107 protein-coding genes and 1 pseudogene (1 of these 108 only partly in view) are annotated in these 111,978 nt (G+C 69.2%); 53 read left to right on the top strand and 55 right to left on the bottom strand.

Going from position 1 to position 111,978, the window contains the following annotated elements; all coding sequences use genetic code 11:
• Positions 1 to 346, bottom strand: partial view of a helix-turn-helix domain-containing protein gene (locus tag LR394_RS29190; protein WP_231447792.1) — the beginning only. 482 nt of this gene lie to the left of the window's left edge; the window shows 346 of its 828 coding nt (coding positions 1-346); the start codon lies at positions 344 to 346; its stop codon lies beyond the left edge, outside the window.
• Positions 347 to 450: 104 nt separating this feature from the next.
• On the opposite strand from LR394_RS29190, the gene LR394_RS29185 reads away from it, so the two are divergent.
• Positions 451 to 1,494, top strand: coding sequence for an acyl-CoA dehydrogenase family protein (locus LR394_RS29185; RefSeq protein ID WP_231447791.1), 1,044 nt, complete (start codon positions 451 to 453; stop codon positions 1,492 to 1,494).
• 159 nt (positions 1,495 to 1,653) lie between these two features.
• Complete coding sequence (locus tag LR394_RS29180; protein WP_231447790.1) at positions 1,654 to 2,232, top strand: pyridoxamine 5'-phosphate oxidase family protein; 579 nt, start codon at positions 1,654 to 1,656, stop codon at positions 2,230 to 2,232.
• A gap of 169 nt (positions 2,233 to 2,401) precedes the next feature.
• On the opposite strand, the gene LR394_RS29175 is transcribed toward LR394_RS29180, so the two are convergent.
• The 5 genes from LR394_RS29175 to LR394_RS29155 are packed head-to-tail and all read right to left on the bottom strand — an operon-like array spanning position 2,402 to position 6,491.
• Entirely contained in the window at positions 2,402 to 2,998 is a 597-nt protein-coding gene (locus tag LR394_RS29175) for an energy-coupling factor transporter transmembrane component T family protein (protein WP_231447789.1), read from the bottom strand.
• Positions 2,992 to 3,663, bottom strand: a complete 672-nt coding sequence (locus tag LR394_RS29170) for an energy-coupling factor ABC transporter ATP-binding protein (protein WP_269329973.1) — start codon at positions 3,661 to 3,663, stop codon at positions 2,992 to 2,994. The genes LR394_RS29175 and LR394_RS29170 overlap by 7 nt, the downstream gene beginning before the upstream one ends.
• Before the next feature lie 29 nt (positions 3,664 to 3,692).
• Complete coding sequence (locus LR394_RS29165) at positions 3,693 to 4,823, bottom strand: thiolase family protein (protein WP_231447787.1); 1,131 nt, start codon at positions 4,821 to 4,823, stop codon at positions 3,693 to 3,695.
• Positions 4,816 to 5,895 (bottom strand): class I adenylate-forming enzyme family protein, encoded by a 1,080-nt coding sequence (locus tag LR394_RS29160; RefSeq protein ID WP_231447786.1) that lies wholly within the window; start codon positions 5,893 to 5,895, stop codon positions 4,816 to 4,818. Before LR394_RS29160 ends, LR394_RS29165 begins: the two co-directional genes overlap by 8 nt.
• Positions 5,892 to 6,491, bottom strand: coding sequence for a biotin transporter BioY (locus tag LR394_RS29155; RefSeq protein ID WP_231447785.1), 600 nt, complete (start codon positions 6,489 to 6,491; stop codon positions 5,892 to 5,894). Before LR394_RS29155 ends, LR394_RS29160 begins: the two co-directional genes overlap by 4 nt.
• 57 nt (positions 6,492 to 6,548) lie before the next feature.
• On the opposite strand from LR394_RS29155, the gene LR394_RS29150 reads away from it, so the two are divergent.
• Both LR394_RS29150 and LR394_RS29145 read left to right on the top strand, forming a co-directional pair.
• The gene (locus tag LR394_RS29150; RefSeq protein ID WP_231447784.1) at positions 6,549 to 7,145 is read left to right on the top strand and encodes a TetR family transcriptional regulator; all 597 of its coding nucleotides are present in this window, start codon (positions 6,549 to 6,551) and stop codon (positions 7,143 to 7,145) included.
• Positions 7,146 to 7,262: 117 nt separating this feature from the next.
• Positions 7,263 to 8,294 carry an acetylserotonin O-methyltransferase gene (locus LR394_RS29145; protein ID WP_231447783.1) on the top strand — a complete coding sequence of 344 codons (1,032 nt, stop codon included), beginning with the start codon at positions 7,263 to 7,265 and terminating at the stop codon, positions 8,292 to 8,294.
• Here the strand turns inward: LR394_RS29145 and LR394_RS29140 are convergent.
• Positions 8,267 to 9,361 (bottom strand): helix-turn-helix transcriptional regulator, encoded by a 1,095-nt coding sequence (locus LR394_RS29140; RefSeq protein ID WP_231447782.1) that lies wholly within the window; start codon positions 9,359 to 9,361, stop codon positions 8,267 to 8,269. The two genes, LR394_RS29145 and LR394_RS29140, sit on opposite strands and share 28 nt — an antisense overlap.
• 12 nt (positions 9,362 to 9,373) lie before the next feature.
• Positions 9,374 to 11,056 (bottom strand): glycoside hydrolase family 13 protein, encoded by a 1,683-nt coding sequence (locus tag LR394_RS29135; RefSeq protein WP_231447781.1) that lies wholly within the window; start codon positions 11,054 to 11,056, stop codon positions 9,374 to 9,376.
• A 43-nt stretch (positions 11,057 to 11,099) separates the two neighbouring features.
• Here LR394_RS29135 and LR394_RS29130 point away from each other — a divergent pair, with 43 nt between their 5' ends.
• Both LR394_RS29130 and LR394_RS29125 read left to right on the top strand, forming a co-directional pair.
• Positions 11,100 to 11,723 carry a TetR/AcrR family transcriptional regulator gene (locus tag LR394_RS29130; protein ID WP_231447780.1) on the top strand — a complete coding sequence of 208 codons (624 nt, stop codon included), beginning with the start codon at positions 11,100 to 11,102 and terminating at the stop codon, positions 11,721 to 11,723.
• 79 nt (positions 11,724 to 11,802) lie between these two features.
• Positions 11,803 to 13,071 (top strand): MFS transporter, encoded by a 1,269-nt coding sequence (locus tag LR394_RS29125; protein WP_231447779.1) that lies wholly within the window; start codon positions 11,803 to 11,805, stop codon positions 13,069 to 13,071.
• A gap of 55 nt (positions 13,072 to 13,126) precedes the next feature.
• On the opposite strand, the gene LR394_RS29120 is transcribed toward LR394_RS29125, so the two are convergent.
• The 3 genes from LR394_RS29120 to LR394_RS29110 all read right to left on the bottom strand — a co-directional run bounded on the left by LR394_RS29120 (position 13,127) and on the right by LR394_RS29110 (position 16,835).
• The gene (locus LR394_RS29120) at positions 13,127 to 13,579 is read right to left on the bottom strand and encodes a hypothetical protein (protein ID WP_231447778.1); all 453 of its coding nucleotides are present in this window, start codon (positions 13,577 to 13,579) and stop codon (positions 13,127 to 13,129) included.
• Positions 13,580 to 13,629: 50 nt separating this feature from the next.
• On the bottom strand, positions 13,630 to 15,213 hold the full coding sequence (locus LR394_RS29115) for an FAD-dependent monooxygenase (protein WP_231447777.1): 1,584 nt from the start codon (positions 15,211 to 15,213) through the stop codon (positions 13,630 to 13,632).
• A 197-nt stretch (positions 15,214 to 15,410) separates the two neighbouring features.
• Positions 15,411 to 16,835 (bottom strand): hypothetical protein, encoded by a 1,425-nt coding sequence (locus tag LR394_RS29110; RefSeq protein ID WP_231447776.1) that lies wholly within the window; start codon positions 16,833 to 16,835, stop codon positions 15,411 to 15,413.
• Between the two features lie 197 nt (positions 16,836 to 17,032).
• On the opposite strand from LR394_RS29110, the gene LR394_RS29105 reads away from it, so the two are divergent.
• The 5 genes from LR394_RS29105 (at position 17,033) to LR394_RS29085 (ending at position 23,187) form a co-directional block, all read left to right on the top strand.
• The gene (locus tag LR394_RS29105; RefSeq protein WP_231447775.1) at positions 17,033 to 17,887 is read left to right on the top strand and encodes a sulfurtransferase; all 855 of its coding nucleotides are present in this window, start codon (positions 17,033 to 17,035) and stop codon (positions 17,885 to 17,887) included.
• Positions 17,888 to 17,974: 87 nt separating this feature from the next.
• Positions 17,975 to 18,691 (top strand): hypothetical protein, encoded by a 717-nt coding sequence (locus LR394_RS29100; protein ID WP_231447774.1) that lies wholly within the window; start codon positions 17,975 to 17,977, stop codon positions 18,689 to 18,691.
• Between the two features lie 198 nt (positions 18,692 to 18,889).
• The gene (locus LR394_RS29095) at positions 18,890 to 20,038 is read left to right on the top strand and encodes an MFS transporter (RefSeq protein ID WP_231447773.1); all 1,149 of its coding nucleotides are present in this window, start codon (positions 18,890 to 18,892) and stop codon (positions 20,036 to 20,038) included.
• 161 nt (positions 20,039 to 20,199) lie between these two features.
• Positions 20,200 to 21,585: a hypothetical protein gene (locus LR394_RS29090; protein WP_231447772.1), complete on the top strand. Its 1,386-nt coding sequence runs from the start codon at positions 20,200 to 20,202 to the stop codon at positions 21,583 to 21,585.
• 246 nt (positions 21,586 to 21,831) lie between these two features.
• Positions 21,832 to 23,187, top strand: coding sequence for a TolB-like translocation protein (locus LR394_RS29085; RefSeq protein ID WP_231447771.1), 1,356 nt, complete (start codon positions 21,832 to 21,834; stop codon positions 23,185 to 23,187).
• Positions 23,188 to 23,222: 35 nt separating this feature from the next.
• Here the strand turns inward: LR394_RS29085 and yczE are convergent, their stop codons facing one another.
• Positions 23,223 to 23,876 carry a membrane protein YczE gene (gene yczE, locus LR394_RS29080; protein ID WP_231447770.1) on the bottom strand — a complete coding sequence of 218 codons (654 nt, stop codon included), beginning with the start codon at positions 23,874 to 23,876 and terminating at the stop codon, positions 23,223 to 23,225.
• Positions 23,877 to 23,974: 98 nt separating this feature from the next.
• On the opposite strand from yczE, the gene LR394_RS29075 reads away from it, so the two are divergent.
• From LR394_RS29075 to LR394_RS29045, 7 genes are all read left to right on the top strand, one after another.
• Entirely contained in the window at positions 23,975 to 24,772 is a 798-nt protein-coding gene (locus tag LR394_RS29075) for a GntR family transcriptional regulator (RefSeq protein WP_231447769.1), read from the top strand.
• A gap of 192 nt (positions 24,773 to 24,964) precedes the next feature.
• Positions 24,965 to 26,086: an extracellular solute-binding protein gene (locus LR394_RS29070; RefSeq protein ID WP_231447768.1), complete on the top strand. Its 1,122-nt coding sequence runs from the start codon at positions 24,965 to 24,967 to the stop codon at positions 26,084 to 26,086.
• On the top strand, positions 26,083 to 26,985 hold the full coding sequence (locus LR394_RS43290; protein ID WP_231447767.1) for an ABC transporter permease: 903 nt from the start codon (positions 26,083 to 26,085) through the stop codon (positions 26,983 to 26,985). Before LR394_RS29070 ends, LR394_RS43290 begins: the two co-directional genes overlap by 4 nt.
• Complete coding sequence (locus LR394_RS29060) at positions 26,982 to 27,746, top strand: ABC transporter permease (RefSeq protein WP_231447766.1); 765 nt, start codon at positions 26,982 to 26,984, stop codon at positions 27,744 to 27,746. The genes LR394_RS43290 and LR394_RS29060 overlap by 4 nt, the downstream gene beginning before the upstream one ends.
• Entirely contained in the window at positions 27,743 to 28,783 is a 1,041-nt protein-coding gene (locus LR394_RS29055; RefSeq protein ID WP_231447765.1) for an ABC transporter ATP-binding protein, read from the top strand. Before LR394_RS29060 ends, LR394_RS29055 begins: the two co-directional genes overlap by 4 nt.
• Entirely contained in the window at positions 28,780 to 29,592 is an 813-nt protein-coding gene (locus LR394_RS29050; RefSeq protein ID WP_231447764.1) for an alkaline phosphatase family protein, read from the top strand. The genes LR394_RS29055 and LR394_RS29050 overlap by 4 nt, the downstream gene beginning before the upstream one ends.
• On the top strand, positions 29,589 to 30,956 hold the full coding sequence (locus tag LR394_RS29045; RefSeq protein WP_407937148.1) for an aspartate aminotransferase family protein: 1,368 nt from the start codon (positions 29,589 to 29,591) through the stop codon (positions 30,954 to 30,956). The genes LR394_RS29050 and LR394_RS29045 overlap by 4 nt, the downstream gene beginning before the upstream one ends.
• Here LR394_RS29045 and LR394_RS43770 read toward each other — a convergent pair whose 3' ends face one another.
• From LR394_RS43770 to LR394_RS29035, 3 genes are all read right to left on the bottom strand, one after another.
• The gene (locus tag LR394_RS43770) at positions 30,957 to 31,175 is read right to left on the bottom strand and encodes a DUF397 domain-containing protein (RefSeq protein ID WP_407937151.1); all 219 of its coding nucleotides are present in this window, start codon (positions 31,173 to 31,175) and stop codon (positions 30,957 to 30,959) included. It abuts the gene before it with no gap.
• Between the two features lie 141 nt (positions 31,176 to 31,316).
• A complete protein-coding gene (locus tag LR394_RS29040; protein WP_231447762.1) occupies positions 31,317 to 31,550 on the bottom strand; it encodes a DUF397 domain-containing protein in 234 nt (77 codons plus the stop codon).
• A 190-nt stretch (positions 31,551 to 31,740) separates the two neighbouring features.
• Positions 31,741 to 32,613, bottom strand: a complete 873-nt coding sequence (locus tag LR394_RS29035) for a helix-turn-helix domain-containing protein (protein ID WP_231447761.1) — start codon at positions 32,611 to 32,613, stop codon at positions 31,741 to 31,743.
• Between the two features lie 450 nt (positions 32,614 to 33,063).
• Between LR394_RS29035 and LR394_RS29030 the strand changes: the two genes are divergently transcribed.
• A complete protein-coding gene (locus LR394_RS29030; protein WP_231447760.1) occupies positions 33,064 to 33,237 on the top strand; it encodes a hypothetical protein in 174 nt (57 codons plus the stop codon).
• 97 nt (positions 33,238 to 33,334) lie between these two features.
• Here the strand turns inward: LR394_RS29030 and LR394_RS29025 are convergent, their stop codons facing one another.
• Complete coding sequence (locus tag LR394_RS29025; protein ID WP_231447759.1) at positions 33,335 to 34,156, bottom strand: SDR family NAD(P)-dependent oxidoreductase; 822 nt, start codon at positions 34,154 to 34,156, stop codon at positions 33,335 to 33,337.
• A 59-nt stretch (positions 34,157 to 34,215) separates the two neighbouring features.
• Between LR394_RS29025 and LR394_RS29020 the strand changes: the two genes are divergently transcribed.
• A complete protein-coding gene (locus tag LR394_RS29020) occupies positions 34,216 to 34,569 on the top strand; it encodes a MerR family transcriptional regulator (RefSeq protein WP_231447758.1) in 354 nt (117 codons plus the stop codon).
• Here LR394_RS29020 and LR394_RS29015 read toward each other — a convergent pair.
• The 7 genes from LR394_RS29015 to LR394_RS28985 are packed head-to-tail and all read right to left on the bottom strand — an operon-like array spanning position 34,564 to position 42,332.
• Positions 34,564 to 35,874 carry an NtaA/DmoA family FMN-dependent monooxygenase gene (locus LR394_RS29015; RefSeq protein WP_231447757.1) on the bottom strand — a complete coding sequence of 437 codons (1,311 nt, stop codon included), beginning with the start codon at positions 35,872 to 35,874 and terminating at the stop codon, positions 34,564 to 34,566. The two genes, LR394_RS29020 and LR394_RS29015, sit on opposite strands and share 6 nt — an antisense overlap.
• Complete coding sequence (locus LR394_RS29010; protein ID WP_231447756.1) at positions 35,871 to 36,704, bottom strand: ABC transporter ATP-binding protein; 834 nt, start codon at positions 36,702 to 36,704, stop codon at positions 35,871 to 35,873. The genes LR394_RS29015 and LR394_RS29010 overlap by 4 nt, the downstream gene beginning before the upstream one ends.
• Positions 36,697 to 37,512: an ABC transporter ATP-binding protein gene (locus LR394_RS29005; RefSeq protein WP_231447755.1), complete on the bottom strand. Its 816-nt coding sequence runs from the start codon at positions 37,510 to 37,512 to the stop codon at positions 36,697 to 36,699. The genes LR394_RS29010 and LR394_RS29005 overlap by 8 nt, the downstream gene beginning before the upstream one ends.
• Complete coding sequence (locus tag LR394_RS29000; protein WP_231447754.1) at positions 37,509 to 38,336, bottom strand: ABC transporter permease; 828 nt, start codon at positions 38,334 to 38,336, stop codon at positions 37,509 to 37,511. Before LR394_RS29000 ends, LR394_RS29005 begins: the two co-directional genes overlap by 4 nt.
• Entirely contained in the window at positions 38,336 to 39,379 is a 1,044-nt protein-coding gene (locus tag LR394_RS28995; RefSeq protein ID WP_231447753.1) for an ABC transporter permease, read from the bottom strand. Before LR394_RS28995 ends, LR394_RS29000 begins: the two co-directional genes overlap by 1 nt.
• Positions 39,380 to 39,401: 22 nt before the next feature.
• Positions 39,402 to 40,925: an ABC transporter substrate-binding protein gene (locus LR394_RS28990; protein WP_231447752.1), complete on the bottom strand. Its 1,524-nt coding sequence runs from the start codon at positions 40,923 to 40,925 to the stop codon at positions 39,402 to 39,404.
• A gap of 39 nt (positions 40,926 to 40,964) precedes the next feature.
• Positions 40,965 to 42,332: an NtaA/DmoA family FMN-dependent monooxygenase gene (locus LR394_RS28985; RefSeq protein WP_231447751.1), complete on the bottom strand. Its 1,368-nt coding sequence runs from the start codon at positions 42,330 to 42,332 to the stop codon at positions 40,965 to 40,967.
• A 265-nt stretch (positions 42,333 to 42,597) separates the two neighbouring features.
• Between LR394_RS28985 and LR394_RS28980 the strand changes: the two genes are divergently transcribed.
• Together LR394_RS28980 and LR394_RS28975 are read left to right on the top strand one after the other, a co-directional pair.
• On the top strand, positions 42,598 to 43,494 hold the full coding sequence (locus tag LR394_RS28980) for a LysR family transcriptional regulator (protein ID WP_231447750.1): 897 nt from the start codon (positions 42,598 to 42,600) through the stop codon (positions 43,492 to 43,494).
• On the top strand, positions 43,495 to 44,010 hold the full coding sequence (locus tag LR394_RS28975; protein WP_231447749.1) for a cupin domain-containing protein: 516 nt from the start codon (positions 43,495 to 43,497) through the stop codon (positions 44,008 to 44,010). It abuts the gene before it with no gap.
• Between the two features lie 21 nt (positions 44,011 to 44,031).
• Here the strand turns inward: LR394_RS28975 and LR394_RS28970 are convergent, their stop codons facing one another.
• Entirely contained in the window at positions 44,032 to 45,228 is a 1,197-nt protein-coding gene (locus LR394_RS28970) for a glycosyltransferase (RefSeq protein ID WP_231447748.1), read from the bottom strand.
• A 147-nt stretch (positions 45,229 to 45,375) separates the two neighbouring features.
• On the opposite strand from LR394_RS28970, the gene LR394_RS28965 reads away from it, so the two are divergent.
• Positions 45,376 to 46,707, top strand: coding sequence for an MFS transporter (locus LR394_RS28965; protein ID WP_231447747.1), 1,332 nt, complete (start codon positions 45,376 to 45,378; stop codon positions 46,705 to 46,707).
• Here the strand turns inward: LR394_RS28965 and LR394_RS28960 are convergent.
• The 8 genes from LR394_RS28960 to LR394_RS28925 form a co-directional block, all read right to left on the bottom strand.
• Positions 46,658 to 48,169: a GGDEF domain-containing protein gene (locus LR394_RS28960; protein ID WP_231447746.1), complete on the bottom strand. Its 1,512-nt coding sequence runs from the start codon at positions 48,167 to 48,169 to the stop codon at positions 46,658 to 46,660. The genes LR394_RS28965 and LR394_RS28960 overlap by 50 nt on opposite strands.
• 112 nt (positions 48,170 to 48,281) lie before the next feature.
• A complete protein-coding gene (locus LR394_RS28955; protein ID WP_231447745.1) occupies positions 48,282 to 49,622 on the bottom strand; it encodes an NtaA/DmoA family FMN-dependent monooxygenase in 1,341 nt (446 codons plus the stop codon).
• Between the two features lie 10 nt (positions 49,623 to 49,632).
• Positions 49,633 to 50,814 carry an LLM class flavin-dependent oxidoreductase gene (locus LR394_RS28950; RefSeq protein WP_231447744.1) on the bottom strand — a complete coding sequence of 394 codons (1,182 nt, stop codon included), beginning with the start codon at positions 50,812 to 50,814 and terminating at the stop codon, positions 49,633 to 49,635.
• Entirely contained in the window at positions 50,811 to 51,614 is an 804-nt protein-coding gene (locus LR394_RS28945; protein ID WP_231447743.1) for a DUF1684 domain-containing protein, read from the bottom strand. Before LR394_RS28945 ends, LR394_RS28950 begins: the two co-directional genes overlap by 4 nt.
• The gene (locus LR394_RS28940; RefSeq protein ID WP_407937147.1) at positions 51,611 to 53,254 is read right to left on the bottom strand and encodes an ABC transporter ATP-binding protein; all 1,644 of its coding nucleotides are present in this window, start codon (positions 53,252 to 53,254) and stop codon (positions 51,611 to 51,613) included. The genes LR394_RS28945 and LR394_RS28940 overlap by 4 nt, the downstream gene beginning before the upstream one ends.
• Positions 53,248 to 54,168 (bottom strand): ABC transporter permease, encoded by a 921-nt coding sequence (locus LR394_RS28935; protein WP_231447741.1) that lies wholly within the window; start codon positions 54,166 to 54,168, stop codon positions 53,248 to 53,250. The genes LR394_RS28940 and LR394_RS28935 overlap by 7 nt, the downstream gene beginning before the upstream one ends.
• Positions 54,165 to 55,127, bottom strand: a complete 963-nt coding sequence (locus LR394_RS28930; protein WP_231447740.1) for an ABC transporter permease — start codon at positions 55,125 to 55,127, stop codon at positions 54,165 to 54,167. The genes LR394_RS28935 and LR394_RS28930 overlap by 4 nt, the downstream gene beginning before the upstream one ends.
• Entirely contained in the window at positions 55,127 to 56,713 is a 1,587-nt protein-coding gene (locus LR394_RS28925; RefSeq protein WP_231447739.1) for an ABC transporter substrate-binding protein, read from the bottom strand. Before LR394_RS28925 ends, LR394_RS28930 begins: the two co-directional genes overlap by 1 nt.
• Before the next feature lie 412 nt (positions 56,714 to 57,125).
• Here LR394_RS28925 and LR394_RS28920 point away from each other — a divergent pair, with 412 nt between their 5' ends.
• From LR394_RS28920 to LR394_RS28895, 6 genes are all read left to right on the top strand, one after another.
• Entirely contained in the window at positions 57,126 to 57,818 is a 693-nt protein-coding gene (locus LR394_RS28920; RefSeq protein WP_231447738.1) for a GntR family transcriptional regulator, read from the top strand.
• Between the two features lie 69 nt (positions 57,819 to 57,887).
• Positions 57,888 to 59,222 (top strand): LLM class flavin-dependent oxidoreductase, encoded by a 1,335-nt coding sequence (locus LR394_RS28915; RefSeq protein WP_231447737.1) that lies wholly within the window; start codon positions 57,888 to 57,890, stop codon positions 59,220 to 59,222.
• Positions 59,219 to 60,016, top strand: a complete 798-nt coding sequence (gene thiM, locus LR394_RS28910) for a hydroxyethylthiazole kinase (RefSeq protein WP_231447736.1) — start codon at positions 59,219 to 59,221, stop codon at positions 60,014 to 60,016. The genes LR394_RS28915 and thiM overlap by 4 nt, the downstream gene beginning before the upstream one ends.
• A complete protein-coding gene (locus tag LR394_RS43285) occupies positions 60,013 to 60,837 on the top strand; it encodes an ABC transporter permease (protein ID WP_231447735.1) in 825 nt (274 codons plus the stop codon). The genes thiM and LR394_RS43285 overlap by 4 nt, the downstream gene beginning before the upstream one ends.
• Positions 60,838 to 60,867: 30 nt before the next feature.
• Positions 60,868 to 61,827, top strand: coding sequence for an ABC transporter substrate-binding protein (locus LR394_RS28900; protein ID WP_231447734.1), 960 nt, complete (start codon positions 60,868 to 60,870; stop codon positions 61,825 to 61,827).
• A complete protein-coding gene (locus LR394_RS28895; RefSeq protein WP_231447733.1) occupies positions 61,824 to 62,504 on the top strand; it encodes an ABC transporter ATP-binding protein in 681 nt (226 codons plus the stop codon). Before LR394_RS28900 ends, LR394_RS28895 begins: the two co-directional genes overlap by 4 nt.
• A gap of 60 nt (positions 62,505 to 62,564) precedes the next feature.
• Here LR394_RS28895 and LR394_RS28890 read toward each other — a convergent pair whose 3' ends face one another.
• From LR394_RS28890 to LR394_RS28875, 4 genes are read right to left on the bottom strand one after another with little or no spacing between them, the layout of a single operon-like run.
• Positions 62,565 to 63,689: an LLM class flavin-dependent oxidoreductase gene (locus LR394_RS28890; RefSeq protein WP_231447732.1), complete on the bottom strand. Its 1,125-nt coding sequence runs from the start codon at positions 63,687 to 63,689 to the stop codon at positions 62,565 to 62,567.
• 19 nt (positions 63,690 to 63,708) lie between these two features.
• Positions 63,709 to 64,716, bottom strand: coding sequence for an aldo/keto reductase (locus LR394_RS28885; protein ID WP_231447731.1), 1,008 nt, complete (start codon positions 64,714 to 64,716; stop codon positions 63,709 to 63,711).
• Positions 64,713 to 65,606 carry an LLM class flavin-dependent oxidoreductase gene (locus tag LR394_RS28880; RefSeq protein ID WP_231447730.1) on the bottom strand — a complete coding sequence of 298 codons (894 nt, stop codon included), beginning with the start codon at positions 65,604 to 65,606 and terminating at the stop codon, positions 64,713 to 64,715. The genes LR394_RS28885 and LR394_RS28880 overlap by 4 nt, the downstream gene beginning before the upstream one ends.
• A gap of 7 nt (positions 65,607 to 65,613) precedes the next feature.
• Positions 65,614 to 66,372, bottom strand: coding sequence for an LLM class flavin-dependent oxidoreductase (locus LR394_RS28875; protein ID WP_231447729.1), 759 nt, complete (start codon positions 66,370 to 66,372; stop codon positions 65,614 to 65,616).
• Positions 66,373 to 66,724: 352 nt separating this feature from the next.
• Here LR394_RS28875 and LR394_RS28870 point away from each other — a divergent pair, with 352 nt between their 5' ends.
• Together LR394_RS28870 and LR394_RS28865 are read left to right on the top strand one after the other, a co-directional pair.
• On the top strand, positions 66,725 to 67,804 hold the full coding sequence (locus LR394_RS28870; protein ID WP_231447728.1) for an LLM class flavin-dependent oxidoreductase: 1,080 nt from the start codon (positions 66,725 to 66,727) through the stop codon (positions 67,802 to 67,804).
• Positions 67,804 to 68,499, top strand: a complete 696-nt coding sequence (locus LR394_RS28865) for an NAD(P)-dependent oxidoreductase (RefSeq protein WP_231447727.1) — start codon at positions 67,804 to 67,806, stop codon at positions 68,497 to 68,499. Before LR394_RS28870 ends, LR394_RS28865 begins: the two co-directional genes overlap by 1 nt.
• On the opposite strand, the gene LR394_RS28860 is transcribed toward LR394_RS28865, so the two are convergent.
• Genes LR394_RS28860 through LR394_RS28840 form a run of 5 tightly spaced genes read right to left on the bottom strand, consistent with a single transcriptional unit; the run spans position 68,484 to position 72,679 of the window.
• Positions 68,484 to 69,224 carry an ABC transporter ATP-binding protein gene (locus LR394_RS28860; protein WP_231447726.1) on the bottom strand — a complete coding sequence of 247 codons (741 nt, stop codon included), beginning with the start codon at positions 69,222 to 69,224 and terminating at the stop codon, positions 68,484 to 68,486. The two genes, LR394_RS28865 and LR394_RS28860, sit on opposite strands and share 16 nt — an antisense overlap.
• A complete protein-coding gene (locus LR394_RS28855) occupies positions 69,221 to 70,000 on the bottom strand; it encodes an ABC transporter permease (RefSeq protein WP_231447725.1) in 780 nt (259 codons plus the stop codon). The genes LR394_RS28860 and LR394_RS28855 overlap by 4 nt, the downstream gene beginning before the upstream one ends.
• Positions 70,001 to 70,035: 35 nt before the next feature.
• Positions 70,036 to 70,962: an ABC transporter substrate-binding protein gene (locus LR394_RS28850; protein WP_231447724.1), complete on the bottom strand. Its 927-nt coding sequence runs from the start codon at positions 70,960 to 70,962 to the stop codon at positions 70,036 to 70,038.
• Complete coding sequence (locus tag LR394_RS28845) at positions 70,962 to 72,002, bottom strand: ABC transporter substrate-binding protein (protein ID WP_231447723.1); 1,041 nt, start codon at positions 72,000 to 72,002, stop codon at positions 70,962 to 70,964. The genes LR394_RS28850 and LR394_RS28845 overlap by 1 nt, the downstream gene beginning before the upstream one ends.
• 11 nt (positions 72,003 to 72,013) lie before the next feature.
• Positions 72,014 to 72,679, bottom strand: a complete 666-nt coding sequence (locus LR394_RS28840; RefSeq protein WP_231447722.1) for a uridine kinase family protein — start codon at positions 72,677 to 72,679, stop codon at positions 72,014 to 72,016.
• Positions 72,680 to 72,828: 149 nt separating this feature from the next.
• Between LR394_RS28840 and LR394_RS28835 the strand changes: the two genes are divergently transcribed.
• Genes LR394_RS28835 through LR394_RS28825 form a run of 3 tightly spaced genes read left to right on the top strand, consistent with a single transcriptional unit; the run spans position 72,829 to position 75,327 of the window.
• Complete coding sequence (locus tag LR394_RS28835; RefSeq protein WP_231447721.1) at positions 72,829 to 73,494, top strand: GntR family transcriptional regulator; 666 nt, start codon at positions 72,829 to 72,831, stop codon at positions 73,492 to 73,494.
• The gene (locus LR394_RS28830; protein WP_231447720.1) at positions 73,491 to 74,453 is read left to right on the top strand and encodes an LLM class flavin-dependent oxidoreductase; all 963 of its coding nucleotides are present in this window, start codon (positions 73,491 to 73,493) and stop codon (positions 74,451 to 74,453) included. Before LR394_RS28835 ends, LR394_RS28830 begins: the two co-directional genes overlap by 4 nt.
• A gap of 10 nt (positions 74,454 to 74,463) precedes the next feature.
• Positions 74,464 to 75,327, top strand: a complete 864-nt coding sequence (locus tag LR394_RS28825; protein WP_231447719.1) for a sulfurtransferase — start codon at positions 74,464 to 74,466, stop codon at positions 75,325 to 75,327.
• A 36-nt stretch (positions 75,328 to 75,363) separates the two neighbouring features.
• On the opposite strand, the gene LR394_RS28820 is transcribed toward LR394_RS28825, so the two are convergent.
• Positions 75,364 to 76,731: an LLM class flavin-dependent oxidoreductase gene (locus LR394_RS28820; protein WP_231447718.1), complete on the bottom strand. Its 1,368-nt coding sequence runs from the start codon at positions 76,729 to 76,731 to the stop codon at positions 75,364 to 75,366.
• 381 nt (positions 76,732 to 77,112) lie between these two features.
• Here LR394_RS28820 and LR394_RS28815 point away from each other — a divergent pair, with 381 nt between their 5' ends.
• From LR394_RS28815 to LR394_RS28805, 3 genes are read left to right on the top strand one after another with little or no spacing between them, the layout of a single operon-like run.
• On the top strand, positions 77,113 to 78,087 hold the full coding sequence (locus tag LR394_RS28815; RefSeq protein WP_231447717.1) for a MetQ/NlpA family ABC transporter substrate-binding protein: 975 nt from the start codon (positions 77,113 to 77,115) through the stop codon (positions 78,085 to 78,087).
• A complete protein-coding gene (locus LR394_RS28810; RefSeq protein WP_231447716.1) occupies positions 78,071 to 79,114 on the top strand; it encodes a methionine ABC transporter ATP-binding protein in 1,044 nt (347 codons plus the stop codon). The genes LR394_RS28815 and LR394_RS28810 overlap by 17 nt, the downstream gene beginning before the upstream one ends.
• The gene (locus tag LR394_RS28805) at positions 79,111 to 79,764 is read left to right on the top strand and encodes a methionine ABC transporter permease (RefSeq protein WP_231447715.1); all 654 of its coding nucleotides are present in this window, start codon (positions 79,111 to 79,113) and stop codon (positions 79,762 to 79,764) included. The genes LR394_RS28810 and LR394_RS28805 overlap by 4 nt, the downstream gene beginning before the upstream one ends.
• Positions 79,765 to 79,815: 51 nt before the next feature.
• Here LR394_RS28805 and LR394_RS28800 read toward each other — a convergent pair whose 3' ends face one another.
• From LR394_RS28800 to LR394_RS28765, 8 genes are all read right to left on the bottom strand, one after another.
• Positions 79,816 to 80,265, bottom strand: a complete 450-nt coding sequence (locus LR394_RS28800; RefSeq protein WP_231447714.1) for a hypothetical protein — start codon at positions 80,263 to 80,265, stop codon at positions 79,816 to 79,818.
• Positions 80,266 to 80,316: 51 nt separating this feature from the next.
• On the bottom strand, positions 80,317 to 81,312 hold the full coding sequence (locus LR394_RS28795; RefSeq protein WP_231447713.1) for a phosphotransferase: 996 nt from the start codon (positions 81,310 to 81,312) through the stop codon (positions 80,317 to 80,319).
• The gene (locus LR394_RS28790; protein WP_231447712.1) at positions 81,309 to 82,736 is read right to left on the bottom strand and encodes a phosphotransferase; all 1,428 of its coding nucleotides are present in this window, start codon (positions 82,734 to 82,736) and stop codon (positions 81,309 to 81,311) included. The genes LR394_RS28795 and LR394_RS28790 overlap by 4 nt, the downstream gene beginning before the upstream one ends.
• On the bottom strand, positions 82,733 to 84,562 hold the full coding sequence (locus LR394_RS28785; RefSeq protein WP_231447711.1) for an ABC transporter ATP-binding protein: 1,830 nt from the start codon (positions 84,560 to 84,562) through the stop codon (positions 82,733 to 82,735). Before LR394_RS28785 ends, LR394_RS28790 begins: the two co-directional genes overlap by 4 nt.
• Positions 84,549 to 85,784: a glycosyltransferase family 4 protein gene (locus LR394_RS28780; RefSeq protein WP_231447710.1), complete on the bottom strand. Its 1,236-nt coding sequence runs from the start codon at positions 85,782 to 85,784 to the stop codon at positions 84,549 to 84,551. The genes LR394_RS28785 and LR394_RS28780 overlap by 14 nt, the downstream gene beginning before the upstream one ends.
• Entirely contained in the window at positions 85,784 to 87,019 is a 1,236-nt protein-coding gene (locus LR394_RS28775; RefSeq protein ID WP_231447709.1) for a glycosyltransferase family 4 protein, read from the bottom strand. Before LR394_RS28775 ends, LR394_RS28780 begins: the two co-directional genes overlap by 1 nt.
• A complete protein-coding gene (locus LR394_RS28770; protein WP_231447708.1) occupies positions 87,006 to 88,199 on the bottom strand; it encodes a glycosyltransferase family protein in 1,194 nt (397 codons plus the stop codon). The genes LR394_RS28775 and LR394_RS28770 overlap by 14 nt, the downstream gene beginning before the upstream one ends.
• Before the next feature lie 99 nt (positions 88,200 to 88,298).
• Positions 88,299 to 89,540, bottom strand: a complete 1,242-nt coding sequence (locus tag LR394_RS28765; RefSeq protein ID WP_231447707.1) for an MFS transporter — start codon at positions 89,538 to 89,540, stop codon at positions 88,299 to 88,301.
• 79 nt (positions 89,541 to 89,619) lie between these two features.
• On the opposite strand from LR394_RS28765, the gene LR394_RS28760 reads away from it, so the two are divergent.
• Entirely contained in the window at positions 89,620 to 90,384 is a 765-nt protein-coding gene (locus LR394_RS28760; protein ID WP_231447706.1) for a MerR family transcriptional regulator, read from the top strand.
• Here LR394_RS28760 and LR394_RS28755 read toward each other — a convergent pair.
• Together LR394_RS28755 and LR394_RS28750 are read right to left on the bottom strand one after the other, a co-directional pair.
• Positions 90,358 to 91,146, bottom strand: coding sequence for a GntR family transcriptional regulator (locus LR394_RS28755; RefSeq protein WP_231447705.1), 789 nt, complete (start codon positions 91,144 to 91,146; stop codon positions 90,358 to 90,360). The genes LR394_RS28760 and LR394_RS28755 overlap by 27 nt on opposite strands.
• A 58-nt stretch (positions 91,147 to 91,204) precedes the next feature.
• The gene (locus LR394_RS28750; RefSeq protein ID WP_231447704.1) at positions 91,205 to 92,791 is read right to left on the bottom strand and encodes a hypothetical protein; all 1,587 of its coding nucleotides are present in this window, start codon (positions 92,789 to 92,791) and stop codon (positions 91,205 to 91,207) included.
• 287 nt (positions 92,792 to 93,078) lie between these two features.
• On the opposite strand from LR394_RS28750, the gene hutH reads away from it, so the two are divergent.
• Genes hutH through LR394_RS28715 form a run of 7 tightly spaced genes read left to right on the top strand, consistent with a single transcriptional unit; the run spans position 93,079 to position 99,878 of the window.
• The gene (gene hutH / locus LR394_RS28745; protein ID WP_231447703.1) at positions 93,079 to 94,626 is read left to right on the top strand and encodes a histidine ammonia-lyase; all 1,548 of its coding nucleotides are present in this window, start codon (positions 93,079 to 93,081) and stop codon (positions 94,624 to 94,626) included.
• 45 nt (positions 94,627 to 94,671) lie between these two features.
• Complete coding sequence (gene hisD, locus LR394_RS28740; RefSeq protein WP_231447702.1) at positions 94,672 to 95,967, top strand: histidinol dehydrogenase; 1,296 nt, start codon at positions 94,672 to 94,674, stop codon at positions 95,965 to 95,967.
• Complete coding sequence (locus LR394_RS28735) at positions 95,958 to 97,034, top strand: histidinol-phosphate transaminase (RefSeq protein ID WP_407937150.1); 1,077 nt, start codon at positions 95,958 to 95,960, stop codon at positions 97,032 to 97,034. The genes hisD and LR394_RS28735 overlap by 10 nt, the downstream gene beginning before the upstream one ends.
• Positions 97,031 to 97,807 (top strand): inositol monophosphatase family protein, encoded by a 777-nt coding sequence (locus tag LR394_RS28730; RefSeq protein ID WP_231447700.1) that lies wholly within the window; start codon positions 97,031 to 97,033, stop codon positions 97,805 to 97,807. Before LR394_RS28735 ends, LR394_RS28730 begins: the two co-directional genes overlap by 4 nt.
• Complete coding sequence (hisB, locus tag LR394_RS28725; protein WP_231447699.1) at positions 97,804 to 98,400, top strand: imidazoleglycerol-phosphate dehydratase HisB; 597 nt, start codon at positions 97,804 to 97,806, stop codon at positions 98,398 to 98,400. The genes LR394_RS28730 and hisB overlap by 4 nt, the downstream gene beginning before the upstream one ends.
• Position 98,401: 1 nt before the next feature.
• The gene (locus LR394_RS28720) at positions 98,402 to 99,025 is read left to right on the top strand and encodes an HAD family hydrolase (protein ID WP_231447698.1); all 624 of its coding nucleotides are present in this window, start codon (positions 98,402 to 98,404) and stop codon (positions 99,023 to 99,025) included.
• 40 nt (positions 99,026 to 99,065) lie between these two features.
• Positions 99,066 to 99,878 carry a sugar phosphate isomerase/epimerase family protein gene (locus LR394_RS28715; protein ID WP_231447697.1) on the top strand — a complete coding sequence of 271 codons (813 nt, stop codon included), beginning with the start codon at positions 99,066 to 99,068 and terminating at the stop codon, positions 99,876 to 99,878.
• Here LR394_RS28715 and LR394_RS28710 read toward each other — a convergent pair.
• Positions 99,858 to 100,616, bottom strand: a complete 759-nt coding sequence (locus tag LR394_RS28710; RefSeq protein ID WP_231447696.1) for an AraC family transcriptional regulator — start codon at positions 100,614 to 100,616, stop codon at positions 99,858 to 99,860. The two genes, LR394_RS28715 and LR394_RS28710, sit on opposite strands and share 21 nt — an antisense overlap.
• A 245-nt stretch (positions 100,617 to 100,861) precedes the next feature.
• Here LR394_RS28710 and LR394_RS28705 point away from each other — a divergent pair, with 245 nt between their 5' ends.
• Genes LR394_RS28705 through LR394_RS28675 form a run of 7 tightly spaced genes read left to right on the top strand, consistent with a single transcriptional unit; the run spans position 100,862 to position 109,419 of the window.
• The gene (locus LR394_RS28705; protein WP_231447695.1) at positions 100,862 to 101,944 is read left to right on the top strand and encodes an ABC transporter substrate-binding protein; all 1,083 of its coding nucleotides are present in this window, start codon (positions 100,862 to 100,864) and stop codon (positions 101,942 to 101,944) included.
• Between the two features lie 8 nt (positions 101,945 to 101,952).
• The gene (locus LR394_RS28700; protein WP_231447694.1) at positions 101,953 to 102,993 is read left to right on the top strand and encodes a FecCD family ABC transporter permease; all 1,041 of its coding nucleotides are present in this window, start codon (positions 101,953 to 101,955) and stop codon (positions 102,991 to 102,993) included.
• The gene (locus LR394_RS28695) at positions 102,990 to 104,051 is read left to right on the top strand and encodes a FecCD family ABC transporter permease (protein WP_231447693.1); all 1,062 of its coding nucleotides are present in this window, start codon (positions 102,990 to 102,992) and stop codon (positions 104,049 to 104,051) included. The genes LR394_RS28700 and LR394_RS28695 overlap by 4 nt, the downstream gene beginning before the upstream one ends.
• On the top strand, positions 104,048 to 104,893 hold the full coding sequence (locus LR394_RS28690) for an ABC transporter ATP-binding protein (protein ID WP_231447692.1): 846 nt from the start codon (positions 104,048 to 104,050) through the stop codon (positions 104,891 to 104,893). Before LR394_RS28695 ends, LR394_RS28690 begins: the two co-directional genes overlap by 4 nt.
• Positions 104,890 to 105,768 carry a siderophore-interacting protein gene (locus LR394_RS28685; RefSeq protein WP_231447691.1) on the top strand — a complete coding sequence of 293 codons (879 nt, stop codon included), beginning with the start codon at positions 104,890 to 104,892 and terminating at the stop codon, positions 105,766 to 105,768. The genes LR394_RS28690 and LR394_RS28685 overlap by 4 nt, the downstream gene beginning before the upstream one ends.
• A gap of 26 nt (positions 105,769 to 105,794) precedes the next feature.
• Complete coding sequence (locus LR394_RS28680) at positions 105,795 to 107,687, top strand: ABC transporter transmembrane domain-containing protein (RefSeq protein WP_231447690.1); 1,893 nt, start codon at positions 105,795 to 105,797, stop codon at positions 107,685 to 107,687.
• A complete protein-coding gene (locus LR394_RS28675; protein WP_231447689.1) occupies positions 107,680 to 109,419 on the top strand; it encodes an ABC transporter ATP-binding protein in 1,740 nt (579 codons plus the stop codon). Before LR394_RS28680 ends, LR394_RS28675 begins: the two co-directional genes overlap by 8 nt.
• A gap of 54 nt (positions 109,420 to 109,473) precedes the next feature.
• Here the strand turns inward: LR394_RS28675 and LR394_RS28670 are convergent, their stop codons facing one another.
• Together LR394_RS28670 and LR394_RS28665 are read right to left on the bottom strand one after the other, a co-directional pair.
• Positions 109,474 to 110,409 carry a nucleoside hydrolase gene (locus LR394_RS28670; RefSeq protein ID WP_231447688.1) on the bottom strand — a complete coding sequence of 312 codons (936 nt, stop codon included), beginning with the start codon at positions 110,407 to 110,409 and terminating at the stop codon, positions 109,474 to 109,476.
• Between the two features lie 252 nt (positions 110,410 to 110,661).
• On the bottom strand, positions 110,662 to 110,856 hold the full coding sequence (locus LR394_RS28665; RefSeq protein ID WP_231447687.1) for a hypothetical protein: 195 nt from the start codon (positions 110,854 to 110,856) through the stop codon (positions 110,662 to 110,664).
• A 24-nt stretch (positions 110,857 to 110,880) separates the two neighbouring features.
• Here LR394_RS28665 and LR394_RS28660 point away from each other — a divergent pair.
• Positions 110,881 to 111,978: pseudogene (locus LR394_RS28660) on the top strand (hypothetical protein); the annotation flags it as partial.

The raw sequence follows: 111,978 nt of genomic DNA, 5'->3' as shown, positions 1-111,978 counted from the left end.
CCATCAGCCGCAGCAGACCGTCCGCCACCGATCGCTCGTCGGACGACGGCACCGGGTACGACTCATCGGTGGCCAACCGATGCAGATGGACGCTTTCGTCGGCGTTGAGTTCCAGGGCGCGGCTCAGTGTCTGAAGAAGTTGAGGTGAGGGGTGCCGTTCCCGGCCCTGTTCGAGGCGGGTGTAGTAGTCCACGCTCACTCCAGCGAGGGTGGCCACCTCTTCCCGCCGGAGTCCGGTGACCCGCCGCCGGCCGCGGGGCAGCCCAATGCTCTCCGGTTCCACCTGCGCTCTGCGGGCCCGCAGGTACGCTCCGAGCTCGGACTCTCTCGCTTCACGTTTCGCCATAGACCAGCCAGGCTACCCCGGCACCCCCAAGGTCGCTTTTGGGATGAATCTTGTAATCTCGTCGCTGGCCGAGTTCGTAGATGCACGGAAGCAGGAGAATCATTTTGGGTTCGCAGATCCTTGAGGACGTCCGGGCTCTGGCCCCGCTGATCCGGGCCCAGAGCGACCAGGCGGAAGCCGACGGCCTGATCGGGCCGGACGTGATCGAAAAGCTCAACGACCTGGGCATCTTCCGGCTCGCGCTGCCCGCGGAGTTCGGCGGCAGGGCCACGGACCCACGCGAGATGATTTTGGTGTTCGAGGAGCTGGGCCGGGCGGACGGCTCGGTGGGCTGGTGCGCCATGATCGGCGCCATCACCGGGATGTCGCTGACCTATCTACCGCCCCGGACCGCCAGCGACCTGATGCAGGACGAGCGGCTCATGATCGCCGGTGTCGGGGCCCCCAACGGTGAGGCCCAGACCGTGGACGGCGGGTACCGGCTCACCGGTCGCTGGTCGATGGCCAGCGGTAGCCGTCACTCGAACTGGCTGGTGGCCGGGGCCCGCACGCCCGAGGGTATGCGGGTCATGCTCCTGCGCGCCCAGGATGTCACTGTGCATCCCACCTGGAACGCGCTGGGCCTACGGGCCACGTCCAGCCACGACTTCTCGGTCTCCGACGTCTTCGTGCCCAGCGACCGGGTCTTCGACGTCGGCGCCGAGGTGCGCAGTCCTGGATCCTTGTCCGGATTCCCGCTCACGGTCCTGTCGTTCGGGGTGGCAGCCGTCGCTCTGGGAATCGCACGCGCCGCGATCGAGGAGTTCACCGACCTGGCCCGCCGCAAGGGCCCCAACGCTCGCCTGGCCACGGCGGCCGCCGAGGCCACCGCCCTGCACCGTTCGGGACTCGCCTTCCTGCTGGACGTCTACGCCGAACCGGCGCGGGACGCCGTCGGCAGCGCCGCTCAACAACTCGCCGCCGTCAGCGCAGCCCGCTCAGCAGCCCAGGCGGTAGATCTGGTGTACGCCGCAGCCGGAACCGCGGCCGTTCACGCCAGCGGCCCCCTCCAGCGTTACCTGCGCGACGTTCACACGGCCGCCCAGCACGGGATGGTCTCGGCCAACGTCCTCGAGCAGGCCGGCAACACCCTGCTCGAGCCGGCCTGACTCGACCCTTTTGCCCGACCGACGCGTCCTCCGGCTGCCTAGAGGTCACCGTGGGCGCGCCGGTTTCGGGATCGGGCATGATCCGGCAGGGAAGGTCGTAGACGTCGCCGGTTCGCCAAGCCATCAAGACTGTCGGTGGGCGGCCGTACGGTAGCGGTCATGCTGGAGACCCCGGACGAAGTCACCGCCCTGCAGGCGCTGCTCGATGCCTCGCGCACCTCCTCGAGCGACCACCTCAGAGACATCGTGAACGACGAGCACACCCTGTCCGCGTCGGACCTGGTCACGCTGCTCACCGGCATGAAGGTGCTGAGTGTGGCTACGGTCACGGCCCGCGCCGAACCCCGGATCAGTGCCTTGGACGGGCACTTCCTTCACGGCACCTGGACCTTCGGTACCGCCGGCACCGCCGCGAAGGCCGTGCACCTGAGCAAGCGCCCGGCGGTCAGCGTGGCCCACGTCGACGGAGAGCAGCTGGCGGTGTTCAGCCACGGCCAGGCCGAGCAGCTGGATCCTCATCACGATGCCTGGTCCGAGACGATCGAGCACTGGACGGCGCACTACGGCTCGTCGCCGCTTACCTGGGGTCCGGACATCCGGATGTACCGCCTGCGTCCGCAGTGGATGGTGGGCTATGCCGCTGACCGGGCCAGCCTGCTGGAACCTCGAACCGAACCCTCGGGCGCCGACTCAGCGGGATCGTCGGGTGGCGGCAGCGGTACCGAATCGGCGGTCTGAGCGGCGGATCCGTGCCAAAGCGATGGTTCTTCAGGTCGGGGGTGCTGATCCAGTGGCCTTCTTCGGCCGCCACACCATGTTTCGGCCTTGGCCACAGAGATCGCGGGGCACCCGGTCCGCGGCCAGCCAGCACCCACAGGTCAGTGGCACCGCTGGATCCGGCTGGTGCTCACCGAACGCCGCGGGCACTCAGCGCATCACCCAGCGAGTCCGCATGCTTGAGCGCCAGGATCAGGAACGGCGTGGCGAAATACCGCAGGCTCACCCTGCCGCCGCGAGCCTGCTGGGCCTGGCGGACCTCACCCGCAAGGCGGGCGAGCACCGGCACCATGGTGAAGGTCACGACCAGCAGGAGGGCCACGCGCTGGCGGTCGACGCCGCACCACTGCAGTGGTTTCAGGCCGCGTTCCAGGGCGTTGAGCAGCGCGGTGGCCGAGGTGCTCAGGACGATCAGGGCGCCGATGACCAGCGCCGCGCTGATCCGCGTGGTGTTCGCGACCGCGCGTTCCGGGCCGAGGAAGAGGAACTGCCCGAGCGCGGTGACCGCGATCAGCCAGCGCACGGCAAAAAGTTGCCGGCCGAGCTCGCTCAGGCCCATTCCTGGGATCAGGTAGCAGGCGACGGCGATGGCGGCGGCCGTCGCGGCTCCGGTCCACGTCACCGGCAGCAGGCAGACGCTCAGGACGATCAGCGTGACGAGGGTGGTTTTGGGTCCTGCCGGTAGGCGGTGCCAGAGACTGTGGCCGGGCCGGTACAGGCTCAACACACGAGGAGTTCCTGATAGGCCTTGACGATGCCGCCCGGCGCACCGACCGCGGTGATGGTGCCCTGGCTGATCAGGACGGCCTGGTCGCAGCGCTGCGCCAGATCGAGGTCGTGGGTGACCAGAAGGACGCGGTGGCTTCCGTTCTTGAGGAGACGATCGGCGATCAGGCGGGCGTTGCGGGCGTCCAGGAAGGCGGTCGGTTCGTCGGCGATCACCAGGTCGGGTTCACGCACGAAGGCCCCGCACAGGGCCAGCAGTTGCTTCTGCCCACCGGAGAGGTCGTGGGTCGGGCGATCGGCGAGGGCGGTCAGGCCGAAACGCTCCAGCGCGGCCTGGGTACGACGGGTCTTCTCGGCGCGCGGCAGCTTCTCGGAGCGCAGGGAGAACGCGACGTCCTCGGCAACCGTCGGCATCACGATCTGGGCGTCCGGGTTGCTGAAGACGACAGCGACGCGCCGCCTCAGCGCAGCGGTCTCCCGGGCCGGGTCCAGCCCGAGAACCCGGACCGTGCCGCTGTCGGCCCTGGCCAGCCCACCGATCAGCCGCGCGAACGTTGACTTTCCGGAGCCGTTCTCGCCGATCACAGCCGTTGTCCGCGCCGGCAGCGAGCAGCAGACGTTGCGGAGGACGTCCGTGTCTGCGAAACGTACGCTGACATCGTCCATTTGTATGGTGTCGACCCGGGCCGAGGCACTCACCGGACCACCTCGACGAGCATCGCGACGCCAAGACCGCCTCCGACGGATGCGGCTGCGACACCCAGAGTTCCGGCCGGAGCACCGGCCCGGACCAGGCGGCTGAAGAGCCGCACCAGAGCCACCGCACCGCTGGCGCCCCAGGGGTGACCCAGCGCGAGAGCGCCACCGTCGGCGGAGACTCGTGGGTCGTCGTCCTCAATCCCCAACTGCCCCAGAACCGCCAGCGACTGCGCCGCGAACGCCTCGACGATCTCGAAAGCAGCTACGTCCCCGATCTTGGCACAACCGGAGGCAAAAGCCGTCTGCACTGCTGGGGCCGCACCAATGCCTGGAAGGGCAGGATTACAGCCAACAATCGCGTGAGCGCGGATCACGAGTCCCGGAGCTGTGCCCCTGACCTGCGCAGGAACCAGGATGACGGCAGCCGCGCCGTCGCTGACCCGGGTTGAGGTCGCCGCGGTCACGGTGCCGGATGGGAACAGTGGACGGGCCCGGTCCAGCACGCGTTCGCCCACGCCGATCGCGTCGTCAGACGTTGTTTCATTGATGACGACGATCTCCGCAGCGAACCGACCGGTGTCCTGTGCTTGGCGGGCCCGCTCGTGACTGCGACGGGCATGGGCGTCCTGCCGTTCCCGGGTGATCCCTTCGGCCTGGGCCAGGTTCTCCGCTGCCTCCACCATGTCGGGGTCAGGCCAGCCGGCCGGTGCGAAAGGCGCTCGAGGGTAGCTGGTCCCGTCGAGGGAACGGGCCGGCGCGGTGGATGCGCTCTCAACTCCCCCGGCGATGCGGGGACGCTCGTCACCCGCGCCGATGGCCCGAGCGGCGTCGATGACGGCGGCCAGACCGCTACCGCATTGCCGGTCGATCGTCGCACCCGGCACGCCGATGCCAAGACCGGCTGCCAGAGCAGCAATTCGGGCTGGATTGCCTCCGGGGCCCATGCAGTTCCCGAGAATGACGTCGGCGATGGGGAGGGTGGAACCGGTAGCGGCTTCGGCATCCGCCAAGGCGCAACGGATCACTGGCCCGGCCAGCTCTTCGGTGCGGAGCGAGGCGAAGGCCCGGCTTCGGGTTGCGATCGGGGTGCGGCGGGCGGCGACGATCACGACGTCGTGGTCAGGCAAGTCGTTCCACCTTCCCCGAGAGGGCCTGGCGTCGGACCTCGGCACGGGCCGGCTTCCCAGAAGCAGTACGCGGCAGGCTCCCGGTGAACCACAATCGAGGACGATGGGCGGGGCCGCAGTGGGCAGCGACAGTTGTGCGCAACTCACCAACCGTCAGGGGCGCCCCGAGGGGCTCCACCATGGCCGCGACAATGGCCCCGACACCAGGTGCCGGGAAACCGAAAACCACGGCATCACGGACGCCGGCGATCGTCCTCAAGGTGGCTTCGACGTCCTCCGGTACGACGGTGGCCGACGCGGTCAGGATCGCGCTGTCGGCGCGGCCTTGCAGGGTGAGTACTCCGTCGTCGAGGTTGGCACGGTCGCCGACTGTGCTCCAGTCTCCGTCGCGCCGTAGGGGTCCCGCTGTGCCCAGGTAGCCGAGGGCCGTGTAGGGCGAGCGCACCCACAGTTCGCCCCGACGTACGCCGAGTTCCGCCCCCGGGAACGCTCGCAGCCCCGTCCCCTGATCGAGGGCGACGAACGACAACTCTGCCGCCCCGTAGTAGGAAACCACCCGGATGCCGCGGGCTTGCGCTGCCGCGCGCAACTGTGGGTCGAGGTGGGAACCGCCCACGAGCGCAGTTCTCAGCCGTGGGTACGCCGAACTTTCGAGGACGGTTCGCAGGGCCTGCGGTGTCCCGTGGAAGCACGTGGCCTCGTCGTTGTCGACGGGTTGAGGTCCGCCGTTGAGGGCGTGCGCCAGGGAGAAGAGCGTCAGTGAGGACGCTGGTGGCGCCGGGAGCAGAACCGGTCCGGTCAGGATTGTTGCTATCGCGGCGAACGACTGCTGCCATGAGGCGTGGGAACGAAGGACGATGCGTGGGGTTCCGCTGGTTCCGGACGTCAGGGTTGCCCAGGCGGCTTCCTCCGGAACGGCCTTGGCCGCTGCGAGTGCGCGCACCGCCGTCCAGTGTTCCTGGGGCCAGCGTTGGTCACCGACGAGCGGGATGTCGCCCTGCGAGCGCACGTCGTGAAGCCGCTCGAGCAGACTCGCCCGGGTTCCGTCCAGCACCACGATCCGTGCGGTCATGGCGAGACTTCGGCGTTCTGACGTGGGGGAAGCCAGGAACGCCGGAATGCTCGGGGGTAGGCGCGCAGGAGGCTGCTGACTGTCGCGGTGGCGATGGCTGCCTTGATCAGGTCCCCGGGGATGAACGCCAGGCTCAGGACGAACGTCTCGCCCAGGGGAAGACGGGTCACCAGGCTTTGGACCGGGACGCCGATCGCGTAGACCACGACAATTGCGCCGGCCAGCATGCCCACGGCAATGCGGAACACGCTCGGTCTGCGGGCCGATCCGTGCACGATGAGACCGGTGACGAACGCCCCGGCGATCCAGCCCAGGGCGTAGCCGGCCGACGGCCCGGTGAAGACCGCGATCCCTCCGCGGCCGCCCGCCAGGAGCGGGAGCCCGGCTGCGACCAGGGTGAGCAGGACGATCATGGCGAGCGCGCCCAGGCGTGGTCCGAGTACCGCCCCGGCCAGCATCACCCCCAGTGTCTGGGCGGTGATGGGTACCCCGCCGAACGCGCTGAAGCTGCCCGGCAGGCCGAGTGCTGCGGTCAGGGCGGCGAAGACCGCCACGCGGGACAGATCTGTCGCATCGAGTCCTGGCCCTCTGGGCATCGGTCACCTTTCCTGAACGGCGTTCACCTGAACACCGTTCAGGACCATAATGGAGCGATGGCCGGTTCGGGAAGTCCCTCCAGACGATCCAAGGCCGACGTGGCCGACATGGCCCTGAAACTCCTGGACGAGCACGGCCTGCCCGACCTGACCATGCGCAATCTGGCCGGCGCCCTGGGCGTCCAGCCGAGCGCCCTGTACTGGCACTTCCCGAACAAGCAGGCGCTGCTGGCCGCGGTCAGCTCGCGCATCCTCGCCCCGGTCCACGAGGTCGACATCACGAACCTGGCCGTGCCCGCGGCCGTGCTGGTGGTCGGCGGCCGGATGCACGAGTGCCTGCTCGCCTACCGCGACGCCTCCGAACTGGTCTCCAGCTCACTCGCGCTCGGGCTGGTCGAGTCCCCCGTGCGCCCGAAGCTGCTCGCCGCCGCCCGCGCCCAGGCCGTGCCGGACGCGCTGGCCGACGTGGCTGCCGCCGCGGTCGTGCACTTCGTCGTCGGCTTCACCTTTCACGAGCAGCAACGTCTCGTCGCCGACGCGCTCGGACTGCTGGAATCGGAGCAGGCCGAGGACGACGACTTCACCAGCGCCCTGACCATGATCGCCGAGGGCCTCGAGACGTCCATCGCCCGGCTCGCCCAGAGTCCGGTTTAAGGGCTTACTTCAGCACCCCGGGTCACGGATCGGTCGAATCCCAGAATTCTGGGATGGAGACGGCCAGCAGGGCTTTCTAGTGTCGGTGCCGACATTCGTTCGCCGAAGGAGAGTTCCATGACCGCCCTGCCACCCCCACCGATCCAGATGCTCACCATGCTGGGTGGCTTCCAGATCTCGCAGGCCCTTTACAGCGTGGCCAAGACCGGAACGGCCACCGCTCTGCTGAACGGCCCGCTCACCGTCGGCGAGATCGCTGCGGCAACGGGAACGCATGCCGATGCGCTCGGCCGGATCGTCCGGACGCTGGCGCCTCTGGGCGTGTTCCGGACCGAGGGCGAGCGCGTTGAGCTCACTGCGCTCGGTGCCACCTTGGCCGAGGGCACCCCCGGATCGATGCGCAATGTTGCCCTGTGGTGGATGGAGACGCACTACGCCTCGTTCGGTGACCTGCTGCATACCGTCACCACCGGTGAGAACGCCGCCCAGCATCACCTCGGCGAGCCCTTCTTCGACTGGATCCAGCGTGACCCGGCCAGGATCGACCTGCAGAACCGCACGATGGCCGAACTCACCCCAGGGATGCGGGCCGGGATGCTGGACGGCTACACCCTCCCGCCGGGGGCGGTGGTGGCTGACCTGGGTGGTGCCGACGGTGACATGCTGGCTCGGTTGCTGGCCGGGGAACCGGACCGACGAGGCATCGTCTTCGACCGGCCCGACGTGGTCGCCGCCGCGGGGCAGTTGCTGGCCGAGCGCGGGCTGGCCGAGCGGATCGTGCCCCAGGGCGGCGACTTCTTCGTCTCAGTGCCGAAGGCCGATGTTTATCTCTTGTCCTACGTGTTCCACGACTGGGACGACGACGCCTGCCTGCGCATTCTCCGTTCCGTGGCCGCTGCCTCGGTTCCGGGGGCCCGTGTCGTGCTGGCCGAGTCGGCGGTTCCGACCGGGGACGAGCCGCATCTGACCAAGATGGTCGACCTGGTGATGCTGGGAACCATGACGGGACGCGAGCGCACCGCCGAGGAGTACGAGAAGCTGCTCAATGTGAGCGGTTTCGTTCTCGACCGGACGGTGCCGACCGCCAGTCCGTTCTCGTTCTTCGAGGCGACGTTCGTCGGTCAGGGCGAGTCCACCGCCGGCAGGTAGTGCCGCCCGAGTAGCTGGGCGACCAGTTCGCCACGGCTGCGCACCCCGACCTTGGCGAAGACGGCCTTGAGGTGGTCCTGGACGGTGTTCACCGAGATGTGCATCTGCGCGGCGATACCGGCCGAGGACAGGCCGGCGATGACCCGCTGGAGGACCTGCCGTTCCCGGAGGGTCAGTCCGTAGGCGAGCATCAGCAGTTCGGCGATGTCGGACGAAGGCGCCTTGCTGATCACGACGCTCACGCCTTGGTCGGGCTGCTCCGGCGTCCCGATCAGAGAGCCCTGCACCATCAGCCAGTGACCGGCCCGGGTGCGGATCCGGGCGTAGGCGCCCAGCTGTGAAGCGCCTGAGCCCATCCGCACCCGGGCAACCACCTGATGCACCGCCAGGGGCAGGCCGCCGTTGCCCTTGATCGTGTGCGGGGGAAACTCCTGCAGCCAGGCGCTCGCAGCCTGGTTGGCCATCAGAACCTCGGTGTTCTGGTTCAGCACGAGGACGCCGGGCCCGTCGGTGGCGTCGGTCAACTCCACGGTGGCGTCTACCTGGGTGGCGGTACGGCGCAGCCCCACCGCCATGGCGAAGGTGACGGTCTGCACCAGGGCGGCATCCTCGTCCCCGAAGTCCGTTCTGCCGCCGTTGCGGAAGAGGGCCAGGGCGCCCCAGCACTGTCCGTCGGCCACGAAAGCGGCGCGCAGTTCGTGCCGGACGTCGAAGGCGGCCAGCACGGTCTCCAGGCGAGGGCTGGTGTGTTGCGACTGCTCCAGGGCCTGGCTCAGGATGCCGACCCGGCTGCTGGACCGGGCCAGGGTGACCAGCTTGTTCACGTCGTCGACCAAGTACTCGTTGTGGGCCACGAGAGCGAAGGAGTCGTCCGGGACGCCCTCGGAGATCTCGTCGGTGATCAGCATGGTCCAGGGATCGATCGTGGCGAAGCAAGCTGCGTCCCAGTGCATCTCCCGGGACAACCGGGCGGCGACCCGACGCCGCAGGGTCCGGGAGTCGGTCTCGGACGCACAGATGGTCTCGATGTCATGCACTGCGCTCTGCTGGCTGCGGGACAGTTTCATGGAGTCTTACCGTCAGTCGAGTCGCCCGAGCCAGATGCTGGTGTTCGGAGGCAAGGTGGCGGTAGCGCTCAGATCCGAGGCGAGCAGAACGGGCGCGGGCGGCAGCTCCACCGGCTGCTCACTGAAATTCGTTACCGACAGCACTGTCCCCCTCCGGAAGGCGAGAACCCCGGCGCCGAGATCCGTCCACTCCAGCGGAGCGTCGATGTCCATCAGACGACGCAGGCGAAGAGCTCGTCGGTACATCGAGAGCGTGGAGCGCGGGTCGTCGCGCTGCACTGATGCGGCGAAGTCGGTGAACCAGGGCGGCTGGGGCAGGTGCGCCGGCGCGGCACCGAAGCCGAACGAAGGGTGAGACCGGTCCCAGGGCAGAGGAACACGGCTTCCGTCCCGGGTGGGGAAGACCACGCCTTCGATACCGGCGACCGGGTCCTGAGCCGCAGATTCCGGGATGTCCAGGACCTCCGGCAATCCCAGTTCCTCTCCCTGGTAGATGTAGGCGCTGCCGGGCAGAGCCATCATCAGCAAGGATGCAGCCCGGCCGCGTTCGAGGCCGATCCGTCGCCGACGCGTCGGCGACAGGCCCTCGGTCTCCGGTTCGTAGCGGGTCGGGTGACGCACGATGTCGTGGTTGGACAGAACCCAGGTGCTCGAACTGCCGGCCTCGGCGGCCGCCCCGAGGTTCTGGTCGATCGCTTCGCGGAAGGCCTCTTTGCGCCAGGCGGCGGCCATCAGGTCGAAATTGAAGGCCTGTCCCAGGCTTTGTGCGCTCGCGTAGCGCGCCCGGCGAGCAGGTGGCACCCAGGCTTCGGCGACGGCCGCCAGCGGCGGGTCGTACTCCTCGAACAGCGAACGCCACGCCGCGTAGATGTCCTGCACCTCGTCACGGTCGAAGATCGGGTTGCTGCCCGGTTCAAAAGCAGCCTCGGCCGCAGTCGCCGCGCCACCTTGCAGCATCGGAAGACCGGCGCTCACCTGGGCCCAAGGCGGCAGGGGGTCCGTCATGTCCTTGGCCAGCATCATCGCGACATCGACGCGGAATCCGTCGACGCCGCGATCGCCCCAGAACCTGAGCGTTCTCTCGAACTCCTCGTGGACAGCCGGGTGCGCCCAGTTCCAGTCCGGCTGGTGCCGACTGAAGAGGTGCAGGTACCACTCGCCGTCGGGAACCCGGGTCCAGGCGCTGCCGCCGAACAAGGACTGCCAGTCCGAGGGCGGCAGTTCGCCGTTCTCGCCCAGGCCCGGCCGGAAATGGTACAGCGCACGCTCGGGGGAACCGGTAGAGGATGCGACAGCCGCCTGGAACAGGACGTGCTCGTCCGAGCTGTGGTTGGGGACGATGTCGACGATCACGCGGATGCCCCGTGCGTGAAGGCCTTTGACGATCTCGTCGAATTGCTCCAGCGTGCCGATCCGCGGGTCCACCGCCCGGAAGTCGTCGACGTCGTAGCCTCCGTCATGGAGCGAGGAGGGATAGAACGGACTGAACCACACAGCGTCGACCCCGAGTTCGGTGAAGTGCTCCAGTCGCGCCAGCACCCCCGCGAAATCCCCGACTCCGTCCGCGGTCCCGTCAGCGAAGCTGCGAGGGTAGACCTGGTAGACCGCCGCATCGCGCCACCATCGTCGGCCGCCCCGATCGCCCGTGCTCCTCGTGCTGCTGTCGACCACCGCGAACCACTCCGTCCCGGACATAAAAGTTCCACATGGAACTCTTTGGTTTGAGTACCGTAGCAGGGTGAATGCCGAGCCGGACACCAGCCCGTCGACCACCGCACCCATCCGCAGCCGACCCGGACGGCGCTACGCGAAAGGCGAGCAGCGGCGCCAGGAGATCCTCGAGCGCACCATCGAGGTCGTCGCCGAGCGCGGAGTCGAGGGCACCACCCTGCGCGCCATCGCCGAGGCGATCGGATTCACCCATGCGGCCATCACACGCTACTTCGCCGATCGGGAAGAACTCTTCCTGGCCGTCCTGCAGGAGGCCGACCAACGCGGGGCGGCCGAGCTCGCCGAGAGCCGGTCGGCTTCCGACTTCGCCACCCGTGCGGCACAGATCAGCCTTCGCGCACCCGGCCTGATGGCCCTCTACAACGCCATGACCTCGCGCGCCCTGGAACCGGGAAACGTTGCTTCCCGTAGTCATTTTCAGGAACGGCACACGCGGCTCGTGGAAGAGATCACCACGACGTTGCGCACCGGGCAGGAAGCGGGCGTGATCCGCCGAGACATCGACCCGAGCGTCACCGCGGCCCTCCTCCTCGGGGCCGCGGACGGTCTGAGCGTGCAGCAGCTCCTGCAGCCCGGGGACTCCTTCGAGGCCGCGATGACCCTGCTGGACACCCTCATCGCCGCCCCGTAAAAGTTCCACGCGGTACTTTTACGTGCTACTTTCCCGGGCACCGCCGCTCGTCGAGCGGCCACGCCCCTGGAGAGTCACCGTGGACCCATCCGTGAAGGAAACCGTCGGCGAACCGAGCCACCAGCCGCCGTCCGTTGCGGCGCCCCCTCGCTCCCGCCTGGCCCCGATCGCCATCCCCGTAGCGATGTTCGGCCTCGGCATCGCTCTCGTACCACCGCTGCTCGTCACGATCGCCCTGCGCCTACGGCAGATCTCCCCCGACAACGCCACCACGAACCTCGGCCTGGTGCTCGGCGTCGGGGCAGTCTGCGCGTTCATCGCCAACCCCCTCGCCGGACGCATCTCGGACCGCACCACCAGCCGGTTCGGCATGCGCAAACCGTGGATCCTGTTCGGCGCAGCCCTCGGCTACGTGGGCATCGCCATGATCGCGGTCGCCCCGAACGTCGGCGTTCTGCTGGTCGGCTGGGCCATCGGCCAAACGGGTTTCAACTTCGCCCTCGCGGCCCTGATCGCCATGCTTCCCGACCAGGTGCCCACGAGCCGCCGCGGACGTGTCGCCTCGTTCATCAGCCTCGGCCAGAACATCACCCTGGTCGCCGGCACGTTCCTCGTACAGCTCTTCCCCGCCGGACTCGCCCAGGGCCTCGTGCCCAGTGCGGTCGGGATCCTCATCCTGCTGGCCGTCATCGCTCCGGTACGCGACCGCCGCCTCGAGCACCGCCCCACCGAACCGTTCGGTATCCGGCAGCTCTTCGGCTCGTTCGTCTTCGACCCCCGCCGGCACCCCGATCTGGGCTGGGCCTGGCTCACCCGGTTCTGCCTCTTCGTCAGCCAGTTCACCGCGACGACCTACTTGCCGTACTTCCTCATCGACCGGATCGGGGTCCAGGAGTCGCAGACCGCGACGGTCGTCTTCCAGGCGACGCTGGTCAACGGGGTGGGCCTGATCCTGACCACCGTGCTGGGCGGCTGGCTCTCCGACCGCAGCCAGCGCCGCAAGCCCTTCGTGATCGGCTCGGCCGTCGTGGCCGGCGTCGGACTGCTCGTCCTCGCGACTTCGACCGACCTGACCACCATGTTCGTCGGACAGCTCATCCTCGGCGCCGGCATCGGCGCCTTCCTGTCCGTCGAACTCGCCCTCATCACGGACGTCCTGCCGAGCGACGAGACCTCCGGGAAGGACCTCGGAGTCATCAACATCGCTCAGGCACTGCCCCAGTCGCTGCTACCGACCGCCGCACCTAGTGTCGTCGCCGCGTTCGGATACCCCGGGCTCTTCGTCGGCGGAGCACTTTTCGCCGTCCTCGGCGCCTTGTCGATCACCCGCGTCAAGAACGTCCGCTGACGTTCAGCTCGCGCCCAAGGTGTCGGGTGGAGGCCCGGTCCGATCAGGCCTCCACCTAGGCCGAAACCGGGGCCGCGAAGCGCTTCAGGAACGCCTGCCCGTCCCGGGCCTGCCGCTCGATCTGGACGATCGCCACGATCATCACCAGCAGCACCACGGCCAGCACGATCACCGACGTGGTCGGGTCCTGCAGGGCCCGGCCCCAGGCCGTCAGCGGGCCGACCGCCAGGATCAGGGCCAGCGGACGCCGGGCCTGCAGCGTGTGGGCCAGCGAGATCAGGCGCGTGCGGTCGGTGTCGGGCATGCCGCAGTCCTGCTCCTCGGCCCGCACCAGCCGGGACAGGCGGGCGTTGTCGCCGGGCAGGTAGCCGCTGATGCCCTCGGCCCGGCGGCGCCGGCCGTCGATGCTCGTGGCGCGGTACAGCAGGAACGCGCCGGGAATGATCAGCACCAGCCCCACGAACTCCAGCACGAGGCCGATCCAGTCAAGTACACCCGCAGATTCCATGCGGCTAAATCTAGATCAAGGCGGCCCATACTCTTGACAGCGGCCGTCACTCAGAACCCGAGCGCCCGGAGCAGGCACCGCGCCAGGTCGTCCGGATCGTCCTCGGTCACGATCGCGGCCACATAGGCGTCCGGCCGGATCAGCCAGGCCTCCCCCGGCCGCATCCCGAGCGTCTTGATCACGTCCTCGCCGCCGCTCACACCGTCCAGCGCGACCACGTCGATCGGGCATTCGGACGCCGAGACCGCTGCCCGGTAGAGCTTTTCGCTGTACCGACCGTCGCGCACCAGCACGGTGAAACCGCCGCGCAGCACCTCTCGCAGCCGAGTCACCGAGCGCCGGCCCGGCACCCGCACGGGCAGATCGGGCACCAGGACGCCCGGGGCCGGGTCGGGCACGGCCCCTCGGCTCGGGCGGCCGACAAATGGACGCGTGGGGTCCGGGGTGACCAGCCGCGAACCGGGGTACCAGAAGGGTTCGGATAGACGCCCGGAATCGATCCTGGTCGCCAGAGCCGGATCGGTCGCCGCGCGCAGCACCCGTTCCCGCTCGGCCCGCTCGGCCGGAGACTGCGGCACCAGGAAGCGCAGAGTGGCTGAGGTGACGTCGAGGTCCTCGCGCGCAGCGGCATGGCGCTCGTCTTGGTAACTGCCCAGCAGGTGCGGGCCGGCCCAGTGGTGCACGTCGAAAAGAATTTTCCAGGCGGCGTTCTCGGCGTCGAAGACACCCGTGTTGAGCCCTCGGGCACCGAACGGCGCAACCAGGTGAGCGACGTCTCCTGCTAGTAAGACCTTTCCTGCTTGAAGACGATCGGCGCAGCGATTCTGGCAGCGATAGGTGGACTTTGCGACGATCTCGAACGGGTGTTCACCGAGCACCGCGCGGATGCGCCGGTCCAGGCCACCGCAACGTTCGTCCTCGCCGAGGTCGTACTCCTCCGGCACCTGCCAGTCGATCCGGAACGTCGAGTCCGGGCAGACCTGGATCAGCACCTGAGCGCCCGGTGCCCAGGGCGGGTCGATGTAGAAACGGCGCTCGCTGGCCCAGTCCGGGCGATCGGCCCGGATGTCGCAGCTCAGGAACTGGCCGGTGAAGGCCCGGCCCTCGAAGGTCACGCCCAGCGCCGAACGCAGGGTCTCGCTCGAGGCGCCCGTGGCCAGGACGAGATGCGAACCCCAGACGTCGATCTCGCCGGCTCCGCGACGGAAAGTGGCACGGATCGCATCGTCCTCTGCTGAGATCTTCACCAGCTCGTGATCCCAGGAGGTGCCGACCCCGAGCCGGGTGAGCGCCGCCTGCAGCAGTTCCTCGGTGTGGTCCTGGCTGATGTTCACGAACGGCGGGAACACGGCATGGCTCTGGTCGGGCAGTTCCAGGCTGGCCACTTCACGATCGCGCAGGTAGGTGCGGGCCATGCTCCAGGGGACGCCCTCGGCCGCCAGGCGACGCCCCACGCCGATCAGGTCCCAGATGTCGAGGACGTCGCGAGCCTGGCTGATCGACCGGGACCCGGTGCGCTCACGCGCGGTGCGGGCCTCGAACAGACGCACGTCCAGACCCCAGCGGGCCAGCAGCGCAGCCGTGGTCTGCCCGACCGGCCCCGCCCCCACCACCAGGACGGGTAACCGCTTCACCCCTGCGCGCCTCCCCTACCGTTCGGCCCGGACGTCATGGCCGGGCCCGGCGGGCGAGGCGCAAGCGCGGGCATTCATGCGCCGACGTTACGCCTTCCTGACCGTTATGACCGAAATGTTCGCTCAGCGGTCAGCGGCAGTTCCGGAGAAGGAGGCCGGTGAAGGGGACGCCGGTCCAGCGCCCCCTTCACGAAAGCTCAGCTCATCGGCAGTACTCGGGCGATCTTGACCGAACTGGAGTCGGTGCCCGGGGCTGGGAAGGCCACGCTACCGTCCGGGTACTCCTTGACCGCCAGGAAGTCGTGGTCGGTGGCCGGGATGCTCAGCTCCGAGCCGATCGTGGCGCCGGTGCCACGGTCCAGGACCTTGGCCTTGGTCTGGGCACCCGAGCCCCAACTGATCAGCATCCGGTCCGCGCCGTACTTGACCAGGTGCGGATGCTGCGTGGCCACGCCCGGATCGACAGTGGCCTCGGCCGCGCCGGTGGTGAAGCGCGAGAGCTTCACCGCGTTGCCCTGACTCCACGCCGACCAGTAGCCGTTCTTGGCCGCAACCAGGTCACCGCCGAACAACGTCCCGTCACACTTGCTCGCCGCGACCGTGCGGTACGGGTTCGGCTGGGCGATCCGGCACTGGTTGTCGGTGGCGCAGTTCATCACCCAGTCCTGCTTCTGCGGATCGTGCAGGATCCGCGAGGTCCAGGCATGGCTGCAGCCCACCTCGAAGCCCTGGTTCTTCACCAGCGCGCCCTGGGAGTCCACCACCTGCATCCGGTCGCCCTGGTGGATGTCCACACAGTTGCCGTTCTTCACGGTGATCGCGGTACCGAAGTAGGCCGCGTAGTTCTCCCCGTCATAGGCCAGCCGGCCGTGGTGCTGGTACCACCAGACGAACCGGGCGCCGTCGCTGTAACCCTTGCGGCTGCCGTCCAGGTTGGTCACCTGCCGGTCCCAGACCTGCTGGCCCGAGGTGTCGAACCGGATCATGTGCATGGTGTTGCACGGACTGGACGTGCCTCCACACAGCGGACCGGTGCCGCACTCGCCCTTCTTGGTGATCAGCAGTACCCCGCCGTCGGCGTCGGCCGAGACGTCCTGCAGGTCAATACCCTCGAAAACGGTGGGCTCGCCGACCAGCTCGTCGTCGCAGCCGAGCTGGCCCAGGTAGACCTTGTCACCGGAGGCCGCGACCCAGGCCAGCCAGGACTTGCCGTTCGGGGCGGAGGCAATCGCCAGCGGCAGCACCTCGGTGTCCCCCTCCCGGCCATACCCCTTGACCTGGCTGGGCAGCTTCACATCGGTGACCTTGGCCTGAGCCGACGCCGAGGCCTTGCGGCCGCAGGCGTCGGTCGCGTCAGGAGCATCACTTGTGGACGTTGCTGCCGGCTCGGTCTCGGACGGTTCGGTTGCGCTGGGCTCAGTAGCGCTGGGTTCAGCGGTAACGGACGGGGTGGCCACCGGTTGGGTGATCGGGCGGTGGCCCCAGCGGGGCGGCGGCTTGGCCGACGCCGACTGCAGAGCGACGGTGGTGCCGGTGATCGCGAGCGCGACCGCGCACAGACTCAGCAGCCACAGCCGTCGCGGGGACGGCCGTCGTCGGCCGGGCGTCAGGGAAGTTCGCATGGTCGGTGATCCTGGGCAGGCCTGGTTTAAGTCAACTCACGTACCGCCCTAAATCCGGCCAATCACCAAAGGTTGCCCGCGATCGTCGAGAATTTTCCGGCCCGGTGATCACGATGCCTGATGTCTGGAACGCCGCCGCGGCCGAAGTGCGTTGGCACCGTCGACCGTCCGAGAACCGCGTGAAAGGCCGTTTCGCGATGACCACTGCTCTGATCAGTGCCCAGTCTCTGGCTCAGGAACTGGGCGATCCCCGCCTGCGTATCCTCGACGCGTCCACCGTTCTGAACATCGACGAGAACGCCGGTACGTACGTGGGCGCGGCGCTGCGTGGAGACTACGAACAAGGCCACGTCCCCGGCGCGGTCCTCGCCGATGTGCCCGGCGTGCTTTCCGCGCCCGGCGCCACCTACGCCTTCACCCTGCCCACCCCCGAATACTTTGCGCAGCAGATCGGTGCGCTCGGTGTTGGTAACGACTCCCGTGTGGTGGTCTACGACGCGGACGGCGGCGCCTGGGCTACGCGGGTGTGGTGGCTGCTGCGGGTTTTCGGCCACGACGACGTACGGGTGCTGGACGGGGGTAAGCAGGCATGGGTGGCCGCCGGCCAGCCCCTGGAGAAGGGGAACCAAACCGCGGCCGCCGCGTCGTTCGTCCCCAGTTTTCGCTCTGATCTGGTGGCCACCACCGACGAAGTGGCCCAGGCCGATGCGTGCCTGATCAACGCCCTGGACCCGGCCACCTTCCGAGGCGAGCAGGAGGTCAGCCCCTACCCCCGCCGCGGGCGTATCCCCGGCAGCCAGAACCTTCCCTTCTATACGCTGAAAGATCCTGACACGGGCAAACTGCTTCCGGTGGAGCAGCTTCGGGAGGCCCTGGAATCCTCCGGGCTGCTGACGAGCCCCCGCGCGATCACCTACTGCGGCGGCGGGATCGCGGCTTCCCTGGTGACCTTCGCGGCGTACGTGGCCGGCCGCGAGGACGTCGCGATCTACGACGGTTCCTTGAGCGAATGGACGGGCGACCCCTCGCGTCCGGTGGTCCTGGGCGCCTGAGTCGCCGGCCGCCGCCGGGCGATCAGCGCTCCGGCGGCGGATACGGCTACCATCAGCGCGTTCCTGATGGTTTGAAAGGTAGATCAGTTGAGTCGGACGAATCGTGTCGTGGTGCTCGGGCGTGGCCCGGTGCGGGCGACGGCCGCGGCAACCCTGCTCCCCGGGCCCGGAGTCACCCTGATCGGTGACGCCGGTCCCAGCGCGGGCGGCGGCGCCTGGACCACCATGATGCGCGAACTGCGGCGTCTGGACGTCGATCTCACCCGGTTCCGGCCCGCCAACGATCCGGACGAGGTGCCGCTGGCCCGCTACGTCACGATGAACCCGGTGGCCGGCGCCGACGTGCTCCTGACCGACGAGTCGCTGCCGCCGGAAGTGGTGCGCTCCGCGCTCTATCACGCCCGTGGCAAGGTCATCCTCGAGCCAGGCCCGTCCCCCACCTGGCTGGGCACCTTCGCACCCTTCGTCCACATCCTCGCCCCGAGCCCGGCCACCCTGCGCGCCCTGGCCCAGGCCCCCGACGACGCCGATCCCCTGCCCCTGGCCCAGGACCTGGCCCAGCAGTACCGGGTGACGGTCGTGGTCCCGATCAACGCCCACACCACCCTGGTCGTCCGCCGCGACCAGGAGCCCCAGCGGATCCAGGTCGAAGCCGGCGCTGCCGCGAACAACACCGAGGACTATTTCCGGGGTGCCCTGGCAGCACGGGTAGCCGCTAAGACCCCCATCCTCGATGCGGTACGCACCGCCACCGAGGCCGCGGCCGCATGGGCTGGGACGGCCACGTCCGCAGCCAGCTCCTGATCGGGTAAAAGGGGTTCTGGCAGAACCCTGACAGCCAGGCCTCTTCACCTGGAGTCCGGCCCGTTCTTGACTGTCGCTGTCAGCCGGTGGCGCCGCCCGCGTGACCCTGCCCGAACCGTCAAGAAGGCACTGCCGTCCATGCCACCGAAGTCCCCCTCAGCCTCCCCCGAACTCTCACCGGCTCCGGGCCTGAGCCCCATGCTGACGTTGCTGTTCGCGATCGCCGGCGGGTGCGCAGTCGGCAGCCTGTACCTGGCCCAGCCCTTGATCGAGACGATCGCGGCCTCCTTCGGCGTCGAGCCCGCGCGGGCTTCAGCCCTGGTGACCGTGACGCAGATCGGCTACGCACTGGGCATTTTCCTGCTGGTGCCCTTGGGCGACGTGCTCAACCGCCGGCGCCTCATCCCGACCGTGCTGGTCCTGTCCGCCGCCTCCCTGCTGGCGGCCGCGCTGTCACCGGTCTACGGGTTCCTGCTGGTCGCTCTGGCCGCAGTGGGACTGACCGCAGTCGCCGCGCAGGTGCTCGTCCCGTTGGCCAGCGAACTCGCGGCCCCCGAACAGCGAGGCCGAGCCGTAGGCACAGTGGCTTCCGGTGCGCTGATCGGCATTCTGCTCTCGCGCACGGTCAGCGGCCTGATCGCCGACCGGTGGGGCTGGCAGGCCATCTACGTGCTGGTCGCAGCCGTAGCCCTCGTCCTGGCGGGCGTGCTGAGCGTGGCCATCCCCCGCCTGCCCGCACGTGAGCCCGTGCCCTACCTCCGGCTCCTCGGATCGGTCTTCACCTCGGCGGCCCGGCACCGCGCAGTCCCGGCCACCCTGCTGATCGCCGCAGCCAATTTCGCCGTGTTCTCCCTGTTCTGGACCGCGCTGACCTTCCTGCTCACCGACGAACCGTACGGCTACTCCACCAGCCAGATCGGCCTCGTGGGCCTGGCCGGGCTCGCCGGTGCCATCGCCGGACGCCGCGCCGGAACCATGCACGACCGCGGCTGGTCGGTTCCGGCGAGCGGCATCGCCCTGGGCCTGCTGGCCCTGTCCCTGGCTGGCGCCTGGATCTTCCAGACCTCCATCATCGGGCTGATCATCGCCATCGTCGTCCTGGACATCGCCGCCCAGACCAACCTGGTCCTCGGGCAGACCCGGCTGGTGGCCCTGTCCCCGGCCGAACGCAGCCGCCTCAACACCGCCCTGGTCGTGTGCAACTTCATCGGCGGCGCCTTCGGCTCGTTCCTGGCCGGACCGTTGTGGAGCGCCGGCGGCTGGGGCGCCATCATCGCCGGAGCCGCAGTGGTCACGGCCTTGGCCTTCGTGGTCTGGGTGGGCGCACGCAAACGTCTGGTGGCCTGACGTTGTCGATCAACTGTTTCGAGCTTCTGCGCCAGCAGAGTCAGCTCGAGTGCCGTTCTAGCACCAGGGTCGCGGCCGGGGATTGACGTCCATCGCAAACACCCTGCCCATTTGGGCACTATTGCCGTAAAGCTACGGCGTGCGGGTATGTGATGGCCGGTATGGCTGGCGCGAAGGGCAGGACCGCCGGAAGGCCGGATATCTGGTCCCGGCTCGCGGCATTGTGGCAGGACGCACGGGTGAAGCGCAGGCTGGCTGTCGGCACTGCGGCGGCAACGCTGACAGGGATTCTGGCCAGCTTGGGCGATGCTGCCGGGTTGCCGGTCCTGGTAGCTGCCGCTGGCGTTCTCGTTGCCGGAGTTCTCTTCCCGACCGTCGGCCAGGTGCGATACCGGCACCTGACCGGAAGCGCATCTGCGGTCCTGGCGCTGGCCAGCCTTGGGCTGCTGGGAGCCTCATTCGTTTCCGAGGCGGGTGAGCCCTCAGGCGGCCGGTTCGCGGATCAAGGGTCATCATCAGCAGGCGCGGCCACCGATGAGGATGTCGCACCGGGGACCGCTGACCCTGACCTCAGCGTTCAGGTGTCATGGGACGGGGAGAACCAGAACCTATGTCAGCAAGTCATCACCGAGCACGACGACATCACTCAGGTGCCGGCTCCTCCACCAGAAGTGATCGGAGCCAAGCGTGCATGGACCCTGGAGGCCGACGCCGTGGACGGCGGCGACAGCCATCTGACGATCAAGGTACAAGGCAGCGGCGAGGATGCGATCGTTCTCGAAGGCCTTGGCGTGCGGATCCTTCACGAGGCTGAGCCCAGCGGTAAGGCCGTTTACGGCCTTGGCGAGGGATGCGGGGCGCCCGTAGTACCGGCCCGGTTCAGCGTTGATCTGGACCAGCGTCCCGTTCCTCGGGTTGTTGCCCAGCCGCGCGAAGACCCCGATGTTCCCCCGCAACCGGCCAAGGATTTCCCCCTGCAGGTGACCCAGAGTGAGGCGGAATACCTTCTCCTGGATGCCACCGCCGTGACGTGCGACTGCACGTGGGAAGCCGTGCTGCGTTACTCCAGAGCTGGGGTGCAACAGCCGGAAATCTCGATTCGAGACGAGAACGGCCGGCCTTTCCGTACCAGCGGACTGCCGGTTGGTTCGCCCGGTTTTCTGGACGACGGCGCTGGTAACTGGATATCGGTCGGTCCGGTAAGTGACGAGCGGATGTACGTGGCCGACATGTGGACACCCGCCCTGGCGCTCTACAAGCCTCAGGAGCTCCAGATCACTGACGATTCGTCCCTGGAGGTGGAAAACCTCAACTGGTCGGCGTGGACGGGAGAGGAAGCCGTTGGCCTAGGTGTGGCGCGTCTCAATACGCGCGTCCCCGATTGCACCGAGGGCCGCGACGAACGCCACCCCGTCCGAATCATCCTGAGTGGTGAAGCCATGTGCGAAGACAAGCGTTTCTTCACCAGCCTGGTGGTGCACTGGAGGTCAGAGGTGCCGGAAGGCATACCTCAGGACTTTGAGTACCGGTCCGGTTCTCCGTGCTAGCCGAGGCGTAATCCGCCCGCACCACCGGTTCTGCTGGCCCGAAACCGTCCGGTGACGGCAACGCATGGTCTGGGCGAAGCGTACAGCGCAAGCCGTACCGCCAGCATGCCGAAATTCACGTTTGACCTTTTTGTGCCCAAGGTCGACCATCGCGATGTAGCGTCGAAAGAAGCGGCGGGGCAACGCACCGGCCGCTGTGCTCGGGGGAGCATATTCGCACGGGGGACAGTCCTTTTGAGGAGCTTCATGCACCGCGATCGACGTTTGCTCACGGCCTTGGCCACCCTCACCACGGCAGCGGCCCTGCCGGTGCTGGCCCTGCCTGCGGCCGCGGCCGGCCCGACGTTCACCCGGGTCTCCACCGACTCCGCCGGTGACCAGCTGGAGGGGATGAGCTCAGGCAACGACATCACTCCGGACGGCCGGTACGTCCTGTTCACCACCTACACCGAGATCCCGCGTACTCCCAGCGTCGGGATCCGAGCGGACGCGTACGTCAAGGACACGGTGACCGGTACCACCACGCCGGTCGGCATCGCCACGGACGGCGAGCCGGCGACGGATGGCAGTAACGGCCAGACGATTTCGGACGACGGTCGCTACGTCGCGTTCACCTCGCGTTCGGCCGATCTGGTGGACGACGACACCAACGGCAAGGACGACGTCTTCCGCCGGGACCTGGTCACCGGGGAGACGGTACGAATCTCGGTCGGGCAGAACGGGGCCGGTAACAGCGGCGGAGGCAATGTGTACGCCTCGATCTCGGGTGACGGCAACCTGGTCGCGTTCGATTCGGACGCCACGGACCTGGTGAACGGTGACACCAACGGCACGCGGGACATTTTCGTCCGGAACGTGAGCGCCGGCACCACCCAGCGAGTCTCGGTCAGCTCCAGTGGGGAGCAGTCGGAACCGAAGTTGGCGAACCCGCCCCAGCCCTGGTTCGCGACCCGGGACAACCTGGAACCGCAGATCTCGGGTGACGGCAGCGCGGTGGTGTTCCACTCATACGCCACGAACCTGGTGCCGGGTGACACCAATAACTCTCTCGATGTGTTCGTGCACACGCTGGCCACCGGTACCACGCAACGGGTCTCGGTGACCTCGGACGGTTCGCAGGCCGACACCGGGGTGCGGGCCAGCGGTGCCAGCAGCGCGTCGATCTCCGACGACGGCCGGGTGGTCGCGTTCTACTCGGTCTTCACCGATCTGGTGACGCCGGCCAGCCACCCGAACGACGTGTACGTGCACGATCTCGAAACCGGCACGACCGAACTGGCTGTGGTCACCACCGACGGGGAGCAGGGCGCGAAGGGCGCTCGCAACGGGATCATCTCGCCCAGCGGTGAAGCGGTCACGTTCTACTCCGAGGACGAGAACCTGGCCCCGGGCGATCCCGGACCGGGCTGGTTCGTGCGGAACCTGAAGAGCGGGGACGTGTATCGGATCGCCAAGAACGCCGACGGCGAAGAGCTCGAGCTGTCCGTGGCGGGCAACGCCCTGGCCGGCGACGACAAGACCCTGCTCTTCACCTCCGCAGCCTCGAACGTCGTTCCCGGTGACACGAACGACGACGGCGACGCATTCGTCGTCAAGTTCTAGTCGTCCATCTCGAGGCTGGGCGCCGGACCAGGCGCTCAGCCTCGAGCAGTGCCCACAGGGGAAAGCTTTTCGACGTCGTCCGGAACCGTCTGCGCGGAATTGCGCCAGGCGAACAGCGGGATGAGCGGGTGAACCAGCGGCCCGATCGCAAAGGTGGCCACCACCGTTCCCACGCCCAGGTTCCCGCCGAGCGCCCAGCCGACACCGACCACCGAGACCTCGACGATGGTGCGGGCCTTCCAGATCGGCAGGCCGAAGCGCTCGTGCAGGCCGACCATCAGGCCGTCGCGGGGGCCAGTGCCGTAGCCCGGGCCGATGTAGCAGGCGGTGGCCAGGGCCAGGAGGAGCAGACCGAGGGCGAAGACGGCGATCTGGGCGGGCAGCGTGGTCGGTTCCGGCACGACGGCGAAGGTCAGGTCCGCGAACGGGCCGATCAGCAGCACGTTCAGCACGGTTCCGATGCCCGGGCGCTGGCGCAGCGGGAACCACAGCAGGAGCACCACGAAGCTGGTCAGAACGGTCAGGGTGCCGAAGGACAGCGGCACCAGGTTCTCCAGGCCCTGGGTCAGGACTGACCAGGAGACCACGCCGACCGAGGCCTGCACGATCAGAGCTGTGGCCACGCCGTAGAGGAACAGGCCGATCAGCAGCTGGATCAGGCGCGAGGCGTGGGCGCGGAGAAATGGCACCGAAACATCATCGCCGTGATTGGCCTTGCCATCGATAGCCAATTTGGGGTCACTGGCTGTCTGCCAGCAGAGAGCACCCGGGCACCTATCATGTGCCGATGCCCGACATCTCCCCCGCGGACGACCCACTGCCCCAGGCCTCGGCTGCGTGGACATCCTTGCGGGCCAGGCTTTCCGGGATCACGGACCAGCCGCCGCATCGCATCGTCGCCGACGACCTGCGCGAGCGCATCGCCTCCGGCGAGCTGAGCTCCGGTCAGCGTCTGCCGGCCGAGCGGCCGCTGGCTCTGGCGGTCGGGATCAGCCGGATGACGCTGCGCCGGGCCATCGAACTGCTCGAGGCGTCTGGGCACGTGGTGCGTACCCCAGGCACGCGGGGCGGCGTGCGGGTGTCCGGACCGCGCTCCAGCGTCGACATCACGGACATGGCCGGGCTCGGCGCGCAGTTGCTGCGCTCGGCCCGTCGGGTGACATCGCAGGTGCTCGAGGCCCAGACCCGCGGGCCCGACGCCGAGACCGCAAGCGCCCTCCGCCTGGAACCCGGCGAACTGGTGCATCACGTGGTCCGTGTGCGCATCGCCGATGACGTCCCCGTGGTGCTGGAGCGGTCGAGTTTTCCGGCCACGCTCTTTCCCGACCTGCTGGATCACGACCTGGACGGGTCGATCTACGCCCTGCTGCGTGATCACTACGGTTCGGCTCCCACGGTCGCCTCGCAGGAACTGGCCGCGCGCCTGCCCGACCCGGCGGATGCCGGCCTGCTCGATCTGCCTGCCGAGGAGCCGGTTCTGGGGGTGACCCGCACGGCTTCGACCGCCCGGGGCGTGGCGGTGGAGTTCTCCCGCGATCTGTTCCGTTCGGATCTGCTCCGCATCACCGTCAACGGACGTCTCTGACGTAACCAACCACGTCCATTGGTCTAGACCGATCCAATGGCCTAGACCAATTGGGACGCTATCCGACAGCCGTTCACCGTCGGGACATACAGGCTGGTCAGAGTTAGGGCCGCCGGGCCGCACCGAAGCGCCCGCACCGCGCGGAGCCGTCTCAGGCTCCCCCTCAGCTTCTTCTCTGCCCAGGAGTACCCCATGTCCCGCCTGCTCAGCCGGCGCATGTTCACCGCCTCTGCCCTGACCGTCGCCGCCCTGGCCCTCAGCGCCTGCGGGGGCAGCGCCGACGCCGCCTCCGACCGGGAGATCGGCACCGACCTCGAAAGCATCGCTCGCCTGGCCAAGGAGGAGAAGAAGGTCGCGCTGATCGCCTACCCGGAGAACTGGGCGAACTACGGCGAGTCGTTCAAGGCCTTCACCGCCAAGTACGGCGTCGAGGTGGAGGTGGCCAGCCCGAACGCCTCCAGCGCCGAAGAGCTCACTGCGGTCAAGAATCTCAAGGGCCAGAAGACCCAGCCGGACGTGCTCGACATCGGCTTCTCGTTCACCGGACCGGCCGTATCCCAGGGTCTGGTCAGCAGTTTCACCCCGTCTCTGGCCGACGAGGTGCCGGACAACCTCAAGGACCCGGACGGCAACTGGCTCGGCGCGTACTACGGCGTGCTCTCGATCGGCGTGGACGCCAACAAGGTCGACGTGCCCAAGACCTTCCAGGACCTGCTCGACCCGCAGTACAAGGGCAAGATCGCGATCGGCGACCCGCGCGACGGCGCCTCGGTGCTGGCCGCGGTGACCGCCGCCGCGCTGGCCAACGGCGGCTCGATGGACGACATCACCCCCGGCATCGAGTTCTTCCAGAAGCTGGCCGATGCCGGTCAGCTGGTCAGCAGCAACTCCGCGTCGCAGTCGCTGACCACCGGCGAGGCCGCGGTCACCTTCGACTGGAACTACAACTACTCCGGGATCACCGAGGAACTCACCGCTTCCGGTGTGGACCTGCAGGTTTCGGTGCCCTCCGACGGCGTGTTCGGCAACCTGTACGCCCAGCCGCTGACCATCGACAGCCCGCAGCCGAACGCCGGCCGGCTGTGGATCGAGTGGCTGCTCAGCGACGAGGGCGCGAACATCTACGCCACCAGCGGCGCCGTCCCGGCCCGGCTGCAGGCGATGAAGGAGGCCGGCACCCTGAGCAAGGAGGCCGAGGCTGCCCTGCCGCCGGCCGAGATCCTGGAGAACATCAACTTCCCGAGCATCGCCCAGGGTGAGGCCGCAAACCAGAGTGTGGCCGACGGCTGGGCCGCCGTGGCAGCCGCGCTGTGAGTTCGGCCCTCCACGACGTCCGGGCCACCACTGCGGTGGTGGCCCGGCGCGTCCCGAACCTGACTGCGCTGAAGCACCTTGCGCTGGCTCCGTACGTACTGCTGCTGATCGTGTTCCTGGTCGTGCCGTTGCTGGCCAATGTCTGGACGGCGGTGCACGACTCCGAGGGCAACTGGTCCTCGAGCGCGTTCCAGAAGGTGCTGGAACCGCAGTATCTGTCGAGTTTCCGCGACACTGCCCTGCTCTCGGCCACGACCGCGATCCTGGGCGGGATCCTCGGCCTGGTCCTGGCCTGGGCCCTGACCGGCGACCAGGTCCCCCGACGGCTGCGCGATGCCCTGCTGTCCTTCTCCGGGGCCGCCTCGCAGTTCGCCGGTGTACCGCTGGCTTTCGCGTTCATCGCTGCGCTGGGCACCCAGGGCCTGGTCACCACCACCGTGCACGACGCCACCGGCTGGCAGATCACCGACACCATGCGCCTGCAGGACTTCTGGGGCCTGACCCTGGTCTACCTGTACTTCCAGACGCCCTTGATGGCCATCCTGGTCCTGCCCGCCATCGCCGGCCTGCGCCGCGAATGGCTGGAGTCCGCGCAGAGCCTGGGTGCGGGGCGGGCCCGCTACCTGTGGGACATCACCCTGCCGATCACCGCCCCGGCGGTCGCAGGCGCCGTCCTGCTGCTGTTCGCCAACGCTTTCAGCGCCTACGCCACGGCCTACGCGATCAGTGGCGGCGGCGCCAACCTGGTCGCCGTGATGATCGGGTTCTTCATCTCCGGCAACGTGCTGCTCGACGAGTCCTTCGCCGCGGCCCTGGTCACCGGCATGGTCCTGGTGGTCGCGCTGGCCCTGCTCGGACGCTGGCTGCTGCTGCGCCGCACCACGAGGTGGATGCGATGAGCCGGTTCCTGCGCACCGCGGTCCTGGTCCTGGCCGCCCTGCTGTTCGCAGTGCCGCTGGTCTCCTCCGGGGTGTTCGGGTTCAGCCTGCCCACCACCGGCTGGACGCTCGACCCGCTGCTCGGCGCGGTGCAGAACTCCCAGTTCCGCGACCAGCTGCTGGCCAGCCTGACCCTGGCCCTGCTGACCACGCTGGCCGCCCTGGCCCTGCTGATCCCCACCCTGCTGCACCTTCACCTGCGCCTGCCCCAGGCCCTGCCGGTGGCCGAGGCCCTGTCGGTGCTGCCGATGGTGGTGCCGGCCGTGGCCCTGGTCAACGGCGCCAACCTGACCTTCCGGGCCACCGTGCCCGGCTTCCTGACCAGCATGTACAGCCTGGTGCCGTTCTACGTCGTGCTCACCCTGCCGCTGGTCTACCGCTCCCTGGACGCCGGGTTCCGGGCGATCGACCTGCGAACCCTGGTCCAGGCCAGCACCAGCCTCGGCGCCGGCCCGATCCGCACCCTGCTGCGGGTCGTCCTGCCCAACCTGCGCGCCGCCATGCTGACCGCCAGCCTGCTCTCGGTCACCCTCGTGCTCGGCGAGTACGCCCTGGCCACCCTCCTGCTGCACAACACGTACCCGGTGTTCCTGGCCCAGACCGGCCAGGACAGCCCGCACGCCGCGGCCGCCCTGGCCGTCCTCACCCTGCTCGGCACCTGGCTGCTGCTGAGCGCCTTCTCGCTGGCCGGGCGCCGGCCCCGAACTGGAGCGACCACATGACCAGCACCCCCGTCCAGCTGCAGGAGGTGGTGAAGCAGTTCTCCGGGCGCACCGTGCTCGAGAGCATCGACCTGAACGTGCACGGCGGCGAACTGCTCGCCCTGCTCGGCCCTTCGGGCTGCGGCAAGACCACCGCCCTGCGGATCATCGCCGGATTCGAGCGCGCCGACGCCGGCCGGGTCCTGATCGGCGGCCGTGACGTCAGCCGCGTGCCGGCCAGCCGTCGCGGCGTGGGCATCGTCTTCCAGGCGTACTCGCTGTTCCCCCACCTCAGCGCCGAGCAGAACGTTGCCTACGGCCTCGCGGTACGCGGCCTGCCGCGGCGCGAACGCCGCAAGCGCGCCGGCGAACTGCTGGAGCTGGTGGGCCTGGCCGAGCACGGCGCCAAGTTCCCGCACCAGCTTTCCGGCGGTCAGCAGCAGCGGGTGGCTCTGGCGCGGGCCTTCGCGGTAGAGCCGAGCGTGCTCCTGCTGGATGAACCTCTTTCGGCGCTGGACGCTTTCGTGCGTCAGCAGCTGCGCGAGGAGATCCGCCGGGTTCAGCGCGAGGTCGGCACCACCACCGTCCTGGTCACCCACGACCAGGAGGAAGCCCTTTCGATGGCCGACCGGGTGGCGGTCATGCACCAGGGCCGCTTCGCCCAGATCGGCACCCCTTCAGAGATCTACCGCACCCCGGCCAGCTCCTTCGTCGCCTCCTTCGTCGGGGTGGTCAACCGAGTACCGGCCACGATCAACAGCAACGGACGTGTTGGCGTCCTGGGTGCGGAACTCACCACCAGCAGTGCGCACCGGGGAGAAGCCACTGCTCTGCTGCGCCCCGAAGACCTGCAGATCCAGCCCGATCCCGAGGGAAGGGCCCTGGTGACCGGAACCACCCTGCGCGGTGCGATCACCAGCATCGAAGTCACCTGGCAGGACACGCCTGTCCGGGTCGACGTCCCGACCGGCACCGCCACCCGTTTCAGCGCCGGTGACCGGGTCCGGATCACCCCTGCCGTCGACAACGTTCTGGTAGAAAAGGAAGCCGCCGCATGAACACCCGCAAGATCCTGCTCGTCGGCATCGACGGCCTGCGCGTCGACGAAGCCCTGGCCGGAGCCGCCCCGTTCCTGGCCAAGTTCCGCCACCAGGGCAGCCTGGCGCGGATCCGGATGGAGGTCCCGACCATCTCCGGGCCCGGCTGGTCCAGCCTGCTGCACGGTGTCCCGCACGCTCATCACGGCGTGTTCGACAACTCGTTCGTGGGTCACCGTCTGCACCACAGCGCCGACCTGCTGGCCCGCGCGCACGCCCTGAACCCGAGGACCACCACCTTCGCGGCCGCGGGCTGGCCTCCCCTGGTCGACCCGCTCAGCCCTGGCCCGGTCATCGGCGCCCGCCCCGACCAGCAGCGACACGGCCTGCACCAGATCGTCGTGCGCGACGGCGAGGTCTACGGCTACCGCTGGGCCGACCACGAGATCGCCGCCGCGGCCAGGCATGCCGTGGCGCAAGGCCCCGACGTCAGCTTCGTGTACCTCGGCGAAGTGGACGAGGCCTCGCATCTGCACGGCGCCACCAGCGCCGAGAACGCCGCCGCCGTCCTGCGGGTCGACGCCCATCTGGAGAACATCGCCGCCGCGGTCACCGCCCGCGCCGAAAAGCACGCCGAGGACTGGCTGGTCGCGCTCACCACCGACCACGGGCACGTGGACGAGGGCGGCCACGGTGGCTCCGAGGACATCGTGACCGCCTCGTTCCTGCTCTGCGTCCGGATCGGCTCGTCCGCGCAGACCGCGCTCCCCGAGACCATCTCCGCCCACGACGTCCAGGCCATCCTTCTGAACCACCTCACCACGCCATGACCAGACGCTCAACCATCATGGACAGCAACAGCTTCCGGCCCGCCGACCGGGACCAGCTCGCGCAGCAGACCCGCGAACTCACCGACCGCCGCGCCCAGCTGCTGGCCGGCTCCTACCGCCTGTTCTACCGCGAGCCGGTGCATCTGGTCCGCGGGCAGGGCCAGTACCTGTACGACGCCGACGGCCGCCAGTACCTCGACCTGTACAACAACGTCGCCAGTCTCGGCCACTGCCACCCAGCCGTCGTGCAGGCCGTCACCGAGCAGATGCAGCAGCTCAACACCCACACCCGCTACCTGCACGAGCGAATCCTCGACTACACCGACGACCTGCTGTCCACCTTCCCCGCCGAGAAGGACTGGCGGGCCGTGTACATGTGCACCGGCTCCGAGGCCAACGACCTGGCCCTGCGAGTGGCCCAGGCCCACACCAGCGGTGAAGGCGTCATCGCCACCGCCGAGGCCTACCACGGCACCAGCGCCCTCACTTCCGCCGTCTCCCCCGCCCTCGGTTCCGGCCAGCCGATCGCGCCGACCGTACGCCTGGTCCCGGCCCCTGACACCTACCGGACCGGAATTGCCGACATCGGAACCTGGTTCGCCAACCAGGTACAAAGCGCCATCGACGACCTCCGCGCCCACAACGTCCGTTTGTCCGCTCTGATCCTTGACCCCTTGTTCTCCTCCGACGGTGTACTCCCCGGCACCCCAGGCTTTCTCGCCCCCGTGGTGGACGTGGTGCGCCGCAACGGCGGGCTGATCATCGCCGACGAGGTACAGCCCGGTTTCGGACGCACCGGCGAGAGGTTCTGGGGTTTCGCCCGGCACGGCTTCGTTCCCGACCTGGTCACGCTGGGCAAGCCGATGGGCAACGGGATGCCGGTCTCCGGCCTGGTCGGGCAGGCCGACGTCATGGCCTCGTTCAGCGACCGGCTGCCCTACTTCAACACCTTCGGCGGCAACCCGGTCTCGATGGCCGCGGCTCAGGCCGTTCTCGACACCATCCGCGCCGACAACCTCCAGGAACACAGTCTTCACGTCGGCGAGCTCACCCGTCAGGCTTTACGGGACGTCGCGGCCCGACACGAGGTACTCGGCGACGTCCGCGGCGTGGGTCTTTATACGGGCGTCGAACTGATTGAGGACGCCGACGGCCGGGTTCCCGACGCCGGGCTGGCTCTGGATGTGGTCGAGAACCTGCGACGACAGGGTGTGCTCACCTCAACCGCGGGCCCGGACGGCAACGTTCTCAAGCTCCGCCCGCCTCTGGCCTTCTCCTCGGGCAACGTGGACTGGCTGGCCGGCGCCCTGGACGCGTCAGTTCACGAGGCAGTGACCAACCGCAGGGCGAGGGCGGGCAGCTGATCAGGAGGGCGACGACGGCCCATCCATCTCGCCGCCGCGAGCGGCGTGCAGGAAGACTTCCCAGGCGGACGGGGAACAGGTCAGGAGGCCGCTGTCCGGGTTCTTCGAATCCCGGAGAACCACTGATCCGTCCGCCCGAGCGGCCATCTGAAGGCAGCCATTCTGCGCTGAGGCTGACGCTTTGATCCAGGTCAGACCGCCAGGAAGGGAATCACTCATGATCACTCCACGCCCTCCGCGCCGGAGCAAACACTCGCTGTCCAGGCCCCGGCTCCCAGGCGCCAGGGTAAGCGACATATCACGCCCTGACCATTGACCCCAGGCCCGGGTGCAGCAGGCCGTACCCGGGCGGGCGGAAGGTCAGTCGTCGGCCGGTAGCAGGAAATCAAACTCCCCGTGGGCCAGGCCGGCCAGGAAGGCCCGCCACTCGGTCTCGGTGTAGGCAAGATGACCCGCCTCGGGGTTCTTGGAGTCCCGGACGAGAATGCCACCGTCCGGTGCCAGCGCCGCCTCGACGCATCCGTTGGGCCCGGAGAACGAGGCCTTCCGCCAGTCCAGACCTGCCGAGTTCGCGTTACTGACGGCGCGTGCCACGATGACCCTCCACGACTCAGGGTCACCCTCTGATCGGGACCCGTCTCCACGCTGGCATCGATCAACCAGCTGAGACGCCGGAGAGCGAGCCCCGGAATTCACCCGGGCGGGGCAATGCTCCCATCTGCCAGCGGTAACAAAAATCGCCTGATCATCTGATTTCGCATGATCCTTCGGGCCCGGGCCGGCATCAGTTTCTGCGCATCATCGCCCGCAGGAACTGCACCGAATCGCTCGGGTCGAGAGCGGCCGACCGGACGTGAGACAACACCCGCTTGTGCAGTTCCAGCTGCCCGGCTCGCCGCAGGAACTCCTGTCCCCGCAGCGTGTCGAAGTAGAGAACGTCGGTCACCTGCTCCTGCGGCAGGGTCAGCGCGGTGAAGGGCCCGGCCGGGCCCGCCACCACGCCCTTGTCCAACGGCAGGATGTACAGCGAGAGCCAGGGCTCCTGAGCCACTTCCACCAGCCGGGCCACCTGCTCACGCATCACATCGGCGCCGCCGACCACCCGATGCAGGGCCGCCTCGTCCAGGATGACGCTGTACTCGATCTCCGGAGCCCGGGCCACAAGGTGAGCCCAGCGCAACTCGCGCACCTTGATGCGCTCGTCGTTCTGCTTCTTCGAGGGTGTGCCCTTCAGGTACAGCCACACCACATCGGCGAAGTAGTGATGCGCGTAGGCGCGAGTCTGCAAAAGGGCCGGGATCGTGGTGTTCTCGAACTGCTCGATCCGGCCGGCCGCCTCTTCGTAGCCGATGAAGGCCGCATAGTCGTCGTTGATGACGTCGTATTCTTCCCACCAGGCCGTCGCCCGTGCATCGGCCACCAGTGCCGCAAGCTCTTCGACCCGATCGGGATCATCGACTCCGTAGTAGCGGCAGAGTTCGCGCACGTCACGGGCGCGAGGGATCCGTGAGCCGGTCTCGATCCGGCTGATGGTTGCGGCAGAGACCTCGAGCACCTCGGCGGCATCGTCCAGCGTTCTGCCGGCCGCCGTCCTGAGCTGCCGCAAGGTGCCCGCCAATTCGGCCTTGCTCACCAGAGGATTGGTCGGTCCGCTCAAGAGCTTCGCCCCTTACCACCGAAAGTGGGCATCAACTACTCTTCGTAGGCGCAACTTGCGTTTGGTGCGTCTTCAAACAGCAATGTTTGGTTTTGTACCTTGCCCAACGCAAGCTTACAACGCACTATGTGGATTAGCGGGGTATCGGTAGATCTGGGCGGAGAGCGCCTGGTCTCGGCGGCCCGACTCACCTCGCTCCGAGGAGGTGATGCCCGGCGCACCCGCCGAATCGCTGCTGCTGCTCATCGGACCCGACCTCAACAGGGCCGATGCCGGCGGCAGCCTCCCAACAAAGCGCTGGGCCCGTCGACGCTGCAACGTCCGGGCCCAGCTGACCTCCGCAAGGGAGCCTTCAATGTCCAACTGTACTCCAGCCCTCTCAACTGAGCAGAGGCTGAAACGTCCTGATACGCGACGGAGACCGCACCCGGCCCGACGTAGCGAGCACAGATGGGACGCCGGACGATGAACGACGTCTTCCTCACCAGCCTGTTACTGGCCGGCATCGTGTGCATCATGTGGCGCGAAATGCTGCAACTACTGGTCGTTCTCGGGGCCACCACCATCTGCCTGGCAGTGGTCTTCATGGTGGTGGGGATCCAGTCGGTGACCCAGGCCTCGTAGATCCCGGCCGCAGCCGGACCGGGAGCCTTCATGGGCGAGCGTTTCGCCCATGAAGGCGCTCGACGGTGAACTGGTCGACAGCCCTGCGCGCAGTCCGTCAGGCCGCCTCTAGCAGCTTTTCGGTGCGGCTCCAGAGCTCTTGCGCCAGGTGGGCATCCGAGGCCTGGGGGCTGGTCTTCTTGGGCAGCTTGTCCACCACGTAGTACTCCCCCGGCTCCCAGCCCACCCCGTCGATGTAACGGACCAGGGTCTTGCCGCCGTCCTCGACCTTGGCCAGGAACTGCCGGCCGAGCCAGGTCTGCCACAGGAACCGGGTCGGGCTGCTGGTGTCGCTGCCCATGTTCGTGGCCACGTTGCCCGGGTGGAAGCTCACGGTGCGCAGGCCCTGGGCGTGGTGGCGTCGGTGCAGTTCGCGGGTGAACAGGATGTTGGCCAGCTTGGCGTCGCCGTAGGCCTTGTCCGCGCTCCACTTGCGCTCGTTGTTCAGGTCGTCCAGGTCGAGGTGCCCGAAGATCCGCGAGGCCTCGCTGGAGGTCTGCACCACCGTGGCCCTGGAGGCCAGCAGCTTATCCAGCAGCAGGGTGGTGAGCAGGAAGGGCGCCAGGTGGTTGACCTGCATGGTCTTGTCGAAGCCGTCGCGGGTGGTCTCGTGCCGGAGGTTCTGGCCGGCGTTGTTGGCCAGGACGTCGATGCGTGGGTAGGCCTCGGCGAGTTCGGCGGCCAGGCGGCGGACGTCGGCGAGGTTGGCGTAGTCGGCCAGGTGGTAGGGCGCGCCGATGGCCTCGGCCACACGGGCGGTCTTGTCCGGTGAGCGCCCGACCACCACGACGTGTTCGCCGCGGGCGGCGAGTTGCTGGGCTGCGGCGGCGCCGATGCCGTCGCTGGCGCCGGTGATGATGATGGTGCGTGGTGTCGTCATGTCGGCCACGTTAGAATCTGACACGGATGTGAGATTCAAGGGCTTGTGGCGGAGGCAACATGCGGATCGGGGAGCTGGCCGAGCGGACCGGGGTGAGTGTGCGGTCCTTGCGGTACTACGAGGAGCAGGGGCTGCTCTCCAGTGAGCGCAGTTCCGGCGGGCACCGGCACTACACCGAGCACGAGATCGACCGGGTGGAGTACCTGCAGCGCCTGTATGCGGCCGGGTTGTCGAGTCAGACGATTCTGCGGGTGCTGCCGTGCCTTGAGTCGCCGAGCCAGGCCACCAGTGATGCGGCGTTCGAGCAGCTGGTCGTCGAGCGGGACCGGTTGCAGGCTCATATCGCCGGCCTGAGCACCACGCTGGCCTCGCTCGACGAGCTGATCGCGCTCAATCGGGCCAAGCGCTCATAGGGCGTACCGGTTTTCCGGAATCGGCAGGCCGAGGTGCCCGCGGAGGGTCTCGTGCTCATACTCCTTGCGGAACAGGCCGCGTTGCTGCAGCAGTGGCACCACGTCGGCGGCGAAGCGTTCCAGGTCTTCCAGGGCACGGAAGCGCAGGTTGAGGCCGTCGGCGGCCTCGGCGGTGAACCAGTGCTCGATCGCGTCGGCCACGGTGGAGGGGTCGCCGGTGAACGGTGAGGGCTGGTAGGACGTCAGGGTGTCGACGACCTGGCGCAAGGTGAGCCCTTCGGAAGCCGCTCTTTCGACGATCGCCGCGCCGGACGTCCGTCCGCCTTTCTCTGACAGATGCGCCACGTCGGGGAAGGGTGCGTCCAGGTCGTGCTGGCTGAAGTCGTAGGCGCCGAAGCTGCGGCCGAGGAAGCCGAGTTTGCGGTCGAAGTCGTTGTCCTCGTCGTAGATCTCGCGGGATCGGCGATGGGCTGCCTCGTCGGTGGAGGCCACGACGGGTGAGGCGCCGGTGAAGATGAGGACGTGTTCGGGGTCGCGGCCGAGCGCAGCAGCCCGGCGTTTGATGTCCTGGAAGTAGGCCTGGGCTTCGGTCAGGGAGCCACCGGGGGCGTAGATGCCCTCGGCGACCTGGGCGGCGAGGTTGCGGCCTTCTTCGGAGACACCGGCCTGGAAGATGACGGGCTGGCCCTGGGGTGAGCGGGAGATGTTCAAAGGCCCGGCCACGTCGAAGTGTTCGCCGTGATGGTTCAGCGTGTGCAGCTTCGTCGCATCGAGAAAGCGTTCAGGGTCGGCGAAGGCGTCGTCTTCGTAGGAGTCCCAGAGCCCGCGGACCACCTGGACGGCTTCCAGGGCGCGGCCGTAGCGGGTGGCGTAGTCGAGGTGTTCGTCCAGGCCGTAGTTGCGCGAGGTGCCGGTGTCGAAGCTGGTGACCACGTTCCAGGCGGCGCGGCCCTGGCTGATCAGGTCCAGCGAGGCGAAGCGGCGGGCCAGGTTGAACGGGGAGTTGTAGGTGGAGCTGGCGGTGGCGACCAGGCCGATCCGGCTGGTGTGGGTGGCCACTGCCGACAGCAGGGTGAGGGGTTCGAGGCGGTTGAGGTAGTGCGAGGGGTAGTCCGGGGTGATGAACTGGCTGTCCACGATGAAGAACGCGTCGAACAGGGCTTGTTCGGCGATCTGGGCCTGGCGGATGTAGTGCTGGATGTCGATGCTGGCGTTCTTCGGCACCCGTGGGTCTTTCCAGAGGCCGTGCTGCCCGGGACCGCCTACGCCGTAGGCAGATACGGCCAGGTGCAGGGATCGGGTCATGCGGGAACCTCTTCCAGACGGGAGCGAAGTGCCTGTCGTTCGGCCCGGGTGGCGGGGGCCGCGTGCAGGGTGGGGACCGAGCCCAGCAGCAATTGGGTGTAGGCGTGCTGCGGCTGACGCAGAACCGTTGCCGTTGCGCCTTGTTCGACCAGTGCGCCCTGGTAGAGCACGGCTACCCGGTCGGCCACGCCGGCCACCGAGCCCAGGTCGTGCGAGATGAAGATCAGGCTGGTTCCGGAATCCCGGAGCTGCTTGATGATCTGCAGCACCTGCACCCGGTTCGCCGCGTCCAGAGCCGAGACCGGCTCGTCCAGAATGATCAGCCGGGGCTCGACCACCAGAGCCCGGGCCACGGCCACCCGCTGGCGCTGGCCACCGGAGAGTTCGGCCGGGCGGCGGGGCAGCAACTCGGCATCCAGATTCACCCGCGCCAGCTGCTCCTGCACCAGCGACAGCGCCGAACTGCGCGAATCTCCACGCAGAAGAAGCGGTTCCAGCAGAGACTCCTGAATGGTGAGGTCCGGGTCCAAGCTGCGCAGCGGATCCTGGAACACGTACTGCACCACGCCGCGCCGCCGGAACGCCCGCCACTGCCGTTGCGAGTAGCCGGTCACATCCTCGCCGTCGATCAGGATCCGCCCCTGGCTGGGCGAGACCAGGCCGAGCACCGAGCGGGCCAGAGTGGACTTGCCCGAGCCGGTCTCGCCGATCAGGCCAACCGCTTCGCCCGGGCCGACCTGCAGAGAAACACCGGTAAGAGCCTGATGACGCTTGCGGCGCAGTCCGTAATGGACCTCCAGATCGCTGACCTGCAGGACGGGTTCAGACATCGGCTGCCTCCAGGAACTTGTCGAGCCCGTACTGCTCGTGCTCGCGGATCAGCAATTGCGTGTACTCGTGCTGCGGCTGGTGCAGCACCTTGGCGGTGGGGCCCTGCTCCACCACGTCACCCGAGCGCATCACCAGGACCTCTTCGCAGAGCTGGGCCACCACGGCCAGGTCGTGCGAGACCACCACCAGGCCCAGGCCGATGCTCTGGCGCAGATCGCTGAGCAGGTCCAGGATCTCGGCCTGCACGGTGACGTCGAGGGCGGTGGTGGCCTCGTCGGCGATCAGGACTCGAGGCTCGAGGGAGATGGCGGCGGCGATCAGGACGCGTTGCTGCATACCGCCGGAGAGTTCGAACGGGTACTGGTCGTACACCAGGTGCGGATTGCGCAGGTGCACCGCGGCCAGCAGTTCCAGTGCTCGGGAACGGGCTTCGCGCCGTCGCAGACCGGCCTTGACCCGGAGCACCTCGCCGATCTGCGAGCCGATGGTCAGTGACGGGTTGAGGTAGGAGGCCGGGTCCTGGAAGACCGCGCTGATCGTGGAGCCGCGCAGTTGCGTCCACTGTTTGGAAGAAAGCCCGCTGATGTCCGAGCCCGCGATCGAGATCGAGCCGGCCGACACCGAAAGCCCTTCGGGCAGAATGCCCAGCGCCGAGCGGCAGGTCAGGGTCTTGCCGCTGCCGGACTCCCCCACGATCCCGACCACGCCACCGGGCTGCAGGTCGAACGAGACCCCGTGCACCAGTTCCTGGCCGTTGAAGCCGTTGGTGATCCGGACGTCCTTCAATGACAGCACTGACTCGCTCATCGGGCCCTCTCCACGACTGGCCTGCCGGAAACGTCCCGCAGGGCATCGGCCATCAGGTTGCAGCCCCAGACCGTGCCCATGATCAGCAGCGCCGGCACCACCGGAGCCCACGGCTGGTAGTCCAGGTACCCCAGGTCCGAGGCCAGCAGCCCGCCCCAGGTCGGCGCGGGCGGCTGCACCCCGACGCCGAGGAAGGTGAGGCTCGAGACCACCACGAAGCCGACGCCGATGGTCTGGGCCAGGGCGATCCCGATCGGCGGCAGCACCTTGGCCCACACGTGCCGGCGCACAACCTGCCCGAACGAGGCACCCGAGATCAGCGCGGCTTCCACGTACTGCGAGCGCGCCACCGTGAGGGTGGCCGCGCGGGAGACCCGGAAGAACAAGGGTGAGACCAGCACGCCGACCGTGAGCATGGCCTGGGTGATCCCGTTGCCCAGCAGCGCGGTGACGGCCACGGCGAAGACCAGGAACGGCAGCGAGATCAGCGTGTCCACCAGGCGCAGCGCCGTCCATTCGAACACCCGGCCCAGGTAGACCGACAGGATGCCCGGCAGGACGCCGACCGCCATGGCCATCAGCGCCACCTGCAGGGAGCCGATGATGCTGGTGCGGGAGCCGTCGAGCAGCCGGCTGAGCACGTCGCGGCCCAGGTAGTCGGTGCCCAGCCAGTGCTGCCAGGACGGTCCGGTCAGGGTTTCCGGATTGGCGGCGAGCGGGTCCTGTGGGGCGATCCAGGGCCCGAACACCGCCAGGAACAGCACCAGGCCGAGAATGGTGAAGGCGATCTTGCCGGTGGGCAACGCCCAGATGCGCTGCAGCATCACACCCCCCGTTGCGAGGCCGGGGTCAGACGCCCGAGCACGATGTTGACGATCAGGTTGAACACGACCACCAGCACGATCGAGACGACGAGGACGCCCTGGACCGCGGGCACGTCGCCGGCCTGGGCGGAGTCGTTGGCGAAGCGGCCGAATCCCTGCAGCCCGAAGATCCATTCGGTGACCACTGCGCCGCCGATCAGGGCCGGGAACTTCAGCCCGAGCACCGCCAGGGTGGGCCCGATGCCGTTGCGCAGCACGTGCCGCAGGAAGATCCTCCGGGGGCTGAGTCCTCGGACGGCTGCTCCGATCACGTAGTTCTCCCGGTAGGCGGCGATCAGGCCGCTGCGCAACTGCCGGGCCACGTCGGCCACCACGTCCAGGCTCAGGGCCAGGGCGGGCAGCAGGATGTGCGAGAGCCACGGCCACAGACCCAGCTCGAGCGGGACGTAGCCGGAGGCCGGGAACCAGCCGAGGCCGACCGCGAACACGGTGACCAGGACGATGCCGACGACGAAGGCGGGCATCACCGAGAACACCGTCATCACGGCGGTGATCGTGCGGTCGATCCAGGTCTGCGGTCTGAGCGCGGCCAGGGCGCCGAAGGCGAAGCCCAGGGTGATGCCGATGACCAGGGCCAGGGCGGCCACCGACAGGCTGATCCCGATGCCCATCCCGATCAGGTCGGCCACCCCGGCGCCGTTGGACCAGCTGTTGCCCAGGTTGCCGCGCAGCATGTCGCTCAGCCAGGTCCAGTACTGGGCCAGGAACGGCCGGTCCAGGCCCCACTGCTCCTCGATCCGGGCGATCGCCTCGGGGGTGGCCTGCTCGCCCAGCTGCATCCGGGCCGGGCTCAGGCCGCTGATCGAGCGCAGCGCGAAGGTCACGAAGGTGGCGACCAGGAACACCGGCACGAAGATGGCCACCGACTGGGCGATCACCACCAGGATCCGCCCGATCACCCGCTGGGCCCGCACCGCCGCATCCGCGGTGCGGGCCTGAGGTACGGCCGGCGCGGTGACCGGGGAGACCGTACTCACGGCCATCGCTGTTCTCCAATCTTGTTCATCAGGAGATCTTTACGCCGGTCCAGTTGATGTGCCCCGGGTTCTTCGGCAGCTGCGAGATCGACGGGTCCTTCACGTACACGTTGGGCTGGGAGAAGGTGAACACCAGCGCCTCGCTGGCCAGACCCTCCCGGGTGGCCTTCTGCAACGTTTCGGCGTAAGCGGGATCCTCGAGAGGGGTTTCCCGCACCGCGGCCACGGCCTTCTCGAAACCCTCCGGCTCGTAAGGCGTGCTGAGGTTCAGCGGGCCGTTCGGGCCGAAGTGCGCGGTCAGGGTCTGCAGCGGCGAGTCCCGCCCGGTGGTGCCGTACAGCGAGGTGACCAGGTCCTTGGCGAAGAACGGGGTGGCCCAGTTCTTGTCGATCTTGATGGTGACGGTGATCCCGATCGCCGCCAGCTGCGACTGCACGATCTCGGCCGAGGCGTCCTCGTCCGGGATCACCAGGTCGATCTTCAGGTCGTCCCCGGAGTACTTCGACTCTGCCAGGGCGGCTTTCGCCTTGGCCACGTCGTAGGGCCACAGGTCGGCCGAGTCCGGGTCGTAGGCGATGTACTCCTCGGGGAACGGCTGGGTGGCGATCGTGCCGTAGCCGAACGTCAGCTTGTCCACGAACTCCTGGCGGTTGATCGCGTGACGCACCGCCTCGACCACCTTCGGGTCGTCGAACGGCTTCTTGTTCACGTTCAGGCTCAGGTTGGAGGCGTTGTAGCCCGGCTGCACGAACACGTCCAGGCCGGCCCCCTCGGCTGCCTTGGCCTGGCTCGGGGCCAGGTCGGCGAAGTTGTACACGCCGGTCTGCAGGCCCGAGACGACGGTGGAGGGGTCGGGCGCGGAGACCAGCTCCACCTTCTCGATGTGGATGTTCGCGGCGTCCCAGTAGTCCGGGTTCTTCTCCAGCACGGCCTTGGTGCCCGGGATGATCTGAGTGACCACGAACGGCCCGTGCCCGACCGGGTTCTGGTCCAGCGCCTTCGGGTCGGCCGCGGCCTTCGGGCTGGCCACCTGCAGCACCCGTTCACCGAACAGCAGCGGGATCTGGTAGTCGACCTGGCTCAGGTGCACCACCGCGTCCAGATCGCCCTCGGTGGTGACTTTCTCGATCGAGGTCAGGTCGCCGAACAGAGCCGAGTCCTCCTGGTTCTTGGCCCGCTCGATCGCCTGTTTCACCGCCTCGGCGTTCACCGGCGTACCGTCGCTGAAGGTCAGGCCCTCCCGCAGGTGGAACGTGACCTGGTCGCCCTTGTCGTTGTAGTCCCAGCTCTCGGCCAGGTCAGGCACCGCGTTGCCGGCGTCGTCCACGCGGGTCAGCGAGGCGTACACCAGAGCCAGATGACGGAACTGGGCGCCGCTGCCACCGACCACCGGGTCCCAGTGGGTCGGGAAGTACGACGAGGCCCATTTCAGGGTGGCCGAACCGGCGGACGCGGCCGAACCGGAGCCACCGCAGGCCGCCAGCACCGCGCCCAGAGCAGGGGCGGCGAGCAGACCGCCCAGGAACGAGCGACGGCCGAGCGTGGAAGTCATGGGGTTCCTTACGAAGTTCGAGAGGTTCAAAGAGCAGGGTCAGGACAAGAGGACGGGGGCCTCGGCCTGGGCGGCACGGGCTGCGGTATAGCGGTTCTCGGGAACTACAAGACCGAGATTGCCGCGCAGCGTGCTGGATTCGTACTCGCTGCGGACCACGCCGCGCTCGCGCAGGATCGGCAGCACCTGCTCGGTGAACCGGGCGAACTCGACCGGCGAGTTGACGGTGATGTTGATCCCGTCGAACCCGCCCGCCTCGAACCAGCGCTGGATCTCGTTCGCGACGGTCAGCGGCGAACCGACGAAAGGTGATCGGCCGGAAGCCAGCTGGTGCTCCACGACCTGCCGCAACGTCCATTGCTGGGTCTGGGCCAGCCGAGTGATCGCCTCGGCCTGGGTCCGGAAACTGAGCGCTCCGGCCGCCGCCACCGACGGGAACGGCGCATCCAGGTCGTACTGGCTGAAGTCGTGCCAGCCGAACGGGCGGCCCAGTTCGGCCAGCGCCTTGTCGAAGCTCTTGGCGCCCAGTTGGGCATCCTGCCGGGCCCGGGCTTCCTCGTCGGTGTCGGCGATGATCGGGAAAATGCCCGGCACGATCAGCACCTGGTGCGGATCGCGGCCCTTGGCCGCTGCGCGCTCACGGATCTCGGTGCGGAACGCGATGGCCTGTTCCAGGCTCTGGGCGTGCGTGAAGATCGCGTCGGCGATGCTGGCGCCCAGGTCACGGCCCTCTTCGGAGTCGCCGGCCTGGAAGATCACCGGCTGTCCCTGCGGGGTGCGCTCGATGTTCAGCGGCCCGATCACGCCGAAGTGCTCGCCCTGGTGGTCCAGGGCATGCAGTTTGGTGCGGTCCAGAAATTGCTGACGCTCGCGGTCCCGGGGCAGGGCGTCGGCCTCGTAGGAGTCCCACAGTCCCTGGGCCACCCGCACGTGTTCCAGCGCCCGGCCGTAGCGAGTGGCGTAGTCGAAGTGCGCGGCCCGGCTGTAGTTGCCCGCCGTTCCGGCATCTCCACTGGTCACGACGTTCCAGCCGGCCCGGCCGCCGCTGATGTGATCCAGCGAGGCCAGTCGCCGGGCCACGTTGAACGGCTCGTTGTACGAGGTGGTGAGGGTGCCGACCAGGCCGATGTGCTCGGTGTGCACGGCGATCGCGGACAGCAGGGTCAGCGGTTCCAGCCGGCTGAGGTAGTGGTTCGGGGAGTCCGGAGTGATGTACTGGCTGTCCACGATGAACACGTGGTCGAAGCGCGCCGCCTCGGCCTCCTGGGCCCGGGCGATGTACCAGCGCACGTCCACGCTGGCGTTGGCCGGGATGTTCGGGTCGAGCCAGGTGTGATGCTGGCCGGGACCGCCGACGCCGAGCAGGACGGCGCCGAGTTTGAGCTTGCGTTCGGCTTTTTCGGGCATGCGAGGAGAACCCTTCTGGCTGCGAGAACACTGGTGGGGACGCCCGGCGATCGCCGGGCCGTCACGAGGGCGAGCTCAGCGACAGAGCGCCGATGAGCCTCGGGAGTGATCGAGCCATCGACAGCTCGTGAGATCCACAAGGGCCGTCCGGGTCATGTCCATGAGCATCCGTGACCGTTGGTGCCCGTGTCCAGACGCTCGGCGGTGATGCTTTGTGATGAAGACCCATCACGAATCCGAATCATTCTCTAGTATTCTTGTAGACATGAGTCAGATCCTGGACATCGCCCCGCTCCGCAGTTTCGTCACCGTGGCGGACACCGGCGGTTTCCAGCGCGCCGCCACATCACTGCACCTCAGCCAGGCCGCAGTGAGTCAGCACGTGCGCAAACTGGAGAGCGCCACCGGCGCCGCCCTGGTCGAACGGCACGGCCGCGGATCCCGGCTGACCGCCGACGGCGAGCGCCTGCTGGCCCAGGCCCGGCGGATCCTCGCCCTGCACGACGAGACGCTGCGCAGCTTCGGCCGGCGCACCACCGAGGCCGTGGTGATCGGCTCCACCGAGCACGCCGCCGCGCAGCTGCTGCCCCACCTGTCCGCCCAGCTCGCAACCACTTTGCCGGACCTGCACATCCGCTTCCGGCTGGACCGCGGCACCAAGCTGCGCGAGGGCCTGGCCGAGGGCCGGGTGGACCTGGCCCTGCTGCTCGGCCCGACCGACGACCAGCGCGCCACCAAGGTCGGCGACCTGGCCCTGACCTGGTACGCAGCCCCCACCTGGCAGCGCCCGGCGGCGCCCTCGCCGATCCCGGTGGTGGCCTTCGACCAGCCCTGCGCCCTGCGCACCCGGGCCCTGGAAACCCTTGCGGAAAATGCCATCCCGGCTATGGTTAACGCCGAAGCCATCCAGCTGGCCGGAGTTCAGGCGGCGGTCGGGGCCGGCCTCGGCGTTGCGCTGATGGCCACGCTCGGGCAGACCCCCGAAGGCCTTGCCCCGCGCCCTGACCTGCCCACCCCCAAGCCGTTGCCGCTGTCGGTCTGGTCCCGCCAGGGCCTGCCGGCGCGCACCGCCGCCCCGGTCGCCGAGGCCCTGCGCCAGCTGCTGAGCCGCCAGTCGCTGTTTCCGCATTACCCCGAAGTCGAGTACGCCCAGGGAGCCTGAATGTCCGCGGTCCACCTTCCTTCCAGCGAGCATGGCGGCGAGCCGGTCCGCACGCCCAGCGGCGTTCTGCTGCCGCCCGGCATCGACCCCTTCCACACCCGCCTGCACGGCATCGCGCCCTCGGCCCTGATCGGCCAGACCACGCAGACGTCCGGCATGAAGCGGCTGGAGGCGATCAGCGGCAAGACCGTCGGCGCCCAGCACCTCTGGATGGGCCAGACCCACGTCCCGGCGCAGACCAACTCCGGCAACCATCATCACGGCGCCTCCGAGACCGCGATCTACGTGGTCTCCGGCAACCCGGTCTTCGTCTTCGCCGACCTCGACGGCCCGGAGCCGGTCGAACGCCGGATCGAAACCTCCCCTGGCGACTACGTCTTCGTCCCGCCGTGGGTCCCGCACCGCGAGGAGAACCCCGACCCGTCGCAGGAAGCCCTCGTGGTGATCGCCCGCACCACCCAGGAAGCCGTCGTGGTCAACCTCAACGCCCTGGACTGGTCCGAAGTGTCCCTGTAGTTACCGTGTTCTCCCCCGCGATCAGGCGACGCCCAGTTCCCGAGCCGCCACGAGCGTCCCATCGGTCTTGATCTGACCGGCCATCTCCTGGGCCCGCCGGGTCATGCCGAGAGCCCGGTTCAGCGCTTCAGCGAGCGACTCGCTGGTCGGAACGCTGCCTTCGTGCGCCACTCCGATACCGAGTTCGGCCACCCGCCGGGCGAAATGGGGCTGGTCCACCACCTGCGGGACGATCACCTGGGGCGTACCGGCCCGGGCGGCAGCGGTGGTGGTTCCGGCGCCGCCGTGATGCACCACCGCGGCAACCCGTGGGAACAGCTTCTGCTGATTGACATCTCCGACCACGAAGCAGTCGTCGGCCTCGTCGATCGCCTCCAGCCCGGCCCATCCCTTGGCCATCACCAACCGCCGCCCCTGCTTTCGAGCAGCTTCAACCGCAGCCCGGGCCACCTCGGCCGGGGCGTTGCCCATGGCCATGCTGCCGAAGCCGACGTAGACCGGTTCCTGGTCGGCCTCGAGGAACGCTTCCAGCTCGGCCGGGAGCGGACGGGTGTCGGGCAGGATCCAGGCGCCGGTCTGCAGCACGTCGAGCAGGTCCGAGGGCCGCCACGGGGAGAGCACCGGATCAACGGCCAACCAGGGACGCTTGTTCAGGACGTACGCCCGAATGCTCGGTACCGGCGGCAACCCTACCGAAACGCGATGGTCGTTCACCGCCGCGCCGAAGATCACGTTCATGCTCTCCGCGTCGTGCTTCCACAGCTCGCGGTTGTCGGTGACGTCCGGAGGCAGCGGCCGACCCGGGTAGGCCACCGGCGGCTGGTACGGCGAGGGCATCGTCACCGGCTGGAACGCCACCAGGTGGAACGGCAGGCCCAACTGGTCGGCCACAGTGCGGGCCCCGGCCGCGGCCGGCATCAGGCCGCTGCCGATGATCACGTCGGCCTTCTGCGCCACCTCGAGCACGGCCTCGTACTGCCGGGACGTGACCTTGCGAGCCCGTTCCGGCAACGTGATGTGCGGGTTCGCCTTAGCCTCGGCAATCAGCTCCTTCACCGCCATCCCGGCCGCCACCATCTCCACCCCGGCCCGCTCCAGCAGAGCCCGGAACTCGTCCTCCGGCGGGGCGCACACCACCGCCTCCACGCCCAGTTCCTGCAGCGTGACGGCCAGAGCGGCCATCGGCTCGACATCACCCCGCGACCCGTAGGTCGACATCACAACGCGCATATTGATCCCCCAGAAGTTCGGCTACAGCCCGAGATTCTGAGGGTCGACCGGGGCCTTGCCGCAAGGCCCTGGTCGCGCTATAACCTGAAACCGGAGGGGCCGTCGGGTCCAATGCCGCCGATATGGTCATCGGCGATGAATACTCCCGTTACGGACATTCCGCTTTCCCCTCGCGTCCGCGCGGGCTACGGCCTGGGGTCGGTGACCACCGGATCGTTCGGCACGGTCCCGGGTCTGATGCTGCTGCCCTACCTGACCGACACGCTCGGCGTCGCGGCGGCGCTGGCCGGGCTCATCGTGTTCCTGCCGAAGGCCTGGGACGTGGTCCTGAACCCGATCGTCGGCCGGATCAGCGACCGTTCCACCGATCCGCGGGGCCCCCGACGTCCGTTCCTGCTGCTCGGTGGTCTGCCCCTGGCGTTGTGCTTCGCGTTGCTGTTCGCCGGGCCGCCGCTGGGATCTACCGCGCTGGATGCGCTCTGGGTCCTGGTGATGTTCCTGCTCTGCGCCACGGCCTACGCGTTCTTCCAGGTTCCGTACATGGCCATGCCGGCCGAGATCACGGATTCGTACCACGAGCGCACCCGGCTGATGAGCTGGCGGGTCGGCATCCTGGCGTTCACCATCATGCTGGCCGGGGCCAGTGCTCCCGCGGTGCGCGACGCGTTCGGCGGGCAGTCGGGCTACCGGGTGATGGGCGTGCTGATCGGTGTTCTCCTGCTGCTCGGGGTGATCGGTTCCTACCGCGGTACTCGCACGGCACCGATCCGGACCGCGTCCGAGAGCGCGGGGACGATGCGCGAGCAGCTCCGGCTGATCTCGTCCGACCGGGCGTTCCGGCTGCTCCTGATCGTCTTCGTGGTTCAGGCCCTGGCTTCCAGCACCATGCTGGCCTCGGTCGACTACGCGGCCCGCTGGGTGTTGGAGGACGAGGGGGCAGCCACCGCGCTCTTCGTCTGTTTCGTCGGGCCGGCGCTGTTGCTGACTCCGGCCTGGGGGCGTCTTGGTCAGCGGCTGGGTAAGCGACGGGGTTACCTTCTGGCCTCGCTGGTCTGGATCGCCGCCACGCCGCTGCTGTTCTGGGCCGGCTCCTCGGCCACGTGGTGGGTGTACACCGTGGCCGCGCTGGCCGGGATCGGGTACTCCGGCATGCAGCTGTTCCCGATGGCGATGATGCCGGACATCGCGGCGCAGGACGCGCGCCGTTCCGGAGACAACCGCAGCGGTGTCTACACCGGGATCTGGACCGCTGGGGAGACGCTCGGAATGGCCCTCGGCCCCGGCCTTTATGCCTTGGTCCTGGCCGTCGGGCACTACCGCTCCGCCGACTCGTTCGAGACGATCGCCCAGCAGCCCGACTCGGCGCTGACCGCCGTGGCGCTCGGGTTCTCCCTGCTGCCGAGCCTGCTGGTGGCGCTCAGCCTGATTCCGCTGTTGCGTTACCGGGAACCTCAACAGCTTCCATGACCATCCCTGGGGCGGCGAGGCAGACCCGATCCCGGCCGCCGTCCTTGGCCTCGTACAGGGCCTGGTCGGCGCGGGAGAACACGGCCTCGGCCGACTCCAGCCCGTCCCACTGGGCCACGCCGGCGGAGAAGGTCTGCCCGGCGGGCGTGACGGCACGCATCGAGTCAACCAGCGCGGCGGCTGCTGTCAGATCGTGCCCGAGGGCCAGCAGGACGAACTCTTCGCCGCCCCAGCGCCCGAGCATGGCCGCCCGTCCTTCGCCGACGTCAGCCCGTTCGGCCTGCATCTGCTCACGCCAGGCGGCTGCGGCGGTGACGAGCAGGCTGTCTCCGGCCTGATGCCCGTAGGTGTCGTTGAACGCCTTGAACCGGTCCAGGTCCAGAATGCTGACGCACAGCGGCAAACCCTCGGTACGCGCCCGGGTCTGCATCCGCTCCAGTTCCGCATCGCTGGTACGCCGGTTGGGCAGACCGGTCAGGGCGTCGGTGCGGGCCAGGTCGGCCAGCTTGGCGGTCTGCGCGTCGAGACGTCGCAGCAGGCCGGACATGCGCCAGACCACCAGCAGGAACAGCACCACCGAGGACAGGGCCACCGCCCACGCGGCCTGGCGCAGACCGAAAGCCAGTTGCAGCAGCAGGGTGCCCGGGGCCACCAGGCTGGCCAGGGTCAGCGCGACCAGCCGGCTGCTGGTGAAGCGGGTGCCACGATCGCTGGTCGTGCCGTCGGTGAGATGCCGCATCGAGGGGTGCAGCGCCGCCGCCGCGAAGCAGACGTAGCTCAGCAGCCAGGGCAGCGTGATCGCACCGCCGGTGTACACCTCGGTCATGCTGGTGTACTGGTAGGCGCAGTCGGCCAGCAGGAGCAACGAGTTGCCGGCCACGAGCCAGCGGAACGACGCGCTGCGAGCGCCCTTCGTGGTGAGCAGGCGCACGAGCAGGGCCAGCAGAAGGACGTCGCTGAGCGGGTAGGCGGCAGCCAGCACCCGTTCACTCATGGTCTCCTCGGCCGCCTCCAGCCCGGGCCGCATCAGCACCACCCAGCTGATCAGCCCCGCGCCGACGGTGAAGATGGCCGAGTCGATGAATCCCTCGCGGTCGCGCTCCCCGCGCCGGGCCCGGACGAAGCACCAGAAGCCGGAGGCGATGAGCACGTAGCTGGTGAGGTAGAGCGCGTCGGCCGGCGACGGGAACGGAGAGATGTGCAGGATCCAGGTGTAGACGGCCCAGAGCACGTCCGCCGCGGCCCACACCACCACGCCTACGGTGACCAGCCACCAGCCCCGCGCCGTGGGCGGCCGGTGGCGCCGGATCCCGACCACCATCATCCCGATGCACCCGAAGGTGATCGCGGTGTACAGCACGTCGTGCGCCAACCCCGCCGGCATCAGGACGCAGACCGACGACAGCACCACCCCTACACCCAGATGCAGGCGTAGGAGGCCGTCGTCGCGCAGCGCACTCACCTCTCGTGCGTCGACGCTCCCGGGAACCAACTGATGCCGACGCACTCGTTCGGCTCAACCCCGACGGTCCTGCCGCCTGAGCGCACAACTCAGGCGGCCCGTCCGTCGATTTTCAGGCCGGGTACTTCAGCCCCAGGTGATCGCGCAGCGTCGAGCCTTCGTAGTCGGTGCGGAAAACGCCACGTTCCTGCAGCAACGGGACGACCTGGTCGACGAACGGCGCCAGGCCGTCCGGGGTGATGTGCGGGACCAGGATGAACCCGTCGGAGACGTCGTCCTGCACGAACCGGTTGATCGTCTCGGCGATGGTGGCCGCCGAGCCGACGAAGGTCTGCCGGCCGGTGACCTCGATGACCAGGTCGCGGGCCGAGAGCTTCTTGGCTTCCGCCTTCGCGCGCCACTCGTTGGCCAGGGCCACCGGGTCTTTCGCCAATTGACGGACGCTTGCGCGGCCTTTGGCGATCAGCTCACCTTCCACGACGGGATCGAAGGACGGGAGCGGGCCGTCCACGTCGAAGTCGGACAGATCGGTGTTCCAGAGTTGCTCGATGAAGTTCCGGGCCGTCGCCGGCGATACCTGGGCTCGGCGCACCTGGTAGGCGAGCTCTTCGGCCTCGGCGTCGGTGTCGCCGAGCACATAGCTGGCGGCGGGCAGGATCAGCAGGTCCGAGCGCTCGCGGCCGAATCCGGCCAGGCGGCCCTTGACGTCCTCGTAGAAGACCTTGCCCTCGTCGTAGGTGGCGTACCGGGAGAAGATCGCGTCGGCCTGGGCGGCGGCGAAGTTACGGCCGTCCTCGGAGTCGCCGGCCTGGAAGATGACCGGTCGGCCCTGCGGGCTGCGCGGGACGTTGAACTGGCCCTCGATGTCGAAGAACCGGTCCTGGTGCCTGAACCGGCCGGGTGCCGCGGTGTTCAGGAACTGGCCGGATGCTGCGTCGGCGACGATCTCGACGCCCGACCAGGAGTCGAACAGCTCGGCCGTGGTCTGCAGGAACGTGCGCGCCCGCGCGTAGCGGTCCTCCTGGGCCAGGTAGCCACCGCGCCGGAAGTTCTCCCCGGTGAACTTGTCCCAGCTGGTCACCACGTTCCAGGCGGCCCGGCCCTCGGAGAGATGGTCCAGGCTGGCGAACTGCCGGGCCACCTCGTAGGGCTCGTTGAAGGTGGAGTTGATGGTGCCGGTCAGGCCGAGCTTCTCGGTCACCCCGGCCAGAGCGGCCAGCACGGTGAAGGTGTCCGGGCGGCCGACCACGTCCAGGTCGTAGATCTGGCCCTTCTGCTCCCGCAGGCGCAGGCCCTCGGCCAGGAACAGGAAGTCGAGCTTGCCGCGCTCGGCGGTCTGGGCGAAGCGCCGGAAGGAGTCGAACTCGATGTGGCTGCCGGCCGCCGGATCGCTCCAGACCGTGGTGTTGTTGACGCCCGGGAAATGCGCCGCCAGGTGGATCTGCTTGGTCATGATCAGCCTCTCAGGCACTCGCGTAGCGGTTGGCCGGTCGGGGAAGGCCCAGGCGCGAGCGCAGATCACCCTCGGCGTAGGCGGTCCGGAAGGCTCCGCGCTGCTGCAGCTGCGGCACCAGGCCCCGGGTGATCTGGGTGAGGTCGTGAGGCACGGTGGCGGGGCGCAGCCGGTAGCCGCTCAGATTCCAGTCCAGGAGCAGATCGGCCAGCTGGGCCGGGGTTCCGGCGAAGATCTCGGCGTCGCTGGTGTATTCGGCGCCGGCCAGCTCGTTCAGGTGGTCCAGCCGGTCACAGGCGGCCGATTCGGTCTCGTCGAGCACCACGACCAGGTCGGCCCAGACGTGAATCTTCTCCTCGACGCGGCCGGCTGCCACCCGGTGCCGGTCGATCACCGCTGCCAGCTCGGCCGCTTCGGTAGCGCTGTGCGGGGTGATGAAGCCCAGGTCGGCCGCGCGCCCGATCAGCCGGTAGGGGATGTCCGCGTGCCCCAGCGCGGCCACGATCGGCTGACCCTGCGGCGGGCGCGGGGTGATCGAGGGGCCCTTGACCGAGAACCAGCGGCCCTCGAAGTCGATGTAGTGCAGCTTGTCCCGGTCCACGAAACGCCCGGACTCCACGTCCCGGATCTCGGCGTCGTCCTCCCAGCTGTCCCACAATCGCCGCAGCACCTCGACGTAGTCGGCGGCCTCGTCGAACCCGTCGGCCAGCAACTGCTGCTGCGAACCGTCGTTGATCCGGGTGACGTCGATCGCCGGGACATCACGCCGTCCGAAATGCTTGGCCGTGTCCTGCCGGGGAGCCAGTTGCACGCGTACGCCTGCTCGTCCCAGGGCCGCGTAGTCCAGCGTGGCAATGGCTTTGGACAGGTGGAACGGCTCGGTGTGGGTGGTGATCGCGGTCGGGATCAGCCCGATGTGCTGGGTCACCGGAGCGACGCGGGCGGCGATCAGAACCGCGTCGAGACGTCCGCGGACCCGGTCGGTGCGTTCGTCCTGAGTGGCGAATGCGTCGGACTGCAGATTCAGTGCGTCCTCGATCGTCACCAGGTCGATCAGGCCGGCCTCGGCCTCCTGGACCAGCGAGGCCCAGTAGCGCGGCGAGAACAGTTCATGGGGACGGGCGTCGGGCTGACGCCAGGCCGCCGGGTGCCAGCCGGCGCCGTCCAGGGCAATACCGAGGTGCAGGCTCATTTGGCGTCCGCGCTTTCGTAGGGGGTCTTCTCGCCGGCCTCGATCGCGATCGGCAGGCGGTTCTCGGCAGGCGGCAAGGGGCAGGTGGCGAGGGTGGTGTAGGCGCAGGGCAGATTGGCGGCACGGTTGAAATCAAGGACGGTGTGGCCGCCTTGGTCAGGAACCGGCACCTGGATCGAGCGGTTGGCTCCGTAGGTGGTGACGCCGGAGGTGGCGTCGGTGAAGAGCACCGAGAGGGTGCCGGGCACGTGGCCGGGGAAGGCCGTGAGCTTCAGCTGTTGGCCGTCAAGCTCGAAGCTCAGCTCACCAGGGGCCTCGTAGATGTGCTCCAGCCCTTCGACGGCTGCGCCGACCGTGACCGGGCGGGGCTGATCGAACTGGGTGTACTGGGCCGAGACCACCCAGCGCTCGTCCGGGTCGAAGGTGGGCGTGCCGTGGTAGCCCTTGACCAGGGGGTTGTCCGGGTGCCGGGGCCGGATGATGTCGAACCCGCCACGCTTGGCCACCTCGATGACCGCGTCACCCCACAAGGCCTTCACGCTGCCGCGCTCCGGGATCACGCCGAACTCGTAGCGGCCGGTGCGTGTCTTCCCGTCCACTGTTATTTGCTCTTCGCCCAACTCGACGCTGATTCCTTTCTCGCTGGTGCTCCACTCACCGGGAGCGTCGTCGAAACGCTGCCCCTCCTCGGTGAGCCAGTGCAGGTTGGTGATTGCGAGGAAACCGTGCGGGTCGGACTGAACGGCATCGCGCTCGGTGCGCCAGGCCTGCCAGTCCGCGAGGAAGGCTGAGGTGGTCATGACTGAACTCCTTCGGCGACGGCCTGGCCGGGGATGGCGGCCAGCAGTTCGCGGGTGTACTCGTGCTGCGGTTCGTTGAAAATCTGCTCGGTGGTGCCGGTTTCCACGATCCTTCCGTTACGCATCACGGCCACGCGGTGGGCCAGCTGACGCACCACGGCCAGGTCGTGCGAGATGAACAGGTAGGCCACGCCGGTGTCGGCCTGCAGCTGCACGAGCAGATCGAGCACCTGGGCCTGCACCGACACGTCCAGCGCCGAGACCGGCTCGTCGCAGACCACCAGATCCGGCGAGAGCGCCAACGCCCTGGCTATGGCCACTCGTTGTCGTTGGCCACCGGACAGTTCCGCGGGGCGCCGTTCCAGCATGGCACTCGGCAGGGCCACCTTGTCCAGCAGCTCGCGAGCGTTCGTGCGGCGGCTGGCCTTGTCACCGATCCGGAAGACCCTGAGCGGCTCCTCGATGGTCTCGGCCACGGTGAACCGCGGATCCAGCGAGGCGTAGGGGTTCTGGTAGATCAGCTGGGCCCGGCGCCGAAGTTGCCGTGTGGCGGCGTGGCCGGAGCGGGTGATGTCCGTGCCGTCGAACTGGATCCGGCCTGCGGTGGGGTCGGCCAGTCGCAGCACGAGGCGCCCGGTGGTGGACTTACCGGATCCGGACTCACCCACCAATGCGAGGGTTTCCGCCCTGTGGATAACGAAATTCACGCCGTCCACCGCTCTTACACTGGACGGGCCGGCAGCGGTACGAGGAAGGGGGAACTCCTTGACCAGATCTTGGACGTCGAGCAACGGGTGCTCCACTGCTGCCGAATCTTCCCGGGGCAGAGTCCTGACCGGCCGCGGTGACTGCAGGCTGGGGGCACTGGCCAGCAGGCGCCGCGTGTACTCGTGCTGCGGGTCGGACATCAGCGCCGCCGTGGGCCCGGTCTCCACCACCTTGCCTTCGGACATCACCACGATGCGATCGGCCCGGTCGGCCGCCACCGCCAGATCGTGCGTCACCAGCAGCACCGCCGCTCCCGACTCGGCCACCAGGTGCTGCAGGTGGTCCAGGATCACCTTCTGCACCGTCACGTCCAGCGCGCTGGTCGGCTCGTCGGCGATGATCAGCTTCGGATCGGCCGCGATCGCCATGGCGATCAGCACCCGCTGCCGCATCCCGCCCGAGAGCTCGTGCGGGTACTGCCGGGCCCGGGTCGCCGCATCCGGCAGCCCGGCCCGGTCCAGGACTTCCACCGCTCGCAGTGCCGCCTGCTTACGGGTGCTCAGGCTGTGCAGCCGCAGCACCTCGGCCACCTGCTCACCCACGCGCTTGACCGGGTTCAGCGAGACCGCCGGATCCTGTGGCACCAGGCCGATCTGGGCGCCCCGCACGTTCCGCAGTTCCCGCTCCGACGCGCCCTCCAGCGCTTGGCTGGCGAAGCGGATCGTCCCTCGTTCGATCTGCGCGTTACCGGCCAGCAGACGCACCACGGCGTGCGCGGTGGTGCTCTTGCCGGAACCGGACTCCCCCACCAGGGCAACGGTTTCGCCGGAGTGCACCACCAGGTCCACCCCGTCCACCGCTACCACCGGGGCCGATCGGGTGCGGTACGAGACCGCCAGATCGCTGATCTGCAGCAGAGGCTCGCTCACCACTGTCTCACCTCGCTTTCCAGGGCCCGGGCGATCCGGTTGGTCGCCAGCACGGTCGCCGCGATCGCCAGGCCCGGCAGGGCCGTCAGCCACCAGGCGTTGGCCAGGTAGTTCCGTCCGTCCGAGATCAGCGTTCCCCACTCCGGCGCCGGCGGTGGAGCCCCGTAACCGAGGAAGCTCAGGCTGGAGACAGCCAGGATCGACGTGCCGAACTCCAGCGTGGCCAGCACCAGCACCGGGCTGATGCTGTTCGGCAGCACGTGCCGGCCCAGTACCGTGTACCAGCGAGCGCCCACTCCCCGCGCGGCCTCGACGTACAGCGCGGTGCGCACCCGCAGCACTTCCGCGCGCATCACCCGGGCGAATCCGGCGATGTTGGCCACGCCCACGGCGATCGCCACCTTGGTCGTGCCGTAGCCCAGGGCGGTCACCACCGCCAGGGACAGGAACAGCGTGGGGATGGAGAGCACCACGTCGACGAAGCGCATGATCACGTCGTCCACCCAGCGCCCGACGAACCCGGCGACCAGGCCGAGTATCCCGCCGATGACGAAGGCGAAGGAGACGGCCAGAAGGGTTGCCCGCAGCGACAATTGCGCGCCGTGCACCACGCGGGCGAACAGGTCACGACCCAGGCTGTCGGTGCCGAACCAGTGCGCGGTGCTGGGGGCCTGGAAGTTCTCCTCCGGCACGCCGCGGGTGGGATCGGCGCTGCTGAACACTCCGGGGGCGAAGGCGGCTACGACCACGACGAGGACGATCAGGATCGACAGCACCAGGCCGGGACGCCTGGCGAAGAAGGCCAGGGTGCGGCGAGTGGCCCGCGCGGGGTCAGGGCCACGAGAACCGCTCTGGGCCGGGTCAGGGGTGGTGGGCAGGCCGAGCGCCGTGCCCGTCTCCAGCAGTTGGCCGCTCATGCGGCAACTGCCTGAGGACGGGTGGGGGCCAGGACGATGCGCGGGTCCAGGAGCGGATACACCAGGTCGACGAGCAAATTGACCACCACGAACACCAGCGCTCCGTAGACCACCACGCCTTGGACGACGGGGATGTCCTGGGCGGCCACCGCGGCCTGGGTGACGCGTCCCAACCCGTTGCGGGAGAACACCGTCTCGATCACCACGGCATTCGCCATCAGCGCCCCGACCAGGAGTCCGGCCACGGTCAGGGCCGGCAGGGCGGCGTTGCGCAGGGCGTGCCGCAGGTGGACGTGTACCCGGCCGGCGCCCTTGGCCTTGGCGGTGGCGATGTACGGCTCGTCCAGGGTGGTGCTCAGGCTCTTGGCCAGGACCAGGGCGATCTGGGCGCCGGTCGGGACGGCGAGCGTGACGGCGGGCAGAACCAGCCCTTTCACGCCGTCGTTACCGAAGGCCGGGAACCAGGCGTTGCGGAACGAGAAGAACTGCACCAGCATCAGGCCGATCCAGAAGGTCGGCACCGACACACCCAGGGGCGGCAAGGACAGCAGGAACTGCCGGACCCAGCGGCGTTCGCTGTAGGTAGCGGCCATCGCCAGCGCGCCACCGAACAGCAGGGCGAGGGTGAGGGCGCTGGCGGTGAGCAGCAGGGTCTGGGGTAGCGCTTCGGTGATCAGCTGGGTGACCGGGCGTCCGGTGGCTACCGAGTCGCCCAGGTCGCCGGTCAGGGCCCGGCCCAGGTATTCGAGGTACTGCAGCGGTGCCGGCTGGTCGAAGCCGTACTCCGCGCGCAGGGCTTCCAGGCGGGCCGGGTCGACCGGGGCGGAATCCATGCCCTGCCCGGCCATCGCGGTGACCGGGTCACCGGGCAGCAGGACGAGGATGAAGAACGAGAGGGTGTAGGCGGCCCACAGCACCCCGACCGCCTGCGCGATTCGTTTCGCTATGTACCGGCGCATCATTCGACCCAGGTGTCGTGCAGCTGGATCCGGCTGGAGGCCTCGAAGTTCAGGTCGTGCACCCGGGCCGCGACGCCGAGCTTGGTCTGCAGTTCGACGACCGGGATCACGTAGGCGTTGCCGACGATGGCCTCCTGGGCCTGGGCCACCAGTTCCTTGCGCTCGGCCGCGTCCACGGCGCCGGCCTCGGCGGTGAGGGTGGAGTCCAGGTCACTGGCCGGGACCCGGTAGACGTTGGCCAGGCTGGTGGAATACAGGGTGCGCAGGATGTCCGGGTCGGCGCGGGTGAGGTTGCCCCACATCAGGTCGAAGTCGCCGGACTGCTGCACCTCGGGGCCCTGGGAGATCTCGTACTGCTTCAGCTCCACCGCCACCCCGGCGTCCTTGAGCTGCTGCTGGATGAGTTCCACGGCGGGCTGATTGGTGGGCGAGTTGGCGAACCAGGCCAGGTTGAGGGCGAGTTTCTGGCCGGCCTTCTCCCGCACCCCGTCGGCGCCGGGCTTCCAGCCGGCCTCCTCCAGCAGGGCCTTGGCCTCCTCCGGTGCGTACCCCAGCTCAGCGGAGAGGTCGTGGTAGCCGGGCGTGGTGCGCGAGAGAATGCTGGTGGCCGGCTCGGTGCCGCTGTTGAACACGGTGTCGGCGATCTGCTGGCGGTCGATCGCGTTCCGCAGCCCCTGGCGGACCTTTTCGTCCTGCAGGATCGGGTTGGAGTTGTTCACACCGAGGTTGAACACCGCGCCCGGGTTGGCCCGGGCCTGCAGAGTGGCGCCGGAGGCCTCGAGGGCGGGCTCGTCCGCGCGGGCGACGTTACCGATCGCGTCCACCTGGCCGGACTGCAGGCTGCCGGTGCGCACTCCGGCCTCGGGCAGCACCTTGAACACCACTTCGTCGAGGTAGGCCTCGCCGTCCTTGGTCCACAGCGAGGAACCCCAGGCGTACCCGGTGCGCTTCTTCAGCGTGGCCGACTGGCTGGGCACGTACTCGGCCAGGGTGAACGGCCCGGAGCCGACGATGCCCTGGGTGCAGCGCTCCTGCGGCGTCAGCTCGGTGCTGGCCTGGGAGACGATACCCAGCGAGTGGGTCGAAGTGGCCTGCAGGAACTGGGCGTTGGGGTGCTCGAAGGCCACAGTCAGGGTCTGCGGGTCCTCGGCGGTGATCTCCTTGACCCCGGTGAGGTAGCCGGTGGCCAGGGTGGCGAGGGCACCGAGGTCAGGTACGGCCTCGAAGTTGGCCTTGACCACGTCGGCGGTGAGTTCGGTGCCGTCGCTGAAGGTCACGCCTTCGCGCAGGTGAAAGGTGAAGGTGCTGGCGTCTTTGCTGACGTCCCAGCTCTCGGCCAGCCAGGGCACGATCTCGCCGGTCTCGGGGTCCTGGTCGGTGAGGGAGTCGACCAACTGGCGCACCGAGTAGATGGAGTCGTTGCTGGCCACCTGCTGGGGGTCGGCGCAGCCGGTGTCCGAGCCCACTGCGAAGGTCAGGGTGCCGCCGGTTTTCGGTTCACCGGAGCCGCCTCCGGCGCCCGAGGTGCCTGAGCCCGACCCGCACGCGGCCAGGAACAGCAGTCCGGCAACCAGGGCAGGCGTCATGGTTCTTCCCACGTAAGGGGTACTCCTCGTCCAGAGGGATCCGGTGCGACATGCGCGCACACGGGTCAGGGCAGAAAGACCGTTGCGCAGGCGCAAAGGGCCTGCGACGTCAGCGAACCCGACAGAGACTGGTACACACGCGCAGCAGATCGATGTGCCGGCGCCGGGAGAAACCCGCGTTCTTCACCATCGCCTCCCTGACCGCCGGACTCCCTCCACGCTAAGCCGCGACTGCATTCAGGTCAATGCATATAGACAAGATAGACAATGTGGCGGGCATCTCGGCCGGTTTTGCCCGGCTAAGCGCTGAATCCAGCGACGCCGCAACGGGTGAAGGCGCTTGGTGAAGCCCCGGTGAAAGTGCGTGCATACCCCTCGCCGTGATCGCATACGGCTGCATACAGTCGTATGCATGACCGCTGAGGACCCCCGGATGAGCGCCCGGGACGCCATCTACACGGCCCTTCGGCGGCGGCTGATGTCCGGCCACTACCGCGACACCGGACCGCTGGCGCCGAGCGCGCTGAGCGAGGAGTTCGGGGTCTCGCGCACTCCGGTACGCGAGGCGCTGGCCCTGCTGGAACGCGACGGCCTGCTGGAGTCGGGCACCCGGGGCTTCACCGTCCGGCGGCGCAGCGTCGAGGAGACGCTGGAGATCTTCGAGGTGCGGGCGATCCTGGACTCGGCGGCCGCCGCGGCCGCGGCCCTGCAGCGCAGCAGCATCGACCTGGCGAAACTCGAGGAACTGCAACGGCGGGCGGTGGCCGAGACCCGGCCCGAGATCGTCCGGGCGCTGTACAACCAATGGCACGACTGTATCCGGGCGGCCGCGCACAACCGCACCATCCTCGGACTGCTGAACAGCCTGGACGCCCAGGCCAAGTCCAGCGCTCCGTGGCGAACCGCGCCGGCCGCCACCGATTTCACCCAGAGCCACGCCGAGCACGAGCGCATCCTGCAGGCGATCCGCGGCTACGACGCCGAGAACGCCCGCACCGAGATGCTCACCCACCTCGGCCGGGACCGGGACGTGCGGATCCGCCAGATGGTCGCGCACTCCCTCGAACTGGAACACGGCAGCGAAGCCGTACCGCAACGCCCCTGAACGCCATCTTGGGCACCACAGAAAGCTGGTTCCACCTTGCCCCAGAAGCCTCTTCACCTTGCCGCTTTCATGAACGCCGGCCCGATGGGCACGGTCGGCTGGCGCCACCCCGACGCCCGCAACGACTTCCTCTCGGCCGCTTACTACACCGAGACCGCCCGGCTGCTCGAGGCCGCCAAGTTCGACATGGTCTTCGTGCCCGACTCCCTGGCCGTGCCCCGCAGCCTGGGCGGGCGCTTCGACCCGGCCGTGCAGTACGGCTCCGGCTCACCCCGCCTGGACCCGGTGCCGGTGCTCTCGCTGATGGCCGGGGCCACCACCCGGATCGGCCTGGCCGCCACCACGTCCACCGGCTACAACGAGCCGTACAACGTGGCCCGCTCCTACGCCACGCTCGATCACCTCACGGCCGGGCGGGCCGGCTGGAACGTGGTGACCAGCTTCCAGGACGCCGAGGCGCAGAACTTCGGCCACGACGCCCTGCCGCCGCGCGAGCAGCGCTACGCCCGGGCCGAGGAGTTCCTCGAGGCCACCGCTCAGCTCTGGGACAGCTGGTCGGACGAGGCGATCGTGCAGGACAAGACCACCGGCCAGTTCGGCCGCCCGGACCAGGTGCGCGCCGTCGACTTCAAGGGCCGTTACGTCAGCACCCAGGGCCCGCTCGGAGTACCCCGCCCGCCACAGGGCTACCCGGTGATCGTGCAGGCCGGAGCCTCCCCCAGCGGCCGCGACTTCGCCGCCCGCTGGGCCGACGTGATCTTCTGCAGCCACGAGTCGATCGAGTCGGCCGTCGAGTTCTACGCCGACGTCAAGGCTCTGGCCGTCAAGTACGGCCGCAACCCCGATCACCTGAAGATCCTGCCCGCCGCCGCGGTCGTGGTCGGCGACTCGGTGCAGGACGCGCAGGCCCGGCACCACGCGTTCGAGGACCTGGTCGAGCCCGAGGCCGGATTGTCCCGGCTGGCCTACCACATCAACGTCGACCTGACCCAGTACGACCTCGACGGCCCGCTGCCGGACCTGGAAGTGGCCGGGGTGATGGGCCACTACCGCGAGGTGCTGGAGCACGCCCGCAAGAACGACCTGACCATCCGCCAGCTCGGCAAGTGGTACGGCGCCCGCACCGAGGGCTACCTGGTCGGCTCGGCCGCGGACATCGCCGACGGGATGCAGGAGTGGATCGAGCGCGGGGCCGCCGACGGCTTCATGGTGGTGGCCACCCACGTGCCGGCCGCCTTCGAGGACTTCGCCACCAAGGTCGTCCCGGAACTGCAGCGCCGCGGCCTGTTCCGCACCGAGTACGAGGGCGCCACGCTGCGCGAGAACCTCGGCATCCCGCGCCCGGAGCGCGACGAATGGAAGAACCGGGCCAAGAGCGCCCTGGAAGCACAGGAGAACCGATGAGCACCGAAATCCGCTGGCCCGAGCCGTACGTGGTGGACGCCCTGCGCGCGGTCGGCGAGGCCTCACCCCTGGTGTTCGGGCTCACCAACTACATCACCGCCGGCCTGAACGCCAATATGGTCCTGGCGGTGGGCGGCTCCCCCGCGATCGGCGGGAACCCGGCCGCGGTAGAGCCTTTGGCCACGGCCGCGAGCGGGGTCTGGATCAATCTGGCCGCGATGGTCACCGACTCCCCCGAACTCCTGCTCCGGACCGCCCGGACCGCGCACGCGGCCGGTACCCGCTGGGTCCTGGACCCGGTCACGGTGGGCGGCGGCATCCAGGTCAGCGACGACCTGGCCGCGCAACTCCTGGCCGAAAGCCCGCCGACCGCGATCCGGGGCAACGCCAGCGAGGTCATCGCGCTGGCCGGGGGCGGTGCCACGTCGAAGGGCGTGGACGCCACCGCCACGCCCGAGGCCGCGGTTCCGTACGCCGAAAAGCTGGCGCAGAGGACGGGTTCGGTCGTCGCGATCAGTGGGCCCACCGACTACGTCACGGACGGCCGCGAGGTGATCTCGGTGCCGGGTGGGCACCCCTGGCTGACCAAGGTGACGGGTGCGGGCTGCAGCCTGGGTGCTCTGGTGGCCGCGTGCCTGGCGCCCGGCACCGATCCGCTGCGGGCGACCGTGGCCGCCCATGCCGTGCTGGCGGTCGCCGCCGAGCGCGCCGCTGAACAGGCCCGTGGTACGGGCACGTTCGCGGCCTTCGTCCTGGACGAGCTCACGATCCTGGCTGAGGGACTCTCCACGTGAGCAGCGCAACGTCCGTGCGTCCGCCAGCACCGACGTCCGCAAGCAGTAAAGCAAGCAGTAAAGTCAGTGGCGCCCTGCTTCCCTGGCTCAGCCCGGTCGCCATCGTCGGGATCTGGGCGCTGGCCTCGAACCAGGGCTGGATCAGCGAGCGCACCCTGCCCGCCCCGGGAGCCGTCCTGGCCGCGGCCCGGGACCTGACCGCCGACGGCACCCTGCCCGAAGCCCTGGGCACCAGCCTGAGCCGGGTCCTGCTGGGCACCGTGCTCGGTGTGGCCTTCGGCCTGGCCCTGGGCCTGCTGTCCGGTTACTCCCGGCTGGGCGAGCTGACCGTGGACCGGCCGCTGCAGATGCTGCGGGCGATCCCGTTCAACGCCCTGCTGCCGCTGTTCATCATCGCCTTCGGCGTCGGCGAGCCGATGAAGGTGCTGCTGATCGCCGAGGGTGTGCTGATCCCGGTGTACCTGAACACCTACGCCGGCATCCGCAACGTCGACGTGAAGTACATCGAACTGGCCACCGTGTACAAGTTCTCGCGGCGCCTGGTCGCCGTGAAGATCCTGCTGCTGGGGGCGCTGCCGAGCATCCTCACCGGCCTGCGGTTCTCGCTCGCGATCGCCTGGATCGCCCTGGTCACCAGCGAGACCGTGAACACCACCTCGGGCATCGGTTTCGTGCTGGTCAACGCCCAGCGCTTCGTCCGGCCCGACCAGGTGGTGCTGTGCATCATCGTCTACGCCCTGCTCGGCGTACTCACCGACTGGCTCGTCCGTCTGCTCGAGAAGCGGCTGCTGCGCTGGCGCAGCGGTTTCACCGGCCGCTAGTACCTCCCCACCACCCCAAGGAAACTCCCCATGCGTCTGAAATTCGCTGCCCTCGCCGCTGCCTCCGTGCTGGCCCTGGCCGCCTGCGGCTCCTCCGGTTCTGCCTCGTCCGAGGACGGCGGTACCGAGTTCCGGGTCGCCTACCTGCCCACCGCCAACTACCTCACCACGGTGAAGGACTCGGGCTTCCTGGAAGAGGAGGGCGAGAAGGCCGGCACCACGGTCAAGTGGATCGGCCCGCTCGACCCGGTCACCGCCTACGACACGGTCACCGCGGGTGAGGCCGACGTCTCCTCCACCGGCACCGGCTACTTCGTGAACCTGGCCGGCAACAGCGAGCACTGGGTGGCGTTCGCCCTGGAGAAGTACTCCGGCAAGAGCCAGGGCATCGTCGCCACCGAGCAGAGCGGGGTGAACGAGCTCAAGGACCTGTACGGCAAGAAGGTCGGCATCGACTCCCCCGGCGCCACCGGCGACTACCTGCTGAACCTGGCCTTCAAGGAGGCCGGCCTGGACGTCAGCAAGGTCGAGAAGGTCACCCTGGACACCACCTCGTTCGCCACCGCGTTCAGCAGCGGCCAGGTCGACGCGATCGCCTCCTACGACCAGAACCTCGCTGCGGCGATGGCCGTCGAGGGCTCCAAGGTGCTGATCACCGGGGCGGACATGGACTCCTACAACTGGTCCATCCACATCGTCAGCCGCGAGTTCGCCGAGGCCCATCCGCAGGAGCTCAAGGCGATGTACCAGGGGCTGCGCCGCGAGGCCGAGCGGGCCCAGGCCGACCCCACGGTGATCACCAAGAAGTACGCCGAGTTCGGCGCCACCGACGATCTGGTCGAGCAGATCGCCACCTTCGACGTGCCGACCATCGAGCCGATGGACGAGGCCGTGGTCGCCGATCTGGAGAAGCTGGGCCAGCAGTACGTGGACTTCGGCTTCCTGGAGTCGGTGCCGGACATCGCCTCCGCGGTGGTGGACGAGTCTTGATCCGCTTCTCTCAGGTCAGCAAGCGTTACGGCGCCACCGTGGTGCTGGACGGGCTGGACCTGGACGTCGGCCAGGGCGAGTTCGTCGCGGTGATCGGGCGCTCGGGAACGGGTAAGTCCACCTTGCTGCGCATCGTGGCCGGTCTGGAAAAGCCCGACCAGGGGACGATCTCCAGCCCGGACGCGGTCGCCGTCGCCTTCCAGGAGCCCCGGCTGATGCCCTGGCTCACCGTGGGCGCGAACGTCGCCCTGGGCCTGCGGGAGAAGTCGCGGGCCACCGCCGCGCTGGCCGAGGTCGGGCTGCAGGACAAGGCCGAGGCCTGGCCGCTGCAGCTGTCCGGCGGCCAGGCGCAGCGGGCCTCACTGGCCCGGGCACTGACCCGCGAACCCCAGGTGCTGCTGCTGGACGAGCCGTTCGGGGCCCTGGACGCACTGACCAAGCTGGAGATGCAGGCCCTGGTCGGACGGCTGTGGCGCGATCACGGCTGGACGGTGGTCATGGTCACCCACGACGTCGACGAGGCCGTGCGCCTGGCCGACCGGGTGATCGTGCTCGGCGACGGGCAGATCAAGCTCGAGCTGCCCGTCCCCGGCCGTGGCCCGCGCCGCCCGGACGACCCGGACCTGGCCGGCCTGGGCCAGGAACTGCTCAAGGCTCTGGGCGTCACTCTGGCCTAGGAATCGAGTGCCGAACCGGGTTCATCGGACCCGGTTCGGACTCTTTTGCCAGCAGCCTTCCTAGCGGCCGGACCACTCCTGGGCCAGGAGCTCGAACGAGCGCACCCGGTCGGCGTGGTCGTGGGTGATCGTGGTGATCAGCAGTTCGTCGGCCTCGGTGGCGTCGCGCAGCCGCTCCAGCTCGTCGGCCACCTGCGTAGGTGTACCGACGAACTGGGTGTCCAGGCGGTCCTGCACCAGGGCCCGGTCGGCGTCCGTCCAAACGTGCTCGGCAGCCTGGGCCGGGGTCGGGAACTGGATCGCGCCCTCGGCGGTGCGAATGCTGCGCACCCACGCCCCGTATCCGGCGGCAAGCTCGCGAGCAGTGGCCTCCTCCGGCGCCACCACCACGTCGGCCGAGACCGTGACGTAGGGGCGTTCCAGATCGGGCGAGGGCTTGAACGACGCCCGGTAGGCGTCCACCGCCTCCAGGACGCTGGAGGGCGCGACGTGATAGTTCGCGCCGAAGCGCAGGCCGCGTTCGCCTGCCACCTCGGCACTTTCACCGCCGCTGCTGCCCAGGATCCACAGCTGCAGCTGCGCGCCCTCGCCGGGAATCACGTGTGCCTCAGCCCCTTCGGCCGAGACGTACGTGCCGGCGATTAGTGCCTGAACGTCGGCCACCAGCGCGTCGTAGTCCTGCGGATGCGCGCCAGGCTGGGCCAGCAACTGCTTCTGCAGGGCAAAACGCGGCGAGCCGAGCAACGGGCGGAAATCGAACCTGGGCGGGATCAGCAGGCCGTTCGGCGTCCGGCCGTCCACCACCTGAGCCGCCGCACCCTCCGCCACCTGCCGGGATTCACGCGGGGCACCACCGGAGCGGCCCAGCCCCAGGTCGAACCGGCCCGGGTACACCGCATCCAGCAGGCCGAAGTCCTCGACCACGGAAAGCGCCGTGCGGTGGCCCATCTGCACCGCCCCCGAGCCCAGCCGGATGCTTGAGGTCGCTCCCGCCACCAGCGCCAGCACCACCGCCGGCGACGTGCCCGCCACTCCTGGGTTGAGGTGATGCTCGGCGAACCAGTACCGGGCGTACCCCAGGCGCTCGGCGTGCTGGGCCAGGTCGGTGCTGTTGCGGATCGCCTCGGCCGCGTCCGATCCGGTGGAGATCGGGACGAGGTCGAGAATGCCCAGCGGGGTACTCATGCGTTCTCCTCATGCGTTTTCAGCCGGTGCTACCTGTTCCGTGCACGCCGAACTCGTCGATGAGCTCGAGCTCGCCGGTGGTGAACGGCGGGAAGTCCAGGGCCTTGAGATTGTGCTCGAGCTGCCAGGTGGAACTGGCCCCGATCAGCGCGCTGGTCACCTCGGGCCGGCGCAGCACCCACTGCAGGGCCAGCTGGGCCAGCGACTGCCCGCGGGCCTCGGCGATCCGGTTCAGGCCGGTCGCGCGCCGCCGGTACGTCTCGTCGATCTGCGAAGGCTTCAGGAAGGCACTGTCCAGCGCCCGGGCCCCGGGCGGGATGCTCGCGGCCAGGTACTTCTTGGTCAGCAGCCCCTGGGCCAGCGGGCTGTACACCACCAGGCCGAAGCCCAGCTCGGACGAGACCTCCAGCAGGCGGTTGTCTTCCGGGGACCGGTCGAAGAGCGAGTAGCGGGGTTGGTGCACCAGCAACCGTACGCCGCGGCGGTTCAGCAGGGCTACCAGCTCGGCGGCGAAGCCGGGCTCGTAGTTGGAGATGCCCACGTACCGCGCCTTGCCCGACTGCACCGCGGTGGCCAGGGCGCTCGCGGTCTCCTCCAGGGGTGTGCCGGGGTCGTGACGGTGGTGGTAGAAGATGTCGACGTAGTCGGTGCCGAGGTCGCGCAGGCTGTGATCCAGCGAGGTCAGCAACGACTTGCGGGATCCACCGCGCTGGTACGGGCCAGGCCCGATCGGATTCCCGGCCTTGGTCGAGAGCACCAGCTCGTCGCGATGGGCAGCCAGATCCTGCTTCAGCAGCCGGCCGAACGTCTTCTCGGCCGCCCGGAACGGCGGGCCGTAGCGGTTGGCATTGTCGAAGTGGGTGACGCCGAGATCGAAGGCACGCAGCAGGATCTCGCGCTGGGTCTGGTACGGGTGGTCCGGACCGAACTTCTGCCACAGCCCGAACGAGAACGCGGGCAGGTCCAGGCCGGAGGCACCCGCCCGGCGGTACGGCATGGTGCTGTAGCGCGACAGGATGGCAGTCATACCGGCGCACCGAGCACAGCGTCGGGCAGACCCAGCGCCGAGCGCAGGGTGGGGCCGGTGGTCGGCTCCAGGCGTGGCACCACCGTCTTCAGCACGCCGATCAGTTCGTCGCGGCCGCCGGTGGTGGCCAGTTCCAGACCGTCCAGGGCGTGGTTGGTGCTCCAGCGGGCCAGTTCGCTCGCGGTGGTGCGGCCGTTCTCGCGCACGATGCCGGCCCGAGCCACCAGGGCGATGTGGTCACGGCGGCGATGGGAGTGCCAGACCGCGTCGGTCAGGCGGGTGTTGCCGCCGTCGACCAGCTCGATCCGGGGCACCACGAACACGTCTGCCAGCTCCGAGGCCTCGACCCAGTTCACGTGGTCGCGGGCATCGGCCACCAGCACCGGCTTCAGTCCTTGGCCCACCGCCTCGCCGGAGACCCGGTAGAAGCGCCCGTCGTGGGTGACCGGCTCGGTGCCCCACAGCTCGTTCAGCACCCGGGTGTACTCGGTCCAGCGGTGCGGCCGGGCGGCTCCGCCGACGTCGACCGGCAGGCCGGGCTTGGGCAGGTCCTCGGCCACCGACTCGGTGACCCCGTCGCCGTCACCCGCGCGCAGAGCCAGCCCCACGCGTCCGTTGGTGGCCTGGTCCAGCGCGAGCACTCGCCGGGCCAGGTTGTAGGGGGCGTTGTGTGTGGTGGGGGCGTCGACGATCCAGTTCAGATCGGGGTGCCGGGTGGCCAGGAACGAGGTCACGGCGCAGGCGTCGAGCAGGGCCAGTTCTCCGGGCGGGCCGTCGCTGACCCGGATGGCGCTGACCCCGACGTCGCGGGCCACGTCGGCGACCTCGGCGGCCTGGTCGCGGGTAAGGCCGTCGCCGACGGCCAGGTCCACGATGACGATGAGGCTCATGCGTGACTCACCGGCTTCCGGCGAGAACGGACCGCGAGGCCGGAACGGCAGCGGCCGGGATCTCGAGGCCGAGGTGCCCGCGCAGCGTGCGGGTGGTGTACCCCGAGCGCAGCAGGCCGCGGCGGCGCAGTTCGGGCAGGAACTCCTCGAAGAACCGTTCCAGGTCTGCGGGCTGGAAGGCGAAACCGTCCACCGCCGTGAAGTCGTTCTCCAGCCGGTCCGGGTCGATGTCGCCGATCTGCTGCAGCACCACCCGGGCGCCCGGTTCGCGGCCGGGCAGAGCCCGCAGGCCCCATTCCTCCAGCAGCACCACCTCGGCGCCGCGCACGTTCGGGCCACCCACCAGCACCGGACGCCCCTGCGGGGAGCGAAGATCGGTGCGCTCGTCCCACCGCGCCAGGACCGAGGCGATCACTGCGGCTTCGGCGTAAGGCTTTTCGTCGCCGGCCTGGACGGCACCGAAGTAGTGCCCGAGTCCACCACCGGCCACCCGCCAGCCCGCTCGTCCGTTGCTCAGGTAGTCCAGGTCAGCCACCCGGCGGGCCAGCTCCAGCGGGTCGTGGCACCCGGCGGGCAACGTCGCGATCAGCCCGATCCGCTCGGTGCTCGCGGCGAGCGCGGCCAGGGCCACCGTGGGCTCGGCCGAGGGCGGCCCGTCGGGCACCACGATGGCGTCCAGGCCTGCGGCTTCGGCCCGGCCGGCGAGTTCGCTAAGGCCTGACTGGCCGGCGGGGACGTTCAGGAAAAGGGGAATCTGCTTGCGCATGCCCGGGCTCCTTGTGAGACAGGCTGGATACGGCCGGCGCGCGCCCAGGGGTGTCGGGCGCGGTGAGAATTGGTGAAGATCTGGCCGGGCGGGGTTACGGGCGTGCGGTTCCGGGGCACTGCGCCGAAGAACCGGCTGCCGTGAACCCCTGCCCAGCCGAAGCTTTCAAGGGCGGTTAAGGTCAACACCGGGCACTGGAGACCCGTAACAGGTCTACCCAGCGCACGCTCGTCAGCAGCGGTCCGCGATCCATGACAACCAGTGTCCGGGCGACCACCAGCATTGTCAATCATTTCTGTAGAGAATGTAGGCTGGCGGCCTTCTGCCCGATTCGCCCCTCGATCGGAGCCCGATGAGCCCTGCGGCCACCCCCGAGACCGGCCTTGACCTGCTCTGGTACATCCCGAACACGGTGGAACCGGGCCACCGCGGCGACGACACGGCCGAGGGCTGGGGGTCGCTGGAGTACTCGACCGAACTGGCGCTGGCCTGTGAACGGCACGGCTGGTCCGGTGCCCTGATCGGCACCAGCTGGGGCCGGCCCGACACGTTCACCGTGGCCACCGCCCTGGCCGCCCGCACCACCACGTTCCGCCCGCTGGTCGCGGTCCGGCCCGGCTACTGGAGTCCGGCGCATTTCGCTTCGGCGGCAGGCACTCTCGATCGCCTGAGCAATGGACGGGTGCTGGTGAACGTCGTCAGTGGGGTGGACGAACCGGCGGCGTACGGTGACCCGGTCACCCACTCCCCCGAGCGCTACGCCCGCACCAGGGAGTTCCTGCACCTGGTACGCCGGTTGTGGACCGAGGAGGACGTCACGTTCGAGGGCTCCTTCTACCGGACCACCGGCGCAACGCTGGCCACCCGGCCTACCCAGCCACCGCGTCTGTACTTCGGTGGTGCGTCCGAGGCAGCCGAGCGAGTCGCAGCCGCCGAGGCCGACGTCCAGTTGTTCTGGGGCGAGACTCTGGAGGCTCTGGCCGAGCGGATCGGGCGACTGCACAAGCTCAGTGACGAACTCGGGCGGCGGCATCGGCCGCTGGAGTTCGGGCTGCGGATCACCACGCTGGTGCGGGACTCCTCGGCCGAGGCCTGGGCCGAGGCCGAGGCGCGGGTTGCCCGGCTCAAAGGCCAGGAGCCGGAGCCCTGGTGGCGCGGCAATCGTGAGCACGCGGTCGGTCAGCGGCGGCTGTACGACCTGGCCGAGCGGGGTGAGGTGCTGGACACTTGTCTCTACACAGCTCCGGGTCCGGCCGGTGCGGGTGGTGCGGGCAGCACCTGGCTGGTGGGCTCGGCGGCCGAGGTCGCGCACGCGCTGCAGCGCTACCGCGAGCTGGGCATCACGCATTTCATCCTGTCCGACACCCCGTACCAGGAGGAAGTCGTCCGGCTGGGCGATGAGCTCCTGCCGCTGCTGCAAGGAGTGCGCTGATGGCGAAGAACCCGCCCATCGTGGTCACCGGTGCTGCTGGGCGAGCCGGACAGGCGGTGGTGCGGGAGGCCACCAGCCGGGGGATCCCGGTGATCGCGGTGGTGCGGGACCCGGCCCGGGCCTTCGATCTGGCCGGTGACGGGGTGCGGGTGGCCGCGGGCAACGCGCTCGATCCCACGAGACTCACTCCACAACGCCTGGGCCTGACCACGCCGCCGCGCGGCTGGGTCAGCGCGATCTCGCCGTTCTCGGCGCCGCCGGAGACGTTCGAGGGGTTCAACACCGACTTCTACGCCGACATCTCCCGGGCGGCCCTGACCGCGGTGCGGGCCGCCTCGATCAGCCGGCTGATCGTGATCGGGCTGTTCGCCACGCTGGAGGGACCGCGTGGCGCCGTGCTCGATGACGGCACGCTGTTCCCCGAGTCGCTCAAGCCGTTCGCCCGCGCCCACGCCACCGGCCTGCGCACCCTGCGTGCCGAGGGCGGTGACGTGGACTGGCTGACCCTGGTCCCGCCGCCGCTGCTGACCCTGGATGCCCCGGTGACCGGCGGCTACCAGCTCGGCGACGGCAAGCTGGATGCGTCCCGGGCCGGAAATGCGCTCAGCTACGCGGATCTCGCGGTGGCCGTGCTGGACGAGATCGACGTGCCCAGCCGGCACCGCGAGCAGGTGGCGGTCTATCCGAGCAGCTGATCCAGCAGCTTGGCCTCCAGCGCGGCGAACTGCGGGTCGCCGAACAGGTCCGGGGTGCGCGGCCGGGCGAAGTCGACCTTGACCTCGGCCGACACCCGGGCCGGACGGGGACTGAACACGTACACCCGGTCGGACAGGAACAGCGCCTCGCGCACGTCGTGGGTGATCAGCAGCACCGTCCAGCGGTACTGCTCCCACATCTGCTCCAGCCAGCGCTGCATCTGCGAGCGGGTCAGCGCGTCCAGGGCCCCGAACGGCTCGTCCAGCAGCAGCACCGGCTGTTCCTGGGCAACGGTGCGCAGCAGGGCGGCGCGCTGACGCATGCCGCCGGACAGCTGGGCCGGGTAACGGTCCTCGAATCCGGCCAGGCCGAAGGGTCCCAGCCAGGGCCGGACCTTCTCGCGGGCCGGGCCACGCTTGGTGCCGCGCACCTCCAGGCCCAGAGTGAGGTTGCCCAGGACGGTGCGCCAGGGCAGCAGGGCGTCGCGCTGGGGCATGTACGCCACCCGCGAGGCCTTGCGGTTCAGCGCCTGGCCTTCGATCGAGACCTCGCCGGCGTCGGGCTGGACGTCTCCGGTCAGCACGCCGAAGGTGGTGCTCTTGCCGCTGCCGCTGGGGCCGAGGATCGAGACGAACTCCCCCGGCTCGGCGTGCAGGTCCAGGCCGCGCACCACGGGCAGGCCGCCCAGGGTCACGTCCAGCCCGCTGATCCGTAAGGCGCTCATCGGTCGGCCTCCCCGGCCCGGATCAGGAACGCCCAGGGCAGGGCGATCCGCTCGATCAGGAAACTGAGCGCGAACAGCGTCAGGGTCACCGCCGCGGTGACGAACACGGCGGCCAGCACCAGGTCGGTGCGGAAGGTGTTCTTGGCGAACTGCATGTACACGCCCAGGCCGGACTCGGCTCCGGCGTACTCGGCGAAGATGGCCGAGACGACGGAGTAAGTGATCGCGATCCGCAGCCCGGCCATGAAATAGGGCAGGGCCGAGGGCAGGCGCACGGTGCGGAAGATCCGCCAGCGGCCGGCTCCCATCGAGCGCAGCAGGGCCACGCTGTCCGGGTCGGCCGAGCGGAAGCCCTCGACGAAGCTCAGGGTGGTGGCGAAGAAGTTCACGAACACGATGAGCAGGATCTTGGGGAACTGGCCGAACCCGAACCAGACGATCACCAGAGGGGCCAGGGCCACCAGCGGCAGGGTCTGGCTGACCACCAGCACCGGCAGCAGGGCGCGGCGGGCCAGGCCGGACAGGTCCACCAGCACGGCGAAGCCGAAGCCCACGGCGACCGACAGCAGCAGGCCGATCACGGTGGCGCGCAGCGTGGGCCAGGTGTTCAGCATCAGGTTCTCGCGGTCGGCCCAGCCCCGCTCGGCCACCCGCGACGGGGACGGCAGCACGTCCGGGCCCGGGCCGATGGTGCTGGCGTAGATCTCCCAGACGGCCAGGAGCAGCAGCACCAGGATCACCGGCGGCAGGACGACCCCGGGGCGAGGTAACCGCAATCGGCGACCCGACGCGTCCGTTGCTGTTGGGCTGTTCACGCCGCCTTGGCTCCCACCGGGAGGAAATCGTTGTCGTACGAGTCTTTCCACCCGTCCGCCGAAGGCAGGACGCCGTAGTCGGCCAGCCACTGTGCGTACGGCTGGACCAGCTCGGCCCGCACCTGCCCCCACTCGCCCTCGTGGAACCAGCTGGGCGTGATGAGTTCCAGCGATGAGCGCAGCGTTTCGCGGGGGAAGTAGGGCACGTACCGCTCGAACGCCGCCAGAGCCAGCTGCGGTTCGTCGCGAGCGGCCCGGTAGCCCCGCTCGACGATCTCGAGCAGCGCGCGCACCAGCACCGGATTGCGCTGCAGCGTAGACTCCTGGGTGCCCAGCAGGTAGCTGTGGTAGGGCGGCGCACCGATCGTGTCCACCGGCCAGACCACCCGTTCCTCCAACGGCAGCCGGCCCAGCAACGCGTCCCAGGCCCAGTAGTTGCCGAATGTGGCGTCGGCCTCGCCGGCCTCCACGTCGTCGGCCAGCAGTTCCCGCAGGCCGCTGTTGACCAGCACGACCTTGGCGAAGTCCCCGCCGTCGGCCTCGATCAGGTGCTGCACCATGGCCAGGCCGCGTGGGGTCGGGTTCAGTGCGAGCCGCCGGCCCTCCAGATCGCGCGGGCGGGTGATCCCGGTCCGGCGGGTGGTCAGGATGGTCTCCATGCCCCGGTGGTTGATCGCGGCGACGGCCTTCAGCGGTTCGTGCCGGGCGCGGCGGACCAGCAGCCGGTTGCTGGGGAAGACCGCGAAGTCCGCCTCGAACCGGGACAGGTAGGCCAGCGAGTCACCGCGGGAGGGGTCGGCCACGGTCAGCTCGACGTCCAGGCCCTGCCGGCCGAACCAGCCCTGGTGACTGGCCACGAAGAAGCCGGCCGAATTCGTCCATGGGTGCAGGTATTCCAGGACCACGCGCAGACGGGAGCTCATCAGTTGCCGCCCGGCAGGTAGTCGTTGGAGTAGTAGGTGCTCCAGTCCGGCTCGGCGCTCAGGGCCTTGCCGTCGGTGTCGGTGAGCAGGCCGTTCTCGTACAGGAACGAGCCGTACCCGGTCCAGAACTGCGGGTCCTGGGCCCCGACCTTCCCGGCCTCGGTGTTCAGGTAGCCCTCGTCGGCCAGCACCTTCTGGCTGGCCCGGACCAGCTCGGCGTCGCCGAGTTGGCTGGAGTTGGCCTTGACCAGCAGGTCGGCGGCCTTCTCGGGCTCGTCCGCGGAGTAGCTGTAGCCCTTGGCCGTGGCGGCCAGGAACTTCTTGGCCACCTCGGTGTTGCCGTCGAGGTACTTCTGGCTGGCGGCCAGCAGCACCGAGTACTGGTCGGGGAAGCCGAAGTCGGTGGGGGCGAAGTTCTTCAGCGGCTTGCCCGAGCGCTCGGCCTCCACGCCCTGCCAGGTCACCACCGGGATGGTGAAGTCGGCCTTCTTGCTGTAGACCGCCTCGTAGGCCGAGGTGTCCAGGGCGATGCTCTTGAACTCGCCCTTACCGCCGTCCTGCTTGATCACGTACTCCAGCAACGGCTTCTCGTCGGGCGAGCCGAAACCGGCGTAGGTCTTGCCGTCCAGGTCCTTCGGGCTCTGGATGTCGTCGCGGTCGGCGCTCACCGAGATGGCGTACGTGCCCTTCTGGTTCGGCGCGTACACCGCCACCACGTCCTGCCCGGCCGCCCGGGCGTAGGTGACGCCGGCCTGGTACGAGAAGCCGAAGTCAGCCTGGTCGTGGGCAACCAGGGTCTCCGGCGAGGTGGAGGAGTACGGGATCACCTTCAGCTTGATCCCGGCCTCTTCGTAGTAGCCCAGCTCGTCGGCCGCGAAGACGCCCGTGTAGTCGGTGTTCGGGGTCCAGCTCAGGGCGACGCTGACTTCGGTGAGGTCTGCGTTGCCGGCCTCGGCCGACGAGGATCCGCAGGCTGACGCGGCCAGGACGGTGGCGGAAAGAGCGGCGGCGAGCACGCCACGGCGGGAAAGTCTGGTCATCACGGGTTCCGTCACTGATCGGTAGGGGGTTCGATGTCGTTGCAGGTGTCGTTGCGGGGGTCGTTACTGACGACGATGTCGGCGCGGGCCGGGGTGTTCTCCCGCCGTAGGTGCGCGGTCTCGGCTTCGGCCCAGCCGGAGTGGTGGTGGCGGTAGCTGTCCCAGTCGGGGCGGTTCTTCAGCCGGTGCAGGCGCACGTCAGGTGCTGTTTCCACCCAGACCAGCAGGCTGAGGTGCTCGGCCACGGCCCGGCTCCCGGCGCCGCAGCCCTCCAGCACGAGCACCGGCGAGGGCGGTACTTCCTGCCAGTCGCCGCGGGTGCCGTCAGACCAGATGTACGGACGCCAGCGGGCCGTTTGGTCGGCCAGCAGCGGCTGCACGATCCACTCGTTGAGAAGTGGACCGACTCCGTCCAGGCCCTGCCAGCCCTCGTACAGGTCGTCCAGGTGAAGGATCGGCGCAGCCAGCTCGGCGGCGAGCTGAAGGCCCAGGGTGCTCTTGCCGGATCCGGAACGGCCGTCGACCGCTACCAGCCGGGTCTGACCGGCGGCAGGCGTGCTGTCGCGGATCAGCGCGGCCAGGCGTGCGACCAGATCTCGGCCGGCCTCGCCCTGAGGTTCAGCTGTCCAGGCGGGCTCGCGGTGGTCCGCTACCGGCACCTGCGTGCTGTTGCTCAATGCCGAACCCTTTCCCGAAGCATCTCTCTGACCTGCGGCTGGATGGATAGTGGACCGTTCCTGTCGACAAAGTCAACAACTTGAGTATTCCTGTGTATACGTGGGTATGCTGAAGCGCGATCCCGTTGCTCATCCGATGGAGAGACCCCATGCCCGCACGCACCGGCCCGCCCCCGGTCTCCGCCACCGGCTCCCCCGGATCGCTGTACGAGCTGATCCGGTCGGACATCCTGGCCGGGGAGTTCAGCGCCACCGCCGTCCTGCACGAGCAGCCCCTGGGCGAGCGCTACAAGGTCTCCCGCACCCCTGTGCGCGAAGCCCTGACCCGGCTGGAGAACGAGGGCCTGGTCGAGAAGGCCGGCCGCGGGCACCGGGTGCGCTCCGGCACCGCCGAGGACGTGCTCGAGGTCTACGAGGCCCGCATCGTGCTCGAAGGCCAGGCCGCCGCCAGCGCCGCCGAACGCCGCTCCGAACTGGACCTCGCCCGTCTGCAGCACCTGCACGCCACCGTCCTGGCCGGTGAGGCCGAAGGCCCGGCCGAGCGCAGCGCCCACTCCTCCTGGCACGCCACCATCTGGCGGGCCTCGCACAACCGCACCATCGAGGAACTGCTGAACCGGCTCACCGCCCAGCTGCGCATCTACGACCGGGGCACCCAGGAGACCGCGCACGACCTGGAGCAGACCCGCACCGAGCACGAGGCGATCCTGGCCGCCGTGCAGGAGCGCCGCCCCGAAGACGCCCGCACCGCCATGACCGCCCACCTCACCCGCGCCCGCGAGGTCCGCCTGCACCGCTTCGGGAGCGAAGGGTGAGCGACCTCACCACCGGCCTGGTCCTGCCGGTCCGGCACCGCCCGGTCAGCTACGGCCACGACACCATCCTGGACCTGGCCGAGTACGCCGACGCCCAGCCCGGCTGGCACACCCTGTGGGTGGCCGACTCGATCATGGCCCTGCCCTTCCTCGACTCCGGGGTGCTGCTGGCCGCGCTCGCCGCCCGCACCCGCCGGGCCCGGCTCGGCATCGGCTGCATGGCCTCGCTCGGCTTCCGGCACCCGGTCACGGTGGCCCGGCAGTGGGCCGACCTGGACGCGCTGTCCAAGGGCCGGATGCTGCTGGCCGCCTGCCCGGGCAACGGCACCGGCCGCTCGGTGGAGCGCGAGCTGAAGGTGTTCGGGATGGACTACCGCGAGAAGGTGGCCCGGTTCGAGGAGGCCGTCACCTTCCTGAGGCAGGTCAGCGCGGGCGCCACCTCGTTCAGCGGCGCCTACACCGAGGTGGACGAGCTCGATCTGGGCCCCGGGTTCGTCCAGCGCCCGCTGCCGATCTGGATCGCGGCCAACCCCTCGCCGAGGGCCAGTGCCGCCACCGTGGACCGCCTGCTCGGCCGGGTCGCCCGCCTCGGCGACGGCTGGATGACCTTCAACGTCACCCCCGCCCAGCTGCGCGAGCGCGTGAACCGGCTGCACGAACTGCGGCCGGAGTCGGACGGCCCGCTCGAGGTCTGCGTGTTCCTCAACACCAACGTCGGGTTGGACCAGAACGCGGTGCTGACGGACGCCCGTGAACGCTGGTTCCAGACCGCACCTCGCGGAGTGAGGGTGGAAGATCTGGACGGGATCGCCGCCATCGGCTCGCCGGAGCGGGCCGCCGATCTGATCGGGCGGCTGGCCGAGGCCGGCGCCACCCATCTGGCCATCGAGCCGCTGAGCACCGACGTCCCCCGCCAGGTCGAGGCCCTCACCGACCTGCTGCTCCCCCAACTTTCCTGAAAGGCCGCTTGTGTCAACCCCTCTGCTGCCCCCGCTGGTCAGCCCACTGGAACTGCAGGCGGTGCTGGGCCGTTCGGAACTGCGCATTGTGGACGCTACCGGTCACCTTGATCGTCCGGCCGGCGGTGGCCCGTACACCGTTCGCAGCGGTCGTGCGGGATACGAGGCCGAGCACCTTCCCGGGGCTGGATTTGCGGACGTCGGCGGTGACCTTTCGGTGGCCGGTGCCCCTCGGCCGTTCACACTTCCGGATCCCGATGACCTGGCCGCAGCCCTGGGGCGAGCAGGGCTGGGCGATGGGACGCACGTGGTGATTTACGCCCGGAACTCACCGATGTGGGCGACCCGGTTGTGGTGGCTGCTGCACTATCTGGGGCACGAAGGCGTCTCGGTGCTGGACGGTGGGCTGCCGGGCTGGAAGTCTCGTGGGCTTGCGGTGGAGAGTGGGTCCGCTGTCTTACCTCCTGCCGTACTCACCCCGCAGCCGCGAACCGACCTGCTGGCCACCCGTCCCGAGGTTGAAAAGCTGGTCGAGAGCGGTACCGCGCACCTCGTCAACGCTTTGTCGCCCAGCGTCTTCCGGGGTGAAGGGGTCACGTCCTACAGTCGGCCCGGTCGCATCCCCGGCAGCGTGAACCTGCCCTGGACCGAACTGGTCGACGGCCCCTCACTGGTGTGGCGCGATGCCGCCGTCCGGGCCGAAGTGCTGGCCCCCTTCGAGGACTCGGACGTGGTGGCGTACTGTGGTGGGGGTATCTCCGCAACGGTAGACGTTTTCGGTTGGTACCTGAACGGTCGCGACGATGTACGGCTCTACGACGGCTCTTTGGCCGAATGGTCGGCACAGCCCGACCTCCCCTTGCACACCGGCTGATCCGCTACCCCCTCCGGCGGATCAGCCGGTGCTTTTTCAGCGCCGGTAGGCAGCAGCCGGGTGATCGTCGGCCACCCGGCTCAGGCCCTTGCCACGGAAGTACTCGCGCAGGGTGTCGCCCTCGTACTCGTCCCAGACCCGGCCCCGGCGGCGCAGTTCCGGCACCACCAGATCGACGAACTCGCGGTGGCCGGCCGGCGGGATCGGGTCGGCCAGATTGAAGCCGTCGATCTCGGCGGTCTCCATCCACTCCTCCATCTGGTCGGCCACGCGTCCGGGCGAGCCGACGAACAGCGGGCCGCCGCCGCCCACACCCACGAACTCGGCCAGGGAACGCGGCGTCCAGGTGCGTTCGGGGTCCATGGTGGTGAACACGTCCACCAGGCCACGAATCCCCTCGGTCTCGGCGTGCTGCAGCGGGGTGTCGGGATCCAGGCCGGAAAGATCGATGTGAAGCAGCGCACTCCAGCGGGCCAGACTGCCCTCCAGCGAGGCGTAGTGCTGCAGGCCGGCCAGCCGTTCCTGCGCCGCCTCGTCGGTGACGCCGGTCACCACGGTGGCGATCGCGAAGATCTTCAGCGCCTGCGGGTCACGCCCGGCCGCTGCCGCCTGCTGCCGGAAGCGCCGGGAAAGGTCGCGCGCCATCTCGGCCTTGTAGGTGCTGACGAAGACCCCCTCGGCGTGCTTGCCCGCGAAAGCGCTGCCGGCCGAGGAACTCCCCGCCTGGAAGATGACCGGGGTGCGCTGCACCGAGGGCTCGAACAGGGCGATACCGGGCACGCTGAAGTACTTGCCCTTGTGCTCGACCGGATGCACCTTGGCCGGGTCGGCGAACACCCCGGCCGCCACGTCCCGCCGCACCGCACCGTCCTCCCAGCTGCCCTCCCACAGCTTGTACGCCACTTCCATGAACTCGTCCGCGATCGCATACCGCTCGTCGTGCGGGATCTGCTGGTCCAGGCCGAGGTTGCGGGCGGCCGAGTCCAGCGCCGAGGTGACCACGTTCCAGCCGATCCGGCCCTCGGTGAGATGGTCCAGCGTGGCCATCGTGCGGGCCAGGGTGTACGGCTGCTCGTAGGTGCTGGAGACGGTGACCGCGAAACCCAGCTTCTGCGTCACCGCCGCCATGGCGGGGATCACCAGCAGCGGGTCACCGGTGGGGGTCTGGATGCCGTCGCGCAGGGCGGCGTCCACCGAACTCTGGTACACCTCCAGCGGACCCAGCGCATCGGCGATGAACAGCGCGTCGAAACCGCCCCGTTCGAGGATCTGCGCGGTCTCGGTCCAGTGCGCGATGGTGCGGTACTCGTGCGCCCGGGAGTCCGGGTGCCGCCACAGACCCATCGCGGTGTGCCCAACTGTGTTCTGCCGCAAGCCGTTAAGGCGCATGCGAGGGATGCTCATGAGCGCACCCTAGTGCCCTTCCCCGCATTTTATACTAAGTTGATAGACAAAGCGGACGAAACGAGAGCGGAGCCAGTCGTGCTACCCCAAGCAGAAGTTGGACCGACACCAAGGCGTGACATGAGAGGCGAAATCTTCTGTTAACCTCCTGACATGTCCAGCGCCCTGCTCACCAGTCGCCGCGCGGTCGACTACGTCTGGGTCGCAAGCTCCCTCTGTCGGAGCTGATTTCGCGTAACCGGAAGCCGTCGGCCCGATTCCGGGCCGGAGAACGGCTTTCACCGTCCCGTTACGCATCAGCGGATCGTCCGTAACACCATCGCCCGGCCGGACCGGCCGGCGATGCCCCCTGTTCATCTCCAAAACCCCCGAGGATGAAGCATGTCCGAGCCCGTCTCCCCCAACGACTCCGCGCCGGTGCTGCCCACCAAGCAGGGCAACGGCCGCCGTAACGCGATCATCGCCGGCGCCGCCGCAGCCGTGGTCGTGATCGCCGGCATCGCCTACCTCGTCACCTCCGGCGACGACTCCGCCGAGGCCGGCACCAACTCCAGCGCCGCGGCCCAGACGGTGAAGATCGGCGTGGCCGACGCCGCCCAGCCGTACTGGAAGACGTACACCGACCTGGCCAAGAAGGAGCTCAACGTCACCGTCGAGCTGGTCAACTTCGGTGACTACAGCCAGCCCAACCCGGCGCTGAAGCAGGGCGAGGTCGACCTCAACCAGTTCCAGCACATCCAGTACCTGGCCGACTACAACGTCTCCAGCAGCGACACGATCCAGCCGATCGGTGCCACCGCGGTCTACCCGCTGCCGCTGTACTCCAGCGAGTACAAGTCGGTCGAGGAGATCCCCGCCGACGCCGAGATCGCGATCCCGAACGACACCATCAACGAGGCCCGCGGCCTGCTGGTGCTGCAGGCGGCCGGCCTGCTCACACTCAAGGACGGCGGCGGCGCCTTCTCCAGCGTCGAGGACATCGACACCACCAAGGTCAAGGTCACCCCGCTGGACGCCTCGCAGACCGCCGGTGCGGTCAAGAGCGGCTCGGTCGCCGGGGCGATCGTGAACAAGAACTTCGCCACCGACGCCGGCCTGAAGACCGAGGAAGCCCTCTTCCAGGACGACCCGGCCAGCGAGGTGGCCGCGCCCTACGTCAACATCTTCGCCGCCCGCGCCGAGGACAAGGACAACGAGACGTACCTGAAGCTGGCCGAGCTCTACCACGACCCGTCGGTCGAGGAAGGGGTGCAGGAGGCCAACGGCGGTACCGCCGTGTTCCGCACCACCTCCGCCGCCGAACTGCAGACCGTGCTGGCCACGGTCGAGGAACAGGCCCGTGCCGCAGCAAAGTGAGGTCCATGTCCGGCTCGAGGGGGTGACGAAGACCTTCCCGTCGGCGAAACGTGGCGCCCCCGCGCAGGAAGTCCTGCGCGGGGTCGACCTCGAGATCCGCAAGGGCGAGATCTTCGGCATCATCGGCCAGTCCGGGGCCGGCAAGAGCACCCTGGTCCGGCTGATCAACGGCCTCGAAAAGGTCACCTCCGGCACGCTGACCGTGGGCCAGCACACGGTCAGCGGCCTGCGCGAGAGCGAACTGCGGGAGGTCCGCCGCGACATCGGCATGATCTTCCAGCAGTTCAACCTGTTCCGCTCGCGCACGGTGGCCGGCAACGTGGCCTACCCGCTGAAGGTGGCCGGGGTGCCCAAGGCCGAGCGCGACGCCAAGGTGGCCAGGCTGCTGGACTTCGTGGGTCTGCTGGCGCGGGCCCACGACCATCCGGAGCAGTTGTCCGGCGGGCAGCAGCAGCGGGTCGGCATCGCCCGGGCCCTGGCCACCGATCCCTCGCTGCTGCTGGCCGACGAGGCCACCAGCGCCCTGGACCCGGAGACCACCCAGGACGTGCTGAACCTGCTGCGCCAGGTGAACCGCGAGTTGGGGATCACCATCGTGATCATCACCCACGAGATGGACGTGATCCGCAGCATCGCCGACCGGGTCGCGGTGATCGACGGCGGCCTGGTGATCGAGAGCGGCTCGGCCTACGACATCTTCAACGACCCGAAGACGCCCGAGGCCCAGCGGTTCGTCGGCATCACCCTGCGCGACCGCCCCTCGGCCGAGACGCTGAAGCGGTTGCGGGCCAACCATCCGGGCCGCCTGGTCACCGTGCGGGTGCAGGACCGGCCCGGCTTCCAGACCACGCTGTCCTCGGCGTTCCTGAAGCGGGACGTCGGCGCCGAGATCGTCTTCGGTGGGATCAGCGAGCTGCAGGAACGCCCGGTCGGCAGCCTGACCTTCGTGCTCAACGGCAACGACACCGCGATCGACGCCGCCCTGAGCGCCCTTCGGGAGGACGACTTCGCGGTGGAGGAAGTGTGAGCGAGTACAACTGGCAGGTCTTCCAGACCGCGATCGGCCAGACGTTCTTCATCGTCTCTATCTCGGTGGTGGTCGGCGGGCTGCTCGGCCTGGCCCTGGGCCTGGTGCTGTACGCCACCCGGCCGGGCAACCTGATGGCCAACCGGCCGGTGTTCATCCTGCTGAACATCCTGGTGAACATCGTCCGGCCGATCCCGTTCGTGATCTTCCTGGTGGCGATCCAGCCGCTGATGCTGGCCTCGATCGGCACCACGATCGGCACCAACGCAGTGACTTTCGCCCTGTCGCTGTCGGCGGCGTTCGCGGTCAGCCGGATCGTCGAGCAGAACCTGGTGACGGTGAACCCGGGCGTGATCGAGGCGGCCCGGGCCTCCGGCGCCCGGCCGATCAGCATCCTGCTGACCGTGCTGGTCCCCGAGGCGCTGGGCCCGCTGATCCTGGGCTACACGTTCATCTTCGTGGCGATCGTGGACATGTCGGCCCAGGCCGGGCTGTTCGGCGGTGGCGGTATCGGTGACTTCGCGATCACCTACGGCTCGCAGCGCTACGACTGGCCGGTGGTCTACATCAGCGTGGCCGTGATGATCGCGATCGTCCAGGCCGGGCAGTTCCTCGGAAACTACCTGGCCCGCAAGGCTCTGCGCCGCTGACCCGGGCCGCCCTTCCGGGCATCGACTCCGGAAGGGCCGCCCGGCAACGGATCACAGCACTCTGGTCACCGCTCCGGACGATCCGGCCCGCCCGTTCTCGTCGGTGTAGATGTCGAAACCGCCGGACGTGACCATGGTCGGCAGGAGCGCATTGGCACAGACCGGCCGCTCGAGAGTCACCGCATAGTGGTCGCCGTCGCCCTTTTCCACCATACGCAGAGCCGGTTCACCCCCGGAGCGGGTCAGCAGGACGGGAACGTTCAGCTGACGTGCGTTCCCGTTCCGCTCGACCACCCGGATACTGGCGTTACCGGCCAGCAGCGTTACGGTGAGCGAGTCGACCACGAAGTCGTTGAACACACCCGTGCTGGAACCTTGATACACGGCTGCCACATTGAGCAACTGCCAGTCGCTCAGCGACTCGCCACACGAAGCCGCCTGAGCCGGGCCGGCGACAGCCAGGACCAGCCCGGAAGCCGAGACCAGACCAACGGCAGACAACAACAAACGCCGCAACATTCACTCCCCCTGGTGACTGCGGTGGCAAGGCGCTCAAGCTACCAGCAACGGTTCCTCCACCAGCGCACGTCCGGCCCGTGGCAGGTCGGCCGGGCGGAACGCGTACACCGCAGCCAGACGAATCCGGGTAAGCCGGGCGTAGATGCCCAGCCGGGCCCGAACCGCAGGGTCGGCCCCGTACGCGGACAGGACAGTCTCGGCCATTGGCGACAGCCGGTCCGGGGCAAGGCGGCCCTGCCGCACCCGAAGTTCCAGGTGCACCAGCAGATTGGCCAGGTCCAGGGCCGCTTCGCCGCGCGCCAGCAGATCCAGATCCAGAATCCCGGCCGAGCAGCCGGTCTCGTCCAGCAGCAGCTGTTTGTCGTGCAGGTCGCGGTGCAGCAGAACGTTCGGTCCAGAGCCACTACCGATGGACGGGGTGCGCGGCCTGGGTAACTGGGTTCCGGTCAGGCGCGCAGCGGCTTCGACCCAGCGCTCGGTCACCGCGATCTCGGCCTGCAGGTCGTGCATTGGCACCTGGATAGTTCCGCCGTGCAGGTCGCGCACGGCCCGGCCCACCCGGGTACCGAACTCCTCGAGCCCGATACCGACGCCGAGCCGGGTGTAGAGGGTCACGCCGGGCAGCGTTCCCAGGGTGACGGTGTCGGAAGTGACGGCCAGTACCGGCGGAACCCGAATCCCGGGGATTTCGGCTGCCCGTTCCAGGCCGTCGGCAACGGCTTTCACCTTTCCCTCCGGCAGGACCTTGGTCCAGCGTTCACCGTCCGGGTGGCGCACCACGGCCCGGCGCCCGGCCCGGTGAGCCACCACGGTGCCGCCTTCCGCTACCAGTTCGGCCAGGGCGGGTAGCTTCGGATCCTGCCCGTAGGAGTACACCTTCAGCCGGTCCGAGGACCAGCTTCCGGCCACCTCGACCCCCTCAGCATTGCGCAAGGTCAGCAGCAGCCGTCCGTCCCGGCGAGGTGAGGCCCGCAACAGCTCGCACCCGGCCTCGGCCGCAGCCCTGATCGCCCGATCCAGCACACTCACGGGTAAACCTCCTCCTGCGCAAGTTCTTCGGCGGCCTCGACCGCGTGCCGCACCTGGTCCGGCCAGTCCGGGCGGCAGGTACGGAAGGCCTCGGTGCTGCGGGCCAGCAGATGCACCAGGGTCCAGGCCCGGATCGCGGCCTCGTCGGGCAGCGGACCGTAACCGGTGCCGAACTCCCGCAGAACATCTGTGGCCGAACCCTTCTCCAGCAGCACCGAAGCAGCCAAGCAGCCCAGGTCGTCAGCAGCCGGCCCGATCCGGACCCGGTCCAGGTCGATCAGGGTGAGCCGGCCGTCCGGACCGCGCACCACCTGGTCAGCCGAGAGATCACCGTGCAGCACCACCTGAGGGCCGCCGGAAAGGTCGACGTTCTGGGCGATCCGGGCCAGGCGGCGCAGTCTTGACGCCAGGTCCGGCACCAGCCAGGCAGCCAGCGCCACCGTGGCCGGCACCTCGGGACCGTGCGTTCCGTTTAGCGCCGCCGAAACTGCCTCGAGCGCAGCTGATTCGCCCGCTTGGACTGAGCCAGCCGCAGCAGTTCGCGAACTCCCAGGTCCACCAGTCCCGAGGAGCGCCGGTACCGGGAGCCGGCTCGCGCCCCCCGGACCACCACGACCCGCGGGCGCCGGTGCTGAGGGTTCAGGCCTGCCCGCCGCATCCCCGAATGCCTCGCCCGCTGAAGCAGGAGCCGAAACAGAATGCGCCGAATCGTTTTCACTCAGTTCTCCTTCTACTGTCCCTGATGGTGGAAGCAAAGCGACGGGCGTGCGATGCAACTGCCCGACCACCGCCCCCAGATCGCGAGCGTCTCGTGCCGTCAACGGCAGTTCCAGCGCCCGGCCGGGCACCCACTCGAAACTCGCACCGCCCGGAGCCCTGGTACCCAGCAACGCAGCAACCGGCGCGCCCGAGCCGGCCAGACCTCGTGCCGCCGAACTGAACCGAGCCAGATCCCGTGGCGGGTAGACGCGCACCAGTTGCCGACCGCCGTCCGCTGTTCCTACCGAACCCACCCACCGCCGCCCCGGCTTGAACGACAGTGTCCGCACTTCCTGTTCGCCGCCCAGCACCGCCGCCAGCCCCGGAAGGTGCCGATCGGCCGCCGGAGTGCCCAGCACCAGCCCGGCCGCAGCGTCTACGTGCAGCACCGCACCGGCCGGGGCCTTGCGGCAGAGCTTGTCCAGCTTCGGCCGGCCACCGTCGGCCCAGTGCCACACCACCAGCTCCCGCGGCAGACCGGCCGGTCCGTCATCGACCGCTGCGGTGACCACGATCGCCGTATGCCGCTTGTAGCGCAGATACTTGCGTCGCAGGACTACCGGGGAACCCACGGCGCCGCTCACCCAGGAGGCGAGCAGATCGTCCTCAAGCATCATTGGCAGCGCCGTCAGTTCCGGATCACGCCGGGCCAGATCGCTGTTCATGCCAGTTCCACCTCGGAGGACTCGGAGCGCCGGCTCATCCGGTACAGATCCACGATCACCTCGGGCGGGCCGTCGTCGACCACCGCGCCACCCTGCAGCCAGACCACCCGGTCGCAGTCGGCCGTGGCGCTCAGGTCGTGGGTGATCACGATCGTGGTGCGGCCCTGGGTGAGCCGGTTCAGCGCCGCCGCGACCTCCAACTCGGTGCCCTCGTCGAGCCCGCTCATCGCCTCGTCGAGCACCACGATCGGGGCGTTGCGCAGGGCCGCACGAGCGATCGAGATGCGCTGCCGCTGACCGCCGGACAAGGTGCCGCCGCGCTCGCCGACCACGGTGTCGTAGCCTTCGGGCAGGCTCATCACGAAGTCGTGCGCACCGGCGATCCGGGCGGCCTGCTCGATCTCCTGGTCGCTGGCGCCCGGCCGCCCGTGCTCGATGTTCTCCCGCACGGTGGTGGCGAACAGCATGCTCTCCTGCAGCACCACCGCCACCTGGGAGCGCACCGACTGCAGGGTCAGGTCGCGCAGGTCCTGGCCGTCGAACAGCACCCGTCCCTGGTCCGGGTCTCGCAGTCGCGAAAGTAGGCTGGCGATACTGGATTTGCCTGCACCGGAAGGCCCGACCAGTGCCACGCGTTGCCCGGCCGGGATGTGCAGGTTGAGCCGCTTGAGCACCTGGCGGCCGTCGCCGTAGGTCAGGTCCACCTCGTCGAAGCGGATGTCGCCGCGCAACGGCCGGGCCCGGCGGGCGCCGGGACGGTCGGTGACGTCGGGTTCCTCCTCCAGCAGGTCGACCAGGCGTTCTCCGGAGGCCGAGGCCTGGGCGATCCGGCCGGTGTACTTGGCCAGGTCACGCATCGGTTTCAGGGCAGCCTTGAGGTAGGTCAGGAACACCACCAGTTCGCCCACGGTCAGGGCACCATCGACCACCCGCAGGGCGCCGATGTAGAGCACCAGGGCGGTGGCGATGCCGACCAGGACGTCGGTGGTGCGTTCCAGTCCGGCCGAGAGTTTCTTGGCCGCCACACCGTCTTTCAGGGTCTTGACGTTGGAGGAGGTGAAGGCCTGCTGCAGCCGGGAGGCCAGGGAGTAGCTGTGCACCAGACGAATTGCGCCCAGGCTCTCGGTGGCCAGGCTGGCCAGTTGCCCCTCGGCCGAGCGCTGTTTCTTGGACACCGAGTTGATCTTGCGGCTGTTGTGCCGGCCGGTGAGCATGAAGATCGGCACCACGCTGAGCATCACCAGGGCCAGCTGCCAGTCCAGCCAGGCCACCACCAGCGTCATCCCGATCATCGTGACCAGGTTGCCGATCAGCGGCAGGGCGGCGGTGACGGCCACCTCGCGCAGCCGGCCCACGTCGGAGGTGATCCGGGTGACCAGGTCGCCGGTGCGGGCGGTGGCGTGGAACGACAGCGAAAGCCGTTGCAGGTGGCCGAAGGCCTCGGCCCGCAGCCGGGTGAGCAGGCGGCTGCCGACCAGGGCGAAGCACAGGGTGGTCAGGTAGGCGCCCAGGGCCCGCAGGCCGACGATCACCAGCAGGGCCAGGGCGGACAGGCCGATCACGGTCTGCACGCTGAGCCCGCCCGGTTGCTGGCCGGCGCTGCTGCCGCCGGCCGCCACCACCGAGTCGATCACGAACTTCATCGGCCAGGGTTCGAGCAGCCGCATGCCCACCTCGAACAGCAGCGCCGCGAAACCACCGATCATCAACGGACGCTCGGGGGCCAGATGCGGGCGGACGTGCTTCAGGATGCGGCGGGCACCGGGCATCGCCTGACGCAGGTTCTCTGGTTTCTTGCGGCTGCGCGTTTTTTCAGGTGTGGGCATGGACTCTTCCCAGCGGCACTGCGGCCAGGCCGGCGATGCGGTCGACGACGTGGCTCCAGTCGTGTTCCAGGGCGGTGGCGCGGGCGGCGTTGCCGAGCTGCTCGCGACGCCAGGAGTCCAGGCGCAGGGCCTCGACGGCGCCGCTGATCTCGTCGACGTTGCCGGGGGTGACCAGCACGCCCTGGCGGCCGTGGCCGAGCAGGGCGGGCAGTTCGCCGATCCGGCTGGCGACCACGGGCAGGCCGGCCGCCAGGTACTCGTACACCTTCAGCGGTGAGAAGTAGAAGTCCTCGCCGCCGGGGTAGGGCGCGCAGGCCACGTGCATTCGCTGCAGCAGGGCCGGAATCTCGGATTCTGCGACGGCGCCGGTGAACTCGACGTGTTCGTTCAGGCCGAGCCGGCGGGTCAGTGATTGAAGACGTTCGCGCTCGGGGCCGTCGCCGACCACCAGGAGGCGGTGGGAGGGGTCGAGAGCGACCAGGATGGACATGGCCTGGATCAGCAGGTCCACGCCGTGCCAGGGCTTCAGGGTGCCGACGAACCCGGTGGTGAATCCCACGGCCGGAACGGGCGAGCCGGGGTGGGCGAGCGCTGGGGTAACCGCGGGCCAGCCGGTGGCGGTCAACGGTTGTTCCGGCCGGCCGGGGGTGATGCGTTGCGTGTCAACGCCGTTGGGCACGGTGTGCACGCGGGTCGGGTCCGGGGCGAAGGCGCAGGCCCACTGCCGGACCGGTTCGCTCACGCAGATCACCGTGCCGGCCGCTCCCAGGGCGGCACGGGCGACCGACAGGGCGGCGTTGACGTTGTGCAGCCCGCGGTATTTTTCGGCCTCAGCCGGTAGCGGCGCGTTCACCTCCAGGATGCTGGGAACCTCGGCGGCCTGGGCCCAGGCCGTGGCGGTCCGTCCCCACAGGGCGTACCGCTCGTACACCAGTTCCGGGCCGATCTGGTCCAGCAACGAGGCCACGGTGGCGTCGGAGGCCTGCGCGCTGTGTTCGCGCTGGGCGGTGTCGTCGCCGAGCACGCGGGGCAGCTGGTGCACGATCAGCCCGGCCTCCAGCAGGGCCTGAGCGGCCGCGCCTTCACCGGAGCGCACGCACAGCAGGTGTACCTCGTGGCCCCGGCGCAGCAGTTCGGACAGCACCGCGCGCACGTGCAGCGAGGCGCCCTTGGTGCCGAAGACCGGGATGCCGGGGTCGGTGCAGACATACGCGATACGCATCAGGCCACTGCCCTTTCGGTGAGGACGCTGCGGGTGATCAGGTTCAGCAACTGGGCGGCGTTGGTGCTGGTGTCGAACTGCTGCTCCACCAGGACCCGGCCCGCCTTGGCCAGCTGGGCGGCGCGCTCGGGCTGCTCCAGGACCTCGCTGATCGCATCGGCGATGGCCGGCGGGTTCTCGGTGGGCACCAGCCGGCCGGTCTGCCCGTCGATCACCGCCTCGGGGATGCCGGTGACCGGGGTGGAGATGCAGGGGGTGCCGGTGGCCAGGCTCTCCAGCAGCACGGTGGGCAGGCCGTCGCGGTTGCCGTCCTCACCGATCAGGCACGGCGCCACCATCACCGAGGCGGCGGCCAGCTCGGAGAGCATCTGCCCCTGAGGCAACGGCCCCAGGAACGAGACCTGCCCTTCCAGGCCGAGCGTCCGCGTCCATTCGCGGAGTTCTTGTTCCTGGGCGCCGGCCCCGATGATCCGCAGCGGAAGATCGACTCCCCGGGCCCGCAGGATCGAGACGGCCTCGATCAGATGCCGGAAACCCTTCTTCTCCACCAGCCGGCCCACTGCCACCGCGTAGCGCGGTTCGGCGGGTGCCGGGCGGAACGCCAGCTGGTCCAGGTCCAGGCCGTTGTACAGGCGGACCACCCGCTCGGCGGCGGCACCGAACCGGGCCTGCAGGTAGTCCCGGTTGTAATCGCTCACGGTGATCACGAATTCGGCGTCTTGGAGCTTGCGCCGCAGGTCGTCGGTGTCCACCTCTTCGTGGAAGATGTCCTTGGCGTGCGCGGTGAAGCTGTAGCCGATCCCGGCCAGCCGGGCGGCCAGCCGGGCCACGGTGGTCGAGACCGAGCCGAAGTGCGCGTGCAGGTGGTCGATGCCCTGCTCGGTGCAGGCCCGGGCCAGCTCGACCGCGGCGACGGCGTCGTCCACCTCGGCCTCGAGCAGCTCCGGCAGGTGCTGTTGCAGACCGGGCAGGCGCTGCGAGCGGTGCTTGAGCAGGGTCCAGATCTCGGAGGCCTTCAGCCGGTGCGGCAGGTAGGTCACCGGTGCCTGCAGCTGGGCCAGGGACTCGTGGAAGCGGCCGTCGACCGGCATCCGCAGCGAGAACACCGACAGCCGGGCGCCCAGGCGTTCCATCGCGAGCATCTCGGTCAGCACGAAGGTTTCACTGAAACGCGGGTACATCTTGAGCACGTACCCAACGTGCACAGGACCGGGCTGCGGGTCAGGCGATGACATCGGCGAGCTCCTTGCTGTTCGGCACCGGGGCGGCGAGCAGGTCGGCGGCCAGCCGGGGAATGCGCTGCAGGCCGTCCAGGTCGATGTCCGGGCGGGTGTTCTCGTGCTCGACCACGCTCGCGAGCCAGCTGCCGAGAGCCGCCGGGCTGAGGTCGTCCGGCCGCAGTTCGTCCAGGTGGGTGCGGGCGGCCATGGCCTCGGCGCGGATGGCCTGCTCACGACGGGGCCGGACCCGGGGCACGATCAGGCCGGGGCGGCCGGAGGCCAGGACCTCGCAGACGCTGTTGTAGCCGCCCATGGTGACCACCGCGCTCGCCCCCGCGACGAGCGCCGACGGGTCGGCCACGAAGCCCAGCACCGTCAGGTCCGGGCGCTGCTCGGCCCGGGCCTGCAGGCGTTCCCGGGCCTCGGCCGGCATGTACGGCCCGGCGACCAGAATCCCCTGATGCCCGTTCGGCATCGGGGTCTCGACGAAGTTCTCGGCCAGGCGCAGGCCGTCCTGGCCTCCCCCGACCAGGCCGAGCACGAACTTCTCGGCCGGGGGTTCGGCCTGGCTCTGGTGCCGTCCGGTGGAGAGGTATCCGGTGAACTCGGCCCGGGCGAGCAGGTCGGCGGGCAGGCCGATTTCGTGCAGGGGGTCGTGCACGCTCTGGTCGCCGTAGACCCAGATGGCGTCGTAGGAGACCCGCAGGGTGGGCACGGTACGGCGGTTCTGCCATTCCCGGCGGACCGTCATGGCAGTGTCGAGGATGTCGCGCAGGCCGAGCACCAGCCGGGTCCGGCGGCCGGTGCCGAAGCCGATGGTGTGCGCGGCGACCGCCAGGGCCTGGTCCAGTTCGCCCTGCAGCCCGCGGGCTTCCTTGTCCACGATGATCAGGTCGGGGCGGAAGGCGCTGACTGCGGCGGCGACCAGGGACCCTCGCAGATGCAGGATCTCGGTCAGCGACACGTCCAGGGTGGTGGCGGTGTACTCGCCCTGGAGGTTCTTGCTGACCGGGGGTAGCACCACCAGGTCGGTGTGCTCGGGCCGGGGCAGGTACGCCGCCTCGGGAGCACCGGTGACGATCAGGACGTCAGTCGTGGGTCTTTCCCGCACCAGCGCCCGGGCGATCTCGATGTTCCGGCGCACATGCCCCAGACCTTGGGTGTCGTGGGAGTAGAGCATGACCCTGTTCTGCATGGTGAACAGACTGGGTACGGCGCTTTAATCGATCATGAGACCCGGATGAAAGGGTTCTCATCCGGGATGCCCCAGGGAACTCACCAGCCGCCAGGAACCTCAGGGGTTCCGAACCGGATCCGGTTCCGGGGTGTTGGTCTCATCTGCGCCCGCCTCGAGATAGCGGGTGGCCGGGGCCAGCACTGTACCGACCGCAGCAACCGCCCACACAACAGCGAGTGCCGCCGCAGCCGTCCCCACGCTCTGCTTCTCGGTGAGCACCGCAGCACCCAGGATGCCCAGCCCGGGGGCCAGCGTCATCAGGGCGTTCTGGGTCCCCATCACCCGGCCGCGGACGTCGTCCGGGATGCGTTCCAGGCTCATCACCCCGGCCAGGCTGCTGAACAGGCCGCTGCCGAAACCGACCGCCACCGCCCCGGCCAGCACCACGGCCACGCTGGAGAGGGTGGCGATCACGCTCATCCCGATCACGGTGATGCTCAGCCCGCCGACCAGCCAGAAGCGACGGGATCGGGCCCGGGCCCCGACCGCGTAGACGCCGCTGCCGACCAGCAGGCCCAGCGCCAGCGAGGTGAGCACCAGGCCCAGACGGCCCTCCTCACCGAGACTGAGGAAGTGCACCGGCAGCACCAGGCCCTGCAGGGCGGCCAGGACCAGACCGGAGGCGAAGGTCAGGCCGGTGGTGACGACCAGGAAGGGCTCGCCGAACAGGACCTTCCAACCGGCCTTGAGCCCGGCCAGACCGGACCCGGCCGTGGTGGTCTCCTCGACCACGGTCAGGTGGTGCGGGATCAGCAGGGTGGTCAGCGCGGCGGCCAGGGCCAGGCCGGCCACCAGCCAGAGCACGGTCATCGGCTCGAACACCACGAACGCGGCGCCGGCGGCGGCCGGGCCGATCACGATGCAGATCGCCGCGATGCCCTCACGCAGGCCGATCAGGCGCTCGGCATCCATCCCGCCGTGCCGGGCGATCGCGGGCAACAGGGCCTCGCGGGCGGTCAGGCCGGGGACGTCGCCGAGTGATCCGATCACCCCGAACAGGACGAACCAGAACAGGCTGAGGTCGGTGGCCAGGGCCACCAGAGGCAGGGCGGCGATCGCTGCCCCGGAGATCAGGTCGGTCACCACCGAGGAGGTGCGGCGGTTGATCCGGTCGATCAGTGAACCCATGAACAGGCCGGCCAGCACGGCGGGGACCGCGGTGGCGGCGGCGACGATGCCGGCGTCCAGGGCGCTGCCGGTGGTCTGGAGCATGACCAGGGGCAGGGCCACCGCGGCGACGGAGTTGCCGAGCATGGACAGGAAGAAGGAGCCGAGGTAGGCGATCACGAGGCGTGGCATGTGCTCAGCTGAAACTACGACGCAGCGACGGAGTCAAGGCGCTTGACCCCGACGCTACGTCGTAGTTTTTGATGGAGTCATGCGAAGCGCTGAGCTGGCCCGGCTGACCGGGGTGAGTGTGCGGGCGTTGCGGCACTACCACCAGCTCGGCGTGCTGGCCGAGCCCGAGCGCAGCGCGAACGGCTACCGCGAGTACACCGTCCGCGAGCTGGTCCGGGTGCTGCGGCTGAAGAACCTGCAGGCGGCCGGGATCTCGCTGGAGGCTGCGGCGGCGATGCTGGACGCCGCTCCCGGGGACCGGTCCCAGGACGAGCTGCTGGACGAGGTGGACCAGGATCTGCAGAACCGGATCGCCGAGCTGCAGGCCCAGCGAGCACTGATCGCCCAGGCCCGGGCCTTCGGCACCGCCCCGGACCTGCCGGCCGACCTGCTGCACTACGCGCCGCTGCTGGTGGGGGCCTCTCCGCTGTTGGCCCGCACCAGCCGCGACGAGGTGGCCTACTTGGCACACGTGGACCGGGTGACCGGCAGCGACCTGACCCGGACGCTGATGGAGGGGTTCTCCGAGCTGTCGGTGCACCAGCGCCTGACCGAACTCAGCGAGCGCCTGGTGCATCTGCAGGAGGGCGACGAGGAGGGAGTCGCCGCCCTGATCGACGATCTGTACGCGTTCTCCAGCTCGCCGGAGGTGCTGGCCTTCACCGCTCCGATGGAAGGCCGGATCGACGACAGCTGGGCGGCCCTGATCAACGTCTACTACCGCGACACGATGAACCCGGCCCAGGCCGCGGTGATCGCCGGGCTGGAGCAGCGGTTCTCAGCTGCCGGCGGGACGCAGGGCTAGCACCGGGTTCGGCGGTTCCTGGGCCGGGCCGCCGTGCTCACGGCGGGTCATCGCGAACTGGAACGAGAAGGTGTCGCGGCGGTAGTACGACTGCACGCCGGCGATCACGCTGGCCTGGTGGTCGGTGACCGAGCCCTGCATCAGGAACACCGCCGCGTCCGGGGCCTCGTTCAGCAGCCCGGCCTGCTCGGCGTCCAGGTCGGCGATGGTCAGGTCGAAGTCGCCGAGCTCGATCTCCACCCCGAAGTCGGCCTCCAGGGTGTCGTACACGCCGACCTTCTCCAGGTCCATGTCGGCCAGGCCAGCGAAGCGCGGCCAGGGCAGGTAGATGCGTTCCAGGGCAACGGGTTCGTCGTCGGCCAGGCGCACCCGCTCGATCAGCAGCAGCTTGCGCACGCCCTCGGCGAAGCCGAACATCTCGTGGCGCTGCACCACCTCGGTGCGTACCAGGCGAGAGCTGGGGATGCGCCCGCCGGCGGTGATCCGGTGCGCGAAGCCGAGCAGGTCACCCACCCGGTAGGCGAGCGGGCGACCGCCCTTGACGAACGTGCCCCGCCCGGCCGAGCGGTCCAGCAGGCCCTCGTTGACCAGCCGGGTGATCGCCTGCCGGGTGGTGCCCCGGCTGACCCCGAACTCCTCGGCCAGCTGCCACTCGGTGGGCAGCTGGTGGCCCTTGCCCCACTCCCGGGTCTCGATCCGGGCGCGGATCACCGTGTACATCTGCTCGTGCAGCGGGACCCGCGCACCCGGTCGCCGACTCATTCGTTCTCCTTGCCCCCGTGACCTTTTGTCCGTACCCATCATCCCCCGTGGCGGGAGCTCAGGCCGCGACGAGGTCCTTGGCTGTGCGGCGCAGGTGGTGCAGGTTGATTGCCAGGGTGAGGACGAAGGCCAGGCCGCAGGCGGCGAGCATGGCGATCACCATGCCGGCCGCGCTGGTGGCCACGAACGGCGCCGAGAACGCCGGCAGGTAGGCGGTCGCCTCGACCCCGAAGGCTCCGACCAGCGCACCGCCGAGGGTGGCGGAGCTGACGGCCACCGCAAAGATCCGCTTGTCGCCGAACATGAACGGGTAGGCGGCCTCGACGAAGGTGCCGAAGAAGAAGTTGACCCCGGCGCCGGAACCGGCCAGGGCGCGCTCTCCGCTGGTGCGGGGCTTGACCACGTTGGCCAGGGTGATGCCGAGGCTGACCATGACCAGGCCGACCATGTCGACCGCGCCGAAGAAGCTGTGGCCCTTCTGCCCCATCTCCAGCAGCACCAGCGGCAGGATCACCGAGTGGTACACGCCGCCGATGATCGCGAACCAGATCACCGCGCCGGCGAAGGCCCCGGCCAGCAACGGCGAGAAGTCCAGGGCGGCCTCGATGCCGCTCTTCACGCCGTCCCCGACCGCACTGGTGACCGGAGCCAGCGCGTAGTGCACCAGCAGACCGGGCAGCAGGCCGGACAGGGCGCCGGTGACGATGTTGGCCGTGGTGGCCGGGAACCGCCAGGCCAGGGTCAGGCCGATCAGGCGGGCGGCCAGCAGGCCGGCCAGGATGCCGCCGACCAGACCGCCGAGGATGCCGCCCTCGGTGCCGAGGATGCCGGCGGTGGCTCCGGCGACCAGGCCGACCTCGTCCAGCCCGGAGATCTTGCGGGCGGCGACCGCGGCCACGACCACGGGCAGGCCCGCGATCAGCAGGTCGAAACCTTCGGAAAGGCTCTGCAGACCGGGGATCTTGCTCAGCGCCAGAAGCACGGCCAGTGCGATGAAGGCGGGCAGCGAGCCGACCATGATCCCGCGGATGCTGATCCGCTTCCAGGCCGGGCCCTCGCTGCTCGGCGCACCCGAGCTGTCGCCGCCGAGAAGCGGCTGGTACTTGATCTTCCAGTGCCGGGCCAGGCCCGCCACGTAGGAGACCGCGCGGGTGGTGGAGGTGGTGCCGGTCGTTCCCGAGGCAGCGACCAGGTTCAGCCCCAGCTGCTGCGCGCCGGCGATCGAGGTGCCCCCGGTACCGGCGGCGGGCAGTTGCTGAGCGATCGCGGCCTGCACGGTGGCGCTGTTGGTGTCGGACGGGTCGGCGCTGATCAGGATCAGGCCGTCGATCTCGCCCGCGCCGACCTTCTCGGCCAGTTCCGCGTCGGCCTGCCGGGCCAGCGTGTTGATCTCGGCCAGGGTGCCGGAGCCGACCACCGCAGGCTCGCCGTCGACCAGGGCCCACAGCTGCGCGGTGCTGTCGTCGGAAGCGTTGTCCATCGAGGCCTGGCAGGCCACGAACTGCACCGCGGCCAGCTGCAGCTGGGCGGCCCGGAGCTGACGCTGCACGTCCTTCAGCAGCCGGGCCGGGTCGTCACCGCCGTGGCTGCGCAGGTTCCCGCCGCTGCTGCCCAGCACGGCAACAGCCCTGGTGTCGTTACTCATCAGCGAAGTCCTCTTGGTCGATCCGGCCTGCCGCGTCGCTCCCCCGGTCCCACGAAATTGTGTGGACGTTTGCGGGAACGTAAGTGCGTAGGGCACCACCGTCAACCCTTGTCCGTGCTCGAGCTCCCAGCGGCCAACTGTTGACAACGGCCCTGAACTGGACTCTTTACCTGCGGCGCGCTCGCTGAAACGGGAAGTTTACAAGGGACGGGCGCCCGGGCTTGCGCCTGCCGGTCGCCATGGCGCATGGTGGGAAAGGTTCATACCTTTCCCGTTCAGGAGTGCTCATGAGTTCCGAGACCGGCCCCTCGGTGCCACTGTCGGTCACCGTCGGGGACAAGCCGCTGGGTATCGACGAGGTCGTGGCCGTGGCCCGCCACCACGCCCAGGTCGTGATCTCCCCGGCCGCCCGCGACGCGATGAGCGGCGCCCGCGCCGTGGTCGACGAGCACGCCGCCTCCGATCGCGCCATCTACGGCGTCTCCACCGGCTTCGGCGCCCTGGCCAACCGCAAGATTGACGTGGCCTCGCGCGACGAGCTGCAGCTCAGCCTGATCCGCTCGCACGCCGCCGGCAGCGGGCCCGAGGTGGAGGAAGAGGTGGTGCGCGCGCTGATGCTGCTGCGCCTGCAGACCTTCACCACCGGCCACACCGGCGTGCGCACCGAGATCGCCGAGCGCTACGCCGCCCTGCTCAACGCCCGCCTGACCCCGGTCGTGCACGAGTACGGCTCGCTCGGCTGCTCCGGAGATCTGGCCCCGCTGGCGCACTGCGCCCTTGCCGTGATCGGCGAGGGCCCGGTCCGCAACGCCGACGGCGAGTTGCTGGAGAACGCCGGGCTCGGTGAGATCCGGCTCAGCGCCAAGGAAGGCCTGGCGCTGATCAACGGCACCGACGGCATGCTGGGGATGCTCGCCCTGGCCCTGCACGACCTGCGCCGCCTGGCCACGGTCGCCGACATCTCCACCGCGATGAGTGTGGAGGCGCTGCTGGGCACCGACCGGGTGTTCGCGCCGGAACTGCACCGGGTGCGTCCGCACGTCGGTCAGCAGGCCTCGGCCGCGAACCTGATGCAGCTGCTGGCCGGATCGGCCGTGGTCGCCAGTCACCGCGGCGAGGACTGCACGGTGGTCCAGGACGCCTATTCGCTGCGCTGCGCCCCGCAGGTGGCCGGCGCCGCCCGCGACACCATCGACCACGCCGCCCGGATCGCCGAGGTGGAACTGGCCAGCGCGGTGGACAACCCGGTGGTGCTCGAGGACGGCCGGATCGAGAGCAACGGCAACTTCCACGGCGCCCCGGTGGCCTACGTGCTCGACTTCCTGGCCATCGCCACCGCCGACCTGGCCAGCATCAGCGAGCGCCGCACCGACCGTCTGCTCGACCCGGCCCGTTCCAACGGTCTGCCCGCGTTCCTGGCCGGCAACCCGGGCCTGGACTCCGGTCTGATGATCGCCCAGTACACGCAGGCCGCCCTGGTCAGCGAGATGAAGCGGCTGGCGGTCCCGGCCAGCGTGGACAGCATCCCGTCCTCGGCGATGCAGGAGGACCACGTCTCGATGGGCTGGTCGGCCGCCCGCAAGCTGCGCCGCTCGGTGGACGCCCTGACCCGGGTGCTCTCGATCGAGGTGATGGCGGCCGCGCGGGGGCTGGATCTGCGAGCGCCTCTCGCCCCGGCTCCGGCCACGGCGGCTGTGGTCGCTCTGCTGCGCGAGCACGTTGCCGGCCCGGGTGCCGACCGCTGGCTGGCTCCTGAGATCGAGCACGTGGTGCACCTGGTCAGTGAGGGCGCAGTCACCGTTGCCGCCCAGTCCGTCACTGGTCCCCTCAGCTGAGCTGACCACCCCACGAGCACCCATCAACGACCAGGAGGCCCAAAGTTGATTCGCCGGATTGACCTGCGGGGTGTCGCCGAGTTCGACCCTCACGTCCTGCCCCGCGCCGAGATGAGCGTGGAGGCCGCCCTGGAAGCCGTGCGTCCGATCTGTGAGGACGTGCGGATCCGAGGTTCGGTGGCGGTACGGGAGATCACCGCTCGCATCGACGGGGTGGACGTTGCGGCCACCCGGGTGCCGGCGGAGACCCTGCAGAAGGCGCTGGATGACCTGGACCCGGCCGTCCGTGCAGCGCTGACCGAAGCGATCCGGCGGGCCCGTATCGTTCACGAGGCCCAGCGCCGGACCGACACAACCGTCGAACTCCAAGCAGGCGCAACGGTTGTCAACCGCTGGGTGCCGGTGCAGCGGGTCGGCCTGTACGTGCCGGGTGGCCTGACCGCCTACCCCAGCAGCGTCGTCATGAACGTGGTGCCGGCTCAAGTGGCCGGCGTCGGCTCGTTCGCCGTGGCCTCTCCCCCGCAGAAGGACACCGGTCTGCCGCACCCGGTGGTGATGGCAGCGTGTGCGCTGCTGGGTGTGGACGAGGTGCACGCGGTGGGTGGCGCGCAGGCGGTGGCGGTGTTCGCCTACGGCACCGCGGAGTGCGCGCCGGTGGACCTAGTCACCGGGCCGGGCAACATCTACGTGGCCGCGGCCAAGCGTCTGCTCAAGGGCATCATCGGGATCGACTCCGAGGCCGGCCCGACCGAGATCGCCGTGCTGGCCGATGATTCGGCCGATCCCCGGCACGTCGCCGCCGACCTGCTGTCTCAGGCCGAGCACGACCCGCGGGCGGCCGCGCTGCTGGTGACCGACAGCCTGGAACTGGCCGACCGCACCGCCGAAGAGGTCGCCGTCCAGGTCAAGCAGGCGCACAACCGCGAACGCATCGAACTGGCCCTGCAAGGGCAGTCGGCGATCGTGGTGGTGGACGACATCGAGCGGGGCCTGGAGGTGGTCGACGCCTGGGCGGCCGAGCACCTCGAGGTCATCACCCGCAACGCCGAGGAGATCGCGGCCAGGGTGCACAACGCCGGTGCCATTTTCGTCGGCCCCTGGTCGCCGGTCAGCCTGGGTGACTACCTGGCTGGCTCCAACCACGTACTGCCCACCGGCGGAACGGCCCGGCACAGCAGCGGCCTGTCCGTGCAGAGCTTCCTCAAGGGCATGCAGGTGATCACCTACAACCGCGCAGCGCTGGCCGAAGTGGCCCCGCACGTAGAGGCTTTGGGTGGGTCCGAGGCCCTGCACGCCCACGTCGAAGCCGTCCGCATCCGAGTTGACGAGGAATCCCAGTGAGCGAACTGGCCCCGATCCGCGACGAACTGGTGGGCAAGACGCCGTACGGCGCGCCCCAGCTCGACGTCCCGGTCAAGCTGAACACCAACGAGAGCCCGTATGGCCCCACCCCGGAGCTGGTGCAGGAAATCGTCACGGCCGTCACTGCCGCGGCGCTGGACCTGAACCGCTATCCCGACCGCGATGCCCTGGAGCTACGGCAGGACCTGGCCCAGTACCTGACCGAGCAAACTGGTGTGCCGATCGTCCGCACGCAGGTCTGGGCCGCGAACGGCTCGAACGAGGTGATCCAGCACCTGATGCAGGCCTACGCCGGGCCCGGCCGGACCGTGCTGGGCTTCGAGCCGACGTACTCGATGCACCACACCATCGCCGAGTCCACCGGCTCGCAATACCTTTCTGTACAGCGCAACCCGGACTTCACCCTCGATCGTCACCAGGCCGTTGAGGCGGTACGGCAGCATGATCCGGCCGTGGTGTTCATCTGCACCCCGAACAACCCGACCGGTCTGAGCACCGACCTGGAAACCGTGCTGGCCGTGCACGACGCGTCTACCGGGCTGGTGGTGCTGGACGAGGCGTACGTCGAGTTCTCCAGCTCCCCCTCGTTCCTGCGTCTGCTGGAAGGCCGGCCCCGGCTGGTGGTCAGCCGCACCATGTCCAAGGCCTTCGGTTTCGCCGGCGCCCGGCTGGGCTACCTCGCCGCCGACCCCCGGGTGATCGACTCGCTGCAGCTCGTGCGGCTGCCCTACCACCTCTCCTCCGTGACGCAGGCGGTGGCCCGGGCCGCGCTGAAGCACCGCCGCACCCTGCTGCAGCACGTCGAGGCCACCAAGCAGGAGCGCGACCGGCTGATCAGCGAACTGCAGGCGATGGGCACCGAAGTCGTGCCCTCGGACTCCAACTTCGTGCTGTTCAAGGCCCCGCAAGCGGAAAAGGCCTGGCAGCAGCTGCTGGACTCCGGAGTGCTGATCAGGGACGTCGGTGTCCGGGGATATCTGCGGGTCACCACGGGCACGCCGACCGAGAACGATCTTTTCCTCAAGGCCGTGCGGGATCTGATGTGAACGACCTCGAGCTGTGCCAGCTGCTCGCCGATGCCGCGGATGAGCTGACCGTGGCCGCCTTCCTGACCGATCTGAGGGTCGAGCAGAAGGCCGACCGCACTCCGGTCACCGAGATCGACCGGGCCGTGGAGACCCGGGTGCGCGAGCTGCTGGCCGAGCACCGGCCGGATGACGCCGTGCACGGTGAGGAGTACGCCGACACCGGCTCCAGCGAACGGCTTTGGGTGATCGACCCGATCGACGGGACGAAGAACTACGTCCGGGGCGTACCCGTGTGGGCCAGCCTGATCAGCCTCCAGGTCGGCGACGAACTCCAGGCCGCCGTGGTCTCGGCGCCCGCCCTGAACCGACGCTGGTGGGCCGCCGTCGGCGAAGGCGCGTGGGCATCGTGGACCGGTTCGGCAAGCCGCCGCATCCGCGTGAGTTCCGTGGACCGGCTGGAGGAAGCCTCGCTGTCCTTCTCCAGCCTGCCCGGCTGGAACGACCTGGGCCTGCGCGAGGCGTTCCTCGGCCTGCACGAGACCACCTGGCGCCAGCGCGGCTTCGGCGACTTCTGGTCCTACATGCTCGTGGCCGAAGGTGCGGTGGACATCGCCGCCGAACCCGAGGTGCCGCTGTACGACCTGGCCGCCGTCTCCCTGATCGTCACCGAGGCCGGCGGCTGCTTCACCAGCGTGCACGGCCGCCCCGGCCCGACCGGAGGCAGCGCCCTGGCCACCAACGGACACCTGCACACAACCGTCCTCAATGCCCTTCAGGAGCAACCGCAATGAGTGAGCCCCGCACCGCCCGGATCAGCCGCAGCACCAAGGAGACCTCGATCGAGCTGGAGGTGAACCTCGACGGCACCGGCACGGTCGAGGTCAGCACCGGCATCGGCTTCTACGACCACATGCTGCACCAGCTGGGCAAGCACGGCATGTTCGACCTGAAGATCAAGGTGCAGGGCGACCTGTGGATCGACGGCCACCACACCATGGAGGACACCGCGATCGCCCTGGGCCAGGCCTTCGACCAGGCCCTCGGCGACCGGCGGGGCGTGCGCCGCTACGCCGACCGGATGGTGCCCCTGGACGAGTCCCTCAGCCGGGCCGTGGTGGACCTCTCCGGCCGTCCCTACCTGGTCTACACCGCGCCGGAGAACATCGCCCCGATGATCGGCGAGTTCGACACCACGCTGATCGAGCACATCTGGGAATCGTTCGCCCACAACGCCCGGATGACCCTGCACGTGGACACCCTGCGCGGGCGCAACGCCCACCACATCGTCGAGTCGCAGTACAAGGCCGTGGCCCGCGCCCTGCGCGACGCGGTCTCCCTGGACGAGAAGGAAACCGGCATCCCCTCGACCAAGGGCCTGCTCTGACATGCCGGTCGTGACGGTGGCCCGCACCGAGCGGGACCTGCAGCCACCCGCCACGGTGCGGGCCCTCGTCTTCGATTGGGACGGAACCCTCTTCGACAACCACCACTTCAACTACACGGTGATGAGGGACGCCCTTGCGCAGCAGGGCGTCCGGGTCACCAGTGCGTGGTTCGAGGAGAACTCGGGCTTCTCGGCCCGGCTCATGGTGCAGAAGGCCGGTGAGGCCCACGGGCTCACCCTGGATCCGCTGGAAGTGCTGGCCGTGCGGGACGAGCTGGCTCAGGCTCGGGTGCACGAGATCGCTCCGGTCGCACCGGTTCACGAACTGCTGCGCACCGAACGACTGCTCGCGGTGGTAACCGGATCCGAGCGCTCGAACATCCAGGCCGCCCTCGAGCACTTCGGGCTGCAGTTCGACGTGATCGTCACCCGCGACCAGATCACGCGCGGGAAGCCCGATCCCGAGGGGTATCTCCTCGCACTGAGACTGCTCGGGGTGGCGGCGCACGAGGCAGTGGTCTACGAGGACAGCGACCAGGGCATCAGCGCTGCCCTCGCCGCCGGCATCGACGTGGTGGACGTCCGGGCGATCGCCGCAGATCGGGCCTCGACAGAACCCGACTAACCAAAGATAGGCTTACCTAACTTCTGAGCGAGGGAGTTAGATGCGTATCTGCATGGCCACCGTCTCGATCGGCGGCAGTCTTCAGGACAAGATCGAGGCGATCGCGGCGGCCGGGTTCGACAGCCTGGAACTGCTCGACGACGACCTGGCCCGCTCCGGCCTGGCCCCCGAGGAGTTCGCCCGGCGCTGCGCGGATCTGGGCCTGGGAGTGGACCTGTACCAGCCCTTCCGGCGCGCCGAGGCGGTCAGCGACGAGGAGTACCCGCAGGTCCTGAAGCGTTTTCACGCCGAGCTCGAGGTGATGAGCCGGGCCGGGGCCCGGGCGATCCTGGTGGTCTCCAACACCGACGAGGACGCCCTGGCCAGCCGCGACGTCACCATGGCACAACTGGCCGGCCTGGCCGACGCCGCGGCCGAGCACGGCATGACGGTGATGTTCGAGGCCCTGGCCTGGGGTACCCACATCTCGCGGGTGGCCCAGGCGCGGGAAGTGGTCCAGGTTGTCGACCACCCCGCTCTTTCCCTGGTGGTGGACACCTTTCATCAGTACGCCGGGGGCGAGGACTCGCTCGGTGACCTGACCGGAGCGGAAGTCGGCTTCCTCCAGGTGGCCGACGCCCCGCGTCTCTCATTGGAACTGAAGCAGTGGAGCCGCAATCACCGCTGTTTCCCCGGCGAGGGCGAGTTCGACCTGGCCGGCCCGGTGGCCGCGCTGCTGAAGTCCGGCTACCAGGGCCCGCTGTCGCTGGAGATCTTCAACCCCGGCTACCGCGAGCGCTCGCCGTACGAGGTGAGCCGCCAGGGGGCCGAGGCGTTGCGGCGGTTCACCGGCTCATTGGGCGTAGCGCTCTAGGTATTCGGTGGGCGAGATGCCGAAGTGCCCTTTGAACACCCGGCGGAAGGCGTTGACGTTGGTGTAGCCCACCCGGTGGGCCACCGCGTCGGGGGTGGCGTGCGAGCGCAGCAGGATCGCCGCGGCCTCCATCCGGTTGCGGATGCGCCACTGCCGCAACGTCATCCCGGTCTCGGCCTGGAACGCCCGCTCCACACTGCGCGATGAGGTGTGCACCGATTCGGCCAGCTCGTCCACGCCGCGGATGTCGCCCGGATTGAAGCGCAGGGCTTCGGCGATCGCCCGGGCCGGTTCGCTGCTGGGCATCGGCAGGCCGGTGGAGAGCACCGGGCTGTCCTCGATCAGGGCCAGGATCTGGCGGGCCAGGTTGGGGGTGGGCTTGATGATGGTGTGCCAGGACACGTTGTAGGCCATCAGCAGGGCCCGCAGTTCGGCGTCCACGGTGACCACGGCCGGCTCGGTGAGTGTGGTGGCGGTGGCTGCGGCGTCGAAGAAGAGCGGCATGGTCACCGAGTTCTGGTGCACGGTGAACTCGTGCGGCGCGCCGACCGGCACCCACAGGGCCTGGCCGGCGCGCAGGGCGTGCGGTTCGCCGGCCACGACCAGGTCGGTGTCGCCGAAGACCTGCCAGAGCAGGACGTGCAGGGTGTCTTCGGTCTGGACCGGGATCGAGATGGCAGGCATCCAGATCCGCCAGGGGGCGGAGGTGTCCTCGGTGCCGTACGTACGTTGTGCCATCTGCCTACCTCAGCCGCCGGACCGGCCGTGAGGCCAGGACTTGTCGCTAACTGTGCCATGCCTGTCGGAAACTGTGCACCCCTGATGGGTTAGGCTGCCCTAACCTGTCGGCAGGTGCACTGGCCTTCGGGCATCCGTACGTCACGGGTGGCCCGGATCCGGTGCGCACCTCGAACCCCGGCCTGCCCCCGAACCTGCGCGGTTCCCGAACCCTTTTGTGTGTCCCCAGAATTCGAGAGGAAGCCATGATCAGCCCAAGGTCCCGCCGCTGGGCGCTGGCCCCCGCCGTCGCGATGACGGCCCTGCTGGCGCTGTCCGCCTGCGGTTCGTCCGACGACGAGAGCGAGAGCAACGCCGAAGGCGCCGTCGCCGAGGAGGGCACCGGCCTGCTGCCCGCGGCCGAAGGCAGCACCCAGTACCCGCTCACGCTGACCACCTGGGCCGGCGAGACGGTGCTGGAGGAGCGCCCGGAACGGGTGGCCGTGATCGGGTTCAACCCGAACATGGATGCGCTGCAGGCCCTGGACGTCACGCCGGTGTACTCGCTCACCGAGGACACCTACGCCTGGCGCGACGCCGAGTGGGCGGCCAAGATCGAGACGGTCGACAAGGCCACCCGCAACGACCCGGTCAACTTCGAGGGCATCGCGGCCAGCGACCCCGACCTGATCATCGCGATCGGTGCGCTCTGGGAGCAGGCCGACTACGACAAGCTCTCCGACATCGCCCCGGTGCTGGACACCGCCGAGCAGGCCGAGAGCCCCTGGCGCGACACCCAGACCCTGATCGGCGACACGCTCGACCTGGGCGCGGCCGCCGACGCGGCGGTTGCCGAGGCCGACCAGGCGATCGACGCGGTGGCCGCCGAGCACCCGGAGTTCGCCGGTAAGACCATCACGATCGGCAACGACTACGGCCCGGAGTACGGCCTTTCGTACTTCACCGCCTCCGGCGGCATCGCCGAGGGCATCATGACCGACCTCGGCTTCGCCCCCAACCCGCTGGCCGCGGACTTCGTCAAGGACGACGTGGTCTCCGAGGAGAACCTGGCCAAGCTGGACGCCGACGTGCTGGTGATGACGTACGGCGAGCCCGCCTGGCGTGAGGACCGCGAGTCCAAGCCGCTGTTCCAGTCGATCCCCGCGGTGAAGGACGGCCGGCTCGTCTCGCTCGCCACCGAGGACGACCCGGCCAAGCTGGTCGACGCCGAGGGCAAGGAGTACGACAACCCCACCTGGATGCTGCGAGCCGGGGCCAGCGCCGAGAGCCTGCCCTGGGGAGTCGAGATCGTGGCCGACCAGTGGCTCGCCGACGTCAAGTTCTCCTGAGCCACAGCATGTCTGCTGTCACGACGGGGTCTGCGCTGCAGGCCCCGTCGTCACTGCCGGGCCGCCGCGCGCTGGGGTTGGTGCTGATTCTGGCCACCCTGGCCGTGGCGGCTCTGTTCAGCGCCGCGTTCGGGGCGAATCCGCTTTCGCTGGGCGAGGTCTGGCGGGTGCTGGGGCACCGCGACGCCAGTGAGGCCGCCCACGTGGTCTGGACCATCCGCCTGCCCCGCACCCTGCTGGGCATCCTGGTCGGCGCGGCGTTCGGCGTGGCCGGGGCCCTGATCCAGGCCATGACCCGAAACCCCTTGGCCGATCCGGGAATCCTCGGGGTGACGGCCGGGGCCGGGTTCGCCGTCACCCTGGGCGTCGGCTTCTTCAGCGCGGCCACGGTCGGCGGCTACCTGTGGTTCGCGTTCATCGGCGCCGCCCTGGCCACCGTGCTGGTCTACCTGATCGGCTCGGCCGGGCGCGGATCCGCCTCACCGGTCACCCTCGTGCTGGCCGGCGTCGCCCTCACCGCCGTGCTCAACGGCATCTCCACGTTCCTCACGCTGATCGACGAGGAAACCTTCCGGGCCGTGCGCAACTGGGGCCTGGGCTCGATCGCCCGCACCGAACTGGACGACACCCTCACCGTGGCCCCCTTCCTGGCGGTCGGCCTGCTCATCGCCCTGGGCCTGTCCGGCGCCCTGAACTCGATCGCACTCGGCGACGACCTGGCCGCCTCGCTGGGTACCAAGGTGCAGCGCACCCGGGTGCTGGGCATCGTCGCCGTGACCCTGCTGGCCGGCGGGGCCACCGCACTCACCGGCGGCATCGGGTTCGTCGGGCTGATGGTGCCGCACGTGGTGCGCTGGTTCACCGGCCCCGACCAGCGCTGGATCATGATCTACTCAGCGCTGGCCGCCCCCGCCCTGGTGCTCGCCGCCGACGTCCTGGGCCGGGTGATCGCCCGGCCCGGCGAAGTCGAGGTCGGCATCGTCACCGCGGTGATCGGGGCACCGGTCCTGATCGCGCTGGTGCGGCGCAGGACGGCGAGTGGCCTGTGAGCGTCGACTTCGGCTACCGCACAGCCCCCCTGCGCCTGCCCTGGTTCTCCGCCCGCCTCAACGTGCGCCTGCTGGTGGTCTCGGGCGTGCTGTTCACCCTGGCCACCGGGCTGGCCCTGGTGTCGCTGCCGCTCGGCGACTTCCCGCTCACCCTGCAGGAAGTGCTCGCCGCGCTGACCGGCGGGGGCAAGCGCTTCCACCGCACCATCGTGCTGGAATGGCGACTGCCGATCTCCCTGGCCGCGCTGGTCTTCGGCGCCCTGCTGGGCATCGGCGGAGCCATCTTCCAGTCACTCACCCGCAACCCGCTCGGCTCGCCCGACGTGATCGGCTTCGACGCGGGCGCCTACACCGCCGTCGTGATCACCATCCTGGTCCTCGGGCCCGGGGCCTGGTCGGTCTCCACCGCCGCGCTGGTCGGCGGCATCGCCACCGCGTTCGTGGTGTACCTGCTGGCCTATCGCGGCGGGGTGCAGGGTTTCCGGCTGATCATCGTGGGCATCGCGGTCTCCTGGATGCTCGGCTCGGTCAACGCCTACCTGATCACCCGGGCCAAGATCGAGGACGCGATGACGGTGGGGTTCTGGAACGCCGGAACCATCACCCGGGTGGCCTGGCCGACGATGGTGCCGGCCCTGGCCGTCGCTGCGGTGATCGTGCTGGCCGCGGTGCTGCTCGCGCCCGCGCTGCGCCGCCTGGAACTGGGGGACGACTCCGCGGTCACCCTGGGCACCCGGCCGGGGCCCGCTCGACTCGGGCTGATCGTCGCCGGAGTCGCCACGGTCGCGGTGGTCACGGCCGCGGCCGGGCCGATCGCCTTCGTCGCCCTGGCCGCCCCGCAACTGGCCCGCCGGCTCACCCGCTCGCCCGGGGTGAGCCTGCTGGCCTCGGCCGGGATGGGCGCGGTGCTGCTGACCGGTTCGCACCTGCTCTCGCTGCTGATCGCCCAGGCCTATCGCCCGGTTCCGGTCGGCCTGATCACCGTCTGCCTGGGCGGCTGTTACCTGATCGGGCTCCTGATCCGGGAGACCCGAGGACGTTACGGAGCCCTGACTTGAAACCCCAAGCCCGCCTCGTGGCCCAGGACGCCACCATCGGCTACGACCGGCGCACCATCTCGCAGAACCTGTCGGTGGCGATCCCGGACGGCTCGTTCACCGCCATCATCGGGCCCAACGGCTGCGGCAAGTCCACCCTGCTGCGGGCCCTGGCCCGGGTGCTCACGCCCACCGCCGGGCAGGTCCTGCTCGACGGAAAGGCGATCCACACCTACAAGGCCAAGGAGGTGGCCCGCCAGCTCGGCCTGCTGCCGCAGACCTCGCTGGCGCCGGAAGGCATCCGGGTGGCCGACCTGATCGCGCGCGGCCGCGCGCCCTACCAGAACCTGTTCCAGCAATGGCGTTCCAGCGACGAGGCCGCCGTGGCCGCCGCCCTGGAGGCCACCCGGCTCACCGAGTTGTCGGGGCAACTGGTGGACGAGCTGTCCGGCGGTCAGCGCCAGCGCGTGTGGGTGGCCATGCTGCTGGCCCAGGACACCCCGGTGATGCTGCTGGACGAGCCCACCACCTTCCTCGACATCGCCCACCAGTACGAGCTGATGGAGCTGCTGCGCACGTTCCACGACGAGGGCAAGACCGTGGTCACCGTGCTGCACGACCTGAACCAGGCCGCCCGCTACGCCGACCACCTGATCGTGATGCGGGGCGGCGAGATCGTCACCACCGGCGCGCCGGACGACGTGATCGACGCCGAGCTCGTCGAGAACGTCTTCGGGCTCAAGGCTCTGGTCACCCCCGACCCGGTCACCGGAACCCCCTCCGTCATCCCGCTCGACCCACGCGCCGTGGCGGTGCGCCCGGTCGAACCGTCTGTCCCCGCAAGCCTGGAGAGCCCCCGATGAGCAACCGCGACCTGCCCACCTTCACCGGCCTCAACCGCACCGGCGAACTCCAGTTGAACTACCTCGAACGGATCGTGCGGCGGGAGCTGCGCGTGGTCCGCCACCACGACATCACCCCGAAGTACCGCCGGATCGTGCTCACCGGTGACGATCTGGCCGACGGCTTCCCGTTCGTCAACTACTCCCCCGATCACGTGCGGGTGTTCTTCCCCCACCCGATCACCGGTGACCTGGTCGCACCCCGCGAGACGCCTGAGGGCTGGGTGAACGAGGGCGGAACCAGCGAACCCATCCACCGCGACTACACCGTCCGTTCGTGGGATCCTCAAACCCGCGAACTGGCACTGGACTTCGTGCTGCACGAGCACGGCGTAGCCGGCCGCTGGGCCGGAAAGGCGCAACCTGGAGACACTCTCGTGGTCAACGGGCCGAGCTCGAACTGGCTACTGCCCGAGGACAGCCCGCACATGCTGGCCATCGGCGACGAGACCGCGCTGCCCGCCATCGCCCGGATCATCGAAGAGGCCGCTGCGGGAACCCAGGTCACGGCACTGATCGAAATTGCGGACGCGGGTGAGCAGCAACCGCTCACCGGCGTGGCAACGATCGACCTGCGTTGGGTGCACCGCGACAGCGCACCCGTGGGCGAGGGGCACGCCAGTGCGCTGGAGACCGCGTTGCGGGCCTGGCAACCCCCGGCCGACACCAGCGGCCTTTTCGTGTTCGGCGCCGGAGAAACCCAGGCCTTCAAGCCGATCCGCCGCTACCTGCGCCGCGAGCTCGGGCTGACCAAGGACCAGATCGTGGTGGACGGGTACTGGAAGCGCGGGGTGGGCGGATTCGACCACCACAACTACGAACTCGGTGACAGCTGAGAACCAGAGGACGAGGTGGCCGGCTCTTGCAGGCATCGACAGTTTCCGGCGCGGCTGGAACACAGGACGCAGTGGGCCGGTTCGGTCTCTTCGAGGCACCGGCCGAACCGGAAAGGCCCCGGTTACGGGTCGAGGTGGGCTGGTCCGCGGCCCGGCTGACCCGAGCCATCATCACCTCGGTCTGGCCGTACGCGCTGGCCGGGGCCGGATTCCGGATCCTGTACAACACCACCAGCGTGCTCCTGCCGATCGCCATCGGGAAACTCATCGACACCGTCATCGCCCCCGCCGCCGCGGGCTCCGGCGCCGGTGCGATCCTGCCTGAACTCTTCACCTGGACCGGTGCCCTGATCGGCCTGTACGTGCTGATGAACCTGGGCTTCCGGTTCGGCGGACGCCTGGGCTGGTACGGCGTCCAGCGCACCCAGTTCGAGCTGGGCCAGTACATGCTGGGCCAGGTCCTGCACCAACCCTCGATCCACCGGGCGAACCCGCCCGGCCGACTGCTGTCCCTGGTCACCGCCGACACCCGGATGGCCTGCCAGTCGGTGTACGTGGCGGTCTACCCACCCGGCGACCTGGTCGGCCTGACCGTCGCCGCGATCACCCTGTTCTGGGTCCACCCGGCCCTCGGCATCGGCGTGGTCCTGGCCGTGCCGGTCGTGCTCGGGCTGATGCACCTGGCCGCGATCCCCCTGCGCCGACGCAGCCGCACCGAACAGGCCGGGCTGGCCGACGCCGCAGCAGTCGCGGCCGACCTGGTCACCGGCTACCGAGTCATCCGCGGCCTGCACGCCCAGCACACCGCCGCCGACCGCTACCGCTCCGTCAGCCAGAAAGCCCTGCAGTCCAGCATCTCCGCCCGATCCGCCGAGGCAGCGTTCGACGGCGCCAGCGCAGCCATCGGACACCTCTTCGCCGCCCTGGTCGCCTCCGCCGCCGCGCTCCTGGCCTTCACCGGGCACATCACGATCGGCCAGGTCGTCACCGTCTCCGCGATCGCACTCAGCCTGATCGCCCCGCTCGACGCCCTGATCGGCGCCCTCGGCTCGATCTGGGCCATGTCCCAGGCCTCCTGCGAGCGCCTGCTCGACCTGCTCACACCGGCCGGCCGCCCAGCGGAATCTTCGATCGGCCAAGCTGACCAGCACCCGCAGCCCAGCCAGTCCAGCCTTTCCGGCCAGCCCGGTCAACCTCAGCCGCCCAGTCAGCCCGGCCAGGGCAGCCCGTCTCACCAGGCCCGTAACTCCGACCGGGTGGGTCACACCAGCCAGCCCAACCAGGCCCCTCAACCGGAGCAGCCCGGTGACACCACTCAGCCCGGCCACCCTTCTCAGCTGGACGATTCAGGCCCCGACAACGAAGCTGCCGGCCCTCTGTTCAGCGACCTCGTTCACGGCTACACCACCGCACCCGGGCTGCTGGTCTTCGATCTCCCCCCGGCCGAGCGCACCGCCCTGGCCACACACCTCACCCAGCTCGCCACCGAACGCGACGACATGCTGACCGCCCCGCACCGACCCGGACTCCTACCCGGCAGCGTCCTGGACAACGTCCGCGCCACCGGTGACCAACCCGTCGACATCGACCACGCCCGAACCGCTTTGACCGTCGCCGCGCTCGCTGCCCACGAACTGCCCGACGGCTACGACACCCAGGCCGGCTACGGCGGCTGGCAACTGTCCGGCGGCCAGCGGCAACGCATTACCCTGGCCCGCGCCATCGCTGCTGAACCCGCGGTCCTCGTCCTGGACGAACCCACCACCTCCGTCGACGCCGTCACCGAACAGGCCATCGCCACCGCCCTGCGCGAGCACCGAGCGGGCCGCACCACCCTCGTCCTCAGTTCCTCCCCGGCCCTCAGAGCCGTCGCCGACCGGGTGATCACCGACAGCTCGGAAGGAAAGAACCATGCCTGAGATGGTTCGCCCCGCTCTGCCGGTGGCCGACGGCCGGACCGTCGCCTCGGTGGTCTGGCAACTGCTGGCCGGGCGCCGTCTCGCCCTGGCCGGGATCGTCACCCTGTTCGTGATCGAGGCCGCCCTGGCCCTGGTGTTCCCCCTGGTGATCGGCAACCTCGTCGACACTGCGAGCGCGAGCCAGGGCACCCGCGTCCCTAGTTCGTTCTGGTGGCAAGTGGCCCTGATCGCCGCCACCGCCCTGCTCGCCGGCGCGTTGCAGTGGGTGGCCACCCTCGCCCTGGCCCGGCTCGCCGAGACCGTGATCGCCGAACTGCGCGAACGCTACGTCGAATCCGCCCTGAATCTGCCGCGTTCCACGATCGAGCAGGCCGGCACCGGCGACGTGGTCACCCGGGCCTCCGACGACATCGAGCAGATCTCCGGTGTGCTGCCCGACGTGCTGCCCCGGCTCAGCGTCTCGGTGTTCACCATGGCCCTGGTCGCCGCCGGCCTGGCCGCTCTGAGTCCCTGGTTCCTCAGCGGCTTCCTGATCACCGTGCCGATGTACGTGATCACCGTGCGCTGGTACCTACGCGCCGCCCCGCCGGTCTACATCGCCGAGCGCGCCGCCCAATCCTCGCGCGGACAGGACGTTCTCGGCACCCTGACCCAGCTGCCCACCGTTACCGCGCACCGCCTCGAACGCCGCCAGCTCTCCCGGGTCGAGCACACCTCCTGGCAGGTGGCCCGCTGGGCCATGCGCACCCGGATCGTGCAAAATCGCCTGTTCGGCCGCCTGAACATCACCGAGGCCATCGGCCTGCTGGCCATTCTCGGCATCGGCGTACGCCTGGCCCTGACCGGCCAGACCACCACCGGCGAGGTCACCGCCGCCGCACTGCTGTTCCTGCGCACGGTCGTCCCGATCCAGGAACTACTCTTCCTGATGGACGAACTCCAGTCAGCCCTGACTTCCCTGGGCCGGATCATCGGGGTGGTGAATCATCCGTCCGAAGCTGCAAGCGCAAGTGATTCTCGGTCCAAGGCTTTGGTCGAACTTGACCACGTGGACTTCGCCTACCGACCCGAGCGTCCAGCGCTCCGGGACGTCAGCATCCGCATCGAACCGGGCACCGTACTCGCCGTCGTCGGCCCCACCGGCTCCGGCAAGTCCACCCTGGCCGCCCTCGTCGCCGGTGTACACGAGCCTTCCACCGGTCACCTCGCCCGAGGCGTGAACTCCGACCAGATCGTCACCGTCACCCAGGAAACCCACGTCTTCGCCGGCACTCTGCGCGAAAACCTCACTCTGGGCTCACCAGCCGACGACCAGCAGATCCTTCACGCATTGAACCGAGTCAACGCACAGGCGTTGCTCGCCGACCTGCCGGACGGCTTGGACACCCTGGTCGGTGACGGCGGAGAACCGATCACCGCCGCCCAGGCCCAGCACCTTGCCCTCGCCCGCATCCTCCTCGCTGATCCCGCCCTGGTCGTCCTCGACGAAGCCACCGCCGAAGCCGACGCCGCCGACACCACCGCCCTGGACCAGGCCGCAGCCGAGGTGATCCGGGGACGGGCCGCGTTGGTCGTGGCCCACAGACTCTCCCAGGCGCGAGCTGCCGACCAGATCGTGGTGCTGGAAGACGGGCAGCTGGTGGAGTCCGGCCCCCACAACCACCTGGTCAGCGCCGCCGGCCGATACGCGAGCCTCTGGGCGGCCTGGGACGCCGGGCGCTCCACCGCCTGAAGCAGTGAGGGTGGCCGGTGTGGTGCGCAGGCCCGCACCACACCGGTCCGCCGGTTACGAAGCCTGGGCGAACAGAAGCAGTTTCGCGTAGAGGTCCTCGAACATCAGCCGATTGTCGATACCGGTGTACACCCGCATCGGCCGCCCTTCTGGATTGGCCTGGTAGGAGCCGTCTTCCATCAGGAATGGTGTCGGTCTGCTGACGTACGAACTCGAGGAGGGGTCGGGTTCGAAACCCGACTGCAGGGCCGTCAGCAGCACCAACGGGCTGTCGCCCAGCACATAGGTCTCCCCGAGGTCCCCGCCCCAGCCCGCCACGATCGTCCTCACCCCATCGAGCGTGCCCGCCAGGTAGGACCCCAGCGCACCCATGGGCCTGACCCGCACCTCGAGCTCAGCCGTGGAGACCAGGCATTGCCGGTAGGCGTCGCGCGGGACCTGCCAGATCGGCACGGCCGAGTGGTTGAACACGCTCCGGCCCGCGTGCACGTCGATGTTCAGGTTGTACTCGACCGGGCTGCCCCCGGGCGGCGGCACAGCCAGGCCTTCGTGCTCGGGTCCTCCGATCCAGACCGCGGTCAGCCGCCCGGCGATCGCCGGTTCCAGCAGCAGCGCACTGGCCAGCTCGGTCAGGCCGCCGCCCAGCGCCACGTACAGCGGCAGGTCGGTGTCCTCCCGCATGGCCTCCTCGATGATCGCTGTCGCCGCGTCCGAAACGATCGGCGTCAGCGGATCCTTGAGTCCGGTGTTCGACCCGGCAACGGTTCTCACCTTGCGGCCCATCACGTCGGCCAGTTCCTGCACCTTGTGTACGGCATTCTCGGCCTGCACGGCCGAGCTGTCGAAACCGTCGCCGGGCGCCAGGTGGGAACCGATGACGAAGGGAATCTCCACCGACGGCGAGAGCAGATGGTGTGCGAGCTGGAACAGGTCGTCCGGATCTCCCGAGAAGTCGTTGTCGACGATGACACGTGCGCGTGGACTCGGCATCGCGCCATCCTTCCAGACCTTGGTGCTGCTGGAACCCGAGCGGACGTTCATCGGGGCGAGGTAGGTGAACCACTCGAAGCAATCCCAGCGTGCCTTCAGTGCCGCCGAGGCATGGCGCAGGCGAAAGACCGACTCTCCGGGCGCCACACCCTGTCACTTCTCACGAGCACATTCACCTGATAGGAAGCCGCTTGAACGGCCGGTCAGGCCGCACCCTTCATTCCGCAGAGTCCGCCCGACAGCGTCAGGCTGTCAGCATCCCAGTTCGATGGTGGCAGCTTCTGCCACCAGTCGATGTGAAACGTTCATCCCTCCAACAAGTTTGATAGGGCAATCGCCGACTGTCGCTTTAGGACAGAACGTCTCCTTGGTGGTATTTGGCTCATGCTCCGCCAGTAACAGCATCACCCAGTCGGCATAGCGCAGGTTGCCCGACATCGAGCCCATTGACTTGGATTCTCCTGCGCCGTATTGATCTTCAAAGATCCTTCAGGCCGCGCACTGTCGCATGCCCAAGCTATCCAGGAGACGATGATGTTTCATCGCCTCAAGCACAAGACCATCGCCAGAGCAATGGTTTTCGCCACCACGTGTGCAGTGGTCCTGACCACAGCTCAGCCGACCCAGGCGAAGACCAGCGAGGCCTCCGCCGAGCGGACCGTCACAAGCGCCGAGGCAGCCTCGAATGCCCTTAAGACACTGGGGCTTCAAGAATCCGGCCCCGTCGAGTTCGACGTGAACAAGAAGGGTTCCACTGCCGAGGCAGGCGAAGTCACCACCGCGGACAGAGCCGTCCAACTTCCGCTGGGCGGTAACACCGACCTCGCCGTACAAATGCCTATAGGCGCTGACACGACGGCTTCGACGACCGACAGCGGCGGCGTGCTCCTTCAGGGCGAGCAGGACGGGCTCGACGTCGTCCTGCAGCCAGTGGGTGAGGAATCCGCTCGCATCATGACCGTCGCCGGCGCAGAGTACGGAAGCGCGCAGGAACACGAGTATGCCTACGACCTGGGCCTCCCCCAAGGCGCCACCCTCGAGGTGACCCCAGAGGGGGGCCTCGTCGTCGTCCAGGACATCAAGACCGCAACCGACATCGCCGAACCCCTGGCTCCAGCAGAACTCTCCAAGATCCTCCCCGATCCGGCCCTCGTCGATGAAGCCGAGTACGAAGCCGGCCTGGAAGCCACCCAGGAAGGCAACGGCGGCGCCGCTGCATTCGAACCTGACAACGGTCAGACGATCCTGGCCAGCTTCACCTCCCCCTGGTCAGTGGATGCCAACGGCAACGAACTCCCGACGCACTACAGCGTCGACGGATCGATCGTGGTTCAGCATGTCGACGTCAGCGACGCCGCCTTCCCGGTCGTCTCCGACCCGCTGCCCCTGATCGGCATCGCACTCGGTGCCGCAGCACGCGCACTCGCCCCCGCAGCCATCAGAGCGTTCGCAGGAACCACCATCCGTGCTGGCATGGCCTACACCGTTCGTGGCGGCTACAGCACGTTCGCCAAGTTCAAGGCAGCCTACGGAACCAAGTCCGGGTACCAGTGGCACCACGTCGTCGTC

Origin of the sequence: Kineosporia babensis, from assembly GCF_021129305.1 — a bacterium.
Lineage (GTDB): Bacteria > Actinomycetota > Actinomycetes > Actinomycetales > Kineosporiaceae > Kineosporia > Kineosporia babensis.
The sequence above is the reverse complement of the archived record's forward strand: the minus strand, read 5'-3'. Positions and strand labels throughout refer to the sequence as shown.

Excerpts from the sequence above, each read along its gene's own strand:
- LR394_RS29180 (WP_231447790.1), top strand. The coding sequence starts at position 1,654 with ATGCTGGAGACCCCGGACGAAGTCACCGCCCTGCAGGCGCTGCTCGAT.
- LR394_RS29170 (WP_269329973.1), bottom strand. The coding sequence starts at position 3,663 with ATGGACGATGTCAGCGTACGTTTCGCAGACACGGACGTCCTCCGCAAC.
- LR394_RS29160 (WP_231447786.1), bottom strand. The coding sequence starts at position 5,895 with ATGACCGCACGGATCGTGGTGCTGGACGGAACCCGGGCGAGTCTGCTC.
- LR394_RS29155 (WP_231447785.1), bottom strand. The coding sequence starts at position 6,491 with ATGCCCAGAGGGCCAGGACTCGATGCGACAGATCTGTCCCGCGTGGCG.
- LR394_RS29150 (WP_231447784.1), top strand. The coding sequence starts at position 6,549 with ATGGCCGGTTCGGGAAGTCCCTCCAGACGATCCAAGGCCGACGTGGCC.
- LR394_RS29145 (WP_231447783.1), top strand. The coding sequence starts at position 7,263 with ATGACCGCCCTGCCACCCCCACCGATCCAGATGCTCACCATGCTGGGT.
- LR394_RS29140 (WP_231447782.1), bottom strand. The coding sequence starts at position 9,361 with ATGAAACTGTCCCGCAGCCAGCAGAGCGCAGTGCATGACATCGAGACC.
- LR394_RS29135 (WP_231447781.1), bottom strand. The coding sequence starts at position 11,056 with ATGTCCGGGACGGAGTGGTTCGCGGTGGTCGACAGCAGCACGAGGAGC.
- LR394_RS29120 (WP_231447778.1), bottom strand. The coding sequence starts at position 13,579 with ATGGAATCTGCGGGTGTACTTGACTGGATCGGCCTCGTGCTGGAGTTC.
- LR394_RS29110 (WP_231447776.1), bottom strand. The coding sequence starts at position 16,835 with ATGCGAACTTCCCTGACGCCCGGCCGACGACGGCCGTCCCCGCGACGG.
- LR394_RS29105 (WP_231447775.1), top strand. The coding sequence starts at position 17,033 with ATGACCACTGCTCTGATCAGTGCCCAGTCTCTGGCTCAGGAACTGGGC.
- LR394_RS29095 (WP_231447773.1), top strand. The coding sequence starts at position 18,890 with ATGCTGACGTTGCTGTTCGCGATCGCCGGCGGGTGCGCAGTCGGCAGC.
- LR394_RS29090 (WP_231447772.1), top strand. The coding sequence starts at position 20,200 with ATGGCTGGCGCGAAGGGCAGGACCGCCGGAAGGCCGGATATCTGGTCC.
- LR394_RS29085 (WP_231447771.1), top strand. The coding sequence starts at position 21,832 with ATGCACCGCGATCGACGTTTGCTCACGGCCTTGGCCACCCTCACCACG.
- LR394_RS29075 (WP_231447769.1), top strand. The coding sequence starts at position 23,975 with ATGCCCGACATCTCCCCCGCGGACGACCCACTGCCCCAGGCCTCGGCT.
- LR394_RS29070 (WP_231447768.1), top strand. The coding sequence starts at position 24,965 with ATGTCCCGCCTGCTCAGCCGGCGCATGTTCACCGCCTCTGCCCTGACC.
- LR394_RS29060 (WP_231447766.1), top strand. The coding sequence starts at position 26,982 with ATGAGCCGGTTCCTGCGCACCGCGGTCCTGGTCCTGGCCGCCCTGCTG.
- LR394_RS29055 (WP_231447765.1), top strand. The coding sequence starts at position 27,743 with ATGACCAGCACCCCCGTCCAGCTGCAGGAGGTGGTGAAGCAGTTCTCC.
- LR394_RS29050 (WP_231447764.1), top strand. The coding sequence starts at position 28,780 with ATGAACACCCGCAAGATCCTGCTCGTCGGCATCGACGGCCTGCGCGTC.
- LR394_RS29045 (WP_407937148.1), top strand. The coding sequence starts at position 29,589 with ATGACCAGACGCTCAACCATCATGGACAGCAACAGCTTCCGGCCCGCC.
- LR394_RS43770 (WP_407937151.1), bottom strand. The coding sequence starts at position 31,175 with ATGAGTGATTCCCTTCCTGGCGGTCTGACCTGGATCAAAGCGTCAGCC.
- LR394_RS29030 (WP_231447760.1), top strand. The coding sequence starts at position 33,064 with ATGGGACGCCGGACGATGAACGACGTCTTCCTCACCAGCCTGTTACTG.
- LR394_RS29025 (WP_231447759.1), bottom strand. The coding sequence starts at position 34,156 with ATGACGACACCACGCACCATCATCATCACCGGCGCCAGCGACGGCATC.
- LR394_RS29020 (WP_231447758.1), top strand. The coding sequence starts at position 34,216 with ATGCGGATCGGGGAGCTGGCCGAGCGGACCGGGGTGAGTGTGCGGTCC.
- LR394_RS29015 (WP_231447757.1), bottom strand. The coding sequence starts at position 35,874 with ATGACCCGATCCCTGCACCTGGCCGTATCTGCCTACGGCGTAGGCGGT.
- LR394_RS29010 (WP_231447756.1), bottom strand. The coding sequence starts at position 36,704 with ATGTCTGAACCCGTCCTGCAGGTCAGCGATCTGGAGGTCCATTACGGA.
- LR394_RS29005 (WP_231447755.1), bottom strand. The coding sequence starts at position 37,512 with ATGAGCGAGTCAGTGCTGTCATTGAAGGACGTCCGGATCACCAACGGC.
- LR394_RS29000 (WP_231447754.1), bottom strand. The coding sequence starts at position 38,336 with ATGCTGCAGCGCATCTGGGCGTTGCCCACCGGCAAGATCGCCTTCACC.
- LR394_RS28995 (WP_231447753.1), bottom strand. The coding sequence starts at position 39,379 with ATGGCCGTGAGTACGGTCTCCCCGGTCACCGCGCCGGCCGTACCTCAG.
- LR394_RS28990 (WP_231447752.1), bottom strand. The coding sequence starts at position 40,925 with ATGACTTCCACGCTCGGCCGTCGCTCGTTCCTGGGCGGTCTGCTCGCC.
- LR394_RS28985 (WP_231447751.1), bottom strand. The coding sequence starts at position 42,332 with ATGCCCGAAAAAGCCGAACGCAAGCTCAAACTCGGCGCCGTCCTGCTC.
- LR394_RS28980 (WP_231447750.1), top strand. The coding sequence starts at position 42,598 with ATGAGTCAGATCCTGGACATCGCCCCGCTCCGCAGTTTCGTCACCGTG.
- LR394_RS28975 (WP_231447749.1), top strand. The coding sequence starts at position 43,495 with ATGTCCGCGGTCCACCTTCCTTCCAGCGAGCATGGCGGCGAGCCGGTC.
- LR394_RS28970 (WP_231447748.1), bottom strand. The coding sequence starts at position 45,228 with ATGTCGACCTACGGGTCGCGGGGTGATGTCGAGCCGATGGCCGCTCTG.
- LR394_RS28965 (WP_231447747.1), top strand. The coding sequence starts at position 45,376 with ATGAATACTCCCGTTACGGACATTCCGCTTTCCCCTCGCGTCCGCGCG.
- LR394_RS28955 (WP_231447745.1), bottom strand. The coding sequence starts at position 49,622 with ATGACCAAGCAGATCCACCTGGCGGCGCATTTCCCGGGCGTCAACAAC.
- LR394_RS28950 (WP_231447744.1), bottom strand. The coding sequence starts at position 50,814 with ATGAGCCTGCACCTCGGTATTGCCCTGGACGGCGCCGGCTGGCACCCG.
- LR394_RS28945 (WP_231447743.1), bottom strand. The coding sequence starts at position 51,614 with ATGACCACCTCAGCCTTCCTCGCGGACTGGCAGGCCTGGCGCACCGAG.
- LR394_RS28935 (WP_231447741.1), bottom strand. The coding sequence starts at position 54,168 with ATGAGCGGCCAACTGCTGGAGACGGGCACGGCGCTCGGCCTGCCCACC.
- LR394_RS28930 (WP_231447740.1), bottom strand. The coding sequence starts at position 55,127 with ATGCGCCGGTACATAGCGAAACGAATCGCGCAGGCGGTCGGGGTGCTG.
- LR394_RS28925 (WP_231447739.1), bottom strand. The coding sequence starts at position 56,713 with ATGACGCCTGCCCTGGTTGCCGGACTGCTGTTCCTGGCCGCGTGCGGG.
- LR394_RS28920 (WP_231447738.1), top strand. The coding sequence starts at position 57,126 with ATGACCGCTGAGGACCCCCGGATGAGCGCCCGGGACGCCATCTACACG.
- LR394_RS28915 (WP_231447737.1), top strand. The coding sequence starts at position 57,888 with ATGAACGCCGGCCCGATGGGCACGGTCGGCTGGCGCCACCCCGACGCC.
- thiM (WP_231447736.1), top strand. The coding sequence starts at position 59,219 with ATGAGCACCGAAATCCGCTGGCCCGAGCCGTACGTGGTGGACGCCCTG.
- LR394_RS28900 (WP_231447734.1), top strand. The coding sequence starts at position 60,868 with ATGCGTCTGAAATTCGCTGCCCTCGCCGCTGCCTCCGTGCTGGCCCTG.
- LR394_RS28890 (WP_231447732.1), bottom strand. The coding sequence starts at position 63,689 with ATGAGTACCCCGCTGGGCATTCTCGACCTCGTCCCGATCTCCACCGGA.
- LR394_RS28885 (WP_231447731.1), bottom strand. The coding sequence starts at position 64,716 with ATGACTGCCATCCTGTCGCGCTACAGCACCATGCCGTACCGCCGGGCG.
- LR394_RS28880 (WP_231447730.1), bottom strand. The coding sequence starts at position 65,606 with ATGAGCCTCATCGTCATCGTGGACCTGGCCGTCGGCGACGGCCTTACC.
- LR394_RS28875 (WP_231447729.1), bottom strand. The coding sequence starts at position 66,372 with ATGCGCAAGCAGATTCCCCTTTTCCTGAACGTCCCCGCCGGCCAGTCA.
- LR394_RS28870 (WP_231447728.1), top strand. The coding sequence starts at position 66,725 with ATGAGCCCTGCGGCCACCCCCGAGACCGGCCTTGACCTGCTCTGGTAC.
- LR394_RS28865 (WP_231447727.1), top strand. The coding sequence starts at position 67,804 with ATGGCGAAGAACCCGCCCATCGTGGTCACCGGTGCTGCTGGGCGAGCC.
- LR394_RS28860 (WP_231447726.1), bottom strand. The coding sequence starts at position 69,224 with ATGAGCGCCTTACGGATCAGCGGGCTGGACGTGACCCTGGGCGGCCTG.
- LR394_RS28850 (WP_231447724.1), bottom strand. The coding sequence starts at position 70,962 with ATGAGCTCCCGTCTGCGCGTGGTCCTGGAATACCTGCACCCATGGACG.
- LR394_RS28845 (WP_231447723.1), bottom strand. The coding sequence starts at position 72,002 with ATGACCAGACTTTCCCGCCGTGGCGTGCTCGCCGCCGCTCTTTCCGCC.
- LR394_RS28835 (WP_231447721.1), top strand. The coding sequence starts at position 72,829 with ATGCCCGCACGCACCGGCCCGCCCCCGGTCTCCGCCACCGGCTCCCCC.
- LR394_RS28820 (WP_231447718.1), bottom strand. The coding sequence starts at position 76,731 with ATGAGCATCCCTCGCATGCGCCTTAACGGCTTGCGGCAGAACACAGTT.
- LR394_RS28815 (WP_231447717.1), top strand. The coding sequence starts at position 77,113 with ATGTCCGAGCCCGTCTCCCCCAACGACTCCGCGCCGGTGCTGCCCACC.
- LR394_RS28790 (WP_231447712.1), bottom strand. The coding sequence starts at position 82,736 with ATGAACAGCGATCTGGCCCGGCGTGATCCGGAACTGACGGCGCTGCCA.
- LR394_RS28785 (WP_231447711.1), bottom strand. The coding sequence starts at position 84,562 with ATGCCCACACCTGAAAAAACGCGCAGCCGCAAGAAACCAGAGAACCTG.
- LR394_RS28780 (WP_231447710.1), bottom strand. The coding sequence starts at position 85,784 with ATGCGTATCGCGTATGTCTGCACCGACCCCGGCATCCCGGTCTTCGGC.
- LR394_RS28775 (WP_231447709.1), bottom strand. The coding sequence starts at position 87,019 with ATGTCATCGCCTGACCCGCAGCCCGGTCCTGTGCACGTTGGGTACGTG.
- LR394_RS28770 (WP_231447708.1), bottom strand. The coding sequence starts at position 88,199 with ATGCAGAACAGGGTCATGCTCTACTCCCACGACACCCAAGGTCTGGGG.
- LR394_RS28765 (WP_231447707.1), bottom strand. The coding sequence starts at position 89,540 with ATGCCACGCCTCGTGATCGCCTACCTCGGCTCCTTCTTCCTGTCCATG.
- LR394_RS28760 (WP_231447706.1), top strand. The coding sequence starts at position 89,620 with ATGCGAAGCGCTGAGCTGGCCCGGCTGACCGGGGTGAGTGTGCGGGCG.
- LR394_RS28755 (WP_231447705.1), bottom strand. The coding sequence starts at position 91,146 with ATGAGTCGGCGACCGGGTGCGCGGGTCCCGCTGCACGAGCAGATGTAC.
- LR394_RS28750 (WP_231447704.1), bottom strand. The coding sequence starts at position 92,791 with ATGAGTAACGACACCAGGGCTGTTGCCGTGCTGGGCAGCAGCGGCGGG.
- hutH (WP_231447703.1), top strand. The coding sequence starts at position 93,079 with ATGAGTTCCGAGACCGGCCCCTCGGTGCCACTGTCGGTCACCGTCGGG.
- hisB (WP_231447699.1), top strand. The coding sequence starts at position 97,804 with ATGAGTGAGCCCCGCACCGCCCGGATCAGCCGCAGCACCAAGGAGACC.
- LR394_RS28720 (WP_231447698.1), top strand. The coding sequence starts at position 98,402 with ATGCCGGTCGTGACGGTGGCCCGCACCGAGCGGGACCTGCAGCCACCC.
- LR394_RS28715 (WP_231447697.1), top strand. The coding sequence starts at position 99,066 with ATGCGTATCTGCATGGCCACCGTCTCGATCGGCGGCAGTCTTCAGGAC.
- LR394_RS28710 (WP_231447696.1), bottom strand. The coding sequence starts at position 100,616 with ATGGCACAACGTACGTACGGCACCGAGGACACCTCCGCCCCCTGGCGG.
- LR394_RS28705 (WP_231447695.1), top strand. The coding sequence starts at position 100,862 with ATGATCAGCCCAAGGTCCCGCCGCTGGGCGCTGGCCCCCGCCGTCGCG.
- LR394_RS28700 (WP_231447694.1), top strand. The coding sequence starts at position 101,953 with ATGTCTGCTGTCACGACGGGGTCTGCGCTGCAGGCCCCGTCGTCACTG.
- LR394_RS28685 (WP_231447691.1), top strand. The coding sequence starts at position 104,890 with ATGAGCAACCGCGACCTGCCCACCTTCACCGGCCTCAACCGCACCGGC.
- LR394_RS28675 (WP_231447689.1), top strand. The coding sequence starts at position 107,680 with ATGCCTGAGATGGTTCGCCCCGCTCTGCCGGTGGCCGACGGCCGGACC.
- LR394_RS28670 (WP_231447688.1), bottom strand. The coding sequence starts at position 110,409 with ATGCCGAGTCCACGCGCACGTGTCATCGTCGACAACGACTTCTCGGGA.
- LR394_RS28665 (WP_231447687.1), bottom strand. The coding sequence starts at position 110,856 with ATGGGCTCGATGTCGGGCAACCTGCGCTATGCCGACTGGGTGATGCTG.